The 115,343-nt window shown below is 43.5% G+C and carries 89 protein-coding genes (1 of these 89 running past the window's edge); 62 read left to right on the top strand and 27 right to left on the bottom strand.

All coding sequences use genetic code 11. The features are described from left to right. Both nlpI and ACYTPF_RS00440 read left to right on the top strand, forming a co-directional pair. Positions 1-55 carry the end of a lipoprotein NlpI gene (nlpI, locus tag ACYTPF_RS00445; protein ID WP_461850810.1) on the top strand. The gene continues 848 nt to the left of window position 1, outside the view, so only the last 55 of its 903 coding nucleotides appear in the window; the start codon falls outside the window, past its left edge; its stop codon occupies positions 53-55. Between the two features lie 12 nt (positions 56-67). Beyond that, positions 68-1,711 carry an SEL1-like repeat protein gene (locus ACYTPF_RS00440; protein ID WP_461850809.1) on the top strand — a complete coding sequence of 548 codons (1,644 nt, stop codon included), beginning with the start codon at positions 68-70 and terminating at the stop codon, positions 1,709-1,711. Positions 1,712-1,792: 81 nt separating this feature from the next. On the opposite strand, the gene cysZ is transcribed toward ACYTPF_RS00440, so the two are convergent. Beyond that, positions 1,793-2,530 carry a sulfate transporter CysZ gene (cysZ, locus tag ACYTPF_RS00435; protein WP_334060514.1) on the bottom strand — a complete coding sequence of 246 codons (738 nt, stop codon included), beginning with the start codon at positions 2,528-2,530 and terminating at the stop codon, positions 1,793-1,795. A 266-nt stretch (positions 2,531-2,796) separates the two neighbouring features. On the opposite strand from cysZ, the gene smc reads away from it, so the two are divergent. The 3 genes from smc to ligA all read left to right on the top strand — a co-directional run bounded on the left by smc (position 2,797) and on the right by ligA (position 10,231). Beyond that, a complete protein-coding gene (smc, locus tag ACYTPF_RS00430; protein WP_461850808.1) occupies positions 2,797-6,318 on the top strand; it encodes a chromosome segregation protein SMC in 3,522 nt (1,173 codons plus the stop codon). A 20-nt stretch (positions 6,319-6,338) separates the two neighbouring features. Continuing rightward, positions 6,339-7,934 (top strand): cell division protein ZipA, encoded by a 1,596-nt coding sequence (gene zipA / locus ACYTPF_RS00425; RefSeq protein WP_461850807.1) that lies wholly within the window; start codon positions 6,339-6,341, stop codon positions 7,932-7,934. A gap of 260 nt (positions 7,935-8,194) precedes the next feature. Further along, positions 8,195-10,231 carry an NAD-dependent DNA ligase LigA gene (gene ligA, locus ACYTPF_RS00420; protein ID WP_461850806.1) on the top strand — a complete coding sequence of 679 codons (2,037 nt, stop codon included), beginning with the start codon at positions 8,195-8,197 and terminating at the stop codon, positions 10,229-10,231. A gap of 216 nt (positions 10,232-10,447) precedes the next feature. Here the strand turns inward: ligA and ACYTPF_RS00415 are convergent, their stop codons facing one another. After that, positions 10,448-10,975 (bottom strand): DUF2062 domain-containing protein, encoded by a 528-nt coding sequence (locus ACYTPF_RS00415; protein WP_179983377.1) that lies wholly within the window; start codon positions 10,973-10,975, stop codon positions 10,448-10,450. A gap of 210 nt (positions 10,976-11,185) precedes the next feature. On the opposite strand from ACYTPF_RS00415, the gene ACYTPF_RS00410 reads away from it, so the two are divergent. The 6 genes from ACYTPF_RS00410 (at position 11,186) to ACYTPF_RS00385 (ending at position 18,622) form a co-directional block, all read left to right on the top strand. Then, on the top strand, positions 11,186-13,771 hold the full coding sequence (locus ACYTPF_RS00410; RefSeq protein ID WP_461850805.1) for a DNA internalization-related competence protein ComEC/Rec2: 2,586 nt from the start codon (positions 11,186-11,188) through the stop codon (positions 13,769-13,771). Positions 13,772-14,062: 291 nt separating this feature from the next. After that, positions 14,063-15,811 (top strand): lipid A export permease/ATP-binding protein MsbA, encoded by a 1,749-nt coding sequence (gene msbA, locus ACYTPF_RS00405; protein WP_461850804.1) that lies wholly within the window; start codon positions 14,063-14,065, stop codon positions 15,809-15,811. Further along, positions 15,808-16,839, top strand: coding sequence for a tetraacyldisaccharide 4'-kinase (lpxK, locus tag ACYTPF_RS00400; RefSeq protein WP_461850803.1), 1,032 nt, complete (start codon positions 15,808-15,810; stop codon positions 16,837-16,839). Before msbA ends, lpxK begins: the two co-directional genes overlap by 4 nt. Before the next feature lie 5 nt (positions 16,840-16,844). Then, positions 16,845-17,039, top strand: a complete 195-nt coding sequence (locus tag ACYTPF_RS00395) for a Trm112 family protein (protein WP_461850802.1) — start codon at positions 16,845-16,847, stop codon at positions 17,037-17,039. Positions 17,040-17,081: 42 nt separating this feature from the next. After that, on the top strand, positions 17,082-17,831 hold the full coding sequence (gene kdsB, locus ACYTPF_RS00390; RefSeq protein WP_179983382.1) for a 3-deoxy-manno-octulosonate cytidylyltransferase: 750 nt from the start codon (positions 17,082-17,084) through the stop codon (positions 17,829-17,831). Positions 17,832-17,962: 131 nt separating this feature from the next. Next, positions 17,963-18,622 (top strand): SDR family oxidoreductase, encoded by a 660-nt coding sequence (locus tag ACYTPF_RS00385; protein WP_461850801.1) that lies wholly within the window; start codon positions 17,963-17,965, stop codon positions 18,620-18,622. A gap of 139 nt (positions 18,623-18,761) precedes the next feature. Here ACYTPF_RS00385 and ACYTPF_RS00380 read toward each other — a convergent pair whose 3' ends face one another. Further along, on the bottom strand, positions 18,762-19,574 hold the full coding sequence (locus ACYTPF_RS00380; RefSeq protein ID WP_461850800.1) for a substrate-binding periplasmic protein: 813 nt from the start codon (positions 19,572-19,574) through the stop codon (positions 18,762-18,764). Between the two features lie 162 nt (positions 19,575-19,736). After that, entirely contained in the window at positions 19,737-21,191 is a 1,455-nt protein-coding gene (rimO, locus tag ACYTPF_RS00375) for a 30S ribosomal protein S12 methylthiotransferase RimO (RefSeq protein ID WP_461850799.1), read from the bottom strand. 306 nt (positions 21,192-21,497) lie between these two features. On the opposite strand from rimO, the gene ACYTPF_RS00370 reads away from it, so the two are divergent. Continuing rightward, entirely contained in the window at positions 21,498-21,968 is a 471-nt protein-coding gene (locus ACYTPF_RS00370) for a DUF2919 family protein (RefSeq protein ID WP_461850798.1), read from the top strand. A 124-nt stretch (positions 21,969-22,092) separates the two neighbouring features. Here the strand turns inward: ACYTPF_RS00370 and ACYTPF_RS00365 are convergent, their stop codons facing one another. Both ACYTPF_RS00365 and tcdA read right to left on the bottom strand, forming a co-directional pair. Continuing rightward, positions 22,093-22,506 (bottom strand): hypothetical protein, encoded by a 414-nt coding sequence (locus ACYTPF_RS00365; protein ID WP_461850797.1) that lies wholly within the window; start codon positions 22,504-22,506, stop codon positions 22,093-22,095. Positions 22,507-22,617: 111 nt separating this feature from the next. Continuing rightward, positions 22,618-23,394 carry a tRNA cyclic N6-threonylcarbamoyladenosine(37) synthase TcdA gene (tcdA, locus tag ACYTPF_RS00360; RefSeq protein ID WP_014949437.1) on the bottom strand — a complete coding sequence of 259 codons (777 nt, stop codon included), beginning with the start codon at positions 23,392-23,394 and terminating at the stop codon, positions 22,618-22,620. A 218-nt stretch (positions 23,395-23,612) separates the two neighbouring features. Between tcdA and ACYTPF_RS00355 the strand changes: the two genes are divergently transcribed. From ACYTPF_RS00355 to ACYTPF_RS00340, 4 genes are all read left to right on the top strand, one after another. After that, complete coding sequence (locus tag ACYTPF_RS00355; protein ID WP_461850796.1) at positions 23,613-24,578, top strand: glutathione S-transferase family protein; 966 nt, start codon at positions 23,613-23,615, stop codon at positions 24,576-24,578. 84 nt (positions 24,579-24,662) lie between these two features. Further along, positions 24,663-25,526 (top strand): pirin family protein, encoded by an 864-nt coding sequence (locus ACYTPF_RS00350; protein ID WP_461850795.1) that lies wholly within the window; start codon positions 24,663-24,665, stop codon positions 25,524-25,526. 115 nt (positions 25,527-25,641) lie between these two features. After that, the gene (locus ACYTPF_RS00345; RefSeq protein WP_461850794.1) at positions 25,642-26,145 is read left to right on the top strand and encodes a GNAT family N-acetyltransferase; all 504 of its coding nucleotides are present in this window, start codon (positions 25,642-25,644) and stop codon (positions 26,143-26,145) included. A 206-nt stretch (positions 26,146-26,351) separates the two neighbouring features. Continuing rightward, a complete protein-coding gene (locus tag ACYTPF_RS00340) occupies positions 26,352-27,806 on the top strand; it encodes a phosphohexomutase domain-containing protein (protein WP_461850793.1) in 1,455 nt (484 codons plus the stop codon). A 196-nt stretch (positions 27,807-28,002) separates the two neighbouring features. Here the strand turns inward: ACYTPF_RS00340 and ACYTPF_RS00335 are convergent, their stop codons facing one another. Beyond that, positions 28,003-28,425 (bottom strand): DUF3429 domain-containing protein, encoded by a 423-nt coding sequence (locus ACYTPF_RS00335; protein ID WP_461850792.1) that lies wholly within the window; start codon positions 28,423-28,425, stop codon positions 28,003-28,005. 98 nt (positions 28,426-28,523) lie between these two features. Beyond that, on the bottom strand, positions 28,524-29,801 hold the full coding sequence (locus ACYTPF_RS00330; RefSeq protein ID WP_461850791.1) for a citrate synthase: 1,278 nt from the start codon (positions 29,799-29,801) through the stop codon (positions 28,524-28,526). A gap of 704 nt (positions 29,802-30,505) precedes the next feature. On the opposite strand from ACYTPF_RS00330, the gene sdhC reads away from it, so the two are divergent. The 20 genes from sdhC to ACYTPF_RS00230 all read left to right on the top strand — a co-directional run bounded on the left by sdhC (position 30,506) and on the right by ACYTPF_RS00230 (position 64,841). Beyond that, positions 30,506-30,880, top strand: a complete 375-nt coding sequence (gene sdhC / locus ACYTPF_RS00325; protein WP_071814724.1) for a succinate dehydrogenase, cytochrome b556 subunit — start codon at positions 30,506-30,508, stop codon at positions 30,878-30,880. Continuing rightward, positions 30,874-31,221 (top strand): succinate dehydrogenase, hydrophobic membrane anchor protein, encoded by a 348-nt coding sequence (gene sdhD, locus ACYTPF_RS00320; RefSeq protein WP_269917142.1) that lies wholly within the window; start codon positions 30,874-30,876, stop codon positions 31,219-31,221. Before sdhC ends, sdhD begins: the two co-directional genes overlap by 7 nt. Position 31,222: 1 nt before the next feature. After that, positions 31,223-32,995 carry a succinate dehydrogenase flavoprotein subunit gene (gene sdhA / locus ACYTPF_RS00315; RefSeq protein WP_118494940.1) on the top strand — a complete coding sequence of 591 codons (1,773 nt, stop codon included), beginning with the start codon at positions 31,223-31,225 and terminating at the stop codon, positions 32,993-32,995. A gap of 14 nt (positions 32,996-33,009) precedes the next feature. Continuing rightward, positions 33,010-33,720, top strand: a complete 711-nt coding sequence (locus ACYTPF_RS00310; protein ID WP_012518362.1) for a succinate dehydrogenase iron-sulfur subunit — start codon at positions 33,010-33,012, stop codon at positions 33,718-33,720. Positions 33,721-33,896: 176 nt separating this feature from the next. Continuing rightward, on the top strand, positions 33,897-36,716 hold the full coding sequence (locus ACYTPF_RS00305) for a 2-oxoglutarate dehydrogenase E1 component (protein WP_461850790.1): 2,820 nt from the start codon (positions 33,897-33,899) through the stop codon (positions 36,714-36,716). A 9-nt stretch (positions 36,717-36,725) separates the two neighbouring features. After that, positions 36,726-38,231 (top strand): 2-oxoglutarate dehydrogenase complex dihydrolipoyllysine-residue succinyltransferase, encoded by a 1,506-nt coding sequence (odhB, locus tag ACYTPF_RS00300; protein WP_461850789.1) that lies wholly within the window; start codon positions 36,726-36,728, stop codon positions 38,229-38,231. Positions 38,232-38,384: 153 nt separating this feature from the next. Then, a complete protein-coding gene (gene sucC / locus ACYTPF_RS00295) occupies positions 38,385-39,551 on the top strand; it encodes an ADP-forming succinate--CoA ligase subunit beta (RefSeq protein ID WP_025255208.1) in 1,167 nt (388 codons plus the stop codon). Continuing rightward, entirely contained in the window at positions 39,551-40,423 is an 873-nt protein-coding gene (gene sucD, locus ACYTPF_RS00290) for a succinate--CoA ligase subunit alpha (RefSeq protein ID WP_025255209.1), read from the top strand. Before sucC ends, sucD begins: the two co-directional genes overlap by 1 nt. A gap of 122 nt (positions 40,424-40,545) precedes the next feature. Beyond that, entirely contained in the window at positions 40,546-41,517 is a 972-nt protein-coding gene (locus ACYTPF_RS00285) for a sialate O-acetylesterase (protein ID WP_461850788.1), read from the top strand. A gap of 474 nt (positions 41,518-41,991) precedes the next feature. Continuing rightward, on the top strand, positions 41,992-44,808 hold the full coding sequence (locus ACYTPF_RS00280; protein ID WP_461850787.1) for a TonB-dependent receptor: 2,817 nt from the start codon (positions 41,992-41,994) through the stop codon (positions 44,806-44,808). Between the two features lie 127 nt (positions 44,809-44,935). Continuing rightward, on the top strand, positions 44,936-46,456 hold the full coding sequence (locus tag ACYTPF_RS00275) for a tryptophan halogenase family protein (protein ID WP_461850786.1): 1,521 nt from the start codon (positions 44,936-44,938) through the stop codon (positions 46,454-46,456). 298 nt (positions 46,457-46,754) lie between these two features. Next, the gene (locus tag ACYTPF_RS00270) at positions 46,755-49,805 is read left to right on the top strand and encodes a TonB-dependent receptor (RefSeq protein WP_461850785.1); all 3,051 of its coding nucleotides are present in this window, start codon (positions 46,755-46,757) and stop codon (positions 49,803-49,805) included. A gap of 83 nt (positions 49,806-49,888) precedes the next feature. Continuing rightward, a complete protein-coding gene (locus ACYTPF_RS00265; RefSeq protein WP_461851517.1) occupies positions 49,889-54,220 on the top strand; it encodes an alpha-1,6-glucosidase domain-containing protein in 4,332 nt (1,443 codons plus the stop codon). Between the two features lie 168 nt (positions 54,221-54,388). Then, positions 54,389-55,249 (top strand): patatin-like phospholipase family protein, encoded by an 861-nt coding sequence (locus tag ACYTPF_RS00260; RefSeq protein ID WP_461850784.1) that lies wholly within the window; start codon positions 54,389-54,391, stop codon positions 55,247-55,249. 695 nt (positions 55,250-55,944) lie between these two features. Further along, a complete protein-coding gene (locus ACYTPF_RS00255) occupies positions 55,945-56,454 on the top strand; it encodes an RNA methyltransferase (RefSeq protein ID WP_179983403.1) in 510 nt (169 codons plus the stop codon). A gap of 101 nt (positions 56,455-56,555) precedes the next feature. After that, a complete protein-coding gene (locus tag ACYTPF_RS00250; protein WP_461850783.1) occupies positions 56,556-57,467 on the top strand; it encodes a PEP-CTERM/exosortase system-associated acyltransferase in 912 nt (303 codons plus the stop codon). Between the two features lie 133 nt (positions 57,468-57,600). Continuing rightward, on the top strand, positions 57,601-59,544 hold the full coding sequence (locus ACYTPF_RS00245; RefSeq protein WP_461850782.1) for an alpha-amylase family protein: 1,944 nt from the start codon (positions 57,601-57,603) through the stop codon (positions 59,542-59,544). Between the two features lie 176 nt (positions 59,545-59,720). Beyond that, positions 59,721-61,619 (top strand): glycoside hydrolase family 13 protein, encoded by a 1,899-nt coding sequence (locus ACYTPF_RS00240; RefSeq protein WP_461850781.1) that lies wholly within the window; start codon positions 59,721-59,723, stop codon positions 61,617-61,619. Positions 61,620-61,657: 38 nt separating this feature from the next. Continuing rightward, on the top strand, positions 61,658-63,139 hold the full coding sequence (locus ACYTPF_RS00235) for an MFS transporter (RefSeq protein ID WP_461850780.1): 1,482 nt from the start codon (positions 61,658-61,660) through the stop codon (positions 63,137-63,139). A gap of 1 nt (position 63,140) precedes the next feature. Beyond that, on the top strand, positions 63,141-64,841 hold the full coding sequence (locus ACYTPF_RS00230; RefSeq protein WP_461850779.1) for an alpha-amylase family glycosyl hydrolase: 1,701 nt from the start codon (positions 63,141-63,143) through the stop codon (positions 64,839-64,841). 110 nt (positions 64,842-64,951) lie between these two features. On the opposite strand, the gene ACYTPF_RS00225 is transcribed toward ACYTPF_RS00230, so the two are convergent. After that, a complete protein-coding gene (locus tag ACYTPF_RS00225) occupies positions 64,952-65,974 on the bottom strand; it encodes a LacI family DNA-binding transcriptional regulator (RefSeq protein ID WP_461850778.1) in 1,023 nt (340 codons plus the stop codon). A 285-nt stretch (positions 65,975-66,259) separates the two neighbouring features. Here ACYTPF_RS00225 and glnS point away from each other — a divergent pair, with 285 nt between their 5' ends. Continuing rightward, positions 66,260-67,927 (top strand): glutamine--tRNA ligase, encoded by a 1,668-nt coding sequence (gene glnS / locus ACYTPF_RS00220; protein ID WP_461850777.1) that lies wholly within the window; start codon positions 66,260-66,262, stop codon positions 67,925-67,927. Positions 67,928-68,023: 96 nt separating this feature from the next. On the opposite strand, the gene ACYTPF_RS00215 is transcribed toward glnS, so the two are convergent. Continuing rightward, positions 68,024-68,767 (bottom strand): YciK family oxidoreductase, encoded by a 744-nt coding sequence (locus ACYTPF_RS00215; protein WP_179983409.1) that lies wholly within the window; start codon positions 68,765-68,767, stop codon positions 68,024-68,026. 320 nt (positions 68,768-69,087) lie between these two features. Between ACYTPF_RS00215 and ACYTPF_RS00210 the strand changes: the two genes are divergently transcribed. From ACYTPF_RS00210 to ACYTPF_RS00195, 4 genes are all read left to right on the top strand, one after another. Continuing rightward, positions 69,088-71,685, top strand: a complete 2,598-nt coding sequence (locus tag ACYTPF_RS00210) for a VolA/Pla-1 family phospholipase (RefSeq protein WP_461850776.1) — start codon at positions 69,088-69,090, stop codon at positions 71,683-71,685. Positions 71,686-71,925: 240 nt separating this feature from the next. Beyond that, entirely contained in the window at positions 71,926-74,451 is a 2,526-nt protein-coding gene (locus ACYTPF_RS00205) for an acylase (protein WP_461850775.1), read from the top strand. A gap of 119 nt (positions 74,452-74,570) precedes the next feature. Further along, a complete protein-coding gene (gene sohB, locus ACYTPF_RS00200; RefSeq protein WP_461850774.1) occupies positions 74,571-75,611 on the top strand; it encodes a protease SohB in 1,041 nt (346 codons plus the stop codon). 101 nt (positions 75,612-75,712) lie between these two features. Next, positions 75,713-76,336 (top strand): TetR/AcrR family transcriptional regulator, encoded by a 624-nt coding sequence (locus ACYTPF_RS00195; RefSeq protein ID WP_179983413.1) that lies wholly within the window; start codon positions 75,713-75,715, stop codon positions 76,334-76,336. Positions 76,337-76,433: 97 nt separating this feature from the next. Here ACYTPF_RS00195 and ACYTPF_RS00190 read toward each other — a convergent pair whose 3' ends face one another. Next, a complete protein-coding gene (locus ACYTPF_RS00190) occupies positions 76,434-76,769 on the bottom strand; it encodes a hypothetical protein (protein ID WP_461850773.1) in 336 nt (111 codons plus the stop codon). A gap of 249 nt (positions 76,770-77,018) precedes the next feature. On the opposite strand from ACYTPF_RS00190, the gene ACYTPF_RS00185 reads away from it, so the two are divergent. Then, positions 77,019-77,780 (top strand): Nif3-like dinuclear metal center hexameric protein, encoded by a 762-nt coding sequence (locus ACYTPF_RS00185; RefSeq protein WP_461850772.1) that lies wholly within the window; start codon positions 77,019-77,021, stop codon positions 77,778-77,780. Between the two features lie 15 nt (positions 77,781-77,795). Beyond that, the gene (locus ACYTPF_RS00180) at positions 77,796-78,548 is read left to right on the top strand and encodes a methyltransferase (RefSeq protein ID WP_461850770.1); all 753 of its coding nucleotides are present in this window, start codon (positions 77,796-77,798) and stop codon (positions 78,546-78,548) included. Positions 78,549-78,592: 44 nt separating this feature from the next. Here the strand turns inward: ACYTPF_RS00180 and ACYTPF_RS00175 are convergent, their stop codons facing one another. Continuing rightward, positions 78,593-79,588 carry a 2-hydroxyacid dehydrogenase gene (locus ACYTPF_RS00175; protein WP_461850769.1) on the bottom strand — a complete coding sequence of 332 codons (996 nt, stop codon included), beginning with the start codon at positions 79,586-79,588 and terminating at the stop codon, positions 78,593-78,595. Positions 79,589-79,787: 199 nt separating this feature from the next. Beyond that, the gene (locus ACYTPF_RS00170; protein WP_461850768.1) at positions 79,788-80,270 is read right to left on the bottom strand and encodes a glutathione peroxidase; all 483 of its coding nucleotides are present in this window, start codon (positions 80,268-80,270) and stop codon (positions 79,788-79,790) included. An 88-nt stretch (positions 80,271-80,358) separates the two neighbouring features. Here ACYTPF_RS00170 and ACYTPF_RS00165 point away from each other — a divergent pair, with 88 nt between their 5' ends. After that, positions 80,359-81,228, top strand: a complete 870-nt coding sequence (locus ACYTPF_RS00165) for an NAD(P)-dependent oxidoreductase (protein ID WP_179983418.1) — start codon at positions 80,359-80,361, stop codon at positions 81,226-81,228. Between the two features lie 56 nt (positions 81,229-81,284). On the opposite strand, the gene ACYTPF_RS00160 is transcribed toward ACYTPF_RS00165, so the two are convergent. Further along, positions 81,285-82,886 (bottom strand): response regulator, encoded by a 1,602-nt coding sequence (locus ACYTPF_RS00160; protein WP_461851516.1) that lies wholly within the window; start codon positions 82,884-82,886, stop codon positions 81,285-81,287. A 238-nt stretch (positions 82,887-83,124) separates the two neighbouring features. Between ACYTPF_RS00160 and ACYTPF_RS00155 the strand changes: the two genes are divergently transcribed. The 4 genes from ACYTPF_RS00155 to gmhB all read left to right on the top strand — a co-directional run bounded on the left by ACYTPF_RS00155 (position 83,125) and on the right by gmhB (position 87,139). Then, on the top strand, positions 83,125-84,279 hold the full coding sequence (locus tag ACYTPF_RS00155; RefSeq protein ID WP_179983419.1) for an acyl-CoA dehydrogenase family protein: 1,155 nt from the start codon (positions 83,125-83,127) through the stop codon (positions 84,277-84,279). Positions 84,280-84,340: 61 nt separating this feature from the next. Beyond that, complete coding sequence (locus tag ACYTPF_RS00150; RefSeq protein ID WP_461851515.1) at positions 84,341-85,471, top strand: enoyl-CoA hydratase/isomerase family protein; 1,131 nt, start codon at positions 84,341-84,343, stop codon at positions 85,469-85,471. A gap of 230 nt (positions 85,472-85,701) precedes the next feature. Further along, positions 85,702-86,574, top strand: a complete 873-nt coding sequence (locus ACYTPF_RS00145) for a putative RNA methyltransferase (RefSeq protein WP_461850767.1) — start codon at positions 85,702-85,704, stop codon at positions 86,572-86,574. A gap of 4 nt (positions 86,575-86,578) precedes the next feature. Beyond that, positions 86,579-87,139 carry a D-glycero-beta-D-manno-heptose 1,7-bisphosphate 7-phosphatase gene (gene gmhB, locus ACYTPF_RS00140; RefSeq protein ID WP_461850766.1) on the top strand — a complete coding sequence of 187 codons (561 nt, stop codon included), beginning with the start codon at positions 86,579-86,581 and terminating at the stop codon, positions 87,137-87,139. A 90-nt stretch (positions 87,140-87,229) separates the two neighbouring features. Here gmhB and ACYTPF_RS00135 read toward each other — a convergent pair whose 3' ends face one another. Beyond that, the gene (locus tag ACYTPF_RS00135) at positions 87,230-88,756 is read right to left on the bottom strand and encodes a DUF3413 domain-containing protein (RefSeq protein ID WP_179983422.1); all 1,527 of its coding nucleotides are present in this window, start codon (positions 88,754-88,756) and stop codon (positions 87,230-87,232) included. 8 nt (positions 88,757-88,764) lie between these two features. Continuing rightward, entirely contained in the window at positions 88,765-88,983 is a 219-nt protein-coding gene (locus ACYTPF_RS00130) for a YejL family protein (RefSeq protein ID WP_179983423.1), read from the bottom strand. Positions 88,984-89,143: 160 nt separating this feature from the next. Here ACYTPF_RS00130 and yejK point away from each other — a divergent pair, with 160 nt between their 5' ends. From yejK to ACYTPF_RS00115, 3 genes are all read left to right on the top strand, one after another. Beyond that, positions 89,144-90,250 (top strand): nucleoid-associated protein YejK, encoded by a 1,107-nt coding sequence (yejK, locus tag ACYTPF_RS00125; protein WP_461850765.1) that lies wholly within the window; start codon positions 89,144-89,146, stop codon positions 90,248-90,250. A gap of 66 nt (positions 90,251-90,316) precedes the next feature. Further along, positions 90,317-91,192, top strand: coding sequence for a 6-carboxytetrahydropterin synthase (locus ACYTPF_RS00120; protein WP_461850764.1), 876 nt, complete (start codon positions 90,317-90,319; stop codon positions 91,190-91,192). A 139-nt stretch (positions 91,193-91,331) separates the two neighbouring features. Next, positions 91,332-92,183, top strand: a complete 852-nt coding sequence (locus ACYTPF_RS00115; protein ID WP_461851514.1) for a M23 family metallopeptidase — start codon at positions 91,332-91,334, stop codon at positions 92,181-92,183. Positions 92,184-92,311: 128 nt separating this feature from the next. Here ACYTPF_RS00115 and ACYTPF_RS00110 read toward each other — a convergent pair whose 3' ends face one another. Continuing rightward, positions 92,312-94,135 (bottom strand): M61 family metallopeptidase, encoded by a 1,824-nt coding sequence (locus ACYTPF_RS00110; RefSeq protein WP_461850763.1) that lies wholly within the window; start codon positions 94,133-94,135, stop codon positions 92,312-92,314. A 189-nt stretch (positions 94,136-94,324) separates the two neighbouring features. On the opposite strand from ACYTPF_RS00110, the gene ACYTPF_RS00105 reads away from it, so the two are divergent. The 4 genes from ACYTPF_RS00105 (at position 94,325) to ACYTPF_RS00090 (ending at position 97,577) form a co-directional block, all read left to right on the top strand. Further along, a complete protein-coding gene (locus ACYTPF_RS00105) occupies positions 94,325-95,008 on the top strand; it encodes a PilZ domain-containing protein (RefSeq protein WP_179983428.1) in 684 nt (227 codons plus the stop codon). Positions 95,009-95,072: 64 nt separating this feature from the next. Beyond that, positions 95,073-95,534: an Mpo1 family 2-hydroxy fatty acid dioxygenase gene (locus ACYTPF_RS00100; protein ID WP_179983429.1), complete on the top strand. Its 462-nt coding sequence runs from the start codon at positions 95,073-95,075 to the stop codon at positions 95,532-95,534. 140 nt (positions 95,535-95,674) lie between these two features. Next, positions 95,675-96,748, top strand: coding sequence for a sensor histidine kinase (locus ACYTPF_RS00095; RefSeq protein ID WP_179983430.1), 1,074 nt, complete (start codon positions 95,675-95,677; stop codon positions 96,746-96,748). Between the two features lies 1 nt (position 96,749). Continuing rightward, on the top strand, positions 96,750-97,577 hold the full coding sequence (locus ACYTPF_RS00090) for a LytR/AlgR family response regulator transcription factor (RefSeq protein WP_179983431.1): 828 nt from the start codon (positions 96,750-96,752) through the stop codon (positions 97,575-97,577). Between the two features lie 135 nt (positions 97,578-97,712). Here the strand turns inward: ACYTPF_RS00090 and ACYTPF_RS00085 are convergent, their stop codons facing one another. Then, positions 97,713-98,717: an ATP-dependent 6-phosphofructokinase gene (locus ACYTPF_RS00085; protein ID WP_179983432.1), complete on the bottom strand. Its 1,005-nt coding sequence runs from the start codon at positions 98,715-98,717 to the stop codon at positions 97,713-97,715. A gap of 211 nt (positions 98,718-98,928) precedes the next feature. On the opposite strand from ACYTPF_RS00085, the gene ACYTPF_RS00080 reads away from it, so the two are divergent. Continuing rightward, complete coding sequence (locus ACYTPF_RS00080; RefSeq protein ID WP_461850762.1) at positions 98,929-99,771, top strand: DUF6279 family lipoprotein; 843 nt, start codon at positions 98,929-98,931, stop codon at positions 99,769-99,771. Positions 99,772-99,928: 157 nt separating this feature from the next. On the opposite strand, the gene ACYTPF_RS00075 is transcribed toward ACYTPF_RS00080, so the two are convergent. From ACYTPF_RS00075 to ACYTPF_RS00065, 3 genes are all read right to left on the bottom strand, one after another. After that, on the bottom strand, positions 99,929-100,723 hold the full coding sequence (locus tag ACYTPF_RS00075) for a TIGR03915 family putative DNA repair protein (RefSeq protein ID WP_461850761.1): 795 nt from the start codon (positions 100,721-100,723) through the stop codon (positions 99,929-99,931). A gap of 51 nt (positions 100,724-100,774) precedes the next feature. Beyond that, the gene (locus tag ACYTPF_RS00070; RefSeq protein WP_461850760.1) at positions 100,775-102,016 is read right to left on the bottom strand and encodes a putative DNA modification/repair radical SAM protein; all 1,242 of its coding nucleotides are present in this window, start codon (positions 102,014-102,016) and stop codon (positions 100,775-100,777) included. A 270-nt stretch (positions 102,017-102,286) separates the two neighbouring features. Continuing rightward, positions 102,287-103,927: a response regulator gene (locus tag ACYTPF_RS00065; protein WP_179983436.1), complete on the bottom strand. Its 1,641-nt coding sequence runs from the start codon at positions 103,925-103,927 to the stop codon at positions 102,287-102,289. Positions 103,928-104,048: 121 nt separating this feature from the next. On the opposite strand from ACYTPF_RS00065, the gene ACYTPF_RS00060 reads away from it, so the two are divergent. The 4 genes from ACYTPF_RS00060 to ACYTPF_RS00045 all read left to right on the top strand — a co-directional run bounded on the left by ACYTPF_RS00060 (position 104,049) and on the right by ACYTPF_RS00045 (position 107,459). Next, a complete protein-coding gene (locus ACYTPF_RS00060) occupies positions 104,049-104,621 on the top strand; it encodes a VC2046/SO_2500 family protein (RefSeq protein ID WP_461850759.1) in 573 nt (190 codons plus the stop codon). Positions 104,622-104,699: 78 nt separating this feature from the next. After that, positions 104,700-105,695 (top strand): oxygen-dependent tRNA uridine(34) hydroxylase TrhO, encoded by a 996-nt coding sequence (trhO, locus tag ACYTPF_RS00055; protein WP_461850758.1) that lies wholly within the window; start codon positions 104,700-104,702, stop codon positions 105,693-105,695. Positions 105,696-105,753: 58 nt separating this feature from the next. After that, a complete protein-coding gene (locus tag ACYTPF_RS00050) occupies positions 105,754-105,996 on the top strand; it encodes an EF-hand domain-containing protein (protein ID WP_012518428.1) in 243 nt (80 codons plus the stop codon). A 356-nt stretch (positions 105,997-106,352) separates the two neighbouring features. Next, positions 106,353-107,459 (top strand): serine hydrolase domain-containing protein, encoded by a 1,107-nt coding sequence (locus ACYTPF_RS00045; RefSeq protein WP_461850757.1) that lies wholly within the window; start codon positions 106,353-106,355, stop codon positions 107,457-107,459. Positions 107,460-107,632: 173 nt separating this feature from the next. Here ACYTPF_RS00045 and ACYTPF_RS00040 read toward each other — a convergent pair whose 3' ends face one another. The 4 genes from ACYTPF_RS00040 to ACYTPF_RS00025 all read right to left on the bottom strand — a co-directional run bounded on the left by ACYTPF_RS00040 (position 107,633) and on the right by ACYTPF_RS00025 (position 111,386). Beyond that, positions 107,633-108,184 (bottom strand): hypothetical protein, encoded by a 552-nt coding sequence (locus ACYTPF_RS00040; RefSeq protein ID WP_461850756.1) that lies wholly within the window; start codon positions 108,182-108,184, stop codon positions 107,633-107,635. 231 nt (positions 108,185-108,415) lie between these two features. Further along, positions 108,416-109,741, bottom strand: a complete 1,326-nt coding sequence (locus ACYTPF_RS00035; protein WP_461850755.1) for a DEAD/DEAH box helicase — start codon at positions 109,739-109,741, stop codon at positions 108,416-108,418. Positions 109,742-110,025: 284 nt separating this feature from the next. Then, positions 110,026-110,679 carry a CoA transferase subunit B gene (locus ACYTPF_RS00030; protein WP_461850754.1) on the bottom strand — a complete coding sequence of 218 codons (654 nt, stop codon included), beginning with the start codon at positions 110,677-110,679 and terminating at the stop codon, positions 110,026-110,028. Further along, on the bottom strand, positions 110,679-111,386 hold the full coding sequence (locus tag ACYTPF_RS00025) for a CoA transferase subunit A (RefSeq protein WP_179983446.1): 708 nt from the start codon (positions 111,384-111,386) through the stop codon (positions 110,679-110,681). Before ACYTPF_RS00025 ends, ACYTPF_RS00030 begins: the two co-directional genes overlap by 1 nt. A 120-nt stretch (positions 111,387-111,506) precedes the next feature. On the opposite strand from ACYTPF_RS00025, the gene ACYTPF_RS00020 reads away from it, so the two are divergent. After that, the gene (locus ACYTPF_RS00020) at positions 111,507-112,400 is read left to right on the top strand and encodes a LysR family transcriptional regulator (protein ID WP_461850753.1); all 894 of its coding nucleotides are present in this window, start codon (positions 111,507-111,509) and stop codon (positions 112,398-112,400) included. A 28-nt stretch (positions 112,401-112,428) separates the two neighbouring features. Here the strand turns inward: ACYTPF_RS00020 and ACYTPF_RS00015 are convergent, their stop codons facing one another. After that, positions 112,429-113,187: a hypothetical protein gene (locus ACYTPF_RS00015; protein ID WP_461850752.1), complete on the bottom strand. Its 759-nt coding sequence runs from the start codon at positions 113,185-113,187 to the stop codon at positions 112,429-112,431. A gap of 94 nt (positions 113,188-113,281) precedes the next feature. Continuing rightward, the gene (locus tag ACYTPF_RS00010) at positions 113,282-113,986 is read right to left on the bottom strand and encodes a sensor histidine kinase (RefSeq protein ID WP_179983449.1); all 705 of its coding nucleotides are present in this window, start codon (positions 113,984-113,986) and stop codon (positions 113,282-113,284) included. A 210-nt stretch (positions 113,987-114,196) separates the two neighbouring features. Between ACYTPF_RS00010 and cysB the strand changes: the two genes are divergently transcribed. Further along, positions 114,197-115,171 (top strand): HTH-type transcriptional regulator CysB, encoded by a 975-nt coding sequence (gene cysB, locus ACYTPF_RS00005; RefSeq protein WP_118494818.1) that lies wholly within the window; start codon positions 114,197-114,199, stop codon positions 115,169-115,171. The last annotated feature ends 172 nt before the right edge of the window (positions 115,172-115,343 follow it).

Here is a 115,343-nt window from a genome sequence, read left to right as displayed (position 1 = left end):
GGAGCTAAACCGTTTGCGCGATAAAGCTAGCAACGATGTAGCTAGTGAAGAGTAAGCGCAAGGCATTATGCGAGGCTTATTTTTAGCAGTCTTCGCACTGCTTATTGTTGCGGGCGATAGCGGGCGCTATGCCCCCCAACTTATTTCTAACGCAATTAGCGTGCTATTACCATCACATCAAAACGTAGATGGCGCCATATTAAATAGTGCCTTAGCAGAAGTTGAGGAAATTGGCACATCTGATAGCGTTCAGTCTGATACTATCGCCCCAAATAAAACTGATACTACTTTTGAAAACAATCCACGAGATAACGCGCTAGCGCTGCTTTGGTTGGCTGCAAAGCAGGGTAGTGACATTGCCCAAGCCCACATGCTCGAGATATTCGAGAGCGCATATAACAACGGCTTTTCCTCTAAAGGTTCCATTGACCAAGAAACAGCGACCTATTTTCTGGAGAAGCTTGTTAATCTAGAAAATGCCGACGCTGCGTGGCTGTTGTACCAAATCTTAGGCGAAGAGGGGGCTTCAGAGCGTTTTATGCGCTTAGCAGCACTTGGCGATGTAGCGGAAGCACAACTAGCCTTCGCGATGTCTACCGATTCGCCAGAAAAGCGAGAAAGGTGGCTGATACGCGCAGCGTCACAAGACTATTTGCCTGCACAGGCTGCACTGGCCGATTGGTATCTACTTCACGGTCAACAGAAGTTAGCTAAGCCTTTGCTGGCAGCTACAGCAACCTTAGACATGCAAAGCGCGTTTAAGTACGCAAGGCTTTTATGGGGCGAGGGTGAATTCTCAGAAGCTAAGTCGCACTTTAATTTTGCGGCGAAAAAAGGCCATCAGCAGGCGGAGAAAGCGCTAGAGGCCATTAAACTTTATTCTCCGTATTCAGTGGCGCAAGCAACAAGGCAATCTGGCACTTTCAATTGGGAGGGTAAAGAAAATTGCCTGCAGCGTGTTCAACCTTTCGCTACGAGCTTGGCGACCATCATGCGAGCGCACGAACTTTATCAGTCATATAACAATGATTCGCGCCTTAAAAACCTTTCTATTTGTTTAGCTCCGCCTATTTGGCTCAAAACCGATGTGCTGGATTGCGACGCTAACTATAAAAGGGCGGGTATCTTAGGTTGCAATATAACTCCGTTAGCCAATATCGCCAAAAAGCGTAAATTTAGCCATGCAGTAGTAGTGGCGGAGCAGGGCAAAGCGAATGTTCAAAACGGTGTAATGTATTTGGATATTAGTGACGCTTATTCAGTATTTGTGCACGAACTAGCCCATTTTGCTGGCTTTGCTGACGAATACCCCATTGGCAAGGGGATGGCAAATAAGCTGTGCGATGAAGATGGAATTGAAGACTTCAGACCGCCCAACGTTGTCGTAGATACTGAGTATTGGTATGCACCACATGAAACGGTAGAGAATTGGCTGTCGATAGACCCCGCAACCATTATTGCTCGCGCTAAAACCTGTTCAGTGTTGGGGCTTAATAGCTACAAACCTAGCCGACGTATTACGTTTATGGAGCACCACGATAGCGGCGTGATCCCGCCTTTATATCTGGTGCTTTGGCAGCAACAGCTTGAAAAGCAAAATGCGCAGCGGCCCATCTCAATGAATTTCTTCCAAGCTTTTCACAATAGCGGCAATCGAAAAGAGGCGGCCCACTGGCTAGCTGAGTACGAAGCATTTACCGGCACTAAATAAGCAGCCGCACTTTCTTTTTCGATTACGCTATAGTTCTATTCAACAACCAACTTCACAGGTACTGCAATGGGTTATTTCTCGCTACCCTCGAAGCGTAGGCTTTAGCTCTCTTACCCACATAGATGTTGCACCACAAATTGCTACTGGCATAACAATAAAGTTCACCACGGGAATGAGCGAGAACACGTTGACCATCATACCAAAGGTCATTGCTTTTCCTTTGTGTTCGCCCAGGTGCAAGCGCATTCGAGTGAAATCTACCTTGTGGTTATCATAAGGGTAGTCACAATACTGGATAGCCATCATCCAAGCGTTAAATAAGAACCAAAGCACTTGACCGATAATAGGTAGGAAAAAGAACAGCAATAAAAAACCGATGGCGCGAGGTAAATACCAAATGAGTTTAGTCAATTCACGGCCTACAGTGCGCGGAATGTCTTTTACCAACGACATAACGCCTTCATCACCCAAGTCTTGGCCCGTTAAATGGCGCTCAACCTTTTCTGATAACACGCCGTTGAAAGGCGCGGCAATCCAGTTGGCCAAGGTGCCAAATATAAGTGCGAAAATGAGTAACACGCTAATTACCGCTAAAGGCCATAAGAAGAAACTGATGGCCGTTTTTATCCAGCCTAACCATTCTGGTACAAGGTCGATAACATAGGCTATGCCCATTTCTATTTGGCCGAACAGGAAATAAAAAGCAACGGAAAACAGAACAAGGTTTATAGTGAGGGGCACAAACACGAAACGCTTTAGCCCTTTCGTCTTTATAAGCGAAAAGCCTTCAAAGAAATAATGTACACCACCTGAACTCATTCATACTCCTTCGCGTTATTTTAAACGCTTTGTTTATTAACTATTTACTCTATCATACGCCCTTGGTGCGTTCTGTGCCTAACTCGCCGAAATGGTAATTGTTACAAGCTGTTAGTTTTGGTAGAGTCGAAACATAATAACAAAAGAATCTTCTGTGTGATTACATCATTTCCATATCACCCGCTAATTCAGCATCCCATCAAGGGGTATTGGGCTGAAGCTATGACGATTTCGTCCGGCAACTCTGTATATCAGAGGGATGATGCGTGAGGCTTAAGAAGATAAAGCTTGCGGGCTTCAAGTCCTTTGTTGAGCCGACTACTATTCCATTTCCCGGGGAAATGACTGCCATTGTTGGGCCGAACGGCTGTGGTAAATCCAATGTTATTGATGCTGTTCGCTGGGTATTAGGTGAAAGTTCAGCGAAGAACCTACGCGGCGATGCGATGACAGACGTGATCTTCAACGGTTCATCTTCACGAAAACCCGTGGGGCAATGTAGCGTTGAACTTGTTTTCGATAACAGTGCAGGGCGGATCGCAGGCGAATTTGCTAACTACAACGAGCTGTCGGTTAAACGATTAGTAACTCGAGATGCTACGTCAACTTACTTCCTCAACGGTACCAAATGTCGTAGACGAGACGTTACCGATCTGTTTTTAGGAACAGGGCTAGGACCACGCTCTTACGCCATTATCGAACAAGGTATGATCTCACGGCTTATTGAATCTAAGCCACAAGAGCTGCGCGTGTTTATTGAAGAAGCTGCGGGTATATCAAAGTACAAAGAGCGTCGCAGAGAAACAGAAAATCGCATCAGGCACACGCAAGACAACCTGGAACGTTTAAACGATGTGCGCGATGAACTTGGCAAGCAGTTGGAAAAATTACAGCGACAAGCTGCCGCTGCAACCCGCTATAAAACATTGCGCGCACAGGCCAGAGAGTTGAAGGGTCAGCTTGCGGCAATTAGATTTCTTAAAAATAGCGAACATATTGAATCGCTGCAAAAGCAGCAGCAAACACTGCAAATAGAAGTCGACGATTTGAATGCTAGGTTACAAGGTGATGAAGCCGGGCTTGAGTCGTATAAAACTAAGCAAGTTGAGACCAAGCAAGTCATTGATGATCTGCAGCAGCAGTTATTCACCACAAGCAATGCAATCACGCGATTAGAGCAAAACGCTCTGCATGCGAAACAGCGAAAAGGGCAAATAGAGCAAGAGTTAACGCGGATAAACGAACAGCATGAGTTGCTAAACCACTCTATTGATGAAGCGCAGGAAGCACTTGCTGTGTCAAACGAGGCGCTTGAAAACATTGAACCAGAGCTTGTACTGAAAGAAGCTGAGCTGGAACATGCAAAAGCGCGTTTTGAAGACGTAGAGCAGTCGCTAAGAGAGTTTAACGCAAAAGCTCGTGAGCAAGAGCAGACGTACAACCAGCTTCGACAAGACGTGCAACAGTGTCATAGTCAAATTCAGTCCACAATGAGCATGCAGCTTCGCACATCCCAGCGTATTAGCGAACTGCAAGACGAGCTAAAACAGCTCGATGACGAAGACTACTCAGATCAAATAGCATTGTTAGAAGAGCAAGCAAACGAGCTAGATTTTGATATTGATGAAGGTAAACAAGCGGTTCAAACGGCTAGCGAGAAACAGCAAAAACAGCATGCTGAAGTGCAAACTATTGAAGCGAGACATCGTGAGGCGCAGGGTCAGCTGCAAACCGCCCAATCCACCAAATCTGCATTAGAAGCACTTCAGAAAGACGCTTCTAACTTTGAAGATACGCTATTAGAGGGTATAGAAAAGCTTTGGCAACAAATTAGCTCAAGCCAAAAGCTTGCACCCTGTATCGAAGCTATATTACAGCACGCTAGAGACCCTTTAGTTGCGAAAAACTACGTCATACAAGAGCTTTTGAAAAACAAAGCGCGTCTGCCCACAGGCGTAAAGGTGTACACCGAAAGCCTGTTCGTAAGTTCGGCAAAAGCCGGCTCTTTAGCCCATGCTTTATTAACCGAGCTTGGCGGTAGAAACACTTCACCGGCACAGGTTCCCGCATTTTTTGATGATATTTACCTTTGTGAAGACGATGAAGATCTTGCAAATAAGGTGGAACGCTTAACTGATAGCGAAATGAAAAGCGATGTTAAAGGCTTTACTAGCGCAATCTCACCCTCAGGTTTATGGGCCAGCTCCCATTGGGTCGTTAAACCGGGTGAGGTGAATGACGGTGCTTTACAGCGTGCTAACAAAATTAAATCGCTTACAGATAATATTGAAGCTATTGAAAGTCTCATTGAAGAAGTTGAGCATTCCATTGAGGAAGCGAAGCAAGCTTTTGAAGCATGCGAAGCTCGAAAGCATACAGCTCAAAACGCCTTAGCTGAAAAAGAAAATCAACGGGCTCAGATTAAAAACAAGCTTTCTTTACTTGAAATGCAGCAAGAGCAGCAATCTACTCGCAGCGCCAAACTTAATGATGAATTGGCAAAACAAGAGTTAATGCTTGCCAAAGAAGAAGAGCAGTTGGCGCAACTTTCTGAAAAGTTAGAACTTCTAGAAGCGCACATTCTTGAATACGAAGTGCATATTGATGAAGTTAATGCGAAACGTGAGGAAAATGAGCGAACCACATCAGAATTACGCGCCTCAGTTGATTCATTAACGTCGCAAAATCATGAGCTTGCATTAAAAAAGCAGCAATTTGAAAATCATCAAAACTTATATAGACAGCAGGTTACGCGTAACCTTGAGCAGCGTGAAGAATACATAAAAAGCAAAGAAAGATTGCAAAAAGAGCTAGCGCATCTTACGTCTCCGGAAGAAATTCAGGAAGCAGAGCTTCAGTCTCTGCTAGAGAATAAGGCTGAGTTAGAGCAACTAAAAAGCGCTAAGCAGCGCAGCCTTGAAGATATTGAACAGTGGTTGCGAGAAGCCGAAAAAGGGCATCAGGCTCTAGGTAAAGACATACAAACCCGACAGACAAATATCGATAAACTAAACATTGATATTGAAGGGTATCGGGTACGCGCAAATACGATCCTAGAACAGCTTGACGAAACACAGCAATCACTAAAAAGCATTTTAGAAACCTTACCAGATGAGGCTGAAGAAAAGCGTTGGCAAGAAGACCTTGAAAAAACGCAAGCCAACCTTCAGCGTTTAGGAGCGGTAAATTTAGCTGCGGTTGAAGAATATGAGACCCAGTCACAGAGAAAGTCTCATTTGGATACACAGCACAACGACCTTACCGATGCGTTGGAAGCTCTGCAGTCCGCTATTCGAAAAATTGATAAAGAGACACGCACGCGCTTTTCAAACACTTTTGAGCAGGTTAACGAAGACCTTAAAATGTTATTTCCTAAAGTCTTCGGCGGTGGGTCAGCATACCTTGCGCTTACCGATGACGACTTACTAGAGACAGGGGTAACGATAATGGCTCGTCCCCCTGGTAAGAAAAATAGTACGATTCACCTCTTAAGCGGTGGAGAAAAAGCATTAACCGCTTTATCATTGGTGTTTGCTATTTTCAGATTGAATCCGGCACCATTTTGCTTGCTGGATGAAGTAGATGCACCATTGGATGATGCAAATGTAGGGCGCTTTTGTAACTTAGTGTCAGAAATGTCACAAACAGTGCAGTTTATTTATATCACCCACAATAAAATAGCGATGGAAATGGCTAGTCACTTAACCGGTGTTACTATGGCGGAACCTGGAGTTTCACGTATGGTAGCGGTAGACGTTGACGAAGCTGTAGCCTTCGCAGAAGCATAACAAAGGGCGAAAGAAATTAAATGGAAGATCAATTACGTCTATTTTTACTCCTTGGAGGCACGGTTTTTATCATTGCTGTGCTTGCCCACGGTATTTGGAAAATTCGTAAAAACGGTAAGCCTTCGGAAAAAGAGCGCTTAGAGCCCCGTCAATGGCAGGAGGATGATGGCGAATTAGAATCCGAACCACAGGAAGGTTTTGATGAACTTGGCATTGGTGCGGTTCGAGTGGTTAGCAATTCGCAAAACTCACCTAATAGAGCAGATGAGAGCAGCGCAGCAGAAAATGCAGCTTCTAGCATGTCGTATGATGACTCGGTGAATAACCCAGATAACGGCAGCGACGCTCAAAAATTCAGTAACGATGAGAGCAATCACTCTTCTCAATATGCCTCTTCGAGTGACATTCATAGCCAGAAAGACGATGCTGGCGAAGAACACGCTAATGCCAGTAGCAATGATAATTCGTCGATGTCGCCAGCCGAAAAACAGGATGGAAAAGAGCGCGAAAAAGAAGACGCTCAAGAAGCGCCCAAGCTGTATGGTTCAGTGGTAACGAACCCCAAGCCACACATGAAAGGGCAGGCTCGCTCGATTGATACCGCAACAAGTAAAAGCGATGACAACGTTGCTGCCTTCCCTGAGCCTCCTGGTTTCTTGCTTCGAGAAGGCGACGATGAAGCTCAGTCAGCGCCACAAACACAGCGCGAAGAAAATGCACAAGAGGTGTCTTATTCAGCGCCGAACAACTCGAATGGCTCAGACAACGGTTACTCTGATAATCAAACCACGGCACAACCCGCACAGGCGCCAGCAGCACCCGTTCGTCCTGCGCAAAAGTTTTATGTAGACCCTACGCTTGAAGAAGAACCAGCACCGGTTCAAGCACCGGCTAAAAACGAGCGAGAAGTGGCTGACTTTAGCTTAGACGCTCAAGAAGATTCATCTTCATTACGGAATAGCCAGGAAGAAAATGAACAGCCGCGACGTTTTACACGTAATAAGCGAAGCAAAACACCGATCAAGAAGCGGGAAGAGCCTAATTTTGGCGATGACCAAATGCGCATCGACTTCGACACCAGCGAGCGGGGTAACCCGGAATTTGGTGAAGAGAGCTTTAGTGCAAATGATACACACAGCGACACTGCAACTAGCTCATCTGAGCCAGCAAAGTCATCTAGCGTTGAACCCGAAGTATTGGTGTTAAACGTAAGAGCACCTGAAGGTGAGGCTATTTCTGGTGCTGCGCTTTTACCTATGTTGCTTACACTAGGGTTTAAGTTTGGCGACCAGGATATCTTCCATCGTCACGTAAATTCCAATGGCAAAGGGCCTGTATTATTTAGCCTAGCCAATATGTTTAAACCTGGTGTTTTTGATATTGATAATCTGGAAAATTTTGAGACCCAAGGTGTATCTTTGTTTATGATATTGCCCATTGAAGGCGACCCTCATCAAGTATTCAATATGATGCACAACGCGGCGCGTAAGCTAGCGGACGAGTTTGGTGCTCAGGTTTTAGATGGTCGTCGAAGTGTGTTAACTAAACAGGGCTTACAGCAATACGTTGAAAAAATTCGTGAATTTGAACGCAAGCGTATGATTGCTCGCAGCTAACGCAAGCTATTCAACTGTTTATATCGCACGCTTTGTACGTGCTTGCGTGATAGCGTACATGTTATCGTAATAGAAAGGACTTGGCTCATACCCAGGTCCTTTTCTATTAAATAGCGCTACAGCGAGGCTGCAAATTATACTAGCCGACCAAAAAAACGGCGGTTTAATGTCTCATTTGAAACAAAAGGTCGTTTGGGTTAAGTAACCTAAGCAACAAATTGTAAAACTTTTAATTATTTATACGGCGTGAAAACAACTCCATGTCAGACTCTTTAGAACAAGCAAAGCAACAAGTTGCTCAACTTCGCAACACGTTAAATGAATACAATTACCAGTACTATGTACTAGACGACCCTTCGGTTCCCGATGCCGTTTATGATAGAGATATGCAGGCGCTAATAGCGCTTGAAAAACAATATCCTGAGTTACATAGTCCAAATTCACCAAGTCAAAAGGTGGGAGGTGCTGCGCTTTCTGCATTTGAGCAAGTTACACACGACGTGCCTATGCTGTCGCTAGATAACGCTTTCGATGAAGAGTCTCTATTGGCATTTGAGAAGCGCTTAAAAGACAGGCTTAAAGATACTGCTACTTTGGACTTTAGCTGTGAGCCTAAGTTAGATGGTTTAGCCGTGAGTATTTTGTACGAAAACGGTGAATTAGTTCGCGCTGCAACGCGGGGCGATGGTCAGGTAGGCGAAAACATCACTGCTAACGTGCGTACTATTTCAAATGTACCTTTAACCCTTCGCGGCGATCACTATCCAGACCGCGTCGAGGTTCGTGGTGAAGTGTTTATGCCGCGAGATGGCTTTGCAAAATTAAACGAACATCAAAAAGAAACGGGCGGTAAGGTCTTTGCCAATCCGCGCAATGCCGCAGCCGGAAGTTTGCGTCAGTTAGACTCGAAAATCACCGCTAAACGCCCACTGATGTTTTATGCTTATTCACTAGGCGTAGTACAACCAGAAAGCTTTGATTTACCTTCAACCCACAGTGCGCGACTTGCACAATTGGGTAAATGGGGGCTGCCACTATGTCCAGATATCGACACAGCAGAAGGCGGTAAGGGTTGTTTAAATTACTACAATCATATCCTGGAAAAGCGCGACAACTTGCCATATGACATTGATGGCGTCGTCTTTAAGGTAGACCGCATTGAATTGCAAAACACCCTTGGTTTTGTAGCCCGAGCACCGCGTTGGGCGATTGCACAGAAATTTCCTGCGCAAGAGGAAGTAACCAAACTGGTGGACGTTGAGTTTCAAGTAGGCAGAACTGGGGCAATTACACCGGTAGCGCGCTTAGAGCCTGTTTTTGTAGGTGGCGTAACCGTATCAAATGCCACACTACATAATCAGGATGAAATCTCCCGATTGGGCGTTAAAGTTGGCGACACTGTTGTTATTCGTCGCGCCGGTGATGTTATTCCTCAGGTAGTTTCTGTGGTTGAAGCAAATCGCACGGGTAGTGAAACTGACATTAGTTTCCCAAGCCAGTGCCCTGTGTGTGACTCGCAGGTTGAAAAGCTTGAGGATGAAGCAGTCGCTCGCTGTACTGGTGGGTTAATTTGTGCAGCGCAACGCAAACAGGCGCTCAAACATTTTGCCTCGCGCAAAGCGTTTGATATAGATGGTCTGGGCGATAAGCTTGTTGATCAATTAGTAGATGCTGATCTTGTGCACAGCCCCGCAGATTTCTTTACCCTGGCTTTAGGTGACGTTATTGGCTTAGAGCGTATGGCTGAGAAGTCTGCAAGCAAGCTTTTGGCATCTTTAGAAGCATCAAAACAGACCACCCTTGCCAAATTCCTATACGCATTGGGGATCCGTGAAGTAGGTGAAGCGACAGCGGCAAACTTAGCTGCGCATTTTGAAACCTTAGAAGCGATTCGTGAAGCTTCATTAGAAGCTTTAGTAGAAGTGCAGGATGTGGGCGAGGTGGTAGCTACCCATATATTCAACTTCTTTAACGAGTCGCATAACACCGATGTGATTGACGCACTTCTAAATGAAGGAATCAATTGGCCCGCCATTGAAAAGCCTGATTCGGGTAACTTGCCTCTCGAAGGTAAAACCTGCGTTATAACCGGTACGCTTAGTGAAATGGGGCGTTCAGATGCTAAAGCGCGGCTACAGTTACTTGGTGCTAAGGTGGCGGGATCAGTGAGTAAGAACACTGACTTCCTAGTTGCAGGTGAGAAGGCAGGGTCTAAATTAACCAAGGCACAAGAGCTTGATGTAGACGTGTGGGATGAAGCTGCGTTGGTTGCCTTCCTCGCTGAGCATGAAAAATAGACCTGTGCACTAAACGCTAAGAATGCAGTTAGGCAGAAGCCCCTTAGATAGTGAGCCTCGGCCTAACGCAGTTCAAGTGCAAAACACAGGAACTCTTAAGTCTCACTTCCGATAAAAACCAAAAAAAACGCCACAATGAGATGTGGCGTTTTTTATGTCTTATCGAAAGCAAATGCTGCTATTTACTCTTGCTGAAATTTGCTCTACGGGGTTTTGTTATTGAGCCGTCTGATTACGCATTTGTCTGCGTCTTTCCCACGCTTTTTTCACTTGAAAGCGCCATACCCAGTTTAAGGAAAAGTAACCTGCCAATCCGAAAACCACAGAGCAAATACCACAACCAACCAAAAAAGCGGGCCCTATGGTGTTAATGCTTTCTACCACCCACTGCCAGCTAAACTGGAATTCAAAATGCTCAGGTTTGGTCCCAAGTACAGTAGTACCCACTTTGTAAGCCCCATAAAATATAGGGGGAATGGTAAATGGATTTGTTACCCAGACTGTTGCGACAGACAAGGGAAGGTTTGCTCGAAAAGGGATAGCTAAACCTGCAGAAAGCCACATTTGAAACGGCACAGGCCAAAAGGCAAAAAACAAGCCTATGCCAAACGCGCCAGATGCAGAGCGACGGTTCAGGTGCCATAAATTAGGTTCGTGCAATACGCTACCAAATATTTTTAACGCTTTGTTTTGCTTAATGCTTTGGTGATCTGGCAAAAAACGTCGAATAAATTTCTTAGGCATAAATATCAATGCATCTCGAAAATAAAATCAAAAAAGACAGAAAAAATAACAGCAAACGGGATTGCGCAGCACGGTTTTGCACTAGCAACGTTTACTCACTGTCAATTGCTACGTGAAAACATGGTCAATCGTATCACAATTTGCCTAAGCTGTTTTTGCGTTGGCGCAATAAGTGCGGTTTTATGGCAAAAACTTCCAAGTACCCACACCATGGCATTGATGATTGCCATATTGGTGATAGCTATTGTTGTCATCTTACTGTTTTCTTTAAAAAAACCTAGGTCCAATAAGACCATTTTTGATGTACAGCTATGTTGTGCAGTGAGCGGCTTAATACTCGGCGTACTGTGGGTGGCGAGTGTAGGGCATTTTTACTACGCTTGGCAACTGCCCAAGGGTAAAATTCAACAAGATGTCACAATATCGGGGCGAGTTTTATCGCAGGGATGTGTTTCTAATAAAAGTAATAACTCAGAGGCCGCTTTTCATTATGTAGTAAGCATTACGTCGGTAAATGGCGAGAGCGTCGCAACATTTTTAGATGATGGCGCAGTGCCAAAACCCCTGAATGCTGTTTTATCTTACGCTTTCAACTTTAGAGCTCGCCTTGCTCACAAGCAATACAAGTATTTAAGTGACAATGTTGAGCGAGTGCAACGCTCACAACGTGGTTTAGATGATGTAAAGCAGCACGTCACATCGCAAGCGTCAGAAAAGTCTGTCGGACTTAAATGTTTGCACAATGGCGACACGTTTACAGCGGTTGTTAAACTTAAGCCTGCATACGGTACGGCCAATCCCGTTGGAGCAAGCCGCCAGCAGCAGCTGGTTAGTCAGTTTATTCATGTCACTGGATATATTAAATCTATAGAGCACGATAAAACCACGCATGAGCATTCGTTGCGCTATGACCTTTCGACAATGCTAGAAGCGCAGAATCTCAATAACCTCAATTGGTGGCGGGCGCTACTGCTTGGCGATAAGACTGGGTTTACAAAAGACAACTGGGCGCTGTTACAACGCACAGGTACCGGGCACATATTTAGTATATCCGGTATGCACTTATCACTTATTGCCGGGGTATGCTTGTTAGCTTTTAACCCGATAATTTTCATACTTAGACACGTTGTCGATATATTCGGTAGTGTGCATTACTTCTTAGCCAGCATAACAAGCCTAGAATTAAAGACAGTAAATCGAGAGAGCAAAACTAATCGACGTTTAAAGTTATTAACTGTTAAAGCGCCGATTAGAACCATAGTGCTTTGCTTGCTTGTAGTTATTTGTTTTTTTTATGCGCTGTTAAGCGGAAGTGCCTTGCCCGTTGTGCGAGCCTGGGTTCTTGTAGCTATTGGCTGCGTATTGTCGCTTTCACGTAATGCATGGAGGCCAATAAATATTGCGTTAGCTATGCTGGCGTTAAGTTTGCTGCTTTTCCCGCTTTCTATGTTAAGTGCAAGCTTTTACTTAAGCGTAGGTGCAGTGGTGTGTATTTGGTTTTTAGTGACCACATGGGGGCTACAGCGCTCACCTTGGTATGTGTCGCTAATAAAGCTGCAAATAGCGCTAACGCTTATAATGATGCCGCTAACACTCATCTGGTTTGATAGTGCAAGTATTATTGCGCTAATAGCAAACTTGATTGCCTTACCCGTTATAACTTTGTTGCTGCCCGTTTGTTTACTCTCTCTATTGCTGCTTCATTTTATTCATTTCGGCACAGTCCAAGAATTGGCAAGCGCACTATTTCAAACAAGTGATACCTGTTTGGGGTATTTATTGTCATTTCTAAACCTGCTTAGTGGCTTTTCATTAAGTGCAGTTGATGTTCACCAGGGTAATGGCGCTACGCTCTGTTTGCTTGCTGCTGTTGTTATTTTTCTGTTGCCTGCATGGCGCTACAAAAAAGTATGTATCCTAATTTTGTCCATACCTTTTTTTAGTTTCATTCAAAAATGGTCACCCGTTAATGAGGAGCCTTGGACCCTTCACGTTTTTGATGCTGGCCAAGCTAGCGCGATCGCTATTACAAGAGGGAGTAGAGCAATCATTATTGATTCTGGTGCTCAGTTTGAGGGTATTGCTCGCACCGCGACCGCACACCTGCTTCCATTTCTGGAAGGTACACATGTTTCAAGCATCGATGTTGTTATTCATACACATAGTGATAACGACCACGCGGGAGGTTTATCTGCGGTTAAACTTCATAGTTTGGCAGCACACGCCAGCTTTCATTCGCCTACCGCGGGATGCGAGAGAGGCAAGCGTGTTTATTGGCAGAATTTGACCGTCGAATTTTTATGGCCGCCAAAGGGCAATAAGCAAGACAATAATGCCATGTCCTGTGTGGTTAAAGTTTCTGGTCAGTCTGGCAGCGTTCTTATACCCGGTGATATTGAAAAGGCGAGCGAGTACGCCCTGATCACACGTGAAATACAAGAGATTTCAGCAAAAGAAAGCGCGTTAATACCAAGCTTTTCAAATTTAAGTGCTGATATTCTTATTGCGCCCCATCACGGTAGTAAGACCTCATCTACTGATGTCTTTATAGAGCATGTTGCACCAAGGGCTGTGATCTTTACCCAAGGTTTCGAGAATCGCTGGCAGTTTCCAGCAAGTGAAGTGGCTAGGCGATACAAGTATCATAAAGTAAAGCAGTATTTAACCAGTTACCACGGCTATGCTAGGGCAACGTTTACCCAGGGCAGTTATCACATAGATACCCAGCGATATACTTTGCATAAGCGCTGGTATTTGAGAGGCATTAACCCGCGACATTTAGAAGCACAACCCTAGCTCATCAATAACTAGCACTTCAAAAGCCGGCACCTCAAAAGCTGGTACTTCAACACCCTGTAAATAGTAAAAAGCCATTCCTGCATTCCCACGCTTTGCTAGAAACCTTGCCAGCGCCTTCTGGTAGGGCAATTACCTATGAGGGTTGGTATTATAGTGAAGTGACCACACATTGTTCAGTTAGTTGGCAGACTAACCAATTTTGCCTCTATATTAGTGAATTAGAGTGAGAACGAGTACAATACTCTTAACGCGTTTTCGTTAACGTTTTAAACAGGTTAAAAAAACTACATGCAACAAGCCGACAACTCGGATTATCAAATTAAGCGCTTTTTACAGTATCTGAAAGCGTACAAAGTGCCTTTTGTGTTTGCCATTATCGGTATGATTGGTTATTCCGCGGTAGATACTTTTGTATTTTCACAGCTACAGCCAATGATTGATGAGTCCCTAGGTAATAACGATAAAGATTATCTTCGGATGGCTGCGTACGCCATAGTTCCATTGTTCCTATTGCGCGGCGTGTTTAATTTCTTAGGCAGCTATACATTAAACTGGATTGGTGCCCAAGTTGTTATGCGCATGCGCCAACAGCTGTTCGATAAATACATCCATTTACCCGTGTCATTTCACGATAATCATGCAGTTGGCGGGCTTATAAGTAAGGTCACTTATGATACTGAGCAAGTAGCTAACGCTTCTGGTAAAGCTTTGTTAACGCTTGTCAGAGAAGGCGCGCTGGTTATTGGTTTGCTATGTGTTATGTTCTATTACTCATGGCAGCTTTCACTTATTTTTCTTTTGATTGGCCCAATCGTTGCGGTGGTTGTATCTATTGTCAGTAAACGTTTTCGCATCGTTAGTAAAAGCATACAAAAATCAATGGGCAACCTTACGTCGTCAGTAGAGCAGGCGGTAAAAGGTCACAAAGTTGTGATCATGTTTGGCGGCCAAGAAATAGAGCAGAAGCGCTTTAAACAGAAAAATAATCACAATCGCCAGCAGTCGATGAAGCTTCATGTGACCTCTATATTAAGCGTATCGTCAATTCAGGTTATTGCATCAATAGCGCTTGCTGTTGTTCTGTTTATAGCCAGTACGCCGGGCATGCTAGAAAAGCTAACTGCTGGTGTATTTATCAACGTCGTATTTTGCATGGTAATGCTGCTGAAGCCTCTAAAACAGCTCACTACCATTAACAACCAATTCCAAAAAGGTATGGCAGCCTGCGCCAGTATTTTTGAAATTCTCGATGAGGCAGACGAAGAAGATAAAGGGAAAACCAAAGTAGAGCGCGCAATAGGAAAAATTGAATTCGACGACGTTACGTTCTCTTATCCAGGAAAACAGACGCCCGCGTTATCTAATGTGAGCTTTACCGCTAACCCAGGGCAGTCGATTGCTTTGGTAGGGCGTTCGGGAAGTGGTAAATCGACCATCTCATCGTTACTCACGCGCTTTTACGTACCGCAAGAAGGTGAAATACGTCTAGACGGCAAGCCGCTTAACGACGTTGATTTGAAAAACCTGCGAGCTCAGTTTGCTGTCGTTTCACAAAATGTGACGCTATTTAACGATTCTATTGCAAATAATATCGCCTATGGCGCGCGCGAGAATGTATCTCGAAAAGACATTGAGAATGCCGCTAAGATGGCGCATGTTGAAGAGTTCTTATCGAATCTACCTGATGGTTTAGATACGGTCATCGGTGAAAATGGCCTAATGCTATCGGGTGGTCAGCGACAGCGTATTGCTATTGCTCGGGCCATCCTTGCCGAAGCACCCATTTTGATTTTGGACGAAGCGACTTCTGCCCTTGATACTGAGTCTGAGCGCTTAATTCAAGATGCGCTGGAAACGCTGCAAAAACGTTGTACCAGTATTGTTGTGGCGCACCGGTTGTCTACCATCGAAAATGCAGACTGCATTATGGTGGTTGAGCAAGGCCGCATTCTAGAGAAAGGCAAACACAATGAGTTACTTGAAAAAGGCGGTCATTACGCACAGCTGCACGCACTGCAATTTGGTGAGGCTAAGTGAGTCAATTGCAAAGTAAAACCAAGCACGATAAATGGTATTATGGCCATCCATTAGTGTGGCTTCTCTCACCGCTTGCGCTGTTGTTTTACTTTGTCTCAGCACTTCGACGTTTATTATTCAAGGTAGGCCTTAAAAAAGCTTACAAAGCGAGTGCGCCTGTTATTGTAGTTGGCAATATTTCGGTAGGTGGAAACGGTAAAACTCCGGTCGTATTGGCGCTAGCCGATTACTATCAAAAACAAGGCGCAAAGGTTGGTATTTTAAGTCGCGGGTATGGCGCTAAGTCACCGTTTTATCCTCGATTAGTTAACGGCGAGGATGATGCTTCTGAAGTAGGCGACGAGCCCCGCTTATTAGCTATAAGAAGCCAGTGTGATGTAGTTATCGACCCAGTGCGTGCGCGCGGAGCCGCTTACTTAGGTGACGAGTTGCAATGTGATTTAATTATCTGTGATGATGGCCTTCAGCATTACGCGCTTCATCGCGATGTTGAAGTTGTGGTAATGGATGACAGAAAAGTGGGAAGCGGCTTTTTGTTACCAATGGGGCCACTACGTGAAGGGCAATGGCGTTTAAATACCGTTGATGCGGTAATCCATAATAGCCGTTCAATGCCAACATTCAATAATGCCGTAGCGCCTCAATATTTGATGACGTTAGTCGCAGGGGATTTTACCTCTGTGGCTAACAGAGTGAAAACCACAACGCTTGAAGAGATTAAAAAAGTGCCGTGCAGCGCAATTGCTGGTATCGGTTCTCCCCAGCGCTTTTTTTCTCAACTTAGAGAAATGGGTATTCAACTTTCTTCTGCCACTCCATTGGCTGATCATCATGCTATAACGCCTTCAGATATACCCAATGGCAGAGTGTTAATGACGGAAAAAGATGCGGTAAAAGCGGCATCCTTCGCCCACGACGATTGCTGGTTTTTACCCGTTACTGCTCATTTGGCGCCAGATTTTTTTAATTTAGTAAACGTAAAACTTGCCAAAGCAGGTTTAAAGATTCACCAAAACGGACAGGAATAATAACAATGGCCTTTGATAAGAAGCTTTTAGAAGTTTTGGCTTGCCCAGTGTGTAAGGGAAAATTAGTACTTAGTGAAGACAGCACTCAGTTAATTTGCCGATTCGACAGGTTGGCTTTTGATATTAAAGATGGCATCCCTGTACTTATCGAAAGTAAAGCAACTGCATTGTCGTTAGACGAAGTAGACGCAACGCGCTAATAAAACGTTTAGTTAAGTGGTAAGTAGGGGCAAATAAAAGTTATGTCATTTACAGTTGTGATACCCGCTCGGTATGGCTCAAGCCGTTTTCCAGGCAAACCTTTAGCGTTAATAGGCGGTAAACCAATGATTCAACACGTCGTCGAGCGTGCTAAGGAGGCTGGCGCCGATACCATCATAGTGGCAACCGACGATGAGCGCATTCAAAACGTAGTGGCTGGTTTTGCCAAAGTCTGTATGACGTCAGTTAATCATCAATCGGGAACAGAGCGTATTGCTGAGGTTGTCGAAAAAGAAGGCATTGACAGCGCTACTATCGTGGTGAATGTACAGGGTGACGAACCCTTTATACCTGCAGAAAATATCAGACAGGTTGCCGACAACCTTGCTAATGCGCCTCAGTGTCAAATGGCTACACTGTCTACGCCAATCGAAAGTGTTGAAGACGTATTTAATCCAAATATCGTAAAGGTATTGGTGAATGAAAAGGGAGAGTCAATCTACTTCTCGCGTTCTCCCATTCCCTTTGAACGGGATCATATGATGGCGAACCCACAATCTGCAAACACGTCGCTGTACAAACGCCACATAGGTATTTATGCCTACCGCGCTCAATACATTAAGCAATATGTGGCGTATGCACCTAGTTCGCTCGAACAGATAGAGTCATTAGAACAGCTACGTGCTATATGGTATGGCGATAAAATTCACTGTGAAGTTGCGATAGCGCCACCTCCGGTTGGAATTGATACACCAGAAGATCTAGAACGGCTTTTGAAGACTATAAAATAACGAGAAATGAGTGCAGAAATAGGGCTTAGGACTTATTAGTATTGAGCGATAAACCCTAACGAATCAGCCAGTTCTTGTGAAAGGTTAATGAAACCTTTTTAAAGCATACACATTGTAACAAGGGAACCGTTATGAACGTAGTAATTACCGGTGGCAATAGAGGCATAGGCCTTGCGCTTACCAAGCAATATAAAGCACGTGGCGCAAAGGTTTATGCCACATGTCGTAATAGCTGTGATGAGTTAAACAGTGCAGGTGTGACCATTATCAAAGGTGTGGATGTATCTCAGCCTGAGACATTGGCTGAAAAACTTGCTCCTTTAATGGATATCAACATTGATTTGCTCATCAACAATGCTGGTGTACTTGGACGTGAAAGTCTTGATGACTGGGACCCAAACACTATCGACTACCAGTTTCGCGTTAATGCGATGGGCCCACTTCTTGTTACTCAAACACTGCTGCCTGCAATGGCGCAGTACAGTAAAATTGCGTTAATCACCAGTCGCATGGGGTCAATGGCTGACAATGGTTCAGGCGGTTATTACGGCTATCGAATGTCTAAAGCTGCGCTAAATGCAGCGGGTGTTTCTATGGCCAATGACTTAAAGCCTCAAGGAATTGCCGTAGGTATCTTCCACCCTGGATTCGTGCAGACTGAAATGGTAAATGGAGCAGGGGATATCGACGCTGATACGTGCGCCGAACGTTTGTCGCAAAGAATAGATGAGCTAAATGTATCTAACGCCGGTCGCTTTATACATTCAAATGGTGAAGTATTGCCTTGGTAAGCTCATTGCTAGCTTCCCACGAACTTAAACGTAAACGAATTAAAATAAAAGAGTGCTTATAACTAAGCGCTCTTTTATCTTAGCCTTTAATTTTTCTATTTTACCTTTCAACTATGTTTTTGTATTGAGTCGTAGATTGCTACCGCGTTAAATTATATGTGTTAATAATCTGTTCAATAGACCCGTCCTTCAAACGAGCGCTAAGGGCATCATTAAACTCTGGGAATAGCGACGCACATTTTGATTTGGCAGAGATAGCAAAATGTACATTGTTTGATGATATAGCCGACTGACTCAATTGCATGCCATCGTTCTCTGGTGCGTTCAAGTGGCTTAGTGCTGCGCTTTGTGGTGAAACAGCGTAGTCAGCACGATGACGACGTATCATTTCATACATCTTGTCGTGATCTTTAACTTCGATAATTTTCAAGTTTGACCTAATGCTATCAAACTTTTCACCTAAGCTTATACCTCGTGGCATTACACCAATATATTGCGTTAGTGCGTTAAGCGAAATTTCAGTACCTCGTGTTTGCACCAATGAGGGCGAGAGCACAAGGTATACCTCATCTGTTGCGAATGATGCGGTGATAAGCCACTTTCGACTTCGGGCTTCGTTCCAATAGTTTCCCGCCAGAATATCAAGTTCACCCGCGTCGAGTTTAGATTCAATGCGTTTCCATGGTAATCCGGTTTCTATTTTTAGTGTGACGCCCAAATCCTGCGATAATAGCGTTAAAACGTCAAACGCTATCCCCGTGGCTTTTAATTTTCCATCAAACTCGTTAAAGGCGTAAGGAAACCACTGCTGTGCTCCCGCGGTTCGTAAAGCTTTACACTCTGTGTTGGCAAGTGCACTAGGACTGAACACACTGGTCAAAATGAGTAATATCCTAAACGACAAGATGTAGTGAGATACATGTTTCGATTTGGAGTAGGGGAACGTTGCCATATTTTATTTACGTACCACAGAAGATGGCGTTGATTGTGTTACTTATTTAATTGTGTATAAGCCGCTTTATACATAAAACCCTATCGACTGGCAATTAGCCGATAGGGTAACAGAAGTAACGAATAAATGAGTTGTTAGTAGAGACCGCTTTTGAACCGGAAGTTACAGCACGGAATCAGTGCCTTCGTCTTCTTCATCTTGATCTTCAGACAGTACAGCCCACACGTCGTGTTCGTTAGCGTGAATAACTTCAGCCCATACACGATCGCCCGGTTTTACGTCATAAACACCGTTTAAGTGAACCAGGCCGTCAACTTCTGGCGCATCTGCGTAAGTACGACCAACTGCTCCTTCTGCATCGACACTGTCAATAACAACTTGATATTCGTTACCGATTCTAGCTTGTAAACGAGCTTGGCTTATCTCACCCTGTACTTCCATAAAGCGCGCAAGGCGCGCTTGTTTTATATCTTCTGGTACTGGGTCAGGCAGGTCGTTTGCTCTTGCTCCTTCAACGGGTGAATATGCAAATGCGCCAACGCGATCAAGCTGGGCCTCACGAAGGAAATCCAATAGTTCTTCAAACTCTTCTTCTGTTTCGCCCGGAAAGCCAACAATAAATGTGGAACGAATGACAAGCGATGGGCACTGCTCGCGCCATTTCTTAACACGTTCAAGAACGCGTTCGGCACTGCCTGGACGCTTCATTAATTTGAGGATGCGTTTATTGGCGTGTTGGAAGGGAATATCCAAGTATGGAAGAATTTTTCCTTCGTTCATTAGCGGTATTAGGTCATCAACGTGTGGGTAGGGGTATACATAGTGTAAACGGACCCAAATACCCATTTCACCAAGCTTTTCACACAGTTGCTGCATGTGTGCTTTAACAGGCATGCCGTTCCAGAACCCCGTTCTGTGCTTAACATCAACACCATAAGCGCTTGTATCTTGTGAAATAACCAATAATTCTTTCACGCCCGCTTCTTTTAGACGCTTGGCTTCATCAAGCACGTTGCCCACTGGGCGGCTGACAAGGTCGCCACGCATAGAAGGGATAATGCAGAACGTGCAACGGTGGTTACATCCTTCTGAAATTTTCAGGTACGCATAGTGACGCGGCGTTAATTTTACACCATGGTCAGGAATGAGGTCTTCAAACGGGTTGTGCTGTGGTTTTGGAAGATGATCGTGTACTTGTTCCACTACCGTTTCGTAGGCATGAGGGCCGGTAATCGCTAACACGTTCGGGTGAAGCTCTCTAATTTCGTCCTCTTTAACACCTAGGCAGCCAGTCACGATAACTTTACCGTTTTCTTTAAGTGCTTCACCGATGGTATCTAGCGACTCTTCAACTGCCGCATCAATGAAGCCACACGTATTAACGATAACGAGATCAGCATCGTTATAGGTAGGGACGACGTCATAACCCTCGGTGCGAAGTTGAGTAAGAATACGCTCAGAATCAACTAAGTTCTTAGGGCAACCTAAGCTAACAAAACCAATTCTGCTGCCATTGCTTTGCTGCGAAGGTTTGTCTTCACTTAATACCTTCACTGGCGTTTCTAGCGTGGTGGTTTTATTTACTACTTTGTTTGGATTAAACGTTTCTACTGTCATCTAAAATATCACCTGGAAAATGACTGAGCTTAAAATGGCCGCGGATTATACAGGAAAACCCGCGTAGACGCAGTATATATGTTTAGCGTTAACGATATAAGTTGTTAGCGCATACTTAGAGTAGCGCGTCGGAAAACGTTTTTGGGGGGTATGAAAATTAAAAGCGACAGATTATACGGTTAAAGCAACAACAAGAAGGTTTAAAAAAGCGTTGTCTACCCCCACTTTAGTCACTTCTTAGAGATAAATAACATCAGGACTTATGGTGTTCTGAAGATTCAAAGTTGCAAACATAGAAGTGAAAATATGCTCAAATTACCGCTAGCTTTTTATGATGAGTCAGGGAGAATACTACCGCCACGTTGGCTCTATAGCGTGCTTATTCTTCTTTGCATAGATTGGTTAGCGTTTATATTTTCTCTAGCTTCTCGTACTCAAACCAGTGAACTACTCGCATTTTTTTACCCGCAAAAAGAAAGCTTGGGTTTAGGGCTAGCAGCCAGTTTACCCGTGTTAATGGCTTTGGTTTTAGTTAGTCAGCGTGAACGTTTGTGGAAAAAAGAGTATTTAGCTTGGCGAAAATGGGTTATACCACTGGCTCAGTTGGGTGTACTGGCACTCTTAAGCGTTCAGCTATATTACACAATGCACCATCACTGGGGGTTTGAAACTATTACGGGCGTGAAAATCGTTTTTTACAGCATAGCTTTATATGCTATTTCCAAGAGTCGCCACTTGAAGTGGATGGTAGAGGATTGGGAGACGCCCAATCCCTGAAAGTATGGTTCCCCAGAGCTAATACCGAAAGATGCGTTAACCGAGAGAAGCGTCATCCGAGAGAGCCAGCAGCCGTGCAACTTAATTATACTGGAAGTTGATTAACTACAAGGCCGATAGACATTTAGTGACTACCTAAGTGATTGCCCAGCGCTTGTTCATAATAAGAATTAACGCTTATTTGACTGTCATTGACCAGCCGTTCATAGCAAATACCTGCTAATGCGTAGGTATTTTCACCAACCTTCAAAAATACGGCTGGCGTTTTTGGATTAGACTGATCGTAAACCCACTCGCCATCTAACTGTGCTTTTAAAATTTCGCCGACATAAGCGCCGAAGATATTGCAAATAGTGAAGACAGCTTCATCTTCTAACGCTAAATCGTGATATTTATCTACGAAACTAAGTAAAATGTCGTCCACCAGTGCTACGCTAGCGGGTGAGTGGTCGAGTACAATATCGAACTCATCAGCTGCTGTTACCACAGCGTCCTTCGCGCAATCTGCCATTAATTTATTGAGTTCATCAGGTGACATGTTGTTCTCCTTCTCACCGATACTTTTGTTATAACACGCTAACGCTTAAAAAGTCGTTAAGACAAGGTGTTATAAGTTTTTGACTATTGTGCGCAAGTTATCGGCCAAAGTCTATTTTTGTCCAGTTAATCTATTAATTACACTTGCAGCAGCGAACATACCAAATGTGGCGGTTACCGTTACTACAGCACCAAACCCGCCTGCACAGTCTAGTCGTGTACCGCCTTCCATCGCAGACTTATTGTAGCAAACCGAACCGTCTGGCTGTGGATAGCGCAATTGCTCTGTAGAATAAATACATTCGACCCCGAAGCGGCGTTTTGGGTTTTTACTAAAATTATAGTTACGTCTAAGCTCACTGCGTAGCTTAGCTGCTAGGGGGTCTTGTGTTGTTTTAGCTAAATCGCCTTTAGTGACTTGAGTTGGGTCTATCTGACCGCCCGCACCGCCAACCGTAACAATGGGAATTTTGTTGCGTTTACAGTGAGCTATCATCGCCGCTTTAGCGCGAATACTGTCAGTGGCATCGACTACAGCGTGCATTTCTTTGGTTAAAAGCGTGGCCGTATTTTCTGGAGTGACAAAATCCTCAATACAATTCACTTTGCAAGCAGGATTTATCAAGTGAATTCTCGATGCAATGGCGTCGACCTTTGCTTCTCCTATGGTATTGGAAAGCGCGTGAATTTGACGATTTGTATTAGTTACGCAAACATCGTCTAAATCAATAAGGGTTATAGTGCCAATGCCCGAACGAGCTAGTGCTTCTGCAGTCCAACTTCCCACACCGCCAATGCCGACTACAGCCACATGACTGTTGGCTAAATTATTAGTTTGCTGTGCGCCATACAAACGCACAATACCGCCTAAACGTGGATCATCAGACATGTTTCACTTCACTTAAAAAATAAACTAACAAAGGCGTGTGCTAACGTTAAAACGTACAAACACGCTAGCAGGGCGCGCATCATCTCAAAAGTGAACACTAAAGATCAATACACTCCAGTTTTTTCGAATAATAAATCCGATTTTAAGCAACATACGTTCTACCCATTACATGTTTAAATGAAACCACTGTTTAGTGATATATTAAAAAGGGAGCGCGTATGGGCTTACTCGTTGATGGGAAGTGGCAAGATAAATGGTATGACACCAGTAAAAGCGGTGGCAAATTCGAACGTCAAGCATCTAAGTTTCGTGACACAATTAACAAAAGCGGCGAAGCAACTTTCCCAGCTGAGTCAGACCGCTATCACCTTTATGTTTCGTTAGCTTGTCCTTGGGCACACAGAGCGCTCATATTTAGAAAGTTAAAGGGATTGGAGGCGCATATTGATGTTTCGGTGGTACACCCTGAGATGCTTGATCAAGGCTGGGAGTTTAAAGATTATCCAGGATCAACGGGAGATAAGCTTTATAACTTTGATTATGCGCATCAAATTTATACTAAGGCAGAACCTGAGATAACCACTCGTGTCACTGTTCCAATCCTTTGGGATAAACAAACCGAAACCATCGTGAATAACGAATCTGCGGAGATTATTCGTATTTTTAATAGTGGGTTTAACTCACTTACTAATAATGACGACGATTATTACCCAGAAGCGTTACGCGAAGAAATCGATACCATCAATAACATGGTATATCACGACATAAATAATGGCGTGTACAAAGCTGGATTTGCTACAACGCAAGAGGCCTATGAAGAGGCAGTTACTGCATTGTTTGACTCGCTTGACAGGGTTGAGGAAAGGTTGAGTAAACAGCGTTACTTAGTTGGCAATCAAATTACAGAAGCTGACTGGCGTTTATTTACTACGCTCATTCGCTTTGACGCTGTTTATCATGGGCATTTTAAATGCAACAAAAAGCAGATTGCGGACTATCCAAATATTTACGGGTATATGAAAGAGCTTTATCAAGTACCGGGTGTTGCAGAAACAGTGAACTTCGATCATATCAAAAGGCACTATTACTACAGCCACACTATGATAAATCCAACCCAGGTAATCCCCGTCGGGCCAGAGCAAGATCTTATGTCGCCTCACGGTCGCGATAAAATGGGACGTTGAAGCACCCAAGATCGGTAATACAAAAAGCTAAACGTGAAGCTCGTAAAAGATAGTGAAGGCTAAGATTAAAGGTAGATACACATTATGTCAGTGGAAGTGAGTGAACTAAAATCGATAGAGAAAGTGGTTACAGGTATGCCAACAAGTGATGGCGCGGGGGTGTCGCTTACTCGTATTATCGGACAACCTGATCTACCTCGCCTCGATCCCTTTTTAATGTTGGATTTTTTTGGTTCAGATAATCCAGGTGAATACATTGCTGGTTTTCCACCACATCCTCACCGTGGTTTTCAGACAGTTACTTATATGCTTGCAGGAAAAATGCGCCATAAAGACTCTGTAGGCAATGAGGGAGTTATTGATGCTGGTGGCATTCAATGGATGAATGCGGGTCGAGGCATAATACATGAAGAAATGCCTGAGCAGGAGGAGGGCTTGTTACAAGGCTTTCAGCTGTGGGTGAATCTTCCGGCCGAAGAGAAAATGTCAACGCCGAACTATCAAGACATACAGCCAGATAGTGTTCCGACAGTACACATTCAAGATGCAGTAATCAAAGTGTTAGCGGGTGAAATTGACGGTGTGAAAGGGCCTGTGAAAACAACGGCGGTTGCTCCTACTTTTTTAGACGTTGCACTACGAAGCGGGAGTTCGGAAATTGCACTGGGTTCGGATGAAGCTGCCTTTATTTATGTGTATGAGGGAATCGTGGTCATTAATAGCGACGAACTTAGCAAAGAAACAATTGTGTCGCAGGGAGAGCTGGGTGTTTTGTCACAAAGTGGCAAGCAGCTATCTGTATCCGCTGATACGGGTTGTAAGTTTATAGTGGTCTCAGGTAAACCTATTGAAGAGCCTGTGGTCCAATATGGACCTTTTGTAATGAACACTCAGCAGGAAATTGTTCAGGCATTTAACGATTACCAAAGCGGTTCATTAGCAAAGTAGATAAAAGGTTTGCCTGTTTTGATTCGACTATGGGTAATTATCTATGTGGACTGTGATTAGACTGGGCTTTTAATCAATTCCTCTTCATTAGGTTCAGCAAGGAGTAGCACTGCCAATGCATTTTGAAAGCGTCGCCGAAAAACACGTGCTAACACTTTTAGAATTTGAGCGTATTAATAAACGCTATTTTGAAATGTCTATAGCACCAAGAGAGGCGGCGTTTTATTCAATAGATGGTGTTGGCAATCACGTTAGTGAGTTTCGCTACTTAAAACAACAGAAAAGAGCATGGGGCTATGTGCTTGTTGACAGGCAGCGAAACAACCAGGTCGTAGCCCGTGCTAATATCAAAAATAGACAAGGCAACAGGGCGGAAATTGGCTATAGAGTTGCCGAAAAAGAATGCGGTAAGGGCATAGCTTCTCGCTGCGTTTTATTTTTGATAGATGAGGCCAAAAGCATGGGCATCACAACGCTTTGTGCTGAAGTCATGGATAACAATCCTGCTTCTGAAAAAGTACTTATAAAAAGTGGCTTTAATCCTACACTATGTTTTTATCGCAAGTATCAGCATCAAGGTGTTCTGTATAACAGTACCCACTTTGAACTTTCGCTTTAGGTTCACTGATTAACAAGGTGATAGGCAAACGCTGTGTTATTCAAATTGAAATAGTATTTCACTCTTCCTAATGATTTAATACCAGTATCGTTAAATACATGTTTTCTTCTCTTTTGCGATAAATATAAAGGGCGGTATGCCCCTTTAGGTCGTAAGAGGCGGTAATGTAATCATAAATAGTTAAAACACAGGGAATTTCTATCCAAATGGCGACCCCAATTACCTGCTTTAAAGCGTACGATATCCGTGGCGAATTGAATTCACAGTTAACTGAAGAGGTAGCTTACCGAATTGGTTATGCTTTTGCGCAAGAGCTTGCAGCAAAGACTGTTGTTGTTGGCAGCGATGTACGTCTTACTTCTACTCCGCTGAAACTTGCGTTAAGCGCAGGTCTTATCGATGCTGGAGCTACTGTTACCGACATTGGCATGGCAGGAACCGAAGAAATTTACTTTGCTACCAAACATCTTGGCGTTGACGGTGGTATTGAAGTAACTGCTAGTCACAACCCTATCAACTATAACGGTATGAAACTGGTGAAAGCAGGCTCTGTGCCTATCAGCGGAGACACAGGCCTTAACGCGATTAAAGAAAAAGCAGAAGCGTTAGAGGACAGCTTTGAGAGGTTAGGGCATTATACGAATGGCGTTAAGATTGACGCTGATGCGTTTTTCAACGGTACTGCTCATGTAGATGAAGTAAAGCTTTCACAAAGCGATAAATACACTGTGAAATCGTGCATGACGGACTATGTTTCGCACATGCTATCTTATGTCAATCTGAGTAATTTTACGCCTTTAAAGGTAGTGGTTAATGCCGGTAACGGTGCGGCTGGGCCTGCACTTGACGCAATTGAGAAAGAAATGAAAGTGCAGGGTGTACCGATTGAATTCATTAAAGTACATCACAACGCAGATGGCACTTTTCCAAATGGTATACCAAACCCTCTTTTACCTGAAAATCGTGCAGACACAGCTGACGCGGTTAAATCATCAGGTGCTGATTTCGGTATTGCATGGGATGGTGACTTCGACCGCTGCTTCTTGTTTGATGCAGACGGTGAATTTATTGAAGGTTATTACATTGTTGGCTTGCTTGCTGAAGCTTTTATCGAGAAAAATGCCGACAGCAAAATCATTTATGACCCACGCGTGTACTGGAACACAGAAGATATCGTAGCGAATGCAGGCGGTACACCGATTAAATCTAAAACAGGCCATGCGTTTATTAAAGAACGTATGCGTAAAGAAGACGCCGTTTACGGCGGAGAAATGAGCGCGCATCACTACTTTAGAGATTTTGCCTACTGTGACTCGGGCATGATCCCTTGGTTATTAATTGCTGAATTGGTATGTGTGAAAAAACAAACGCTCGCAAGTATGGTAAAAGAACGTATTCAGGCGTTCCCATCATCAGGCGAAATTAACAGTAAACTTAAAGATGCTGACGCGGCACTTGAACGTGTAACCAGTAAGTATCAACCTCTCGCGACCGTTATCGACACAACTGACGGATTAGGATTAGAATTCGATACATGGCGCTTCAACTTGCGTAAATCGAACACTGAACCAGTTATCCGATTGAATGTTGAAAGCAAAGGCGACATCGCGCTGATGGAACAAAAAACAGAAGAGTTACTTTCACTTATACGCGCTGAATAATTACCTTGCGCTTCTGAAAATACTGTAAGGTAAAAGAACTAAGGCGATAATAATGCTTCATTATTATCGCCTTTTTTACTTGTGAAGAAATTGGTGGAATTGATAATACTATCAGTGGCTTAAAGGTTTCATTTGCTGGTTATGCGTAACGGTAAATTGGCCGTTTCCGAGCACACATGCGACATCTATACGGTACCTATACCAGTAAATAAATCATCCAGGCGTGACAGATAACCACAACGCTAGTCAAGCCCATACGCAAACTGATATAACTGACAATCTGCTCTTTAGGAAGGCTTAGCGTGAACTTGTCATAGATTAATATTGCAACGTAGCTAAGTGACAATACGCCAAAAGCTTTTACATCATGTGAGAATACTAAACACAGCCACCCTACAATTGTTGGCAACATTGCGATAAGCATTTGCTTGCCATAGCGTTGGTTACTTACTGCGTCCCACCAATGAATACCTCCAAAGAAAGATAACAACACAGCTGAGTACTGCACAAAGTAAACAGCACTTTGCGTTAGTGATAACAAATTAAGCTGATAGGCTAGTGGCATTGCTAGAAAAGGAATAAGACCGGCGATACCTAAAAAAACCGCAGAATAGGGCATGGATGTTCCTTGACGATAGTTGTATAAACAAAAATAGCGCCATGAAGGCGCTATTTTTACTATTAAGCGTAATACTTAGTTCAGTGTTACCTGAATAATTACTTAATCGGCGTGTACTTACGCTGGCTGTGGCCAGTGTAAAGCTGACGAGGACGACCGATCTTCTGTTTAGGGTCGCTCATCATTTCATGCCAGTGTGAAATCCAGCCTACTGTACGAGACAGAGCGAAGATACACGTAAACATGTTGGTAGGAATACCAATTGCCTTAAGAACGATACCTGAGTAGAAATCTACGTTAGGGAACAATTTCTTCTCTGCGAAGTACGGGTCGCTCAACGCAATTTTTTCAAGTTCCATTGCTACTTCAAGTAGTGGATCTTTAACGTTAAGTTCGCTTAGTACTTCGTGGCAGCTTTCACGCATTACTGTGGCACGAGGGTCGTGGTTTTTGTAAACGCGGTGACCAAAGCCCATAAGACGGAACGGGTCGCTCTTGTCTTTTGCACGAGCAATAAACTCTGGAATGCGGTCTACAGTACCGATTTCTTCAAGCATGTTCAGACACGCTTCGTTGGCGCCGCCGTGAGCAGGGCCCCAAAGTGATGCAACACCTGCAGCAATACATGCATATGGGTTTGCACCAGATGAACCAGCAAGACGAACGGTAGACGTTGAAGCATTTTGCTCGTGGTCAGCATGAAGAGTAAAGATACGGTCCATCGCGCGCTCAACAGCTGGGCTGATTTGATACTCTTCTGCAGGAACAGAAAACATCATGTTCAGGAAGTTAGCTGCGTAGCTAAGGTCATTACGTGGGTAAACGAATGGTTGACCGATGTTGTACTTGTAGCACATAGCAACAAGCGTTGGCATCTTAGCGATTAGACGGTGTGCGCTGCGAATGCGCTGCTCTTCATTAGAAACGTCTAAATCACTGTGATAGAACGAAGACATAGCGCCAACGGTACCGCATAGCATAGCCATAGGGTGCGCGTCGTTGCGGAAACCGTGGAAGAACATGTTAATTTGTTCATGTACCATGGTGTGACGAGTAATCGTCTCTTTGAATTCTTCGTACTGTTCTTTTGTTGGTGCATCACCGTGAAGAAGCATGTGACAAACTTCTAAGTAGTCTGCGTCACGCGCTAATTCTTCAATAGGGAAACCGCGGTGTAATAACACACCTTGAGCGCCATCAATGTAGGTAATTGAAGACTCGCAAGATCCTGTCGCCATAAAACCTGGGTCGTACGTGAAATAACCGTGTTGGCCTAACGTACGGACATCGATTACATCTTGTCCTTCAGTGCCAGACAAGATAGGAAGCTCGATTTCCTTACCGCCGGCTTTAAGAATGGCTTTCTGATCTGCCATAAAATGCTCTCCTCAGAATGGTTCTGTTTGCAGCGAAAACGGACGAAAATATCCGCTTCGGTGGGAAAAGTGGGCGTATTTGTACTTTATTATGCACCACCAAGTCAATTTAATTGCATATTTGAACAATAAATATTCTGAATTGCTTAAAAAAATGCTAGCAATTAAGTAACGTTCAATTAACTCATTGGTAAATCACTTTGCCCGATACAGTGCAATTATCAATGGCTTTTTGTTAAAGGTAAACCACCGATTCATAAATATATTAACAGCTTCGTTTAAAAAGTAACCTTTTGATGCAGAATAATTACGCTTACAGATTAAAAGTGCTTAATTTCTTGTTGATATGCATAGTTATTCTATTTCGCTACTGATAAACTCAGAACTACTGTAATTGCACTTGTAATAACGAGTTGCGTACAATTTTGATCTCTTTTTTAGCAAAATAATTATCACAAAAGTGTTTATAGCGACTAAAGTCTTACTACGGCACAAAAAATTGTAATTATATACTACGCTGGATATACTCAGCGGTGCTTCGGAAACAGAATATTTATTCTGTTACAGGCATTAAAGAATAATTCACAAATTGTTAACAACTCATTGGATGAGGCAATTAACAGGTTAAAAATCGAATTCACTTACTCAGGACATAATAAAGGTAAGAAATTCATTATCCCCTACGGATTAAACAGGCATACATTGTGAAAAAGCAAAGACCAGTAAATTTAGAACTCAATACTATTAAATTTCCGCCCTCTGCTATTTCGTCAATTCTCCACCGTGTAACCGGTGTTGCAATGTTCTTCGCGCTTCTTTTTGTTATTTGGGCATGGGCAGTTTCTGTTCATTCGCCTGAAGGTTTCGCGAACGTTCAAGCAATCATGGACGGTTTCCTTGGAAAATTTGTCGCAATTGGCACAGCCTCAGCGCTGACGTATCACATTCTAGGCGGCCTAAGACACGTTGTTATGGATTTAGGTCACTGGGAAGAATTAGAGTCGGGCAACACAAGTGCTAAAGCAGTAATCGCACTTTGGGTTGTACTGACCGTAGTATTGGGAGTTGCATTATGGTAACCAACCAAGCAAGCATTAAGCGTGACGGCGTACAAGATTACGTTTCACTTCGCGCTACAGCAGCAATTATTTTCGCGTACTCGGTTTTCATGGCGTGGTTCTTTATAACTACCGATAACCTGACATTTGTCGAATGGCGAGGGTTATTCTCTGGCCTAGCTATGAAAGTTTTCACATTGGCAGCACTAGTAGCAGTGATGATCCACGTGCGCATCGGCCTATGGCAGGTGCTAACAGACTATGTTAAAGCAACAGGTCTGCGCGCAGGACTACAATATATTCTAAATATCATCGCGTTCGGCTATGTAGCTGTTGGCCTATTTGTACTGTGGGGAGTGTAAAATGAGTTTACCCGTTCACGAGTTTGATGCAGTTGTAATTGGTGCAGGCGGTGCAGGTATGCGCGCAGCACTACAGATTTCAGAATCTGGTAAATCATGCGCGCTGTTGTCTAAAGTATTTCCAACCCGTTCTCATACTGTGTCTGCACAGGGTGGTATTACCGTAGCACTAGGTAATTCACATGAAGACAACTGGGAATGGCACATGTATGACACCGTAAAGGGGTCAGATTATATTGGTGACCAAGACGCCATCGAGTACATGTGTAAAACTGGTCCAGAAGCTATTATCGAAATGGAGAATATGGGTCTACCTTTCTCTCGTTTCGAGAATGGTAAAATCTACCAGCGTCCATTCGGCGGTCAGTCAAGAAACTTTGGTGGCGAGCAGGGCGCTCGTACGGCAGCTGCGGCGGACCGTACAGGTCACGCACTACTTCACCTTCTTTATCAACAAAACGTAAAGAACAAAACCAAAGTATTCTCTGAGTGGTACGCACTAGATCTAGTGAAAAACCAAGACGGTGACGTTGTAGGTTGTACAGCAATCGACATTGAAACTGGCGAAGTAGTTTACTTTAAGTCGCGCGCAGTTGTTCTTGCAACTGGTGGTGCCGGTCGTATCTACGCTTCAACGACAAACGCGCACATCAATACCGGTGACGGTGTTGGTATGGCGCTACGCGCAGGTGTAGCGGTTCAGGATATGGAGATGTGGCAGTTCCACCCAACGGGTATTGCTGGCGCAGGTACATTGGTAACAGAAGGTTGTCGTGGTGAAGGTGGTTACCTTCTAAATAAAGACGGCGAACGCTTCATGGAACGTTATGCACCTAACGCGAAAGACCTAGCGGGTCGTGACGTTGTTGCACGTTCAATGATGACGGAAATTCGTGAAGGACGCGGTTGTGAAGGCCCGTGGGGTACTCACATTAAGCTTAAGCTTGACCACCTTGGTAAAGACGTTCTTGAATCTCGTCTACCAGGTATTCTTGAATTATCGCGTACATTTGCACACGTTGACCCAGTTAAAGAGCCGATCCCAGTAATTCCTACTTGTCACTATATGATGGGTGGTATTCCTACCAACGTTGATGGCCAATGTCTAACTGTTGATGAAAACGGTAATGATAAGGTAGTTAACGGTCTATTCGCATGTGGTGAAATTGCATGTGTATCGGTACACGGCGCAAACCGCCTTGGCGGTAACTCACTACTTGACCTTGTTGTATTTGGTCGTGCGACTGGCTTACATCTTGGTAAGACATTATCTGAAATGGCACCAACACGCGACGCGTCTGAGTCTGATCTTGAAGCCTCAATGACACGTTTCAACCGTTGGGAAAATTCAGAGAAAGGAAAGGGCGAAGACCCTGTTCAAATTAAGAAAGACTTGCAAGAATGCATGCAGCTTAACTTCTCAGTATTCCGTGAAGGTGAAGCCATGGCGGAAGGTCTTAAAGAGCTTAGCGAAATTCGCGAGCGTCTTAAGCATGCACGCCTTGACGACAAGAGTTCAGACTTCAACACTCAACGTATTGAATGTTTAGAGCTTGATAACCTAATGGAAACTGCGTACAGCACAGCAGTAGCAGCGAACTTCAGAACGGAAAGCCGTGGTGCTCATAGCCGCTTCGACTTCCCGGAACGTGATGATGACAACTGGTTATGCCACAGCATCTACGATCCGAACACTGATAAAATGCTTAAACGTGAAGTGAATATGGCGCCTAAGCTTAGGGAAGCATTCCCGCCTAAAGTGCGTTCATATTAAGAGAGGCAACGATCATGCAATTAACTTTTTCGATTTATCGTTACAACCCTGAAGTAGATGCGAAGCCTCGCATGCAAGACTACACTCTAGAAGTAGAGGAAGGTCAAGACATGATGGTGCTAGACGCGCTACTTGCACTAAAAGAGCAGGATCCGACGCTTTCTTTCCGTCGTTCGTGCCGTGAAGGTGTATGTGGTTCAGACGGTGTAAACATGAACGGCAAAAATGGCCTAGCATGTATTACTCCTCTATCTGCACTGGGCAAAGGTAAAATAGTAGTTCGTCCACTTCCAGGTCTACCGGTTGTACGTGACCTTGTTGTTGATATGACACAGTTCTATACACAGTACGAAAAGATTAAGCCGTTCTTAATCAACGATAGCAAGCAGCCGCCAGCGCGCGAGCACTTACAGTCGCCTGAAGAACGCGCGAAACTTGATGGACTGTACGAGTGTATTCTTTGTGCATGTTGTTCAACGTCATGCCCATCGTTTTGGTGGAACCCAGACAAGTTCATTGGTCCTGCGGGTCTACTTCATGCATATCGCTTCCTTATTGATAGTCGCGATACTGCAACTGAAGAACGTCTTAACGACCTTGATGACGCATTCAGCGTATTCCGCTGTCACGGTATCATGAACTGTGTGAGTGTATGCCCTAAAGGCTTGAACCCAACAAAAGCAATAGGCCAAATTAAGTCTATGCTTTTACAACGGGCTGTTTAGTACTATATTCTGATAACTTCTTTTAGTTACAGAAAGTGATGCTCTAAATAGCCATCCCAAAAGGATGGCTATTTTTTTATATATTCGCTGTTATAACACTTGGTTATGCTGAGAATAACCTTATAATACATATTGATTGTTAACTAGATTTTATAAAACGTAGCAAGGCAAATTAAATGCAAGAAAGCGTGATGAAAGCGTGGTGGGATTCCTCGCACATGGCAGGTGCCAACGCTGCCTATGTTGAAGAGTTGTATGAAACCTATTTAGAAGACCCTCAAAGCGTCTCTGAAAATTGGCGACAAATCTTCGATAACCTCCCCAAGGTCGATGGCGTAGAGTTAGAAACCAATCATACAACTATCAAAAATCAATTTAGGCAACTTGCTGCGTTAGGGCCCACAGCCCGCATGTCTAGCCCGTCTGTGCCTTCGGCAAATGTTTCAGACGATAGGCAAGTTAAAGTTCTTCAGTTAATCAACGCATTCCGCTTCCGCGGTCATCAGCACGCAAACCTAGACCCGCTTGGTTTATGGAAACAAGAGCGTGTACGCGATCTAGAACTTTCTCACCACAGTCTTTCCGAGAAAGATTTTGATTCAGTATTCAATGTAGGTTCTTACGCCATTGGTAAAGAGTCTATGCCGCTAGGTGAGCTGTTTAAATCCCTTAATCGCACATACTGTGGCTCTATCGGTGCAGAATACATGCACATCACCGATACCGAGCAAAAGCGTTGGTTACAGCAAAAGATTGAATCAGTTCAGGCCAAACCAGAAATCTCACGCGATGAAAAATTAGGCATTCTTAAAGGCCTAACCGCAGCAGATGGTATGGAAAAATACCTAGGCTCTAAATTCCCGGGTGCGAAGCGTTTCTCATTAGAAGGTGGTGACGCTCTGATTCCTATGCTTAAAGGTCTTATCACCAAGGCGGGCACAGCAGGTACCAAAGAAGTGGTTATCGGCATGGCTCACCGTGGTCGTTTAAACGTGCTGGTTAATGTGTTGGGTAAAAACCCTTCAGTTCTGTTTGATGAATTCTCTGGTAAGCACGATGATTCTCTTGGTGCGGGTGACGTTAAATATCACGCGGGTTTCTCTTCTGACTTTGCAACGCCAGGTGGCAATGTTCACTTAGCGCTAGCATTTAACCCGTCTCACTTAGAAATAGTTAATCCCGTAGTAATGGGATCAGTACGCGCTCGTCTTGCGCGTCGCGATAACGACACTAACACAGTGCTTCCTATTACTATTCACGGCGACTCAGCAATTGCCGGTCAGGGTGTGGTACAAGAAACCTTTAACATGTCGCAAACGCGCGGCTTTGCAGTAGGTGGTACCGTTCGTATAGTGGTGAACAACCAAGTTGGTTTCACTACGTCAAAAACGGAAGATACTCGCTCTACTCAGTATTGTACTGATATCGCTAAAATGGTTCAGGCGCCAATTTTCCACGTGAACTCTGATGACCCAGAAGCGGTTGCCTTTGTTACACAGCTAGCGCTTGAATATCGTAATAAGTTTAAGAAAGACGTAGTAATCGACCTAGTTTGTTACCGTCGTCATGGTCACAACGAAGCGGACGAGCCAAATGCCACGCAGCCGTTGATGTACCAAAAAATTAAGAAGCACCCAGTTCCACGTGCGCTTTATGCTGACCAGTTGATTGCTGAAGGCGTGATTGAGCAACGTGATGCTGACCGCTATCTTGAAGAATACCGCGAAGCGCTAGATCATGGTGCATGCGTTGTTGAAGAGTGGCGTCCAATGACTGAGCACAGTGTAGACTGGTCTCCGTATTTAGGACACGACTGGGATACACCATACGACGGCGCACTTCCAGTTGAGAAGCTTAAAGAGCTGGGTGAATCAATTACCACTATTCCTGAAGATCACAAGCTTCAGTCTCGTGTTAACAAGCTTTATCAAGACCGTAAAGCCATGGTTGCTGGCGACAAAAAGCTAGATTGGGGTATGGCAGAAAACTTGGCTTATGCCACAATTGTTGACGCCGGTGAAGACATTCGTATTACAGGTCAAGATTCTGGCCGTGGTACTTTCTTCCACCGCCACGCGGTATTGCACAATCAAAAAGACGCATCGACGTACATGCCTTTGCAACATATTCGCGAAGGTCAGGGTGAGATTGAAATTTACGACTCTGTACTTTCTGAAGAAGCGGTAATGGCATTTGAATATGGTTATGCCACTGCAGAGCCTACCTGCTTAACAATCTGGGAAGCGCAGTTCGGTGACTTCGCCAACGGTGCGCAAGTTGTATTCGACCAATTCCTAAGTTCAGGTGAAGCCAAGTGGGGCCGTCTGTGTGGTCTTACCGTTTTACTTCCACACGGTTACGAAGGTCAAGGTCCAGAGCATAGCTCTGCACGTTTAGAGCGTTTCCTTCAAATGTGTGCCGATCACAACTGGCAAGTGTGTGTACCTTCAACACCAGCTCAGGTATACAACATGCTTCGTCGCCAAGTGGTGCGCCCTATGCGTAAGCCACTTATCGTAATGTCGCCTAAGTCATTATTACGTCACCCAATGGCCGTATCTTCGTTAGAAGAATTAGCAGAAGGTAAATTCCACAACGTAATTGGTGAAATAGACGATATCGATCCTAAGAACGTTAAGCGCGTTGTTATGTGTTCAGGTAAGGTTTACTACGATTTGTTAGACCAACGCCGTAAAAATGAGCAAACAGACGTTGCAATCGTTCGTTTGGAGCAACTTTACCCATTCCCGCAAGAAGAATGCGCTAAAGTTGTGGCACAATACAGCCACGTAAAAGATTGGGTTTGGTGTCAAGAAGAGCCTCAAAACCAAGGCGCTTGGTACTGTAGCCAACACCATTTCTGGCAAGCAATTCCAGATGGTGCAAAATTAACATATGCAGGTCGTGATGCATCCTCGTCACCTGCAGTAGGTTATGTATCCGTTCACAACCAGCAACAGAAAGCCCTGGTTGAAAACGCACTCACAATTAAATAAGGAACAGTAATGACAATTGAGATAAAAGTTCCGGTTCTACCTGAGTCAGTTGCCGATGCCACCATTGCAACCTGGCACGTAAAGGCCGGTGACGCAGTTAAACGAGACCAGAACCTGGTTGATATTGAAACTGATAAAGTAGTTTTAGAAGTTGTGGCGCCAGCGGACGGTACAATTGGTGAGATCCTAAACGAAGAGGGTGCAACAGTTTTAGGCGAGCAAGTTATTGCTAAACTAGAGAAGGGTGGCGCTGCTGCTTCTGAGCCAAAAGCTGATAGCGAATCTAAAGAAGAGTCTAAGTCTGAATCAGCTCCGGCTGCATCTGGTAAAACTTCAGATGTTAAAGTACCTGTTCTTCCTGAATCAGTTGCTGACGCGACTATCGCTACATGGCATGTAGCCGTGGGTGAGTCTGTTTCTCGTGACCAAAACTTGGTTGATATCGAAACTGACAAAGTTGTTCTTGAAGTGGTAGCGCCAGCTGATGGTTCTCTTGCAGAAATCATTGCAGAAGAAGGTGCAACAGTAACCGCTGAAGAAGTGATTGCTAAGTTTGTAGAAGGTGCTGCAAGCGGAGCTTCTGCTCCTGCAGCATCTAGCGAAAGCGATGACAGTGATGACAGCAGCGATGCGCTTAGTCCGTCTGTACGTCGTCTACTTGCTGAAAAAGGCGTAGACGCAGCTAAAGTGAAGGGCACAGGTAAAAATGGCCGTATCACAAAAGAAGACGTAGAAAAGTACCTTAAAGGCGGCGATAGCGCTGCTAAGGCTACACCTGCTGCCGAGTCTGCACCAGCAGAACTGCCAACAGGCAACCGTACTGAGAAGCGTGTTCCTATGACGCGTCTTCGTAAGACGATCGCTAATCGCCTTCTTGAAGCGAAGAACTCAACGGCAATGCTTACAACGTTTAACGAAGTAAATATGAAGCCAATTATGGACCTTCGTAAACAGTATCAAGAAAGCTTCGAGAAACGTCACGGTATTCGTCTTGGCTTCATGTCTTTCTACGTTAAAGCGGTAACTGAAGCTCTTAAGCGTTTCCCTGAAGTTAACGCGTCTATCGACGGTGATGACATTGTTTATCACAACTACTTCGATGTATCTATTGCTGTTTCTACACCACGCGGCCTTGTGACTCCAGTACTTAAAGATACTGATACACTAGGCATGGCTGGTGTTGAAAAAGGAATTAAAGAACTAGCACTTAAAGGCCGTGACGGTAAATTGTCATTGGCTGAGCTACAAGGTGGTAACTTCACAATTACCAACGGTGGTGTGTTTGGTTCACTAATGTCTACACCAATCATTAACCCGCCACAAAGTGCAATTCTTGGTATGCATAAAATCCAAGACCGCCCAATGGCTGTTAATGGTAAAGTAGAAATTCTACCAATGATGTACCTAGCGCTTTCTTATGACCACCGTATTATCGATGGTAAAGAATCAGTAGGGTTCTTGGTAACCGTTAAAGAGATGCTTGAAGATCCAACACGTCTACTTCTAGACGTATAGGACTTTCGTCTCACGGAATTGTGGTTAGGTGTTAGGCTTGCGTATGCTAGCTTAGCACCTAACGCAACGCTGATATTTGCCCTATAATATCAGTCAAACTAATCAAGTCGCATTTGCGACTTTTGTCTCATAAAAAAATCGGATAGAAACACCATGAATTTGCATGAATACCAAGGTAAGCAGCTATTCAAAGAATACGGCTTGCCTGTTTCTGAAGGATACGCAGCAGACACTGCTCAAGGTGCTGTAGAAGCCGCTGACCGCATCGGCGGTGAAGAGTGGGTAGTTAAGTGTCAAGTACACGCGGGCGGTCGCGGTAAAGCTGGCGGTGTAAAGCTAGTTAAAAACAAAGACGACATTCGCGCTTTCGCTGAAAACTGGCTAGGCAAAAATTTGGTGACTTTCCAGACTGACGAAAATGGTCAGCCTGTGAGCAAAATCCTAGTTGAATCTTGCACAGATATCGCTAACGAGCTTTACCTTGGTGCAGTAGTTGACCGTACAACCCGTCGCGTTGTATTTATGGCATCTACTGAAGGTGGCGTTGAGATTGAAACTGTTGCAGAAGAGACTCCAGAGAAAATCCTTAAAGCTGAAATCGACCCAATTGTAGGTCCTCAGCCTTACCAAGCACGTGAAATGGCGTTTGCTCTTGGTCTTTCTGGCGTTCAAATTAAGCAATTCACTCAAATCTTCCTTGGCCTAGCTAAGATGTTTGAAGAGCTTGATGTTGCACTTATCGAGATTAACCCGCTAGTTATCAAAACTGACGGTAACCTACACTGCCTTGACGCAAAAGTTGGTATCGATGGTAACGCACTATATCGTCAGCCTAAGCTTAAAGACATGCAAGATCCTTCACAAGAAGACGCGCGTGAAGCTCACGCGGCTCAGTGGGAACTTAACTATGTTGCACTAGACGGTAACGTAGGTTGTATGGTTAACGGTGCTGGCCTTGCAATGGGTACAATGGACATCGTAAACCTACACGGTGGCAAGCCAGCTAACTTCCTAGATGTTGGTGGCGGCGCGACTAAAGAGCGTGTAGCTGAAGCATTTAAAATCATCCTTTCTGATGACAATGTTAAAGCGGTATTGGTTAACATCTTCGGTGGTATCGTACGCTGTGACATGATTGCAGAAGGTATTATCGGTGCGGTTAAAGAAGTTGGCGTAGAAGTACCAGTAGTTGTACGTCTTGAAGGTACCAATGCAGAGCTTGGCCGTGACGTTCTAGCGAACTCTGGTCTTGATATCATTGCTGCTGAATCGCTAACTGATGCAGCGCAGAAAGTAGTTGCTGCAGCGGAGGGCAAATAATGTCTGTATTAATTAATAAAGATACTAAAGTAATTTGTCAGGGTTTCACTGGCGGTCAGGGTACTTTCCACTCTGAGCAAGCAATTGCTTACGGTACGCAAATGGTTGGTGGTGTAACACCAGGTAAAGGCGGTACTGAGCACCTAGGTCTTCCAGTATTTAATACTGTACGCGAAGCGGTAGAAGCAACTGGCGCAACTGCAACAGTTATCTACGTACCAGCTCCATTCTGTAAAGATTCAATCGTTGAAGCTGCAGATGCGGGTATCGAGCTAATCGTATGTATTACTGAAGGTATTCCAACGCTAGATATGCTTTACGTTAAAGAATATGTAGAAGCAAAAGGCGTTCGCATGATCGGTCCAAACTGCCCAGGTGTTATTACTCCTGGAGAGTGTAAAATTGGTATCATGCCTGGTCATATCCACAAGCCTGGTAAAGTAGGTATTGTTTCTCGCTCTGGTACACTTACATACGAAGCGGTTAAGCAAACTACTGACGAAGGTTTCGGCCAGTCTACTTGTGTTGGTATCGGTGGTGACCCAATTCCTGGTTCAAACTTCATCGATATCCTTCAGATGTTCCAAGACGATCCGCAAACTGAAGCTATCGTAATGATCGGTGAGATCGGTGGTACTGCAGAAGAAGAAGCGGCTGCGTTCATTAAAGAGAACGTAACTAAGCCAGTTGTTTCTTACATTGCTGGTGTTACTGCTCCTCCAGGTAAGCGTATGGGTCACGCTGGTGCAATCATCGCAGGCGGTAAAGGTACTGCTGATGAGAAATTTAAAGCACTAGAAGACGCAGGCGTTAAAACAGTACGCTCACTTGCTGAAATCGGCAAAGCGCTACGCGAAACTACAGGTTGGTAAGCTAACGCTTATTAGTTGAATTGAAAGCCCGCTTTAAGCGGGCTTTTTTATTTTTAGTATTTTAACCTAATTTACTTTTTGAGTTTTCGTAAGCTTGCAATCGTATTCACATTGTTATGATTATGTTTACCAGTAGTCTTAACGGGTCAATAAAATACGCGAAGAACTATATGATCAACTGTATTACGAAAAACACCGCAATAGTCTGTTTAGCTTCACTGATTTCCTGCTCGAGTGTAGCCGATGAGTATTTGACCTTCTTCATGGCTGGCCAATCGAATATGGACGGCTATGGATACGTTTCTGATTTACCGCGTAGCCTAACAAAAGAACAAGATGTCATGATTTTTCATGGTAATGGCGTCTTCGATAATCAAGACAAAGGCGGTGTAGGTCAGTGGGGAACGCTTAAACCAGGGCACGGTACAGGCTTCAAATCAGATGGCAAAACTAATGCGCTTTCTGAGCGATTCGGAGCAGAGTTAACCTTTGCAAAAGCCATACAGCAACAGTATCCAAATAAAAAAATTGCCATTATAAAGTATGCGGTAGGCGGCACTGGACTGGCGCTTAATACGGGTTACAGCAACTGGTACCCCAATTTTAATGAAGGCAAAGGACTTAACCAGTACGACTTCGCTCTAGAAACGATTAACAAAGCCTATTCCTTCATTGATATCGACGGGGATGGCGAACCAGATACGCTTAAACCTATGGGGGTTATTTGGATGCAAGGCGAGGCAGATGCCCATGCAAGCGAAGCATCAGCCAATGCATATCTAGATAATCTTACTTCTTTAATGGAGTTATTCCGTGCCGCGTTAAGAACTGATGATTTACCTGTTGTTATTGGCAAAATCACCGATTCCGAAATGGGCGAAGGAGATATTATGCCTTACATAGTAAGGGTGCATTTAGCGCAGCAGCTTTTTGTTGAGTCAGACAATTGCGCTACTTACATGTCTAACTCTGACACATACTCATATGGCGATGACCCTTGGCACTATACCAGTGAAAGTTTTATACAAATGGGGAAAGACTTTGCATCAGCTTATAAGCAAGCTGTAGAGAAGTGTGGATTCGGCGTTGATTAAACATTAGTGGGCCGTTATTAGCTACTATCTCTACAAAGCCTCGTTTTTACGAGGCTTTCTTGCTTAAGCTAGCCTGGTTATTAACACGAACCTGTTAAAAAGGTTTTTTAGTGCTTTGACTGTTACTGTAAACTACAAATATACGCGTTTTATTTCCTTTCTATCCTTTAACAAACCCAGTATCAACACCGCTTGCGTGTCTTTTTTTGAGCATAGATACACAATTTTCCTGAAACTTAATTTCATAAAAATTTTACATATCGGCTGTTGCGCCTGATATGTGTTGTAAAATTACATCACTAACTATTCGTGACTTGTTAAAACCGTGTTGCATAAATTTTATTGAATACGTATGCAGGCAATTGTGCAAAACCTAGGGCATCTATAGCATTGTCCCCGTGAGATGTATTGTCATTTATTTGTCATAAGAACAACAAAAAGACAACAACTATAACCGTATGGGACACCCGTTTTATGAAACAATTTAAACCCAACCTAATTAAAGCTGCGCTTATTTCAGGCGGTATGGCATTTGGAAGTGCACCTGCACTAGCTCAAGAAGCAAACACTGATGCTGTTGATGAAGCTAATCTAGAAGTTATTCAAGTAAGCGGTATACGCGGCAGCCTACAGCGTGCTCAAGCAATTAAAATGGATAATACGTCCATTGTTGAAGCGCTTTCAGCTGAGGATATCGGTAAACTTCCTGACACAAGTATTGCAGAATCAATTGCACGTCTACCAGGTGTTACTGGTGAGCGTCGCAACGGTCGAACAAGCGGTATCTCGGTCCGTGGTTTTAACGAAAATTACGTTGGAACGTCTTTAAACGGCCGTGAGCTTTTGGGGATGGGTGACAACCGAGGGGTTGAGTTTGACCTTTATCCTACGGAAATTATTTCAAACATTCTGGTATACAAAACACCGGAAGCGGGCATGACCACGCAAAACATCGGTGGCTCAATTGACCTTCAAACTGTTAAGCCTCTTACAGCAGAAAGCACCTTTACCGTAAACGGTACATTCGAGAAGAACGCTGAAGATTCTCCGAATCCAGATTTTGATAATGATGGACACCGCGTCTCTGTAAACTTTGTTGACCAATTCGCAGACGATACAATTGGTTTAGCATTAACGGTTGCAACAATGGAATCGCCTCGTCAAGAGCAACAGTTCCGCGGTTGGGGTTATGCCGGTATTAATTTTGACAATGAGCGCCGTGCTCTTGACCCTGTAGAAGTACCAGAAGATACAGTTGTACTTGGTGGACATGACTCTTTCCAACGTTCTGCCATGCTAGAACGTGATTCTTTTGCAGCTGTTGTTGAGTGGGCTCCGACAGATAAGTTAAATATTCAACTTGATGCGCTTTACATCGATTTCGTTGAAGACGACGTTCGTCGTGGTCTTGAAGAAGGTGGTGCAGAGTGGGGTACAAGTGCTTATACCATCACTGGTGTTGAAGACGGTCTTGTTACCAGTGGATACTCTGACGGTTTCTATAGTGTTGTGAGAAACGATGCTCGCCGACAGGAAGCTGATCTAACCACTGTAGGTATTAACGCAGAGTACCAAATTAATGATTCTTGGACACTGGAAGTTGATTACTCTACAGGTAAAGTTGAAAAAGAAATCATTGACGTAGAAAGTTACTCAGGTGTTGGTCGTGCAGGCACAGAAGGTCGCCCTCTTACTGCTCGCAGTTGGGAAATGACCTCTACCGGTGTTATGTTCTCAGACCACCCAACTATTGCGCCAGTTGACTTAACTGACCCAGCACTTATCACATTAGCCGGCCCACAAGCATGGGGTGCACCACCTCTATTAGAGTCTGATGGTCAAGACGGCTTCGTAAACCAACCTGTTTTCGAAGAAGAGCTTGATACATTGCGCTTCGACCTTAAAGGTTATGTAGATTGGGGTGTGGTTACAGGTCTTTCGGCAGGTGTTGTTTATTCTGACCGTTCAAAATCTAAAGATAACAACGGTGCTTATTTAACGGCTCCTACATATCCAGGCGATGCAGCAATTCCAGATGTATTAGGTGTAACAAATCTAGATTTCATCGGTATCGAAGGCATTTTAGCGTATGACTCGTTAGGCTTATATGAAAGCGGATATTACATCGAAAGTGATGCCAGCCGTGTTCAAAATGATCGCCTAGGTGATACCTACACGGTAGACGAAGAACTCATTACGCTTTACACCAAATTAGATTTGGAAATGGAGTTCGGTGATATCTGGGTACGCGGTAATGTAGGTGTTCAAGTTGTAAACGCAGACCAGCAGTCTACAGGTTTCTCAACTACATCAGATACAGACGGTTACACTATTGCTAATCCAATTAGCGGCGGTGCTGACTACACAGATGTGCTTCCAACTTTGAATCTATCGGCTGAAGTAGCGGAAGGTCAGTTTGTGCGCCTAGGATTAAGTAAAGTAATTTCTCGTCCGCGTATGGACGATATGCGCCCGAATACACAGGTTACTTTCTCATTTAACGATAACCAAATTGAAAGTACAGACATTGAAAACGGTCCGTGGAGTGGTAGTGCTGGTAACCCGGAGCTTCGTCCACTTGAAGCGAACCAGTTTGATTTGGCTTATGAAAACTATTTCGCTGATACGGGTTACGTTGCAGTGTCTTTCTTCTATAAAGATATTAAGAACTGGCACCGCAGCACATCACTCGTTGCTGACTTTACTGACTTCTATATTCCAGATCTTCATCAAGGTTCTGAAGGCCAAGCGCCTGTGTTGTTCGAAGGTCAAGTAGGCAGTGTGCTAGACGGTTTTGAAGGCTTTGTACGTGGCTACGAATTGCAGGGCTCGCTACCATTTGACCTTGTACATGAATCTCTAGAAGGTTTTGGCTTATTTGCAAGTGCTACCTTCATGGACGGTGAAGTTGATGCAGCGCCAGGTCAAAGTGAAACAAGAATTCCAGGCCTTTCAGAAGAGTCTTACAGCATGACTTTCTTCTACGAAAGCAACGGTTTCGAGTTCCGTTTAGCTGCAACGAAGCGTGATCAATACTTGACTGAAGAGCGTGGTTTAAGTCTTGCGTTAGTTGATGCAACTAAGCAGGGTGGAACGCTTGTCGATGCCCAAATTGGTTATGACTTCGGCGAATCTGGTATCGATTACCTAGAAGGTTTACGTGTAACGCTTCAAGCACAGAACTTGACTGACGAGGACGATATTCAAGCATCTGCTGCTGACGGACGCCAAATTACACAGTTCCAGACTTACGGAACAAACTACTTGTTAGGTTTTAACTACAAGTTCTAATCACTTCGTGTGTGTAAAGCCACCTGCTGCTTTTTGTTTTAGCTTATGCTAAAAGAAAGCAAACGGTGGCTTTTCTTTTTTGTATAAAGAAAAATCGTTAATAGTAGCTGATAAATTCGAGACGTTTATGCTTACCCCTCTTAAAAAATCTATAAACCGCGTCGTAATAGCAGGAGGCGGTACTGCCGGTTGGTTAGCTGCTTCACTTTTGAAGAAGCTGCTTGGCCAGGCTATTGAAATTACGCTTGTGGAATCTGAAGCCATAGGTACGGTTGGTGTTGGAGAAGCAACCATTCCTCCAATTCGACTCGTAAATCAAGTATTGGGTATAGACGAAGCTCAGTTTATTCACGACACTAAAGCTACGGTTAAACTCGCCATTCGTTTTGAGAACTGGAAGACTAAAGGAGAATGTTACTACCACACCTTCGGAGCTCCTGGCAGAAGTATGGCGTTTTGTCATTTCCATCACTATTGGGTGAAGGCTCGCCAACAAGGTTTAAAGAACGATTTGTGGGATTATGATCTTAATTATCTCGCTGCTGAAGCGGGAAAATTCGCCCAAATTAATGCAAAAGACCCCGTTTTAGAACTTCCGTTTGCCTACCATTTTGACGCCAGTCTGTATGCGCAGTATTTGCGAAAGCTAAGTGAACAAATGGGCGTAGTGCGTGTAGAGGGTAAGATCGCAAGAGTACAACGTTGTAATGACAGCGGATATATACAAGCGCTGCACCTGGAAAGTGGAGAAGTCATTGATGGCGATTTATTTATAGATTGCACCGGTTTTAAAGGCTTGTTGATTGAAGGTGTTTTAGGGGCAGGCTATGACGACTGGTCCCACTTATTACCCTGTGACAGTGCGCTGGCTGTCCCGTCAGAAAGGCACGAAAAAACCGCACCGTACACGCGCTCTATAGCACACGATGCAGGGTGGCAGTGGCGAATTCCGTTACAACATAGGAATGGTAACGGTCATGTTTATAGCTCTCGTTATATAAGCGATGACCAAGCCTGTGACACTTTATTATCAAACTTAGATACTAAACCACTTGGCGATCCAAAGCTGATAAAATTTACAACTGGTAGAAGGCGAAAGCAGTGGTATAAAAACGTGGTGGCGGTAGGCCTATCAAGCGGATTTCTAGAGCCTCTAGAATCAACTAGCATTCACCTTATTCAATCAGCAATTGTGCGTTTAATTCAGCTGTTTCCGCACAATGGTGTGACAAAGAGCTTAATTGACGAATACAACAAACAATCAGAACTCGAATTCGAACAAATCAGAGATTTTTTGGTATTACACTATGTAGTGAATGAAAGAACGGACAGTGCCTTTTTTAACGATATGCGCAACATCACGCTGCCAGACTCATTAGCCCATAAGATTGAACTTTTCAAAGAAAATGGTGTTCTTCAAAGAGAACAAAACGATCTTTTCCTTGAAAGTTCTTGGCTTCAAGTTTTATACGGACAGGGTGTAATGCCAAAGGATTACCATGGCTTAGTAAATAGCGTATCCGATGCACAATTAAATCAAATGTTAACAAAGTTGCTAGAACTTAAAAGAGAGCCTATTGCTAAATTGCCTTCACATGACGATTACATAAACGGGATGGTTGCGAAGTACAAGCGTTCAATGAAGTAGGTTACTCGAAGATTTTCTATGTTATTTTGCGTATTTTTAACGCATTAGCGAGGTAAATAAACGCGCATTCTATTAAGCAGCCATATGGCTGCTTTTTTATTTCTGATAATAAAATGTTAACTAAAATACTAAAAAACCATGATTCATTAAATATATGTTTCTCATATGTAAATGAATACGTATGCATAGCATTGCTCCCTTTTTATACAAACCAGTAGTATTTGGTGTTGAACCATAAGAGGCATTTTTGGGTGTGGTATTCCTAAAAATGTCGATAATAAACAAGGATGGGACACCAATGAAAACATTCAAACCCAGCACTATCATGGCGGCCTTGATCAGTAGTGGGGTCGCGTTTAGTGCGCTGCCGCTCTATGCTCAAGAGTCACCAGACACACCCGTAGATGAAGTTGAACGACCGGATGAAGATACCTTAGAGCGTATCGAAGTACGTGGTTTCAGTACCAGCTTAATTCAGTCACTAAACCAAAAACGTTTCTCTGACACGGTTTCTGAGCAAATATCTGCAGATGACCTTGGCGGGCTTCCCGACGTATCTATGGCCGATGCTCTGACCCGCTTGCCGGGTATCTCGGCAGTGCGTACCGGCGGACAAGCAGCGCAAATCAATATTCGCGGTTTATCAGGTGACTTTGTTTTTTCTACGTTAAACGGTAGGGAGCAGGTATCCACCAGCGGAAGTCGCGCTATTGAATTTGACCAATATCCGTCTGAGCTTATTAGCGAGGCAGCGGTTTATAAATCTCCCAAGGCATCGCTAATTGAAGGCGGTATTGCGGGTACGGTAGAACTAAAAACAGCATCACCACTTGCCATTGAAGAGCAACATAAATTTAGCGCTAACATGCGTGGTATGTATAACGATAGAGCATCCGAAATAAGCGATGCTACAGAATACGGTCATAGACTAAGCTTTTCTTATCAAGGTAAATTTCTAGACGATACCCTAGGTGTATCATTGGGTTATGCACGTCTATTCCAGCCAAGCGTTTCTACGCAGTTCATCGGTTTAGCTTATAACGGTCAGGTAGATGTTGATGGCCTGGAAGGGGATACCGACGGCCCGGCAGACTGTCCAAACTGTGAGCTCATTTCAGAAGGTTTTGAGATGCAGCACAAGGGCGGTGAAGAAACGCGCGATGGCTACGTTGCGGCGTTTGAATGGGCGCTTATCGATACATTCACCTTAAAAGCTGATGCCTTCATTTCAAAATTTGATTCTGAAGCATTTGCTCGGGGATTTCGCGTTAAGTTAGGCGGTATCAACGCTGGTATTACTAACCCGGTTGTAGTAAACAACAGCGTCGTTGGCGGTACTTTTTCTCGCACAGACAATAGCTTCACCCGAGTTGAACTGGTAAACGACGACAATCAAGACTTCGACAGTGTTACTAACTTAGGTGTTAATGCTAGCTGGGAAATATCACCGGATTTAGCAGTTCAGTTTGACGTATCTCGTTCAAGTGCTGAAAGTGACTTTAGAAACGGCTTGTTATGGTCGCTTGTAGGCGAAGATGCGACAGCTGCGAACCCAGTATTTGATGAAAACGTTCAAATATCTTATTTGCTGAACGGCTTAAACCTGCCTGATATTGGTTTTAACCAAACTGATGCCTTTACCGATTTAGACCGGGTCATGGTGAGCAAGTACGGTATCTATCCATTTGAAAACAAAGATGAGCTAGATGCATACCGTGTCGACTTCCAGTATTACGTAGACGTACCAATCATGTCTGGTTTTGAATTTGGATATCGTTATTCAGACCGGGAATACAACAACGATCGCTCTGTCTTTGAATACGGTAATGACAGTGCCTTTTCAGTCAGTGAACCGCCACTTCGTTTAACGTCAGACATGGTTGAACAAGTTGATTGGAGCGGTGATTTTGGATATTTCCCAAGCTATTTATCAGTCGATTTAAACAGTGCGCTCAATGCTTGGTTCCCAGAAGGTAGACCGCAGCCTGTTCAAACATGGGGGCCTGGAGCTGCTGGCGTTATCAATGGCCCAGGAACAGGCCCCGCTGCAGCGTGGACACTGCAAGAAAGCGGTGATGTATTTGAAACCGTAAACTCGGCTTACTTAATGGCAAACATCAACACTGAAATTGGTAGTATTCCTGTTACGGGTAATATCGGTGTTAGATACGTTAAAAGCAAACAGAGCTCAACTACACTGCAGCGTGCTACCCAGCTTATTCAAGACTTAGAAACGGGGACGTCGGTTGAGGTAAGCGACCCTACGGCAGGCGCGCAAAACATTACAGATGACGTAGGGCTCATCAATAATTTTTATCGTCCAGCGTTAATCAGCCACGAGTATTCAGATGTACTGCCCTCTATTAACCTGAACTTTAAACTAACTGACGATACTCAGCTTCGAGTAGCTGCCGCAAAAGTAATGGGGAGAGCGCCAATTAACCGTTTTGCGGCGAATGCGTCTACTACTATCGAAACAGTTACTGCGTTCCAAGACAGAGACTCCGGTGAAATCACGCTTTCAAACCCAACAGCAAGGGTTAGTGGTAATGCCCGTAATAGCCCGTACTTAGAGCCGTTTTACGCTACACAGTACGATGTGTCATGGGAATATTACTTCTCAGATACAGAAGGGGCTCTGGTTGTAGCGGGTTTCTATAAAGACATTGAGTCATTTGTAGAAGACATTGAAATAGAGCCTTACGACTTTGAAGCAAACGGCATAGTCATTCCAGACAACGTAAGCGTTCCAGTCTACTTAACCCCTGAATTTGCAGGGCAAGAAGCTGAACTTGCAAGGGATGAAAACGGCGATCCTATCTTTGTTACTGTGCCTACAGAAAACGGAAGCTATAGCACTGCGGTAAATAACGCAGAAGGTGGCTACATTAGAGGACTAGAAGTCGCCTACACGCAAATTTACAGCATGCTACCTGGGTTATGGTCAGGCTTAGGGGTTAGCGCAAGCTACTCATATACGGAAAGTGAAATTCAACGCACCCTTGGCGATGGCGTTTATGCCGCTAATTTACCAGGGCTTTCTGAAAATGTAGCAACATTAACCGTTTTCTGGGAATACGAAGGGTTTGAAACCCGCCTATCTAGTCGCTATCGCGATGCATTCGTATCTCAGCAAGTAGCGGTTAACGATCAGGTTGTTAACTTTGATGACGAACTGGTTATTGATTACCAAGCGTCTTACGAAATCAACGACAATTGGAGCGTTCTGTTTCAAGTAAACAATCTAACGGATGAGCCAACCAAAAGCTATTTCGCGTCAGAAGAGCAAACCGGCACTATTCAGTACTTTGGCACCCAATATTACCTAGGAATGACATATCAACTATGAAAAACAACATCTTAGGTAATTTATTTGGCGACGCACAAAAACGTTTAGTTGCCAAAAATAGCGAAAATATTCAGGAGAATTTTATGTTTACTAAAAAGAAAGTAGTGCGGACAGCGTTACTTTTAGTAGGCGCTTATACACTTACGGGTTGCGGCGGTTCTGGCGTAGAGTCAGGCACAAACGATTTGCTTACTTGTGAAGTGCCCAATGTACCTAATGCAGCAGGAACGGCCTGCGAGCCGCCGCCTCCTATTCAATGTGACGCGCCGTTAGTACCTAACGAAGCAAACGACGCGTGTGAAGCTGGGGCCGATCCGAGTCTACCTGCGCCTGTATTTACCCCGTCATCTAATCAAGCGGTACTATATTACAATCGCGCTGCGGTTGACGCGGATAATTCTAGTAACGACGCTGCTTATGAAGGATGGCGACTACATACTTGGAACAATGACGAATGTGATGCCTATGCTGACGCAGACACGGATTGGGCGAACGGTCGAATTCATAGCGGTATCGATCCGAACTATGGGGCCTATTGGATATTAGATCTTAAAGAAGGTTACGGCAGCTGTCATAACTTCATCATTCACAAAGGTACTGATGATGCAGGCAAAGAATTAGGGGGCGGTGACTTCCAAGGTTCATTAGTACAAGACGATGAAACTTTTGTGCGAATGAACTTTACTCTTTCGGGCGAACCAACGATTTTTGAATTCCCGATCATGTCGCTTGGGCCACAGCCGGTTGATATAGAAGGCTTTGGTGCCCATTGGTTAGATGCAAACACCATTTTATGGGATGTTCCCGAAACTGTATCAGAAGTGAAACTTCACTATTCAGCTCAGGCAGATTTACAGAGCACCCTAGAAGAGGGTATCAATGGTAATGAAGTAGCGCTAATGAGTACAACACTTACCGAAGAGCAATCTGCTCGCGCACCGCATTTATCTTCGATGCAGGCGTGGGAAGGAGACTGGTCGGTTGAAGATGCGAAAACTGTACTGACGACACAAGCGGTCGTTGGAGGATATGATGCAGACGGTGCCCTTGTAGCAGCAACCGGTATTCAACTGGCAAACGCAATTGATGCACTTTACACCATGGGTGAAGATGATGCCGACGAGGCACAACTTGGCGGGGTTTATACAGACCAAGGTATTACCGCTGCGCTGTGGGCGCCTACCGCTTCGAATGTCGACCTTTTGCTTTATAACGATGATAAAACGTTAAGTCAGCGTATAGACATGGTACGTGATGACGCATCAGGCGTATGGCGCTATGAAAGCGATATGTCGCTAGACCGTCAGCTTTATCGCTATGAGGTTACGGTATATCACCCTGTTACAGGTAACGTAGAAACCCTGCTTGTAACAGACCCATATTCTGTGTCGCTTAGCACAAACGGTCGTTTCTCACGCTTTGTAAACCTTGCCGATGAAGATTTAAAACCTGAGGGGTGGGATACTCACACCATTCCTACGGTAGAAAATTATGAAGACGCGGTTATTTACGAAGGTCACATACGTGATTTCAGCGTACGCGATATGTCTACTTCTGAAGAAAATCGTGGGAAATACCTTGCCTTTACCGAAGAGGGAACGGCACCGGTTGAGCACCTTAAAAAGTTGGTAGAGGCAGGGCTAACCTATTTTCATATCCTTCCAGCGAATGACATCGCAACTATTGATGAAGACCCAACTAACACTGTTGATTTGTACGATACAGTGGGCAAACTTTGTCGCTTAAATAGCAGTGCTGCGGTATGTGAAGAAGAAAGCGCGGACACATTATTAATTGATGTTTACAACGCTTACGACCCGTTATCACAAGCGGGTAAAGCTCAGCAGTTGACCAATGACTTACGCAATCTAGATACGTTCAATTGGGGGTACGACCCTCATCACTTTAATGCGCCTGAAGGTAGCTATGCATCAAGTGCTGAAGGTGTTGAACGTATTGTAGAAATGCGCGCTATGATCCAAGCGCTTCATGAAATGGGGCTTCGTGTTGCACTCGATGTGGTTTATAACCATACCAACGCATCTGGTGTTTTCAGTAAGTCTGTTCTAGATAAAGCTGTACCAGGGTATTACCACCGTTATGAGGTAGATAGTGGGGCGATTGTCCGCGAAACGTGCTGTGATGACACAGAACCACGTAATGTGATGATGGAAAAATTCATGGAAGACTCCTTGCTTATGTGGGCTGAACACTACAAGTACGACTCTTTCCGTTTTGACATCATGAGTCAGGCAACCAAAGACACCATGGTACGCCTTCGTGATGCTGTTAAAGCTATTGATGAAGACAACTACTTTTATGGCGAGGGTTGGACCAAAATAGACCGCGGTTACGAGCAAGCCAGCCAGCTCAATATGGCCGGTACTGAAATTGGTACTTATAACGATCGCATTCGTGAAGCTATTCGTCAGGGCGCTATATTTCGACCAGAAGATGATGGGCTGTTAAGTGCACAAGACCGTGTGAAAATGGGCATGATTGGTACGCTTAAAGACTATGTATTGGAAACCTCTTCAGGCAGTGCTGGTGCGACGAGTAACTTGGGCGGCTATGCAGAAGACCCCGCAGACATCATTAACTATGTGTCTAAACACGATAATGAAACCTTGTGGGACCAATTAAATTACACGCTTCCACAAGACATCACGTTAGCGCAGAGAGTGCGCGCACAAAATGTGGCTATGGGCATTAACCTAGTGTCTCAGGGGATTCCATTTCTACAGATGGGCGGCGAATTGCTTCGCTCTAAATCAATGGATCGTAACACCTACGACTCGGGTGACTGGTTTAACTATGTAGATTTCACATACGAGACTAATAACTGGAATGTAGGCTTACCGTTAGCACAAGACAATGAAGCCCGTTGGGAAGAAATGGGTGAATTTATTTACAACCCTAACCGTGCAGCTTCTATGGCGGACATTATGTTTGCATCAGACGTATTTGCGGAGTTGCTAAACATTAGAATGACCAGTCCTTTGTTTAGATTAACCTCGGCGGAAGATATTATCGATCGTATTGGGTTCCACAATATTGGTTCACGCCAACAGCGTGGTCTTATCGCAATGAGTATTGACGATGGTGTATCAGATAACAGCGAAGTATCTCGTCAAGACCTAGATATGATGAACGATGCGGTGATGGTTCTGGTTAACACGGGTTACGAAGAGAAATCTATCACTGTAAATACAGCAACCGGCTTTTCACTTCACGCAACACAAATGAACTCAGTTGATGCCGCAGTACGTGGTGCAACTTTTGTTGAGGGTGAAGACGGTAACGGAACCTTTACTGTACCTGCACTGACTATTGCTGTGTTTGTTAAGCCTCAGTCTGGTGCTCAAGGGTACGGTCTATCAGCGTATGCAACATCTGGCGCGCCTGACGTTGTGCCCTACGGCGATACCCTTACTTACCTTCGTGGAGACATGAACGGTTGGTCAACGGATGATGCATTTACTTATCAAGGTGACGGTGTATATACGGCCACTGCTGCGCTTGAAGGCGGTGTAACTTATGGCTTTAAGTTTGCCTCTGAGGATTGGAGCACGGTGAACTTTGGTGCTGCAGATGGTGAAGATGGGATGGTAATAGCAAAAGAGGAGAAAGTACTTGCTCGGACTAATACTAACCTGTCGTTTACACCTGATATCAGTGCAACATACCTGTTTACCATCGATGCATCAGACAGCGAAGCGCCTATATTAATGGTTGAAAACGAAGAACCCTACGTTGGAACGCCTGTGTACCTTCGTGGTGCAATGAACGGGTGGGGTACAGACGATGAGTTTTCTTACCAAGGTGGTCGTATCTATACCTTTGCTCGAGATATTGAGCCTGGCACGTACGAGTTTAAAGTGGCGTCCGAAGACTGGAGTACAGTGAACTTTGGTGCGTTGTCTGCCGACGATGCCGATCGTAACTTAGCGCCAGGTCAAACCCTTGGTTTGGCTGCAACTAACGATAACCTTGTTCTAAACATTGAAACTGCTGATCGCTATGTGTTTGTGTTCAACGTGACTGACTTAGATGCCCCTACCATTGGTGTATTTAAAGAAGCATTTTGGGGAGACACCCAAGTTTATATTCGCGGTGGTATGAACGGTTGGGGTGTAGCAGATATGTTTGAATATCAAGGAGAGGGTGTTTACGCAGCCGACATCGAGTTAAGTGCAGGTAGCATCGAGTTTAAAGTTGCCTCTGAAGATTGGTCAACGGTAAACCTTGGTAATCCTAACGATGCAGCGAGTAATATCGTCACGCCAAGTGAGCCTAAAATTTTGGGAGCGAGCAATAACAATTTGATGATTGAAATCGCTGAATCTGGCCTGTATGAATTTAAGGTTGCCGGGCCCGATGGTAATGCACCCATGTTGACTGTAACGATGAAATAAAAGCTCATCAGAAAATTTAGTTAACGTCTAAGTGTTATCAATTTAAAAGCCGCGACCTTGTTCGCGGTTTTTTTCTTCTTGGCATACCTCTTGTTTCTCCTGTAGGATAATTGTTACCGGAAGTGGTCCTACCAGAAGGTTATGAATGTATCTACAGGGAGAGAACAGATGAAAAGTGCATTAGTTGTAGAAGGTGGCGCTATGCGCGGAATATTTGCGGCTGGCGTACTAGATAAATTCATGGAGCAAGACTATTACCCCTTTGATTTTACGCTAGGGGTGTCCGCTGGGGCGACAAATTTGTCGACTTACGTTTCCAAAATGCAAGGTTTGAGTAAAACTATTATCACCCAATATGCAACGAAGCGAGAGTTCTTCAGTCCGCTTCGATTCATAAAAGGTGGTCATATGACAGATGTGCATTGGTTATGGCATCATTCAAAGCAATCAATGAACATTCCCTCTCCAGGTGAAAAGAGCAGTATGCCCTTGTACGTGGGTATTACGAATGCTGAATCAGGTGAATGTGAATATATTCAGGCCACAGAAACTAATGTAGACGAATTGATGGTAGCATCTTGTGCGCTACCTACCGCATATCGAGATGAAATAATCATTAACGGTACGCGCTACCTGGATGGCGGAGTTGCAGATGCAATACCTGCAATTAAAGCTTATAACATGGGGGCAAGGGACATTACCGTAATACTTTCTCAACCACTTGGATTTACTAAGCCTGAAGTAAAATCAACCTGGTTGATGCAAAAGATGTATGGAAACCAACCCGCAATTCTAGAAAAAATGCTTAAGCGCGCGACCATTTATAATGAAACCCTCGATTTTCTTAAACAACCACCGAGCGACTGCATCATTCGAGTAATAGCACCGGATGAAGCTTTCTGCGTTAAACGACTTACTATGGATAAGAAAAAGTTATTGAGAGGTTATGGGCAGGGTAGGCGTATGGCCCGACGTCATCTTAAAAATCTTAATTCAAATGCCGATGGTTTAAATTACCAAATAGCCTAGAGAGTCCGCAGCAATTATACGAAAGTCCTGTATGAATTTAGCAACAGTTATCATTAAGAGCTTGGATATCATCCAAGCTTTTTTTTGTTCGTAAAGAAAGTCAATATTTACAGGAGGTTATCGTGTTTCAAAATGGCAACACTCTATCGGGCTTATCGTCTATAGTTTATCTATTACCTTCTCTTCTTATTAGTTCTTGGCCCCAATCAGACAATTGATCTGGCAAAACAACTATTAGCTCCTACAACAAGCCAAGCGCACCTGACCCTATTTTTTAATCATAACTAGTTGATAAAAAGCGTGTTTATCTTTTACATGTTATTAATGATGTAAACTTTGCACCGAACTTGCAAAATTTTCACACTATTGGTCTGCAATTTGCTGTAACCTGAACAAGATTAGTTATTTTCTTTAATACGTTAATTAATGACACGTGAAACGCTTGCCAATATAAGAAAAGCGTAAAGTTGTAGACGAGAAAATGACATCTAGCGCATTAAATGGCCTGACTTATAGGGTTATGCTAAGGCGTTAACCAACAAATGATTACCTGCAACAACGTATCGGTCACGATGACGTCGCTGTAGGTTTTATGTATTTATTCTAATACTTATGGTTATTTTTTGTGGTTACGCGTAGCAGCTTGCTTTAAGTCGTGGCAGTATCAAACTCAAATAATAAAAAGCTAATAAAAAGTGCAAATAGCAAATCAAAAAATTTCGATTGGGCTAGTTAACCCAAAAAATCCAGTCAATGTAGCATCTATTTTACGTGCTGCAGGATGCTACGGTGTCGCTAGCGTGTTTTATACCGGGCAGCGTTATCGTTTCGCTAAAGACTTTAATGCAGATACGAAAGCGTTTCATAAGGTTATTCCAACGGTTGGCGTTGATAATTTACGGGATGTTGTACCAGAGGGGGCGTCCGTAGTTGCGGTTGAACTTGTTGAAGGCGCTGAGCCTTTACCAACGTTCGAACACCCAGAAAATGCCTTTTATATTCTAGGCCCTGAAGATGGAAGTGTAGGCGAAGACACTCTCTCGTGGTGCGACCACGTTGTTTATGTACCCACGTATTCGTGTATGAATTTGGCAGCAACAGCGAATGTTTTACTGTATGACCGCCTATCAAAGTCTGATTTTGTAAGTGGGGATGCGCTTATCAGACAAAGCCGAGATACCAATAATAAAACAAAGATAAAATAGCGTTTTAAATATTAATTTAAAACAATATACCAAAGGCTACTGCTGCGAACAGGAAGTTACCCACAAGCCTAATAATTAAGATAAATTAGGGGACTTTTGCGTTGAAAACAACAACAATGAGCGCTGCTCGTGCGCTAAATAGTGCTGTAACTAACAAGTTGAACCAGTTACCTCGACAACTGCTTAAAGCATTTCCACGCCGATTGTCACTTGAAGAAACTATCACCAGCTTCTTTTTTAGCCGTTATGAACTCGTTATAGCTAACGAAGAAAATGAAAAACAAGTGAGCTATAAAACCCGTCATAAAGTTTATTGCGAGGAAATGAAGTTTGAGCAAAAAAACGCGGCAGCCATTGAAAAAGATAAATACGACGATCGCGCCATCAACTGCTACATAAAACACCGACCAACAGGCGAATGCGCAGGTACCATTCGTTTGGTCTTGCCGACCGAAGCAGGGTTATCGCTGCCTTTAGAAGAAAAGTGCGCAGATGCTTTTGATGACGGTTCATTGCTTCCCTCTAGTTGCGACCCTACGAGCATTTGTGAGATATCAAGATTGGCAATTCCAAGAGAGTTCAGAGTTCGCCAAATGCGTTCGAAAATCCTGCCTGCCGATAAGCTTAAAAAGATAAAACAAAAGAAGAGTACACCATTTAACGTAGAGCACTTTCCTTATCTTTCTATTGCGCTGTATTTAATGGCAACCAGTATCTGCCAACACTTAAATATTAAGCATGCATACGTTTTGATGGAGCCCAAATTAGCAAGAAGAATGAAAGCATTTGGTATTCATTTCAATCCAGTAGGAGATGCCGTAGAGTTTAACGGTAAGCGTGTTCCCTATAGGCTATCTACGAACGTATTATTAGAAGACTTAGCTAAGCCGCTAAAAAGTTTTCACAAGAAGATCCACAGTAAGCTTGATAATGCGTTACACGCTGTTGAAACTGTTCCGACACATACCGCTCCTCCCATACAGAAACCATTGCGTGTGGCACAAGCGGCTTAGACATTGTTGTAAAGCCATTTTTAAAAGCCGTCCTCTAGGGCGGCTTTTTCATTTCTGAATACGTATGCATGTTTTTTAACATACATTTAACGCGTATCCTGTTGGCATCATTTACATTTTTGTCACGAAAACTATGTTTAATAAAAAGTCGGGTTTTTCCCTTAAGCCTCTATCTGTTGCTATGCTTTCATTGAGTTTGATGGCGTGCACTGGTCCGTCGCCATCAGCAAATAATCAAACACACGAGGGCAAAGGAAGTAAGTCTTCAGCATCAAATCAACAAAGTGATATGTTAACGCATACGGATAACAGTGAAAGACAAGGTAAACCAGTGGTCTATCAGGTATTCACTCGACTATTTGGAAATACTAATTCTACTAATCAGCCTTGGGGTACGATCGAGCAAAATGGCGTAGGCAAATTCAGCGACTTTACCCCTAAAGCTCTTGAAGCCATCAAGGCTTTAGGCACCAGTCACATTTGGTATACCGGTGTGCCACATCATGCAGTAATCAATGACTATACTGACTTCGGTATATCAAATGACGACCCCGATGTAGTGAAAGGCCGAGCTGGTTCCCCATACGCTGTAAAAGATTATTACAATGTTAATCCTGACCTAGCTGATAACCCAGCAAAGCGCCTAGAAGAGTTCGAAGCCCTGATTGAAAGAACTCATGCTGCGGGTATGAAAGTCATTATCGATATTGTTCCTAACCACGTGGCCCGCGATTATCATTCGCTTTCTGCCCCTGAAGGGGTAAGTGATTTTGGTGCAACAGACGATACGTCTGTAGAGTATGCCCGCGATAACAACTTCTATTATGTCGTTGGCGAAGCATTTAAAGTGCCTTCTGCTGATAATTACCAAGTGCTAGGTGGCGAGCCCCACCCATTGTCAGACGGTAAGTTCGATGAGTTTCCTGCAAAGTGGACAGGGAACGGTGCAAGGGCAGCGCAGCCAGATATTAACGACTGGTATGAAACAGTAAAGGTTAATTATGGTGTGAAGCCAGACGGCACCTATGATTTTCCCTTGCTACCAGACGAATACAGTCGAAAATCTATCGCAGAGCACGCCGCGTTTTGGCAAGAGAAAGATCTTCCCGACTCGTGGTACAAATTCAGAGACATTGCCCATTATTGGGTTGACAAAGGGGTCGATGGATTCCGTTTTGATATGGCCGAAATGGTACCAGTAGAGTTCTGGTCTTTTCTCAACAGCAGCATTAAGCAAAAAGCACCTGATGCATTCTTGCTGGCAGAAGTTTATCAGCCTGACAAATATCGCGATTACCTTCATAAAGGCAAGATGGACTATTTATACGACAAGGTAGGCTTTTACGATACGCTAAAAGCAATTATGCAAGGAAAGAGCAAGGTTAGTGACCTGGTCGCTGTTCACAAAGAAGTTAGCGATATTGCACCGCACATGCTGCACTTTTTAGAGAACCATGATGAGCAGCGTATTGCTAGCCCTGATTTCGCAAGTAGCGCTGAAAAAGGTAAGCCCGCACTTGCCGTGAGTACGCTTATAAGCAGTTCTCCAACGCTGCTTTATTTTGGCCAAGATGTGGGCGAAGACGGCAGCGAAGAGACAGGCTTTGGCGACCCAACGCGTACGTCTATTTTCGATTACGTTGGCGTTCCTGCTCATCAGCGGTTTATGAATAATGGAAAATTTGATGGTGGTCAATCTACAAAGGAAGAAAAAGAACTGCATAAGTTTTACAAACGCGTGATGTCTATCGCCGCTACTAACCCGGCCACTATTGGTAATTACCAAAGCCTCCATGCGCTCAATCTCGGCGTCGAAAATTCAGCGTATTCAGAGCAGCAATTTACATTTGCTCGTGTACAAGATGATCATGGTTTCTTGGTTATCGCAAATTTTAGTGATGCACCAGTAGGGGAAATAGAATTTACAGTACCAGCAAGCGTATTAAGTGCAAATAACAAAACTATTAGCCTTGAGCCACTTCTTTCTCATGACGGCATTATCTTAGAAAAAGGTGATGTTAACTACAGAGCCTCGTTATCACTAGATGGACTAGAGACGAAAGTATTTGCCTTCTAGATAGTGTGTAAAGCTATAAACGAAATCTAATGCTAGAGATTTTATTTAAACGAGACACCCTGTGTATTGACTTGGTGCCTCGTGAATACGTATGCAGAGCATTGGTCAGTCAGGCTATGCAATGTAGTATCTCGGTAATATTTTGCACTTAACGTATTTTTAACCTCGGTGTCTATATGTTTAATCGCAACCGCGTAACTAATGCTATTTTCTCATCACGTAGTGTCTCGCTCTCACTTGTTGTTAGCCTTGCTACTTTATTTCCAGCATTTTCTGCTTTTTCTTCACAAGAAAGTAACCTAGACGTTTATCCACCTAACTGGTGGGCAGGCATGCAACATACTGAAGTAGAACTGATGATTTTTGGCAAAGACGTTGCTGATGATAAGGTTTCCGTGTCCGAAGGACGCGTGCAAATAAAACAAAGCAGAGCACTTGATAGTGAAAACTATCTTTTTGTAACGCTAGATATTGCCGATGCGAGTCCGCAAGAATTGGTGTTATCGTTAAAAGACGAGGACGGTAGTTCACGGGACATTCACTATTCATTGGAAAAACGTGCCAAAGGTTCGTCAGCAAGAGAAGGCTTTGGGCCAGAAGATGCCATATACCTAATTGCTCCCGACCGGTTTGCCAATGGCAGTTTGGAAAATGACAACATTGATGGCTATCAGGATAAGGTCGATAGGACTGTTAAAGGTGGGCGCCACGGTGGTGATATCAAGGGCATTGCTAATAACCTCGATTATATAAAAGAGATGGGCTTCACCCAAATATGGACGATGCCCATGCTTGAAAACGCAATGGAAAAGTACAGCTACCATGGCTATTCTACCACCGATTACTACAACATTGACCCGCGCTTTGGCTCTAATGAGACGTTTATTGAACTAAGTAACAAAGCAAACGAAAACGGCATCGGCGTTATTATGGATATGGTGCTTAATCATATTGGTAGTGAGCATGTATGGATGGACGATAAACCGTCTTCTGATTGGATAAACAATAACGGACAGTTTGTGGGTACTACCCACAAGCGTGAATCGCTTCACGACCCTCACGCCATAGCAAGCGATATCAAAGGGTTTAGCGACGGTTGGTTTGTACCAACAATGCCAGATCTCAACCAGCGCAACCCACATTTAGCAAATTACTTAATTCAAAATGCAATTTGGTGGGTAGAAACCGCAAATCTGAGTGGCATACGAGTAGACACTTATTCATATCCTGATAAAGGGTTTTTAAGTCAGTGGACCAACCGTATTATGAAGGAATACCCTAACTTCAATATCGTCGGGGAAGAGTGGTCGGTAAACCCTGCTATCACAGCCTATTGGCAAGCAGGCAGTCAGCGACACGATGATTATGATAGCGCGTTGCCTTCTGTGATGGATTTCCCTCTTCAAACTGCCGTTGTTGAAGCGCTTAATAGCGGTGAAAGCTGGAATTCTGGGTTTATTACAGTTTACGAAACGTTAGCTACTGATTTCTTGTATGGTGACCCGAATAATCTGGTTATCTTTCCGGATAATCACGATATGAGCAGAATATTCACCCAGTTAAACAACGACAAAGCTAAATGGAATATGGCAATGACGCTGTTTTTAACAACGCGCGGTATACCACAAGTATTCTACGGTACTGAGATTTTGATGGGCAATGAAGGGACAGAAGACCATGGTATTATTCGCTCTGACTTTCCTGGCGGGTGGCCATCGGATAGCGAAAAAAATGCGTTTAGCGGTAAGGGCCTTTCTGGTGACGAGCTGTGGGCGCAGGAGCGTATAAAAACCTTATTAGCGCTGCGCCAAACTCATCCTCAATTATTTAAAGGTGAGCTTAAACATTATGCGCCTGTAGACGGGGTTTACACATATTTTCGAGTAGCCGAGGATACAGCACAGAAGCTTATGGTTATCCTTAATAAAAAACCGGTAGATTTGCCTTTAGCAAAGTACGCAGAGGTGTTGGGTACGGATGTATCAATAACTCGCGTGAGTGACGGCCAAACATTTAACGCCTCTGAAACCATAAGCCTTCCTGCTATGTCAGCTAATGTTTTCACTGTGCAATAACCGTATTAATTAAAGTAAAACAATAAATAGAGCAAAATATGCAAGCAACTCAACCACGCCTTTCTTTTTGGCAAATATGGAATGTCAGCTTTGGCTTTCTGGGTGTTCAATTTGGTTTTGCACTGCAAAACGCAAACGTCAGTCGGATACTATCGGACCTAGGTGCAGACCTTCATTCACTATCGCTATTTTGGCTTGTAGCGCCCATTATGGGCTTGATAGTACAGCCTATTGTTGGCTCTGCATCGGATAGAACCTGGAATCGATTAGGTCGCCGTCGGCCGTTTATACTTGCCGGTGCGCTTGCTGCAGTGGTAGGCATGATCTTATTACCCAATGCGCCGATCTTCGTTGCCTTCTTAGCACCTATGCTTATGGGGGCCTTAATGGTTGCACTGATGGATGCATCGTTCAATGTGTGTTTCCAGCCGTTCCGCTCACTGGTATCCGATATGGTACCAGCGTCACAACGCAACATAGGTTATTCAATTCAGTCGCTTCTTATTAATATCGGTGCGGTAATTGGTTCTATATTGCCATTCGTTCTAACCAATGTGGTGGGACTGGAAAATACCGCTCAAATGGGGGAGGTTGCGCCTTCGGTAATGTGGGCATTCTACATCGGCGCGACTGTACTGCTAGGTACGGTTATTTGGACCGTTATACGCACTAAAGAGTATGCGCCACAAGAATATAATCGCTACAAGGGCCTTACCGATGAAGCCGCTTTAAATGAAAGTAATGCTAAAGCACCGCTTAGCCAACGTTTAGGTGAGTTTTTTGCTCTGGTAAAAGACATGCCTACCACTATGAAACAACTGGCAGTTGTTCAATTCTTCTCTTGGTTTGCGCTTTTTATTATGTGGGTTTACACCACGCCAGCTATTACTCAACATATTTGGAATGTTGACAAGCAATGGTTTGACCCCGCTTATATCGCTGCGGCCCCTATGGTGCCAGAGACTATTGTTATGGCAAAAGGTGCTGCTGGTGACTGGGTAGGCATACTTTTCGCGGCGTATTCTGTGTTCGCTGCAATCTTTTCTATTTTCTTAGCAAAGCTGGCTGATAAATTTGGTCGTAAAACAGTGTACGCTTCGTCTTTAGCGCTTGGTGGCTTGAGCTATGTAAGCTTCTTGCTATTTCAAGACCTTACTATGGTGAACGTAAACCTGCTCATTACTGAAGTGACAGTGCCACTTGGTGCGGTAAAACTTCTTATTCCAATGATAGGCGTGGGTATTGCGTGGGCGGCTATTTTAGCTATGCCTTACGCTATGTTAGCCGGCGCATTACCAGCGAATAAGACCGGGGTTTACATGGGTATATTCAACTTCACCGTGGCAGCACCGCAAATTGTTTCAGGCCTAACTGCTGGATGGATCTTAAGCAGTGTATTCGATAACGATGCCAAGTACATTATTGTGGTTGCAGGTGTTTCTATGCTAATTGGTGCTGTGTCGGTCTTCTTTGTTAAAGAGTCAGATAAACAAGAACTTGAAGCGGAGCAGGGAGCTTAATATGCTATTTAAACGTTCAGCAATTGCATTAACGATAGCTGGTTTGCTTTGTTCGGCTTGCACCAGCACGGCTACATCGTCTTCAGACAAAAAAGAGATGCATACTTCACAGGCTATTGTGGGTACCAGCACGCCCTTTGCTAGAGAAGCGGTGTACTTTGTAGTAACAGATCGCTTTGTCGACGGTGACCCCAAGAATAACCACGAAGATCAGGGTGGTGAACATCCCACTTGGCAGTTGCCGCTTGAAGGGCCCGACGGCAAAAAAGCCTATGTGGGTTATATGGGCGGTGATTTACAAGGCATCTTAAATAACGCGGATTACATCAAAGATATGGGTTTCACCGCGGTATGGATGACACCTGTACATGATAACCCCGACTATGCGTTTAACGGCGACGAGCCTATTACGTACGGCGGTGCATTTAAAGACGGCGGGAAAACTGGCTATCATGGTTACTGGGCAACTAACTTTTATAAAGCGGATGAGCATTTAATTAGCGACGATTTGAGCGTAAGTGACTATACCGCACGGATGCGTCAGCACGGTCTTAAATCAGTGTTTGATATCGTTGCAAATCATGGCACCCCAAGCTTTACCATGAAAGAAGATTTACCAGGTTATGGTGAGCTTTACGATAAAGGTGGAAACTTAGTTGCTGACCATCAAAACCTAGCGCCTGAAGAGTTAGATCCTGAAAACAATCCGCTACATAGCTTTTTCCATAATTATCCAGACTTAGTAAAGCTTTCAAACCTAGATGATGAGAACCCAGAAGTTCGGGATTATTTAATTAACAGTTACCTTTATTGGATATCGCAAGGCGCTGATGCATTTAGAATAGATACCATAAGGCATGTGCCGCATTCATTTTGGCGTGAAGCGTCTGACCGTATTCGCAAACAAAACCCAGACTTCTTTATGTTTGGTGAATCGTTCGACTACGAAGCTAACAATATTGCGCAGCATACGTTACCTAAAAATGGTGGTGTTAGCGTTCTAGACTTTCCTATGCAAAAAGCCATGGTAAGCGTGTTTGAAAAGCCGCTAGAAAGTGATTTTGCAGACTTAGAAAAGGTACTATATCTCACTCACGGCCCTTACAATAACCCCTATGAATTAACCACCTTCTATGACAACCATGATATGGCGCGCATTAATGCAACAGATGAAGGGTTTATTAATGCACACAACTGGCTCTTTACTGTTCGAGGTATACCGGTTGTTTATATGGGCTCAGAAATCGGTTTCATGCGCGGTACGGCTGAGCATGCTGGTAATCGTAACTACCTTGGCCAGCAACGTATCGATAAGGCTAAGAGCCATCCTATTCAACAGGCGCTAACAAGAATCGCCAACGTGCGTAAAAACACTGTTGCCTTGCAACGCGGTGTGCAGGTAAATCTGGAACTTAGCGGCCATCGCGCGGCATTCTACCGCGTTATCGATACCAAAGATGCGCAGCAGACAGCGCTGGTGTTGCTAAACAAGGGGGAGAATGCCCAAACGTTTGAGGTGAGTAAACTAATGCAGTCGGGCAATTGGGTAGAACAATTGTCTGGGCAAACCCAAAACGTAGAGGACGGCGCTGCGTTAAGCGCTACCGTTAAGGCTAATGGCGTTCAAGTATGGGTTCGAGAAGGCAAGCCTAGTAACCCTGCGTTACTCACTCAAATTGCACATCAACTTGCTCGCCAGTAAAAAAACAACGAACGCAATAAATTGAGAGTCAAAAAAAGCCCCGAGCGTTAAACGTTTGGGGCTTTTTTATGGAAGTAATAGCTATTCAAAAAGGCACAAGTTAACGCCGTTTATTCGCTGCCACAAGATTGGCGTACAATGATGTCTGCGGGCATTAAGTAATCCTCCACCTCTTCATTGTTTATTGCTTTCAATAGGGTATTTACCAATAGTTCACCAGCAAGCTTTGTGTTTTGCTGTACCGTGGTGAGCGAAGGCGTGGTGTAAGCAGATACGGCAATATTGTCGTAACCTACCACAGCAACATCGTCCGGAACATTCACTTTCGCTTGGCGCAGTGCGCGCAAAACACCCATAGCAATAAGGTCTGAGGCACAGACAATAGCTTCAGGTAGTTCGCTAGATTGCAGCAATGACTTGACCGCTTCAGAGCCTGCATCCTCGGTAGAAATGGCGTTACGCTGGACACTTGATTGCGCTAAGCCATGAGATTGTAATGTTTTAAAATACCCCTCGAAGCGCGCTTTAAATTCCGGTGCGTGCTCGCCATTGTCGCCAATAAAGGCAAACGATGTTTTACCCAGTCCGATGAGGTGAGAAGTAATGCTTTGTCCACCTTGATAGTTATCACAGCCGATACTGACCCCCGGATGAGCTTCATCAGGTGCCCCCCAGCGAACAAAATGCGTACCTTGCGATTCAAGCTGAGCAACTTTGTTCTGATAGTCAGTGTAGTCACCGTAGCCTAACAATATAATACCGTCAGCCTTGTTTGAATCTTCGTACTCCGCGTGCCAGTCGTCTTCTAAGTTCTGAAATGATACGAGGAGATCGTAGTTTGCTTGCGCACAAGCGCGAGTAATACTACCGAGCATCGCTAAAAAGAAAGGGTTGATCATCGAGTCGTCAGATGTTGGATCTTCAAACAAGAGTAGGGCAATTGTGCTGCTCTTTTGTTTTCTTAAATTACTGGCATTCTTATCTACCTTGTAATTAAGTTCCCGGGCGATGCGCTGAACGCGGTCTCGAGTTTCTTGGTTAACCAGCGGGCTGTTGTTGAGCGCTCGCGAAACGGTTGATTGAGAAACCCCTGCCAAGTGGGCAATATCAAAAGAGGTTGCTTTTTCTTTCATAAACACCATGTTTTGCTGCTACGACAATGTTGTCGCCAGATTAGATTACCATATTTTTCACATATCGCGCGCTTTTTGCTAATGCTAGTGGAAATTAATGAAGCTTTACTCCTCAGTTATGTTTCAACAGGTGCTAGCGTGGTTTTTATAGTGCGCTTTATATGTGGATCGCTCTTAAATCAATCACTTGTTAGGCTTCTTTGAATAAAACATGGTTGAAGTAATTGCGAGAGTGTTATACTCAGCGAGATTTTGAAATATTACGTGCATAAGGGGAACAAGCGAATGGCCGAGACTGAACACCGTCCGACCAATTTTATCCGTCAGATTATTGATAAAGACCTGGCTAGTGGTCTACATGACGCTATTAAAACTCGGTTTCCACCAGAGCCGAACGGCTTTTTACATATTGGTCATGCCAAGTCTATTTGCTTGAATTTTGGTATTGCACAAGATTACACAGGTTCGTGCAATTTGCGCTTTGACGATACTAACCCAGCAAAAGAAGACATTACGTTCGTTAATTCTATAAAAGAAGACGTTCAATGGCTTGGATTTACCTGGGATGGCGAAGCGCGTTATTCATCGAATTATTTTGACCAACTTCATGCATATGCGGTTGAGCTTATCGAAAAAGGTTTAGCTTACGTAGATTTTTCTGCGCAAGAAGTGATGCGCGAGATGCGTGGTACGCTTAAAGAACCTGGTCAAAACAGCCCTTATCGCGACACCGACGTTGAAACTAACCTTCGCGAGTTTGCCAAGATGACGGCAGGCGACTACAAGGAAGGTGAGTGTAGTTTGCGCGCCAAAATCGACATGGCGTCGCCATTCATGTGTATGCGCGATCCGGTAATTTACCGAGTCAAACATGCACACCATCACCAAACCGGTGATAAATGGTGTGTGTATCCAATGTACGATTTTACTCACTGCATCTCGGATGCTATTGAGGGGATCACGCATTCATTATGTACCTTAGAATTCCAAGACAATCGTCGTCTTTACGATTGGGTTATCGAAAATATCTCAATTGACTGTACGCCTCGTCAGTATGAGTTTTCACGTCTTAATCTTGAGTACACGGTATTAAGCAAACGCCGTCTTATTCAATTAGTCGATGAAAACCATGTGAGCGGGTGGGATGACCCCCGTATGCCTACTATAGCGGGCTTACGCCGTCGTGGTTATACACCGGGCTCTGTGGTTGAGTTCTGTAAGCGAATTGGCGTGACCAAGATGGACAATATGGTTGAAATGTCTATGTTGGAAGCCTGTATTCGCGACGACTTAAATGCTAACGCACCGCGTGCGATGGCAGTGTTAGACCCAATTAAGCTTGTTATTGAAAATTACGATGAAGGGCAGACAGAAACGCTGACTGCACCAAATCATCCTAATGATGAAACCATGGGTACACGTAGCATCAGCTTTAGCCGCGAAGTGTATATTGAAGCAGAAGACTTCCGCGAATCGGCAAACAAAAAGTTCAAACGTTTAGTACTAGATAAAGAAGTACGTCTACGTAACGCCTATGTCGTTAAAGCTAATCGCGTTGAAAAAGACGAAGACGGCAATGTAACTACTGTTTACTGTACTTACGACCCAGAAACATTGGGTAAAGATCCCGCTGATGGGCGTAAGGTGAAAGGCGTTATTCACTGGGTAGACGCAGCTACAGCACAGGCAGCAGAATTTAGACTGTATGACCGTTTGTTTAATGTGCCTAATCCGGCGGCAGAGGAAAACTTTACCGATGCTATTAATCCTGACTCTTTGGAAATCAAACAGGGCTGGGTAGAAGCAGGGTTGGTTAACAATGTCCCTGAAGTTGGCGCCTGGCAGTTTGAACGCACTGGTTACTTCTGTGTAGACAAAGACAGCACAGACGACAAGCCAGTTTTCAACCGTACAGTAGGTCTAAGAGACACATGGGCAAAAATGGGCGAGTAATTTAACTATTGATTACGCGCTATATGCTTAAATGAAAAAACCGCTTAAGTGCAAACTTAGGCGGTTTTTGTTTAAAGAAGCATGAAAATTAATTGACTACTTTGGCTGGCAATCTAGAGACTGACCATTTACTTCCTTACTTTCATCACCCATTAGGTAAAGATACATAGGCATAATATCTTCTGGTGTTTTTAATGTTTCTGGGTTTTCTGCAGGAAAAGCTTGTGCACGCATATGAGTGCGGGTACCGCCTGGATTAATACAGTTGAAACGCAGCGACTTGTTCTGGTATTCATCAGCGAGGGTTTGCATTACACCTTCTGTAGCGAACTTCGATACAGCGTATGTTCCCCAAAATGCGCGACCTTTTCTTCCTACACTCGATGTAGTGAAAATAACTGATGCGTTTTCGGCTTTTTCTAATGCCGGGATAAGCGCCTGCGTCATATAAACCATACCATTTAGGTTTACTTGCATTACGTCTTGCCACTCTTGTGCATCAATATCTTTAAATGCACTTAGGTGACCTAAAATGCCGGCATTGTGAAGGACACCATCTAATCGACCAAATTGGTCAATAATGGTCTGCGTCATCTGTTGATAATGAGAGGGTGTTGCACCTTTTATATCTAAAGGAACAATGGCAGGTTCCTGACCGCCGGCTGCGATTATATCGTCGTACACGGCCTCAAGTTTAGATACGGTACGACCTAATAAAATACAAATAGCGCCATGCTCGGCATAAGTCTTTGCAGCTTGTGCACCAATCCCATCGCCAGCCCCGGTGATAAGAATAACTTTATCGCGTAATAAATTCGCTGGTGCGTTGTAATCGTTCATCGTCTTCCTTTAAAAGATTAATTTGTATCGCGTTGCGTGGGGCGTTAATACCCAGCTAAGAATATAACTGCAGATGATACCCAGCCTAGCGTACAAGTAAAACAATGAATGAAAAATTCTTCAAACGTAAAAAAAGTTAACAAAAGTAGTTAACAAAACTTTGCAAAGTTGCAACAAAGTCAATAAGATTGAGGAAGATACAACTGGTCTAACATGTTTAAAACTATCAACTACACCTGTAAAGACAGGGTAGACCAAGCTACTTTTAATAAAGTTAGGTTTTAGACACAGAATAACAACAATGCTTGTAGGGAGTAGAGATGAGAAAACTCGTATTAAGTTCCAGTGTGGCCCTTGCGCTGGGTCTAGCAGGCTGTGGTGGCTCCGATGAAACCCTTTCCGACATTCAAGCCGAAACAGAAGTTCAAACACCATTTTCACGAATTGTTTTCGACCCAGCTAACGGGAACCTAAACATTCCTAACGACCTTCTAATGCTTCCGGGCGACGATGGTTTCTTTGATTACACACTGAATATACCGGTCGATGACCCTACAGATTTTGCTGACCCGCAGAATGCTCTTAACGTGTTAGACGGTTGGTCAACTCAACACCCGTTTGTTATTAACGTAGATACGCCTGTCGGCGCATCGCTTGACGAAAGCTCGCTAGCATCTGGCGTCTTATTATTTGAGGCAACATTAGGGCTTGATCAAAGTGACCCGGAATGTGCGCAAGTAACTACGCCCTCTGCAGGATGTAAGCTTGGTGATCAACTTACCTTTGGCGTCGATTACGTACTTAGCCTAGCCGATAGTAACACCATAACTTTTGTTCCTTTAAAGCCACTGAAACCTGCTCAGGGTTATATGCTGGTTATGACCACAGATTTAAAAGATTCGTCTGGCAAATCAGTACAGGGCTCAACTACGTGGGACTTAGTAAGACAAGATATCAACACTAACCCTTTATCCAGTGATGCACAGCTTCAAATACAGGGGTTAGTTAATTCATTAGTTAATCCTGTAATAGGCGCCGGTTATGACCGTGAAGACATTACTTATGTCTCTGCCTTTACCACTCAGTCTACCGCCAACTCTCTTGATACTATTAAAAAGGTAATGATAAGCGGTTTTGCACAACTTGCCGCCGGGGGCGACCCGTCAGCAGCTGCTGCACTTCCAGCTATTACCGTCAGCGATGTGTCTGCAGCGCCAAACGCGATGGAAGCACTTGGTCTAGTTAACGAAACTGTAGTAGCGGGCGCGGTTGAACTTGGTAAACAAGGTCTGCCTGATAATGTTCAAGCGGCTATTGATGCAACTGACTTCAGTCTACTCGAAACTTGTGCAGGCCTTGCTGGTACTGTGTCAGGTCAACTATCTGCTCAGTGGGGGGCGTTGAACGAATTTGCTGTTGGCGTATCAACAGGCATTCTAGCGCAAGCAGGTCCATTCTGCGCAGCGCAACGTTATGAAGGTAACATCGCTTTGCCTTATTTCTTAGGTGTACCAAGTGCTGAAAACCCATTGGCGCCGGTAAATGATTTTTGGAAAGCAGCGTGCGACAGCGGCATTGTGTTAGCTGGCGCACCGCAAGAGTTACTAGCTGATGCTCAGCCAGGTCCGAATGCCGAAATGTGTAATTCCCTTGGTCTTGCTGATGTTCGTATAAACGGCGAAATGCTAGACAGCGCGAGAAACATTACCAAGTTTAACCCGTATCCACAGCCAACGGGCGGAAATATGGGTACTGAAACGTTAGACGTGCAGGTAACTATTCCAGATCCTGCAATTGCGGGCGCTCTAGGCTTCCCAATTAGCATGCCTGAAGCTGGTTGGCCAGTAGTTATTTTGGCCCACGGTATCACCAGTAAAAAAGAGGACATGCTTGCGATTACCGGTACTTTATCTCTAGCAGGTATTGCTTCAGTGGCTATTGATCAGCCTTTACACGGGAGCCGAGGCTTCGACCTTGATGGTGACGGTACTGATGACTTAAACGCTACAAGCGTTAGCGCTACGCACTATATGAACCTTGCAAGCCTACCCACTGCCCGTGATAACTTGCGTCAAAGTGTATCTGACTTGCTAGGCCTGCGTTTAGGGCTTAATGCTGTTGTAGATACAACCGCTGCACAAAATGTCAAATTTGATATGTCACGTGTGTCTGTTATGGGTGTGTCGCTAGGTGCAATGACTGGTGGTAATTTTGCTGCGGTTGCAAACACATCAATGGGTGGCGATTTAGCAGCACTTGATGGCATGTTCGCTGTTAGACAAGCTTCCCTTGAATCTCCAGGAGGTGGCGTAGCGCAATTCTTATTAGAGTCTCCATCATTCGGACCTCTAATTAAAGGCTTGTTGCTTTCACAGGCGTCAGAAGACTTTGTTGCATTGCTAAACCAACTGTATGAAACAACTGATGTCACTGAAGAGCAGCTTAGCGCGGCGGTTACTATTTTTGAAGATAATCTAACTGCAGAGCAAGCTGCTGAAGTAAATGCAGTATTTGCAGAATTCGCATTCGCTGCGCAAACAGTAATGGATGCGGGTGACCCAACTAACTATGCACAAACGTTAGGAAGTAATACACCTGTTCACATGATGACGGTTGTAGGTGATGGTAGCGAAGAAAACCTACCTGATCAGGTTATTCCAGTTTCAACAGCATTGCCTCTGTCAGGTCAACTTCCACTAGCAGCGACAATCGGTTTAGAGCAAGTCACTACTACTCAAGGTCCAGGTACAGACCCAATTAGCGGTGTTGTTCTGTTTAATAGCGGTGCACATGCTTCTAGCTTGAGCCCTGCAGCAAGCGCAGCGGTAACCACAGAAATGCAAAAAGAAGTAGCAGGGTATATTGCGTCTGACGCACTAGCGCTTCCAATTTCAGATGAGAGTGTTGTTGCGAACTAGACACCTATAGTTTGTTAGACAAAGCAGTTTTACACCTGCTTACATTTTAATGAGTTAAAGCCGGCTTCAATGCCGGCTTTTTCGTCTTTACGACTTAAATGTTATTTGTATGTAGTTGTATGTTAATGTAGTGTAAATTAAAGGTCCGATCAGTCTTATTGACAATAGAAGTCAACGTGTTGAATAAACATAACTTACGAAAAAACGGACTATTTCATTCATCATTAGGGAATATTTGCGATGACCAATCAAGGCTCATTTAATACTAAACGAACGCTTATTGCGTTTACACTTGCCGGGCTATTAACCGCATGTGGCGATAACGACAACGATTTTTCAAATATAGAGCAACCAGCGCCACCCACGGCCACTACACCTGAACCAGCGCCTTCACCTATTCCTGCTTTTGCACCGGACGGTACTTTGTCGGCTGACATAACATGGACGACCTACGGTGTTCCGCATGTAAAAGCTGATAACCTTGAGAGCATGGCCTATGGGGTGGGGTACGCATTTGCAAGAGACAACCTTTGCGTACTGGCTGACCAGATTGTTAAATACAACTCAGAGCGTGCCAAGTTTTTCGGCCCAGACCAAGTGCCTGGTAGCGGCGACTCTGAGCACCTTATCAACGACTTTGGCTTTTTAACACTTGGTATTAGGGATCTCGCTGAAGAGAATTTACCACGTCTGTCTACAAATTCTCGCGCAATGTTTAAGGGTTATACGGCAGGGTATAACAGATACTTAAATGAAACACCTTTAGAAGAGCAAGATCAAAGCTGTGCAGGACAGCCTTGGGTAACAGAAATTGATAGCGTTGACCTTTTAACATACTCCTTAGGCGTGGCGCTTTTACCCGGCGCTGCTAACTTTTTAGGCCCAATGTTTGTTGCTGCGCCACAAGGTGAGAGCTATTTACCAACTCCAGCCGAGTCATCAAGTGAAGTTGCCTCTTCAATAAGAATATCGCCGACAGTAGGGTTGCCAGATAGAAATCCTCAGGAAATGGGGTCTAACGGGTGGGGGTTAGGAAGCGATAAAACGACAAATGGGAAGGGAATGGTATTAGGTAACCCCCATTTTCCTCACACCGGAAACTTGCGTTTTTGGAACTTCCACGCTCAAGTTCCTGGCCATCTAAACGTAACCGGTAGCTCGCTTACGGGTTTACCAGGTGCAGTAAACATTGGTTTCAATGAAAACGTAGCCTGGACCCACACATTCTCCACTGCTGAGCATTTTGTTGTGTATCAGCTAACCCTTGATGAAGATGATTCATCAGGCCTTACCCATTTAGTTGATGGAAGCAAACGCACTATCTATGAAAAAAACCTTCAAATTGACGTTGCAGTAGGTGGCGGGCAAACCATTAAACTGAATAAGACTGCCTATTACACGAACTACGGTCCAATGATTGAAGTTCCAGGTAATTTTGATTGGAATGCTAACAATGCGTTTGCTATTAAAGACGCTAACCTGCCTAACTTTGATATTGTTGATCATTGGCTGGCTATGAATATGGCCACATCAATGGTTGAGTTTAAGCAGGCGTTCAAAGACTATGACGGGGTTATTTTTAATAACACCATGGCTGCGTCGGCTGACGGCCAAGTATTTTATATCGACGACTCTACGGTACCGAATTTAACTGAAACGGCTATTGAACAATTAACAACGAACCCGCTACTTATTCAAACGAAAGCCGCCGCTGGTTTTACCGTATTACCGGGAAATATTTCTCAGTTCGACTTCGAAGGCCCAGTTCCTTATGAAGAAGCACCAAAGTACGAGGGCTCTGACTCCATACAAAATTCAAACAATAGCTACTGGTTAACTAACCTAAACTCACCCATTGTTGTCAGTAATCCGCTATTTGGTAATGTGGAGAATCAACAGTCATTGCGCTCACGTATGGGGCAGCAGTTTATTGAAAATGAGGCTGGGAGTGATGGTACTTTCACACCCGAGGAAGTTGAAGGGCTATTACTTAATAACCGAAGCTATCTAGCTGAGAATATATTGCCATCTTTGCTTGAACTATGCGCCGAGCAAGGTGATACGCCAGTAAACGTAGACGGAGTAAGTGTTGATGTATCACAAGCCTGTGCAGCCTTAGAGGACTGGGACGGTACAATGAACCTTACGAGTACTGGTGCACATGTTTTCAGAGAATTTGCCTTTCAGTTTAACCAAGCTCCGCAGTGGGAAGTACCGTTTTCTCTTGATGCCCCCGTGACTACGCCATCGGGTTTAGTAAAAAATGATACTACTTTAGAGCAATTGGCGCGAGCTACGCAGGTCATCGAACAGGCTGGGGTAGCATTTGATGCCCCACTCGGTGAAGTGCAATTTGTCGAGCGTAGCTTGCCAGACGGCTCTGCCTCAGGTGTTAAACTACCGTGGGCGGGTGCTCATAATATTGAAGGTGGCTTTAACGTATTTGATGTAAGAAGCAACAGTAATGGTACACAGTTACCAAGACATAGCTACGAAACAATTAACAGTAATACGGCGATGAGTGCTGAAGCTGAGGGCTATCACATTAACTATGGCACAAGTTGGGCAATGGTTATCAACTTCACTGATGAAGGGCCAAGGGGTCGAGGTATATTAACTTACTCACAGTCTCGTAAGTTTGGCAGTGACCATTTCTTAGACCAGACCCAGCTTTATTCTACACAGCCTACACTTCGGGATATCTATTTCACTGATGAAGAGATTGAAGCAAATAAGATTGAGCAGGTTAACCTATCGTCAGAATAAGATGAGACTGGTATTATAACGCAATTACATCAGCGGCTTTGCCTTAAATTGGGTAAGGCCGCTCTTTACGTTGTGGGTAAACAACGTTGCTTACCCGTTTATTTTACTAGGAGTAAAGTTTGGAGTTTTTGTACGAATACGGTTTGTTTGTTGCCAAAGCAGTAACGTTAGTTATCGCCTTCGTTGTTGTTGTATCAACCATTGTTGGTGTAGCAAGTAAACAGAAGCAGGGGAAAGGGCAACTCGAAATCGTGTCTATTTCTGAGCAATTAAAGGACATTACAAACTACGCTAAAGAAGTCCTTTTAGATAAAAACGCATTAAAAAAGTTAGCTAAAGAACAGAAGAAAGAGGCCAAAGCGAAGAGCAAGGCTAAAAACAAAGCGACAGATCAGGAGGACGAGTCAAAGAAGTCTCGTTTATATGTTATAGACTTTAAAGGGTCTATGGATGCCAATGAGGTCGAGCACCTGCGTGAAGAGATCACCGCTATTTTATGTGTGGCAAATAAAGAAGACGAAGTTTTAGTACGCCTTGAGAGTGGCGGTGGCGTAGTACATGGTTATGGACTTGCTGCGTCGCAATTACAGCGCATTAAAGAAAAGGGTCTGAAATTGACCATTGCCGTAGATAAAGTTGCGGCAAGCGGTGGCTATATGATGGCGTGTGTTGCCGATACATTGTTGGCGTCACAGTTTGCGTATATCGGTAGTATTGGTGTTCTAGCTCAGCTACCTAATTTCAATAAATTGTTGAAGAAAAACGATATAGAATTTGAGCAGCATACTGCCGGAGAGTTTAAGCGTACGCTAACGATTTTTGGCGAAAATAACGATGAAGGCCGCGCCAAGTTCAGAGAGGAAATTGAAGAGATTCATGTGCTCTTTAAAGATTTTGTGCAAAGTCAGCGTCCTGAAATGGATATAGATAAAGTAGCTACTGGTGAGTATTGGCCAGGAGTTAAAGCAAAAGCACTTGGCTTGGTTGACGACATCACCACCTCCGATGACTACATTCTTTCGCATTACCCGGCACGCGAAATTTTCAGCGTTAAGTATGCTGTTAAGAAAAATGTTGCGGAAAAGCTGGGTATGTCGGCAGCTAATGTTGCTGAGCGTGTGTTTATGAAAAGCATGAACAAAGCGCGTCATTGGTTTTAATAGCTATAAACCATCTGTGTTTGTTGCGGCATGAACATAACACCGTTAATAAGCACAGATGGGCGTAAAATTTTTAACCGACAAAAGATAATAAAAAGAATATGGCACGGCATACTAAAAACGATATATTAGATGCGGCGGAATACTTGTTTTCTCAAAGTGGGTTTACCCAAACCTCGATGCGGGAAATTACTGCCAGAGCAGAAGTAAATTTAGCGTCGGTTAATTACCATTTTGGTAGTAAGAAAAACTTAATACAAGCGGTGTTTAAGCGATACTTTGATGAGCTTATGCCACAAGTTAAGACTTGCTTAGACGCTCTCCCGCCTATTGAAGGCGCTAAAGGCGTTGAGCAGCTTTTATATTCGCTTATTCCCCCTATGTTAAATCTTAATGCTATATCTGAGCAGGGCACGGCCACCTTTGTAAAATTGCTCGGCCGGGGATACAACGAAACACAAGGGCACTTGCGTAAGTTCCTAATGCATGATTATGGTGACTGTATACGCGCCCTCGTAGATGCTATCAGGCGCTGTTTACCTGAACTTCCAGAAGAAGAGTTATTCTGGCGACTGCATTTTGCTATGGGAAGTTTTGTCTTTTCGATGGCATCGAGTCAGGCATTAACAGAAATCGCTGAATCCGATTTTCATAAGCACGTAGATATAAAAGAAGTCATCCAGCATCTTGTGCCATTTGTCGCGCAGGGACTTGCCGGTAAATAAACCACTTCTACAGCTAACGTAAGAACAAAGCGCTAGTCCCCTCAAATGGAGACTAGGCATAGTGTGAAATAAGCGTTATAAAAAATGCTTGTTGAAGCTAGCGAGGAAGGGTCGCGCCAGGTGCTTCAGCGTTTAGCTTCTCAGCCCAAAAATCCTTAACCGAAAAACCTGATTTGTTGGAAGCCGGTGCTTTTTTCTTAGCAGGTTTGGCTTTTGCTTTGGATTCGCTTTTCTCTTTCTTTGCTTCTATTGTTTCAGACGAATTCGATGCTAGCGATTCTGCCATTTCCTGAAGCTGTGCTAAGCGCATATTTTTTCCGCCATCTACGCTGTACCAACCGCTCTTACTTTCAATAGTCGGCGCTTTGCCATTAGCTTTTTTATAGGCTTCAGTAAAAGCCGCGATAACTGCATCTTTGTCTAAGTTTGCCATGCTTTTTTGCTCTTTATTTTGTTAAGATGACGAACGTTTTTGTCCTGTAATACCAATAAGTGACAGCTGATTGATTAAAGCGCAACACGTTACCGATAAAACGAATTAAAAGTAGGCAGTGATTTAAACAATCCACTTTTTCCCGTTTTCCTGCGATAAGCGTTTGTCGACTTATAGGTGTTATACGAAACGTTCGCGTATTTTATAGCGTTTTTTTAACAATTTGTCTAACTTTTAACCGGAGGACTTGTGTCTATTACCCGCCTAGAACTACAAAATTATCTTGATGGAATGTTAAGGGTTAGCGAAATCAGCGATTATTGCCCAAATGGCTTACAGGTAGAGGGCACAAGCAAAATAGAGAAAATTGTGACAGGCGTAACTGCATCTCAGGCTTTAGTAGATGCGGCGATAGAAGCTAACGCCGATGCACTTATTGTGCACCATGGTTACTTTTGGAAAGGTGAATCGCAGGCTGTGACTGGCATGAAAAAGCGCCGTCTTTCTGCTTTACTAGCCAACGATCTAAATTTGTTTGCTTACCACCTTCCTTTAGATGTTCACCCAGAATTTGGTAACAATCGTCAGCTTGCGTCTCTTCTCGATGTTCAAAATGTAAGTGCAGTCAGCGGTGTAAAACCTGTGGGTGTTGTTATGCAAGGAAATTTTGAGGAAGCAATTGAAGGTGCGGTGTTACAAGATAAGTTGCAGCAGCTGTTAGGACGAGATGTGCTAATTGAAGGGCCTGTTTCAAAACCAATTACGACACTTGCTTGGTGCACTGGCGGAGGTCAGGGATTCATAGAACAAGCGGTTGAGTTAGGTGTAGATGCATTTATTACCGGTGAAGTATCTGAGCAAACGGTGCATACAGCAAGAGAAATGGGTATTACCTTTTTTGCGGCTGGCCACCATGCTACCGAGCGCTACGGCGTGAAGTCTTTAGGTGAACATATTGAGCAGCAATTCGACGTACCTGTTGAGTTTATTGATATCGATAACCCTGCATAGCGAAGTTTGTAGTATATGAATAACGATCGTATCTTCGACGGTATTGCTGAGAAGTTCTCAAACAACATTTACGGGACAACCAAGGGCAAATTGCGGCACACATTATTATGTGATGTTCTTGAACCTTATTTAAAAGCGCCGCTTCGAGCCATCGAAATAGGTGGGGGCACAGGAGTAATGACGGCTCATATAGCCGCGAAAGGACATGCTGTTGTGCTCACCGATGCGTCAAAAGATGTGCTTAATCAAGCGGAGTCTTTACTTTCTGATGCGCCAAATATACAAATACGGCATCAATATTTACAACAAATAGAAGACCTAAGTGATTTTGATTTTGTGGTTTGTCATGCGGTTCTAGAATGGCTAGATGCGCCCTTTGATGCTATAGATTTTATGTATAGCAATATGAAACCCGGAGCGCGCTTAAGCTTGAGTTTCTTTAATCAAGATGCGAATTTATTTGCCAATGCCATTTACGGTAATTTTGATTATATCGCCAAAGGAATGAAGGCGAAAAAGCAGGTGAGACTTAATCCCGACCAGCCGCTAAGCGCAATGCGAGTAGTTGAGTATTGTGAGTCGTTAGGCTTTAACATACTAGAAAAAGCTGGCATTCGCTGTTTTCACGATTATATGCGGGATATTACGCATCAAAGTAGCAAATTTAGCGATCTACTTGCTCTTGAACGACAGTATCACCAGCAGGAGCCCTATTTGTGGCTAGGAAAATACTTTCAACTCATTCTTGAAAAGCCACAAGACGGTTGAGTTTACAGGCAGCGTTGACGTATTGGGTTTATCCTAAAAACTGCTTACAGTGTATTGTCACCGGTAAGGATGTTTTTAAGCGTCGTTACCGCAATTTCATTCAATGCCTCATAAGTGAAAAAGCCCTGGTGCCCCGTTATCAATACATTGGGAAAGGTTGTTAAACGCTGAAAGGTGTCGTCTTGTATGATTTCCTGTGAATGGTCACTGAAAAAGAGTTCAGACTCTCTTTCGTAAACATCTAACCCTAAATAGCCAATCTGTTTCGACTTAAGCCCTTTTATAATGGCAGTATCATCAACAAGCCCGCCGCGTGATGTATTGATTAGCATTACGCCCGCCGGCATTTTCGCTATGCTGTCAGCATTGATAATGTGATAACTCTTTTCATTGAGCGGGCAGTGCAACGTAACAATGACGCTTTGTTCCAACAGTTCGTTTAGCGGAACATATTGGGCTCCCAAAGCGATCACATCATCATCCTGGCTTGGGTCAAAACAAAGAACCTTACATCCAAACCCTAACAGTATGCGGATGACGGCTTTACCAATCTTTCCTGTACCTACAACGCCCACCGTTTTGCCGTGTATGGTGAAGCCCATTAAGCCGTTTAGGCTAAAGTTACTTTCTCTAACACGATTATAGGCTTTATGGGTTTTTCGGTTTAAGGTCAGAATGAGTGCGAGCGTGTGTTCAGCTACCGTTTCAGGGCTATAAGCAGGCACGCGACTTACTGCTATGTTAGCTTCAGCAGCAGCGCTAACATCTACATTATTGTAACCTGCGCAGCGAAGCGCGATATGTTTAACACCACAGTCTTTTAGCACTTTGATGGTTGCGGCATTTACATCGTCGTTCACAAAGACAACCACATCACTATATCCCTTACAGCTTATAGCAGTTGATGGATTAAGTGGGTGCTCGAAAAAAGTGCCCTTAATGCTTTGGTTATTGGCGCTATTGTGGTTTTCTAATAGCTGTGAAAATACCACTTGCTCATAAGGGCGAGTACTAAAAAAGGCAATATGATTATTTTGCATAGTATTTCCACACGTGTACGTATTTTCATTTGGCGTAGTTTTCACTTTACTACCCAACTGCTAATGCACTATATAGTGCCAACAATGCGTAATAAATTAGCACGCTACTATTTGAGCTGTGTAGACACAGATCAACAAAATAATAGTAGCGTCAGTCGACCCAGAGCACTTCAGTTGCACTCAAGTTAGGGCGTAGGATCTATGCCCCTAAAAGTTTAACAATATCTTTTTCAATAGACTCTGGCTTTACGGTAGGCGCGTAGCGTTTTAGGACTTTACCTTCAGCATTGACCAAGAACTTAGTGAAATTCCACTTTATACGTTTAGTTCCCAATAGCCCGGGGGCATCTTGTTTTAGCGCTTCAAAAAGCGGGTTTGCATCTGGCCCATTAACATTTGTCTTTTTAAAAAGCGGAAATGACACGCCAAAAGTTAGACTGCAAAATTGTGCAATAACGCTATCACTTCCGGGTTCTTGGTGGCCAAATTGGTCGCATGGAAACCCTAGTACCTCAAACCCCCGGTCTTTATATTTTTTATAAAGCGCTTCAAGCCCTTCATATTGAGGTGTAAAGCCACATTTACTGGCGGTATTAACAATAAGCAGTACTTTCCCTTTGTATTGCTCAAGTGTAGTTTGCTCGCCGTTATTCAATGTAATTGGGTGAGTATAGAGTTCCAAATTTATATTCCTATGTTTTTGTTTTTGTTAAGTCTGTTACTCTTACGTAATGCAAACCTATTTAATTGGCATCTAGAGTATATTCTGTATGAGTAATTTGAAAGTGAGTTTTTTGGGCTTGGGTGTAATGGGATTTCCTATGGCAGGGCACCTTAGCAAAGCGGGTTATTCTGTTACTGTGTATAACCGTACGGCGAAAAAGGCACAAGATTGGCTAGCCGCCTATTGCAACGCTGACGCTAGTGCGTGTAATTCTGTGGCTGAAGCGGTTAAAGACGCAGATATCGTTTTTATGTGCGTAGGTAATGACAATGATGTGAGAGATGTTGGTACGCAAGCACTAGAGATAATGAAAGCAGGTAGCGTGCTGGTCGATCACACAACCGCATCAGCTGATGTAGCGAGAGAGCTTTACGCAAGCTGTAACGATAAACAAATTGGATTTTTAGATGCGCCAGTGTCTGGAGGGCAGGCTGGGGCTGAAAATGGTCAACTGACTATCATGGTTGGCGGTGATGAAGCGGTTTTCGCTCAAGTAGAGCCAGTAATGGCACATTATGCTCGCCATAGTCAGTTGCTGGGTAAAAGCGGCAGCGGTCAGCTTGCAAAGATGATGAATCAGATTTGTATTGCCGGTATTGTGCAGGGCTTAGCCGAGGCGCTTCACTTCGGCCAACGCGCTGGACTAGATTGTAACGCAGTCATCGATGTTATAAGCAAAGGCGCTGCGCAGTCTTGGCAGATGGAAAACAGAGCCAGCACCATGTTGAACAACAGTTTTGATTTTGGTTTCGCTGTAGATTGGATGCGCAAAGACCTAAACATTGCGCTTGATGAAGCGCGTAAAAACGGGTCTACCTTGGCGCTCACCGCCCTTGTTGACCAATATTATTCTGATGTACAAAAGCTTGGTGGTGGCCGTTGGGACACTTCCAGCTTACTTACTCGTTTAAAATAGTCTCTTTTTGAGCGTAGGTTGCTGTAATGTAAAAAAGCACTAGCACTTTAAATAAACTAAAGTGCTTGCTCTTGTGCGGACAAAGTAAGCTGTTCTAAACGGGTCCTATTTGTCTCGTTCAGCGGCAATGAAGTGATTTTTTCAAGTAAAACATTGATGTTAAATTTACGGTAAACGCCTGTATCTGCTTCAATCATGCATTGAAGCAGGTTTAACCCGAAAGCTGCAGTTTCTGGCGAGAGCTGAAATGCATCGTAAAAATGCTTCATTGCTTTATCAAACATTCCTTCTATAAACAGTTGGGTGCCAGATTCATTAATAGAAATAGCCTGTTCGTGGTTTAGTCCCAATCGTTCACCACCAGTGAAAATTAACTCGTCGTTCATCACTTGTTCTGATATGGCCTGTAGTTCAGCATTTTTTTGCTTAGCCATTAACAATAACTCACCTGCTTTGCGTTCATCGCCCAGCCCGTGATGAACCTTGGCAGCAATCACTAAGACAGACGGTTCGGTACGCAGGTAATTATCAATGTGGTCACTTTCAAGCAGGTGGCTGGCTTTCTCTATATCGCCATCTAACACTGCTGAAAACGCCAGAAGGTAATCCCTTTTTTGCAGTGTTTGTGGGTCGCCTTGGCTTCTACCCGCAATACCAACTAGTTTTCTCGCTTGAGACAAGCTTTCTTTTCTGTTGGTTTCAGGTGACTCTTCTGCCAAGAACAAATAAAACTCTGCCAATTCAAAGGTAAAGTCGTTAAACCTGTCTTTAGCACTGCGGTGCATCGCACGCTTTTTTTGCAAAAGGTCTATAGCTTCAACAACTTTGTCCTGTTTTTGATACGCTAAAGTTTTTAGTTTAGCGGCGGGCAAACTCAATTCACTGAACTTTATCTCGTTAAGGTATTTTTCTACCTGTTCATAAGAATTCTGCTCAAAGGAAATAGAAGCTAGCCATTCAAATGCCTTATCCCGTGCCAGGCTCGAATTTACCATTTGGCTTAGATGGCTTTTGCAGTGTGGCCATTGCCCAGATGCGTACTGGCATTTAACTTTGCCCCATTGCGCCCACAACACTTTATCGCTGCGGGTCAGCACATCATCATAAATACTCAAAGCCCTTTGGATATCGCCGTTTTCATAAAGAAGCCTTGCATAAAGTTTTCGTATATCCGCTACAAGGCGAGGGGGGATGCCTTCTGAGATTTTGGCGCGTACTACACTGATAGCTCTTTCTAATTGTTTATTGTCTAACGAATGCAAAACGTTTTTAACAAAATCACGGTATTTTAAATAGTGATTAATTTGGCGGGTCAGTGAGGCAATAGTGTAGGGTTTGATGAGTAAAACGTCGGGTTGAAGATCCATGATCCGACCGATTATTTGAGGAGAGCGGTCCGAAGTAAGAAAGATGATTCCTGTACTCGGCCTAATAAAACCGGCTTCTCTCAAATTTTGAACCCATTCGACACCAGTTTTGCCCTGACCAAGGTGGTAGTCCATTAATAACAGTTCAAAGTTCTGTTTTCTAAGCGCCGCTTTCAATTCAACGCCAGATGCAAAGCTACTCACCGATAAATTTGCAATAGACATGAGGTGGCCCCGCAGCGCGGTTCGAGCGGTAGCATTGTCTTCTACTATGGCTATTCTAAATTCCACGGCAATCATATGAATACTTTTAATTAAAGCTAGCTTATCAGCGGCTGGGAAAAAGTGCATTATTAAAAAGGATAAGTTTTGACTACCAGCATTACTCTCAGAATCAAAATCATTCTCTCGTCACAAAATATTTACGTTATACACCCATAAATTTAAATAAATATTTACCTTTACGTTTACGTAAGGGGTAGGTATTGGTTATTGTGTTTAAAAAGCAACTCAGTTGAAGGTATGTCTAATGAACTTTGAATTAACCGATGACCAATTAGCCTTTGAAGAAACAGCTCGCCAATTTGCTCAACAAGAATTAGCGCCAAATGCCGCAATGTGGGATAGAGAGCACCATTTCCCCGTAGAGGCGATTAAAAAAGCCGGCGAATTAGGTTTTTGCGGATTGTATGCACCTGAAAGTGCGGGTGGCCTAGGCCTGTCAAGACTCGACTCTTCAATAATCTTTGAGCAGCTTTCAATGGGGTGTACTACAACTACAGCCATGTTAACTATTCACAACATGGCTACGTGGATGATAGCAACATGGGGCACCAGTAAAGTTAAAGATATGTGGTGCGAACAATTAGTCACAGGTGACAAGCTTGCCTCTTATTGCTTAACAGAGCCTGGCGCTGGATCTGATGCTGCTTCACTTAAAACTAGAGCAGCTAAAGCTGACGGTGGATATGTACTAAATGGCGCTAAAGTATTTATCTCTGGAGCAGGGAGTACAGATGTTCTCGTTGTCATGGCGCGTACCGGCGAGGATGGTCCTAAAGGCGTATCTGCATTTGCAGTCCCTGCTAATGCAGATGGTATTGAATACGGAAAAGCAGAAGAGAAAATGGGGTGGAATGCCCAGCCCACTCGTATGATCACATTTGACAATGTAAAGCTTGATGATAGCTGGTTGTTAGGTGAGGAAGGTCAAGGCTTTAAAATGGCCATGCAAGGGCTTGATGGCGGCCGAATTAATATTGCTACCTGTTCAGTAGGCACAGCACAGCAAGCGCTAAACGTAGCCCGTGATTATATGAATGAGCGCGAGCAGTTTGGTAAACCTATTGCAGGGTTCCAAGCTCTTCAATTTAAGTTAGCTGATATGGCGACTGAGTTAGTTGCGGCTAGACAGATGGTACGTATGGCAGCGTGTAAGTTAGACAATAATGACGCAGATAAAACGACGTACTGCGCTATGGCTAAACGCTTTGCAACAGACGTAGGTTTTAATGTGTGTAACGATGCGCTCCAATTACACGGCGGATACGGTTATATTAAAGAGTACCCATTAGAGCGTCACTTTAGAGATGTTCGTGTTCATCAGATACTTGAAGGTACCAACGAAATTATGCGTGTGATTATTGGGCGGCGCCTACTTTCCGATGAGCGAAGCGTTCTTTAATGCGCTTGCAACTCAGTCAGAAAAAATGCGTTTCTAGGCACAATCAATGGAGAAAGTGAATATGACAGATGCGGAGTCAGTAGTCATTGTAGATGAGTTAAAAACATCGAACGGCGACTTTACAATAGGACGTTTAACGCTTAATAAGCCAAAAGCACTGAATGCGCTGGACCTAGCGATGGCAGAAATCATGCTAAAAGCACTTCAACAGTGGCAGACGCGTAGTGATGTTGTAGCTGTGGTCATTGATGCTGCAGGTGATAAAGCGTTTTGCGCTGGTGGCGACATCGTATCTATGTACAAGTCGATGGTGGAAGCACAAGGCCAAATTCCATCGTTCTTAGAAACGTTTTTTGAAACCGAATATACCTTAGATTACACCATTCACAACTACAGCAAACCCATTGTAGTGTGGGGCAGCGGCATTGTGATGGGCGGCGGTATGGGTCTGCTATGTGGTGCTAGCCATCGCGTAGTAACCGAAACGTCGCGATTAGCTATGCCCGAAATTACTATCGGATTATACCCTGACGTAGGAGGGAGTTATTTCCTTCCCCGTCTACCTGGAAAATCAGGTTTGTTCTTAGGCTTAACAGGCGGGCAGATGAATGGTGCAGATGCCCGTTTTGTAGGCCTAGCGGATGCGCTAGTAGCTAGCTCAGAAAAAGAGACTTTGATACAAAAGCTTTCGAACTATTCATGGGATGAGATAGAAAGTAATCGTTTAAATGATTCTGTAACCTCTATTCTTGAATCTTTAAAGGCACCGGATTCTGCGCCTAGCAGCAATGTAGAGCCTAACATGGCATTCATTGATGATTTGTGTGCAGCTGATAATGTCACTGACGTAGTTAATTCAATTCTTGGCGCCGATATGAGCCAAGATAAATGGTTGTCTCGAGCACAAAGCACATTGGCAAAAGGCTCTCCGATAACTATGCATTTAGTTTATGAACAGTGTAAAAGAGGGGCGGATATGACCCTCGCTGATTGCTTTAGAATGGAAGCTAATATGTCTTGTCGCTGCGGTGAAAGTGGTGAGTTTCAGGAGGGCGTGAGAGCCCTATTGATAGATAAAGATATGTCGCCCAAATGGAAATTTGAAAGCGTAGAAGATGTGCCGCAAGATGTGGTAGAGCATTTCTTTACCTCTCCATGGCCCGAAGATAAACACCCCTTATCAGGTTTATAAATTACTTTTTTTGACAGAATGTGGAAAAGACATTTGTAAAAAATAGGCATAATTTAAATCAGCGAGCCAAGCGTAGACATCACTGATAACGTTTGGCTTTATAACCTTTGCATCTTCCTACCTTCGTACCTTTATACCTTTGTACCCTTACCGTTATTTTGCGCTGTTATTGCCGTAAAGGTGTCGATTTTGATATCCTTTAGTAAATTCACAATAACAAAGATCTCGTCATGTGGCATTGCCCACTTTGTAAATCACCTATTTTATTAAATTCAACGCCTATCCGCTGTGAAAACAATCATAGCTTCGATAAAGCAAAATCTGGCTACGTTAACTTATTACCGGTTCAGTTTAAGAAGTCGAAACTTCCGGGTGACGATAAGGATATGGTGAAAGCTCGTAGAGAGTTTCATCAATTAAACACCTATCAACCGCTGAAAGATAGGTTAATCGAGGTGGTAGGGGACTTAATTGTTGAGTCGTGCAAAGAAAAAGGGTTGGCAGAAGACGGTTCTAAACAAAGTATCTCTATTTATGATGCTGGTTGCGGAGAAGGAAGTTATTTAGACGCAATGGTTCAGGGCCTTGCGCTTAAAGGTTTTTCTATTGAGGCTGCGGGCAGTGATATATCTAAAATAGCCGTGGAGTTGGCCGCTAAGGCTTATAAACATGCTCAGTTTGTTGTAGCAAGCAGCTTTGAACTACCCCTTGAAAAGTCTACTCAAGATTTAGTGATACAGGTCTTTGCGCCTGGAAGCAACGACGAGTATGAACGGGTATTGAACAGTGAGGGGCTACTTTTAACCGTCGACCCTGCGCCTAACCATCTGTTTGAGCTTAAACAGCAAGTCTACGACACACCAAGAAAACATCAAATTGATGATGGGCCTAGAAGTGGATTTACTCGCATCCATGACGAGTGTTTTTCATTCCCCATCAATTTTGAAAGTGAAGATCACAAGATAGCGCTTATAAAGATGACCCCTTTTTATTGGAAGTTACCACACGGTAAAATCGAGTCTATTGTAGCGTCGTTAGAAAAAGTAACCGCAGACTTTCACATCCAAATTTGGAGAAAGGGCGCGACTGTTGGTGATGAGTAAATAGATGTCCAGCGATAATCAAAAAGCGCTGTTTTTAGACCGAGACGGTGTTATTAACGTTGACCACGGTTACGTAGGTAATTATGAGAATTTTGAATATGTAGAAGGTATCTTCGACGTCGTGCGCAAGTTTCAAAATGAGGGTTACCTGCCTGTAATCGTCACTAATCAAAGTGGAATAGCGCGAGGCTATTACACTGAAAAAGATTTTCATAGGTTAATGGAGCGAGTACAAAAAGATTTCGCTTCTCACGATGTAAAACATATCCCTGTTTACTATTGCCCTCACCACACCCAGGGTAGCGTAAAAAAGTTTGCTATCGAGTGCCAGTGCAGAAAACCATTGCCAGGAATGCTGTTCCAAGCTGCTAAAGAACTTGATATCGACTTGTCCAACAGCATACTCATTGGTGATAGTTGGCGAGATATAGAGGCTGCTAATGCTGCCGGTCTAACGGAAAGCTTCTATTTGTCACATAAACTTATAACTGATGAGCAGCTGAGTAAGCTTAATTCTTCTCACCGTGTATCTAACGTTACTAGACTATCTGAAATTATAAAATAGTTACGCGTAACGCTTTAAGTTTTTGTTACTAAGGAAAAAAGCAAAATGTGTTGCAGCGATAGGTTTGTCTACCGCTGCGAGAGAAAAGCTTTAGTTCTGTGTGGAAAAGCGGGATAAGTGCTTTATGGCCTGACTGAGCAAATCAATGTTCAAAGCGTCTTTACTTCGTTTGCCGGAAGTCAAATCGCTGATTTCATAGCTACCGTTACTTAGAACATCTGTCCGTTTATTTCCATGAAATACTACGATTCGCTCGCCTGAGGTACTTACTAACCAAGGGCGCGATGGTGCCAATAAGTTTTGCCCAGTAGAATAGAAGGTTGATGGTGCGTTACAACCCAAGGCATTCAATATAGTTGGTGCCAAATCTTCAGTACTTGCTAATTTACCTTTGATATCTAGCGTGCTGTAAAGTGCACCCTTACCATTTTCACTACCAAAGCCTGTCGCTATTAATACTTCATGTTTTCTATCAATAGTATTTTCAACATAGTCTTTGATATCTGAACCTTTCATAAAGGTAATGTGCAGCCCTTCATGGTTATTACTCAAAGGCTGTACATAGCCAGATAATTGAGGGAGAGGTAGTGCGACATCGCTATGTATTGATACCGGCATACCCGAACCTAAAGGTAAGGCCAATAGTACAGGGCGCTTTTGAGACAAGGCATCCTGATAAATTTCCGGTACACCAAATAAGGTTGCCGTCATTAAACCTTCAACACTGCTGGCTGTTGAATAATAATTGGCAAGGGTATTTAACGACACACCTTCAATACCACTTAAGTCAACAGCGTTATCATTATCTACTTGAACGACTACGGTAAGATTTTTATTGGTCTCAATAGAGCAATAAACTGGTTCAGCAGGATAGGTGATATTGTGAATATCAGGGTTAAATTGCAGCTGCTTTCGCTCCTCATAGGCCGCTAAGTCAAGCAAACCGTAGCGCGACATGGTGGTTTTAGCTGTCGCAGGGTAGGAAAGCGGAAACATGTTGTCTTGGGCAATAATAGGTTGATAAAGCTTGGCATCAGCCCACACATGAATAGCATGACTGGTTACAAAACAACTCACGAAAAATGTTGTAACAGGTATGCCCACTTTATAGCGCGTGAAGCGCTCAACACGCTTCCATATCGCATTAGCTAAAACTAGCTGGAAACCAAGCCAAACAATGAACAGAAGGAACAAGAAGGCCCACTGCTGCCAGCTCTCTATAGCCATTGTAGATTGTGCTTCGCTGCGCAGTAAGTCTGCAGCATGAAAGCTAATATGAAACCCAGTGCGGTTGAACAATAAAGCATCAAACGCTAAAAGTGCTAAGCCCACCGCAGCAATAATGGATGCGCTAGCTTTTATCACTCTCGGGTTATTAACCAAATAACAAAGTGGGAGAACAAAAATGACAAAGCCAAAAAAGGTCATAAACCCAATATGGCCAAACCAATTGGCTAAAAGGTACACGGTGCCGACACCTGTGCCTGGCATAGGTGATGAGAAAACAAAAATCGAGGCAATAACAATGGCGATGATAATATTCGCCAGGGCAAACCAGTGCCCCCAATTTACCAGTTTAGTAACGCGCTGGCGACGAGGTGATTCGGCAAGTATCATGCAATCCCTTAGCTTTTTGTTACGCTTTTCTTAAGTACATCGGCAAACTGTGCTGCCATGGCTTCGCGATTTTCAGGAGCAACCTGAGTATTTAAAATATGTGTAATGACGTTGCCTAACACCATAAGTGAAAGATCGCGGTTTGCACCGCCTTCTTCTAGGGTTAGAATAACGTTATTCATTAGCGTTTCGAATTCGTCGTTGCTATAGCGGCTCTGTTGGGGCATTGCTACGCCTCTTTTTTATGATTATCTTTGATAAAAAGAATGGTTTTAAACGTAAAATGATTATAATCGTTGTTTGAGTGAGTACAATCATTCATTCTAAAATCCCGCAATTCTTTGAATATTTCTGACACTTTTTAAGCAACAGGACACCAGATACTCTATGAGTGCACTGATTCATCACTTTGTTGTACATCGCTTGATTGTAAACAAAGAAGAGAAAATTGAAGCAATTCCCCGTGATAACTGCTTGGCAGTAACCCCGGAAATTGAGCTTTTAGCCCATCAAATTAACCATAGCTTCAATGCTAAACCCGGAAAAGGCGTGGGGCATTTTGTCACTGAAGTAACCCGCGAAGCGAAAGTGGAAGGTGAAGAAGGCGAAGCAATCACGCAAAAAAGCACTGAGAATGTGGCTGAGTTCGCCGAAGGCCTCAGGCAATACATGGATATTCAAAAAGAAGCGGGAGACAACGTAGAAGATGCATTTCACGCGTTTTCAGTATCGGCGACTAATCGCTTAGTACGTACTTTAGCTGATACAGGTACGGTAGAAACTGGCTTTCTTATATTCTGCCAATATGAATATCTAGCCACCCAGTATTTAATGATAGCGTTACTCAATACCCGTTCTCATGTAGAGGTAACTAATTCATTAGACCTGTCTGCCCGGGAACATTTAGATTTAGCTAAAATGCAGCTGGCCGTACGTTTCGATTTAACTCAGTGGGATATCCAGCCAGAGCAACAGCGTTACGTAAGCTTTATAAAAGGTAGAATGGGTCGCAAAGTATCTGATTTCTTTATGCAGTTTGTGGGCTGTGAAGAACTGGTTGATGTTAAGCAACAAAACAAGCAGCTAATTTCTACTGTCGATGCATATCTTGCCAGTGAGTCGTTAGACCCACAAGAGCAGCATCAGCATAGAGAAGAAGTTAAATCGTACTTCAAAGAAAAGATTGATGCAGGCGAAAGCTTGTCGGTGGATGAACTGGCAAACCGACTTCCTCAAAACGAGGAAACCAGCAGCAACTTTTCTGCCTTTACTCAGTCTATGGAAGCACCACTTGAGAAAGAAATTCAGCCCGATCCAGCAGCGTTGAAACAGCTTGCAAAGTTTACCGGTCAGGGTGGCGGGGTATCGCTTAGTTTTGAACGTAAGCTAATGGGCGACAGAGTGTTTTATGATCCGGCTACCGATACACTAACTATTCGTGGAATTCCACCTAATTTAAAAGATCAGCTTAATCGCCAATCTTCAATGGACTAGTCGCTGCGAAACCTAGATAAAAAACGTATACTAGTTAATAGAATATCAACTCGATTCAAGGGTGTTATGCAATTATTTGTAAATGATTTGACAGTGATGGACTTCTCTTACCTTTGCCCAAAGCGCGGCATGGTGGGTGAAAGCTGGATTGTCGATGTGATTTTGGACGGTGAGCTTAATGAAGAGAGCATGGTTCAAGACTTCGGTCACGTGAAAAAGAACTTAAAGCGACTTATTGACGAATATGTTGATCATAAGCTTTTAGTACCCGCGGAATACAGCGGTTCAGAGGTTATTCACGATGACGTTACTGAACAGGTAGAGACCCGCTTTACCTGCACCGATGGGCGTAGCATCATGTTACATTGCCCAGCGGAAGCCTATGCATTCGTTTATTCAGATGAAATAAACATGGAGTCTGTAGGCGTTTACTTAAAAGAAGTGCTAGCAACGCACCTTCCTGAAAACGTTGAAAACATAACGCTGCATTTGCGCGAAGAAATTATCAACTCACCGTTCTATCACTACACTCACGGACTTAAGAAGCACGATGGTAACTGTCAGCGCATAGCTCACGGGCACCGTTCTCGCATTGATATTATCTTGGACGGTAAAGTGAGCACGGAAAGTCAACAATATTGGGCTGACCGTTGGGCAGACATTTATATTGCAACCCGCGAAGATGTAATTGCCTACAGCGATAGAAAGCTTAAAGGTCAAGTTTCAAATGAAGCGGATTACTACTGTTTTGCTTACGAGTCGTCACAGGGCTATTTTGAACTATTAATTCCTAAGTCAGATTGTGAAGTCATCGAAACCGACTCAACGGTTGAGTGTTTAGCTCAGTATCTTCTTGAAGAACAAAAGAAGCGCACGCCTGATGGAGTTTGCCAAGTAATCGCCTATGAAGGCGTGGGTAAAGGCGCTACGGTTAAAGGCTAGCGTTAGCAGAAAGCAGTAAAGGACAGGGCATAATATGGCTACCACACATACTAAAGGCACGTTAACTAACCCAATAATCAGCGTAATAACAAGAGCGTTGGGTAAGAAAATTCCAAGTGCATTAACGTGTATTTTTGCAATGGGTGTAATTACCGTAAGCCCTGTTGCGACTGCGGCAATTGCTACGAATAATGATACTGAAATATCGTCTGACCCAGCCCAAGATAAAAACCCTATTGAAGTTTCGCTAAATGGTAAATTTACCCAAGGCGCCTTGTTACGTGGTCAGGCTCCAGCAGGCGCTACGGTCACTCTTAATGGCGAGCCAGTGCAGACAAACAAGGACGGCAAATTTGTTGTGGGTTTTGAAAGACAAGCACCTCTTCAGCAACGTTTAATAGTGACGCTAGATAATGGTAAAACGTGGAAGCGCGATATTACCCTTGAAAAGCGCGAGTACAATATTCAGCGCATTGATGGTTTAGAGCAGAAAATGGTTACGCCGCCTGCTGAGGTAACTGCACGGATAAAACGAGATAACGTCAACGTTGGCAAAGCGCGCAGCGGAAATAGCGATTTAGACGCTTTATTCACCCGTTTTGAGTGGCCAGCTAAAGGTAGAATATCTGGCGTGTATGGTAGTCAACGCATATTAAATGGTGTGCCGAAATGGCCGCATTACGGCGTAGATATCGCTAACAAAACAGGCACCCCCGTATATGCGCCTGTGGATGGTGTGGTTACCATGGCCGACGATCTCTATTACTCAGGTAACACCCTGATTCTAGACCACGGTATGCGTGTTTTTTCAACGTTTTTGCATATGGATAGCTTCACAGTTGAGGTAGGCGATACCGTCAAGCAAGGTGAACAGATTGGAACGATTGGGTCCACTGGCCGCTCCACCGGTCCGCACTTGGACTGGCGTATTAACTTAGGGAAAACCCGACTAGATCCGCAGACCATAATCTCTGGTTCCCCCGAACAGTAAATCCCTATAGATCTCAGTGGTTAAAGCATTAAAGAAAAGGCGCTTTCAGGTAGAATCCGAAAGCGCCTTTTTAGTAATCTTTTTAAGTATTCTTTTTTTGTATTTTTTATTAGTAATAATGCGTTGCTTTATTTACCTAACCACTTATTAAGTTTCTCTTCATCAGTAATTTCAAAGTATGCCATTTCTTGTCTAGCCCTAGTGACTTCAAGAGGCAGCGTTAAAAGTCGCCCATCGCGAATAAGCGTTATGTCTACCGTCGATGTCTGCGCGTTATCCAATAAGCGCTGTAGCTTTTGAGCATTAACAATATGGCCGTCTAGAGCAATAATGACATCGTTTAGAAGAATACCTGCCTTCATCGCAGCAAGATCTTCAAATACCTGAACTACCGTTAGTCCAAACGATGCGGCTTTTAACGTGGCGCCAAGCTGATTTTTAATTGAAGGTAGCTGTGAAAAACCCCCTTTATCGTCAGCTGAGACACGTGTACGGGTGTTGTAATTAACGCCCATGTCGGAAACCAATGAAGCCAACTCTACATCGTCTGTGGCATAAACTACACGGTCTAAATAGTCTGAAACATCAATGCCAAAATGGGAACTGCACAGCGACTGAATCACGTTATCGGGTGTGCCACACTCGTCAACGCCATAATGCTTCCAGAGCAGTTGCATTAAGTTGTCTAAGGTTACTTGGTTGTTTGACCTTTTGCGAAGCAGTAAATCTAGCCCAAGGGCAATAATGCCGCCTTTGGTATAATAACTAACAATATTATTAGTAGCGCTCGCATCTTGTTTGTAAAATTTTGTCCAAGCGTCAAAGCTACTTTCAGCTGCACTTTGTTTAAAGCGCCCAGCGTTTTGTAACAGACGACTGACATTTTGAGCCACAATATCGAGGTATTTTTGAGGCTCAATAACACCAGCTCTTGCTAGGGTTACGTCATCGTAAAAGCTTGTAAAACCTTCATAAATCCAAAGCTGGTTGGTGTAGGTTTCCTGAGATAAATCAGGCTTAACCATAACCTCAGGCTTGATGCGCTTCACATGCCATGTATGAAAGAATTCATGACTACACAAGCTTAAGAAGGTTATGTAGCTGTCGGTTTTGTTTTCGCCTTCACCTATCTGTGGCAAATCAAAACGCGGATAAAGAAGGGCGGTTGAGTGCTTATGCTCTAAACCACCAAAGCCGTTATCGGCAAGCAGAGTCATAAACAGATAATTATTTATGGGTTGTGGAGCACCAAACAAATCCAAGTGGTGCTTGCAAATAGGTGTGAGGTCTCTAGCTATGCGCGGGTAATCGATATTGTTGTTGCCTGAGAAAAGCAACGTAAAAGTAATACCGTCTACGTCGAAGCTGTGGGTGTCTGCAATACCAACGTAAATAGGGTGGTCTATGAGTTCATCATAATTTTTTTCGGCGTAATGCCAGCGCTTCGAACTCGTACTTTCGCTGCGAATTGGCATAGAGGTGTAGGCCGTCCAATTTGCGGTAGATGGGTCACTATCATCGAGTTCAATGTCTAGTTTGCAGGCTGATTGCTCAAAACCCGAAACGCGTAAAAACGCACTCGTACCATTTATAAATGCGTACTGATCGTTCATAAAGGCGGAGCGAATTGACAAGTCATTGGCATAAACCGTGTAGTTAACGGTGCAAGGTTTACCGTCAGTTTCAACACGCCACGTTTGTTTATCGAGCTTAGTTACCGGAACGCTATCGGAGTTTTCGTCGCTAGAATTCTCTATGTGGCTGGTACTTAACGTAGCACTCAATCTAATTATGCTTTTCGCGAAGTCGCGAACCATGTAGCTTCCTGGGATCCAGCTTGGAAGAGTAAGTGTTAGCGATGAATCTTTATGTTCAGGAATGTGTAGCGCAACAGTAAATTGGTGTGCACGCCAATTTGAAATAGTTAACGTATAGTGAAGAGCAGAAGGCATAGACGTCCAATAGGGTAAAAAAACGATACCTTAACTATATCAACCTATTAGGTTAATCCCAATAGATAGGCAAGCAGCCTGTAGATCTTTACGTTTATAGAAGTCGGTTTACCATCATAGTGTTGATAAGTTTTGATTTGATGCGTAAATTGGATGAACTTACATTAAACCCAGCAATAACAAATACAAATGGCTGACAAAATACAAAGCGACTTATTGAACGAAGATAATTTGGAATCGTTGCGAACGCTAGTCCCTGGCGATATCGTCGACTTGCAAATTGCGATGCCTGCTGCGCCGAAGCGTGTAAAGACAGAATACGTAGGCATGCTTACAGATGAGTGCTTGCTTTTTCATATCCCCACCTCGGCCAAGTGGATAACCGTTCGCGATGCACTCACTGTAGGTAATGAGGTTGTCGTTCGTTCTATACTTGAAGGCGATACTGGCCAAGTAATTGCCTTCAAAGTAAAAGTTTTAAAGTTGCTCGCTAAGCCTTCAGGTTTACTTATAACAACGTTTCCTAAACGCATCGAAAGTATAGGGCTTCGCGCGGTTAAGCGCGCGCAATTGGGCGTATCTGTAACATTGGAGTCTGAAGTGTATCCAGAAGATGAAAATGTGACAGGTATAATCATTGATTTGAGTGAAAAAGGATGCAAAGTTGCACTTCAGGTCAAGCCAAATTGGCCTGTAATGCTTGATGAAGCCGAAGTTCGGCTAAACTATTCGTTAGACGGTAAAGAAGTAGCCCTCACAGCAAGGGTTAAAAACCATAAGCATGAAAGCGATATGGTTTATTATGGGCTCGCCTTTACCTGTGATGAAAAACTGATAAAAACGCTGTTGTCCCGACATACATTGTTGACCTAGTGGTTCGTTAAACATGTTTTCGGGGCGATTTAGATAATTATTAAAAACAGGCAAAGGGGCAGGTATGAGAAGCATTGAGCGGCTTTTAATGCAGTATGGCGAAAGCCATCAAAACAAAACGAACGTTATCATTCACGCTATCGCCGTACCAAGTATTTACTTCGTTTCTATTGGCTTGCTGTGGAGTTTGCCGGTACCGGATTTTATAGCCCAGTTTGATATAACCTGGGCACACATTATTGCAGTCCCCGTGCTCTATTATTACTTCATGTTGTCTGGGCCAATAGGTGCAGCAATGACACTGCTCACCATATTATGCTTTGGCGCTGTTAATACGTTAGAGCACTTTAATATCTCAGTATGGTTATTCTCCTTAGTTTTGTTTGTCGTCATGTGGGTATTGCAGTTTATTGGACACCATATAGAAGGCAAAAAACCATCGTTCTTCGAAGATCTACGCTTCCTTTTAGTTGGTCCTGCTTGGTGGTGGGTTCACTGGCTTAAGAGAATGAACATAAGCTATTAATATAAGCGACGTTCTTTTGAAAAATGCTTAATTTCAAGAATTTGCCCTGCGACCAGAGGCATAAGGTGTACGACCAAGCCGCTTGGGTCACAGCAAGGCTGGCGTATAATCTTCATATTAGTTTTTAAATTGGTAATATTGTGAGTCGCTTTCAGCGTGTAATAGAAAGTAATGAACGGTTATTTTGGACGTTGCACAGCGCAGGCTGGGCAGGGTTTGCGATAATTTATTACATCGGTTCGTTTCTTCATGATGTAAGGCCCATTTGGGTTTTTATAATCATGCTAAACGCCTATGCCGGGTGGTTGTTAACCATTCCACTGCGCTACATTTATCGTTGGGCAAGGAAACAATCGCCGCTAAACATGATCATAATAGTGATAGTGTCGTGTTATCTAATAGCGTTATTGTGGGCAGTAGTAAAAAATATTAACTACTGGGAAATATATAAACACGGGTATCGCCCAGACGAATGGTATATGTATTTCACCAACACCATTAACTCATTGATAATGGTCGGCTGCTGGAGTGGTGTGTACTTCGGCATCAAAAACTTTCAGATGCTGCAAAAAGAAAAGCAAAATGCGCTTAAAGCCAGCACCATGGCTCACCAGGCGCACATCAAAATGCTTCGCTATCAGCTTAACCCGCATTTTCTTTTTAATACGCTGAATGCTATTTCTACCCTTATCCTTTTGAAAGAAAATGATACGGCGGAGGCTATGGTCTCGCGCTTGAGTGATTTCTTGCGCTACTCGCTAGACAATGATCCGATAAAACGCGTCCCGTTAGGTCAAGAGATAAAGGCGTTAAGACTTTATCTTGAAATAGAAAAGGTACGTTTTGATGATAGGTTAGATGTACAGTGGGATATCGACGAAGAGTGCGAAAGTGCGCTTGTACCCAGTATGATCTTGCAGCCAATTATTGAAAATTCAATAAAGCATGCCATATCTAAGATGGAAAATGGTGGTCGTATTTCCATAACAGCACGTACGTTTGGTAATGATTTATTGATGGACGTGGCTGATAACGGCCCAGGCGCAGATATCAAAGATGGCAACCTTAGCCGTGAAAATGGTGTTGGCTTAGCCAACATAAAAGAGCGTTTGCAATCCCTTTATCATCGTAATTTTGCATTCTCTATAGAACACAATCAGCCTTCCGGTGTGCGGGTTAGAATTCGCATACCGTATGAAGTTAAGGACGTATAACATGACAAAGCAAGTGATTAAAACCATTGTAGTGGACGACGAACCTTTAGCGCGCAGAGGCCTTCGTGCAAGGTTGGAACGCCATGATGATGTACAGGTTCTTGCAGAATGTCAGAACGGTCTTGAAGCTGTGAGCAGTATTTCTCAACATCGTCCAGACTTAGTGTTTTTAGACATTCAAATGCCGGGTTTAAATGGCTTTCAAGTTATTCACAAGCTTCGTGAATTAAAGCAGCCAATTCCAATGATTGTTTTCGTAACTGCCTACGACAACTATGCGATTAAAGCTTTTGACATACACGCGCTAGACTATCTGTTAAAGCCAGCGGACGATGAGCGCCTTGGCGCCGCGTTAGATAAGGTTCGTGAATACTTCTCAACACAACATCAAGATGAGCAGTCTCAAAAGTTGGTGAGCCTAGTGGCTGAACTAACCGGTGATGATTGCGAGGAAATTCTACGTAAATTAGCTAGCGGAGAGCCAGTTGAGACGAACCCTTACCCTGATGTTTTAGCTATCAAAGATGGTTCAGAAGTAACCCGTGTAAACGTACAAGACATTCAATGGATTGATGCAGCAGGCGATTATATGTGCGTACATGCGCTTGATGGCATGCACATAATGCGTAAAACCATGAAAGAGCTTGAGCAAGAACTAAACCCGCAATTTTTCGTTCGCGTGCACCGTTCTGCCATAGCTAATATTCGTTTTGTTAAAAAGCTAGTCAGTCACATCAGTGGCGAGTACCACTTAATACTCCAAAACGATACAGAACTTAAGGTAAGCCGCAGTCACCGCGATAAAGTCAAAGCGGCTATGAAAATGTAACCTAGCTCAAGTAGTAAAATGTTTAAGGCGTTGTTTAGAAATAGACAACGCCTTTTTTGTTTGTGGTTTTCAGTAACTAACTATGCGAATTGGTATACGCTTCTTGTTTTCTAATTATAGCGTCTAACCGTCAATTCAGTTGCTGCTGTATCGCTCATTCATAAGCGTAAGCATAGCGTCAACACGTGCCTCGTTAAGAGGTTTGGTATCTTCCCACGTTTTGTTAAGGGGGACAGTAACAGGGCGTTGATTTACTTCACCTACCATGATGTTAGTAATGTCACTGCCGACTAGACTTATTGCGAATTCTCCAAGTGTCGTTGCGAGCAACCTGTCTTGGGCAACAGGTGAGCCACCACGCTGAACATGGCCTAAGGTTACCGGCCTGACGTCACTGATATCGTGGCTCTGTAATGCCTCAGTAAGGCCAGCTAAGCCATTTGGCCATACGTTTTCAGCAACGACGACGATGAAACTAACTGGTCCTTTTAACGCGCGCTGGGCTTTTATTTGGGCAACAAGTTTCTCTATTTCTTTTTCAGCAGATTCAAAAAATTCCGGTACAACCACGTAGTCGGCTGCAGAAGAGAGTGCAGCATTCAATGCTAAAAAGCCCGCGTTCCTGCCCATGACTTCTATAAGAAATATACGCTCAAATGCATCTGCAGTATCTCGAACTTTATCGATAGAACTCATCGCAGTGTCTATAGCGGTAAAATAGCCGATGGTTGAGTCTGTGCCGCTAATGTCGTTATCTATCGTGCCGGGAATTCCTAAAATTTGGCCGTCCCATTCTTTCCCTAATTCCGCTGCACCTCGAAATGAGCCGTCGCCGCCAATCACAATAAGCGTATCAATTTCTGCTTTCATCAAATTGTTAGCTGCTTTTTTAATTCCTTCTTGGCGCTTAAGCTCTTTGCACCTTGCACTGTGCAAAATGGTACCGCCTTGTTGGATCAAGTTGTGGGTAGTGTCAAGCGATAGGGGAATGTACTCTTGTTGCAACAGTCCATTGTAACCATGCTTATAGCCAAGCAGCGTATAGTTAGCTTTCTGGCATGCGATAATTGCAGCACGTATACATGCATTCATACCTGGTGCGTCGCCACCAGAGGTTAAAATTGCGACACGTTTTGACACATTAAAGTCCTTCTTTTTACCAGTATTACAGTTAAGGTAACGTTAAGGTAACAAGACGTAAAGTGAACATCTGTATTGTAGAGAATTTAAATAATTTAAAATAATAAAGCAGACCGAGTAGCGAACGCTTCACCACCTACGTCTGTTTTTTAATTGAGTTAATATAAGCGAATTTGCAGCAAATGACGTAGTTAACAAAAAAGGATGAGTTATGCGTGTACTGTTAGTATTTATTTCTGTTGTGTTTCTTGCATCATGTAGTTCCAAATTGGCCTACAACAACCTGGATTGGTGGGTTTACTGGTACATGGACGACTATATTGAGCTTAAAGATGAGCAAGAAGAAAAATTTGATGACTATCTTCAAAACTGGCTACGCTGGCACAAAACCTCTGAACTTAAACGTTACCAAGCTCAACTTACCGATATTAAACGTCAAATAAAAGAAGGGACCTTAGATTCAAACTCTGTCCATGAACACCTTGCAAACGCAAGAGCGCATTGGGAAAGGGTGCGTAATGAAGTTAGCCCTGAATTAGCAGAAATAGCCAAAACGCTCGATGATGAACAAGTTGTTACGATTTTTGCCGCCCTCGAAAAAGATAACAAAGAGGAAGAAGAAGAGCGAAAAGAGGCGCTGGAAAAGTCTGAAGAAGAACGGTTAAAAGAGCGTGTCGAGCGCATTGAGGAGGCCATCAGTGAACGCATAGGCAAGCTAACTAGCGAACAAAAGCAAATTGTTGACTCTTACGCGACTCAGTTCATTCCCACGGGAGGAGAGTGGTTAACCTATCGCAGAAATATACAAAATGCGGCGCGAAAATTATTTGTAACCCGTAAATTTAACGATAATTTTGAAGCGGAACTGGTTGTTCTAATGCAAAACCCAGATAGCTATAAAAGCGATGTTTACAAGCAAAGCAGCGCACATAACATGACCGTTAGCGCTGCGTTAATATCCGAGCTTTTCACCACGCTAACTGACGAGCAGCGAGAAACCCTTATAGAAAGTATTGATGACCTAATTGATACTATAGAAAATTTTAGAGACTAAGTTGGTATTACAAATAGATACTAATCCAAAGTAGAATTACACAAATCAGCGCTAAACAAAGCTTGGCTCAGATGTACTAGCTCAGAGTTTATGGGCCAAGCTCGTTTATGGTTATTCGTTTGGGTTAGCTCGTTAATACAAGCTCATTTGTATTGACTCAGTGCTTATTGCCATCCTTTATCATTTTTCTGGCCCGAGCGTCCGATTGCTTAATCATATCGTCTATCAGCGACGTCTCTGGCATATTTTTCCAATACTTTTTAGGCATTTGATTTAACATCGCACCTGTTTTGATACGCGCTGGATTAAATATATTGGCGTAATAGGTCAGCCAGTATTTTTCAATGCGGTCATCATCGGGTACTACGCTTGGATCGGGATTATCTTCTAGTACTAGGGTTTCGGTATCCCAATGAGCTGCACGATAGGGCGTTAATATAGACCACCGCATATTCTTAAAACGGGTTTGGAAGAAGTTGAGCTTTATCTCTAAACTGAAATGCTCTGGTTCATACCAGGCGACAAAATGCTCTTGCCCCTCTAGGTCTATTTCTCTGAACCTCAGGAAAGCACTCATTTTGTAAGCATCACGTTTTACCGCTTTCGCCATGGCGAAAAGGTGGATGACATCGTCGTCAGTTTTCATTTGTAAAAGTTGTTTATTTTCATAAACGACACGCCATAACACCCGGTAACAAAGCGCAAATCGTTTATCATCGTTATGACATAGGGCGTACTTTAAAAGCATCAGTGTAGGTTTAGGAATACTAAGCTTGCTTCGCGGCCTTTTTCTTTCGCATTGCTCATCACCACTACCGAACAGATCGTCTTGTACAGAATGAGCGCTCTGCCAAATAATATGTTCAGGGGGAATGCGCTCAGCAATGCATTCTCGCGAAGCTTCCCGCCATTCATCAAAGCCAGGTATTGAAGTAATGGTAATGGTCTTCATGTAAAGCTACCTTTTAGACTACGGCTGAATTTAGCTGCATTAACAACACACTCAAGCGTTAAACAACTCAAACTGTTTAGGCTGTTTAAACTGAAGCTCGAAATTATTACTGTCGAGTAAATGGATATCAGGGAAGTAATCTCCAACGCTGATAAAAGGCTTCAATTTTTTAAGAGGTAGCCGCATTTTAGTAAGGTCAATCCAGTTGAGCTTTGTATTACGCCTTATAGATAAAATCTTTTGTACCGTTCGCGCACCAAGACCAGGAACGCGTAGCAGCATTTGTTTGTCAGCTTTGTTCAAATCAACGGGAAATAGATGGCGGTTACGTAATGCCCATGAAAGTTTCGGGTCGTAGTCCATATCTAACATGTCGTCTTGCAAGATTTCATCTAGGCCAAAACCGTAAAAGCGTAAAAGCCAATCCGCTTGATACAAGCGGTGCTCTCGTATCAATGGCGCCGGTTTTAGCGGTAAAACTTCCGAAGCATCAGGGATAGGGGAAAATGCTGAGTAATACACACGTCGAAGTTTCTGATCGCTGTAGAGCTTAACGCTTGTGCCTAAAATGGTTTTATCGTTTGACCCATCGGCACCTATAATCATTTGCGTAGACTGCCCCCCAGGTGCGAACTGGGGAGGGCGTTTGCCCGAATATGTTTTGTCTACTTTATGCTCTGCAATTTTTTCTTTTAACGTATTCATCGAACAGTGAATATCGCCAAGATCTTTTTCTGGGGCATACTTGTTTAGCGAAGACTGTGTAGGCATTTCCACATTAATACTAAGTCTATCAGCATAAAGACCCGCTTCTGCTTGTAGTTCTGGCGACGCATTCGGGATAGTTTTAAGGTGAATATATCCTTTAAACCCGTGATCAAGACGTAGCGATTTTGCAATACGCACCATGCTTTCCATAGTGATATCGGGCGAACCCACAATTCCAGAACTTAAAAACAAACCCTCAATGTAATTGCGCTTATAAAAATTTAGGGTTAAATCTACAGTTTCTTTAACTGTAAAACGCGCCCGTTGCACATTGCTTGAAACTCTATTAATGCAATAATGGCAATCATAAATACAGTAGTTTGTCATAAGGATCTTAAGCAGCGAAACACACCTTCCATCTGGTGTGAAGCTATGGCATATCCCCGAGCCACCGGTAAGCGAACCTATACCGGTCTTTTCGGTTTTTCCAGCTTGTCGTTTACCTGCTGAACCACTCGCGCAAGACGCGTCGTACTTGGCCGCATCGGAAAGAATTTCAAGTTTTTGTATCAGTCTGTCATGCATCGCCGATGTTTACTTCCTTTAACCAGTCACAGTTAAACAGCCTAGTGTTTTTAACCAAAGTATCGATATGAGCGTTTTTTGGCATAAGCTGCATGGCACTGCGTTATATCATGTATATATATACAGTACAATTGATTACGGCAGTAGAGGGGAAAGATTTAATGTTAGCCAACGAGGCTTACAACACAGATGTATAGGCTAATAGCAATGAATTACCAGCGATAGAAAAAGGTAGGGTTGCTTTAAAAAGAACTAATATGTCACTGGGTATCAAAAGCCAATATACTTAGAAAGTTCATCTCGAATATTTTCGTACTTTTCTTTGTATGGCGCTTTGAGTGTCATATCATCAATCAGCTTAAACAAACGCTTACATTCGTTTATTAACTTCATTTCCGCTTTATCTTCTTTTATGGCTATTTGAAGAAGGCATTGAAGCAGGTTAAGTGCAACACCTGTATTAACAGGTGCAAAACCTTGAGCAAGGGCAAACGAGGCTTTAGCGCGTTCAAAGTCTTGTTGCTGGTAGTGTTGAATGCCCTCACGGTTAAATTGCTGATAGCTAGCGAGGCTTTTTTGTGCGTTTTGCGCTTGTGTCTTTAACATGTAAGAACTGTTTTGGTCGAGTTCTTCACCCCTCGATGAAAGTAGAGAACTTAACTGCAGCGCGTCGTCGAACTCTCCCAGCTTATACATAACGTTAATGCTATCTGGAATGAACGCTGTCGGTACTTCTGCGTATTTATCATCAAGCTGTATTTGCGATGTATTGAGATGACGCTTTGCATCAATGAGCTTCCCATCAATCGCGCTTATCCTTGCATTTACAATATTGCCAAAAATTTCTACGTCGAACTCCCTGTCGATTTTATATAGGTGCTCATCAAACTTACCACGCTGTAATGTGAGTAAGGCTTCTTGCTGATATTTATTGCGCTGGCTTTTGTCATCAGCAGATTCAGCGACATCAAGTAAACTACGTATCATTGTGCACCAATGTAAACTTGCTTTATGTACAGTGCGTTTTGATAGGTTCCAAATTGCTTGGCTAGAGTTGGCTGCTAGTACTAAATCGTCATTTTCCCGGCCAATTTCACAAGCCTTATAATGACGAGGTAATGAAAACGGGGAAAGCTTGATAGCTTCCCTAATCGCATCTAGGGCTTTTTCACCTGCGTCCAAGGCGTGATGCGCTTGCGCAAGAATATCATGAGCATCAGCATTGAAACGGTTGCGTTTTAACGTTTTCTTGGCAATGGATATCGCTTTTTCATATTCATTCAACAGCAGATAGGTTCTACCAATTGCTATTTGTGCCCATAGCACAGGCCTACCTTCGATATATTCTTTTAGTACATCTAGAGCTTTTTGGGGTTGAGAAATACGCCAATAGAGTTCAACTAGCAGTTGTTCGCAGTGTCCTTTGTAGTGGCGAGGGTTTTCTAAAAGTGTCTCAATATGATCTATGGCACTGTTGTATTCACCTTGCTCTATAAGGTTGAACGCTTGTTGAAGAAATTGTCGTTTTTGCCACGCACGAACGATGCGAGATTTTAACTGTACTTGTGAAAAGGGTTTTATTAGAAAATCGTCTGGGCGACGTTCAATACTGCCAAGCACAACCGGTCGAGCACTATCTGCACTGATAAGAATAAATACTGAGGTTGGGTTGATAAGCCTTCGCGTGCGCAACTCTTCTATAAGTTCATAGCCATTTTTGGTATCAGCACCCAAGTGTAAGTCGCAAATTACAATATCAAATTTGTGCTTTTTACACAGCGATACCGCCTGTTCAGCAGAAGACTTAGTGACGACATCAGACGCCCCCATTGAATGCATTAGCCCTTTCAAAAGAAGAAGGAAAGGACGTTGGTCCTCAACAATCAGTACTTGTTTGTTGCTAAATTGCATTTCGAATCCGTGAATAAACACACTATCAATTAGTAGAAGTATATCTAACTTTAGAAAATAAGCTTAAGAAAAACATTATCTTGCCGACAACATACGTATACAACAACAGCATTGTGTACGTATGTCGCCAGATTTAGCCTCAGCAAATGAACAAACATCAATAGACCCCAGTATTTACTGGGAGCGAAGTGGTGTACTTGCTCGGGCGTCATCGCAGGGGGCCTTGTTCTCGTTATACCTTGCAATGCAGCAACATAGCGTAGCTGAACCGTTTGAAATTGAAGCGGCAACGTCAGACGCTGACACAGCGAATAGTATAGAAGCGCAACTTGCGGCGTTAAATCACTATAGACGTCCTTCACTGTCCGTCAGTGAAAATGAATGGACAGACATGCAAGTACACTCAAATTTACTCGCTACAGACTACGAAGGTGCACGCCTTTTTCTTAGTATGAAGCCTGCGCCGTTAGCTCAAACTGATGACGCGAAGCGCATCCCGGATGACGTTGTAGACAACTGCAGTCTAGCTACCCAGAAACGACTGAAAAAGCAATATGACAACGCTATAAAAGAAGATAATACGTTACTTTACGATGTTATATCTTCGCAAGGCGACGCCGATGACGGGAAATATGGGAAAGATAAGCACCAAGCTACAACGCCAGACTTTTCTTCATTTGAAAATATCGCCTAGTTTTTAACGGTCAGTTTTGTTATATTCCGCGCCGCATTTTTGCACTGGTCTTACGCTCCAATCAGCAAAGGTTAAAATATGTCTAAATATATTGTATGCGCAATGTATAAATTTGTTGCGCTTGAAAACTTTAAAGAAATCCGCCAGCCGCTTCTAGAGACTATGGAAGCAAATGGTATAAAAGGTACGCTTCTACTTGCTCACGAAGGCATTAACGGTACAGTTTCAGGTACCCGTGAAGGTATCGACGCATTGCTCGCTTATCTGAATAGCGATGAACGTATCAATCCTATCTCTTACAAAGAATCACTTCACGACGAACAGCCGTTCTATCGCACTAAGGTGAAACTTAAAAAAGAAATCGTGACCATGGGCGTTGAAGGTATCGACCCTCGCCAAACTGTAGGCACTTACGTCAAGCCTAAAGACTGGAATGCGCTAATAAGCGACCCTGATGTAACCGTAATTGACACCCGAAACGGTTATGAAATAGAAATTGGCACTTTCAAAAACGCCATTGACCCTAAAACCGACACGTTTCGCGAATTCCCAGAATACGTAGAAAAAGAACTCGACCCGTCAAAAAACAAAAAAGTAGCCATGTTCTGTACTGGCGGCATACGCTGTGAAAAGTCGACAGCGTATTTGAAAGAGCAGGGGTTTGAAGAGGTTTACCACTTAGAAGGCGGCATTTTACAGTATCTTGAAGATGTGCCGAAAGAAGAGTCTATGTGGGAAGGCGACTGCTTTGTATTCGATAATCGCGTTGCGGTAAACCACGACCTTGAAAAGAGTCATTACGAACAGTGTTACGCGTGTCGACTCCCTATTACTGAAGAAGATAAGCAAAGCGATAAGTATGAGCCTGGCGTAAGCTGCCCTCACTGTTACGGCACGCATACCGACGATCAAATTGCACGCTTTAGAGAGCGCGAAAAGCAGGTTCAGCTAGCGAAAGAGCGTCAGCAGGAACACGTGGGTACCGAAGCGCGTTTGACCATGGAACAAAAGCGTCAGGAAAAAGCAGAAGCTCAACGTTTACGCGCACTTAAAGCAAAAGAAAATCAGGCGTAGACAGTCAGAAAGAAGGGCGTTACACTCGTGTTTATTGCAGTTGAAATAAGGAATGCGAGTGAGCACTCAACTTTCAGAATCTAAAATTGAAGAAATTAGAAAGGACTTCAGCTTTTTCGATCGTGATGGCAATGGCCAAATCGATTTACCTGAGTTCATCGAGCTTCTAACCGTAATTTCACCAAAGACTAAAGCTAGCCACGTACAAGAAGGCTTTAAGCTTATCGATAGTAACGACGATGGTTACATCGACTTCGAAGAGTTTTTGGAGTGGTGGCAAGAAGGGTGGTGGGAGTACTAAGTTTTACTTAGTAACGCAAACCATCGCTAAAGCTTTGTGTACGCTCTGTTGACCGTGTCTTAAAAGCTTATAGTTACCGCAAAAAAAGAAAACGCTAAAACGGGTGCTTTGTAAAGCACCCGTTTTTTTATGCTTGAGTTTGCGCTGGTATGAGTTGGCTAATTTAGGTTTACATGTTTATTGTTGGACGGCTGCTTTGAGCGTAAAGCGGCCGTCTATAATTAATGAGCGTTTAAAGAGAGAATCGCGAAAGAGGACGTTCGATTTCGAATGAAAGCAAAATGCCTAGTTTCATGAATGGAACAGGTGTTAGTATGATTTCACAATAAAGAACTATTGCACGCACAAGGAACGTCATGTTTAGATCTATTTTGATAATTTCTGCCTTCGTTTTAGCCAATTTTGTAACTGCCGAAGAATTTACCAATGTGTCCGAGCTCTCAAAGCGCTTGGACGATGGAATACCGAAGATTTTAGGTAAACATAAAGCTCCCGGTGTCGCACTGGCATTCGTTAATGGAAATAGAATCATCGAATTTCGCTCCTATGGTTATGCTGACATTGCTAAAGAAGTTGAAATTACCAAAAGCACAATGTTTAACGTAGGCTCTATTTCTAAGTTGGTTACTGCTTGGGGAGTAATGCAACTTGTAGCCCAAGACAAAGTCGAATTAGATGCGCCAATTAATCAATATCTCAAACGCTGGCAGATTCCTAATTCTGAATTTGACGTCAAAAAAGTAACGCTAAGGAATATCCTATCTCACACTTCAGGCTTGTCGCTGGGACCATATGTTGGATGGGACTCACACGAAAAGTTATCTTCTATTGTTGATTCACTAAATGGTGATAACAATGGTGCTGGACCCGTTGAAGTTATTCATGCGCCAAATACAAAGTGGTCTTATTCGGGTGGTGGTTATTCAGTGGTGCAACTATTAATTGAAGATGTATCGGGCGTGGCATTTGAAGACTATATGCAGCAATACGTGTTCGAACCTCTTAATATGAAGGATTCTACTTTCAATATTACTGAAAAAGTTTTAAGTAAGTCGGCAACACCTTATGACGATACTGGAAAAGTCACTGGTATGTTGTACTTCGATGAAAAAGCTGCAGCAGGTTTACAGACAACGCCTATAGATTTAGCTCGCTTTAATATGGCAGTATTGAGAAATAACGATGGGCATTATATTGGTTCAAAGTTACTGCCAGAAAAACTAATTGATCTAATGATAAAGCCAGCTCCTTATACTGACGGGCGCTGGAGCATGAGCTATGTAGTTGACTCAGAAAACAAAAGTCTCGGCTTTGCTGGGTTTAATCGTGGTTGGATCGCACTAACTCGGTCTATAACGGACTTAAATTTTGGTTATGTTATATTGACTAACAGCAGTATTGGACCAGTGAGTAACGAAATAGACAGCTTCATCCTTTCTACTATTAGAAAAAAGCACAATTAAAGTCCGTAAACCAAGGTATTGCAGTGGATAAACCGCTGAATGCGGCTTTACGACTGTCTGATAATGGCACAAATCGGAATTTATAGTCTAACCTCTAAAATTCTGTTCCCTATCCTTAGCAAAACTTTAAGCCTCAACAGATGAACCTACTAATTGGACGAAGTTAAGAAAGATTAGCTACTTGGTAAAAGATACCAGTCTGCGCTGTATTTTTTATTAGCTTTTGCTGCCTCGACTTCTAGTGGTGCTTGGTCGTAGCCGTACTCAGCCATATCGAAGAAATGTTGAGTAACAACCTCGTCTAAGCTAGCTCTTTCAATTTGTAACACGTGGACCAACTCATGGGCTAATTTTGGTCTATTAAGTACAAAGTCTTTACGCGCGTAAATCGAATAACCAAAGACTTGTGCATTGTTAATGATTCCCTCGCCGACAAGCCCAACTGCTTCACCAAATATCTTCAAAGCAAAGTTTTCATAGGGATAGGGTACTACATCAACGTATACAATTCTTACTTTCTCGGGGTGTTTAACACCTATGTTCGTCGCAAGTAACCTTTCCTTTTCGTTTAACGGTACGCCAACTTCAAGCCCCTTATGGTCAGTTTCATGCGCCCATTCAATGTATTGAGGCAATAAGACACTCGCAATTATTTTTTCATAGAAAAGTACGGAAATAATGAGTACAGCAACGAGTAATATTGAGAAGAGTTTTAATGCTTTCATGTCTATAAAGTCCGTTTTAAAGAAAAGCTAAAGAAGCTTTAAAGGTAATTAGAGTAACTAATAACGCTAGAGGATAATCTCTCGCTATATATGCAAATTAAAGCATATGTTACGAAGCTATGATAGAGAAAGTATGTAAGAGAATAGTTGTTAGGATTAAATGAAGCAATGACCGCCGCTATTAACGCGAGCTATATTAGCGGCGGATTAGTATTAACTAATAAACGGGTTTTACTCGTCGTCATCCTGCTGTGTATTTCTTGGTTTGCGTTTCACAGGAACCATTCCGATATCTTCACCCAGCATGGTGTCAACGCGCTTTTTCACATTTGTTTTAACCGGTTTAGCCACACGCTTTCTACCATTTTGCGCGTTGGCTTTTTTCGACACTTTTTTCTTTGGTTTGAAACCCTTGAACGAGGCCGCGAATTCGTCGTGCGGTGAGCACTCTAAAGCATATTGAAGGTGACTCTTAAGCCCTTCAAAGCTGTTCCAGTCACGCGGGCCAATTAACGAGAAAGCTTCGCCTTTTTGCCCAGCACGACCTGTGCGGCCAATACGGTGAATATACTCATCGGCGTTTTTGGGTAGGTCGAAGTTAACTACCAAGCCAACCTTTGACAGGTCCAGACCACGAGAGGCGAGGTCAGTGGTAACCAAAATACTGTGCTGCCCACGAGCAAATGCACTCATTACTGCTGCGCGTTGGCTTTGTAGCATATCACCACGAAGAGCAATAGCTTCTAAATTCTCTTCGTTAAGCAATGCTGCAATTCTATCGGTATCTTCACGGGTAGCAGTAAATACGATAGCTTGGTTGTAGGTACGATTGGCCAGTTCAAACTGTAAGATTTGATCTTTGTTATCAACGTTGTCTGCAAAGAAGCACTTCTGCTCAATGTCGCCATGCTCTGCCGTTGAGTCTCCTACTGCTACGCGCACAGCACCTTGGGTCAACTGCGTTGTCATATGCTTAAGCTCAATATTATCGAGCGTGGCAGAAAACAGCATAGTTTGACGTTTTCTGTGATCAGCATAGTCGTTAATCATTTTAAGCTGAGCAGAGAAGCCTAAATCTAACATTCGATCGGCTTCATCAAAAATCAGCAACTCTAGACCGTTTAGATACACGCTTTTGTCTAAAAGGTGATCGGCAACTCGACCCGCTGTACCTACGATGATATGAGGGTTGCGTCGAAGCGCTTTAACTTGGTCGTTGTAGTTTTCACCGCCCACAATAAGCGAGCAAGTAAGATTTAGCCCAGTACACATTGATTTTGCTTCAATGAAAACCTGTTTAGCGAGTTCACGGGTAGGAGCAAGGATAAGTGCACGCGGGTCTTGTCTGCTTAACGCTTTTTGCGACATTAGCCGGTTTAAAGCAGGTACTAAAAAGGCGAAGGTTTTACCTGACCCTGTTTTTGAAGACGCGATAATATCCTTACCCTGTATGGCAGGAAGCATAGTACGCTCTTGAATTTCGGTTAGCGTCGAAATGTTTTTCGTTTCGAGCTTTGAAATAATTTTATGATGGACAGGTAAATCAGTAACTAGCAAGAAAGGTGAGCCTTTTTAAAAATAACGTTCGTGCGCATTATCCCTTAATGCACAGTGTATTAAAAGGCTTATTGCGTTACCCGCTTTAAACTCGGGTGTATGGCACTGATAACGAACAATCAATGCCTGTAGTGGGGCAGGATATTAATATAAACGAATTAGCGTGTTGCCTTACGAGTCGCGCTTACCTTGAACACATTATGTGCTACTTAGTAAGCGCGGCCTAATTAAACGTAAATGTATAAAGTTGTATTTAAACGTGTTGTGTTTACCTATTGAACTTACTAAAACTGCATCTCTGGTACATTTTCAGGTACAACAAGGTTTCCTCCGGTTTTCTCTCTGATTTCATCTACGCTCACGCCTGGTGCGCGCTCCTGAAGAACAAAGGAGCCGTCTTCAACGCTCAGAACTGCTAAGTCAGTAATTATACGTGTGATACAGTTCACGCCGGTTAACGGTAATGTACATTCGCTTAGTAACTTAGGATTACCGCGTTTATCGGTATGGGTCATGGTAACAATTATGTTTTTCGCGCCAGCAACAAGGTCCATGGCGCCGCCCATACCTTTAACCAGTTTGCTCGGTATCATCCACGAGGCAATATTGCCCGATACATCAACTTCAAAAGCACCTAGCACAGTAAAATCTACATGTCCGCCACGGATCATGGCGAAGCTCTCGGCACTGTTGAATATTGATGCGCCGGTTATAGCTGTCACCGTCTCTTTACCGGCGTTTATCATGTCGGCATCAACTTCACTTTCAGTCGGGTAACGCCCCATACCCAAAAGGCCGTTTTCCGACTGCAGCATAACGCTAATATCATCGGGGACATAATTAGCCGCAAGGGTAGGGATACCAATGCCTAAATTCACGTAATCTCCATCTTTGAACTCTTGGGCTACGCGCATTGCAATCTGTTCTCTGCTAAGCATTATACGGTCTCCTTACTAACTACACGGCGCTCTATGCGTTTCTCAAATGAACCTTTAATCACGCGATTTACATAAATCCCTGGCGTATGGATTTCGCTAGGGTTAAGCTCGCCAGGCTCTACAATTTCTTCTGCTTCTACAACAGTGATCTTGCCGGCGGTTGCTGCCATAGGGTTAAAGTTTTGTGCCGTGTGGCGATAAACACAGTTACCGTAAGTGTCTGCTTTCCAAGCTTTTACAATTGCAAAGTCGCCAGTGATGGCATGCTCAAGAATATAAGGGCGCCCATCAAACTCTTTAACTTCTTTCCCTTCACCAACCGGCGTGCCATAACCTGTGGCAGTGTAGAATGCGGGTATTCCTGCACCACCAGCACGCATTTTTTCAGCTAACGTGCCTTGTGGGGTGAGTTCAACTTCCAACTCACCGTTGAGTAATTGCTTTTCAAACAACGCATTTTCACCGACATAGGAAGATACCATTTTTGATATTTGTTTATCTTCTAACAATAGACCTAATCCAAAACCATCAACACCACAGTTGTTAGACACTACGGTAAGGCCTGACACTCCCATCATCTTAATTTGACTAATTAGGCCTTCTGGAATTCCGCAAAGGCCGAAGCCTCCAGCAATGACCGTCATACCATCTTCAAGGCCTGCCATGGCTTCATCGTACGAGGATACAACTTTGTTAAACCCTGCCATTTTTTATCTCCAATGCTTTTGTTAAAAATAAGTATCAGCATTGTTGCAAGATATGTAAAATCGAATTAATCTTTCAATTGATAAATATAATTTATTAATTAGCCATAAAGGATGACACTTATGGATGTCTCTTACCGTCAAGTAAAGGCGTTTGTTGAAGTGGCTAAGTCTTCAACCTTTGCGGAAGCTGCGGTGAACCTGCACCTAACCCAACCCGCTTTGTCTTCTGCGATAAAAAAAATGGAAGAGCAATTAGGCGGTAAATTGTTTCAGCGTAATACACGCAACGTAAGCTTAACGCCTGAAGGAGAGGTGTTATTCCCGAACGCGTTACGTTTACTTCATGACTGGGACAACACTTTTTCAGACATGCAAAACCTATTCGCTATGGCGAAGGGTCAACTCACTGTATGTGCTATGCCTTCTTTTGCCGAGTCACATCTGCCCAATATATTATCGATGTTTCATCAACGTACTCCTAACGTAAACCTAAGAATAGTAGATGTTGTTATGGAGCAAGTTATTCACGAAGTAACTACCGGGCGCAGTGAAATAGGCTTTTCTTTCGAGCCAGAACGCAAAGATGGGCTGGTGTTCAACAGCCTTTTTACCGATGAGTTTGTTGTAGTAGGAAATAAAACGTTGTTGCCTAACTTGGGCAAAGCACTCAATTGGAGGGATTGTCTACAGTTTCCCTTAGTAATGATGAACCGGGGGTCGGCGGTACGTCACTGGACGCAGTCTAAGCTTCAACAGTACAGCGAGTTAAATATCATTGCAGAAACAGGGCAACTGTCTACCCTTGGAAAACTAATACAAAATGGTTTGGGCATATCTATTATGCCTGCAATTTGTAAAGATCAAATGGAGGGGCTTGGTCTTGTGGCCCAAAGCATTGCTGATGAGCCTTTAGTGAAAAGCATTGGTATAATCAAAAACGCAAGAAAGGGGTTGTCGTTACCAGCTCAGTCAATGTGGGACTTGGCTATTGCGCATTATGCTCAAACGACATAATACGCAATGTATTTGACGAGAGTAGGGACTACCACTTCTTTTTAGGAGCGAATAGCTCGTCCAGTTCGTCTCTTTCCTCTTCTTGCTTTTTAGCGCGATCTTTTTCGTTAACGCTCTTAAGATTGCTTTGAATTTCGTTAAGCCACTCGTTGAGTGTGGAAAGTTTAGATGCAGAGTATTCATCCTGTGGGTTCTGATTTTCCAGCGCCGTTTTGGCTTTTTCAAAATATTGTCTTGCTGAACCCAACATATTGGTTTGCAGTGCTGCGCGGCCGCGCTTAATAAGCGTCTCTACGTTTACTTTGACCTGCAAACGTTCCAATTGCTTATCTTCATCCATAAATACTTTTGAATCAATTTGCCCTTTGCTATGTTCAGAGCGAAGCACTATGCGCAGTTTCTTAACTGCTTGGATGTACTGAATTATCATTTTATCGTTATCGGGCAGCGAAAACTCAGAGGACCTCGTTGACTTGTCTGAGAGCGCCGCTGCTGTGGCTTGCTCGCTACTCGCTATCCGTTGTTTTAATTCTGCGGTGCTCGATAATTCATTCATGGTTTTGAGCGCATTAAGAATTCGGTTGTGAAGAATACCCATGATTCGTGAAGAAACCGGCATATTTACACTTGCCGCTATAATATTCTCGGTTTCATCAACAATAGTGCGCTGTTTCGCCAACTCAGTTCGACGCTCTGCTTCTTGTTTTTGACGATGTTGTTGGATTGCATTAATGAAAATAGCTGCGATTAGCAAAACAACAATCAAAATAATAATAATCACGTACATGCGTGTGTTTCCGTCTGTTTTTACATCTTATAACGTCAGTTTTTTATCAACCACGAGCGTTACTTTTTGAATTATCTATTGTTATCGGACAATCTTACGGTATTTTTACTTCAAATACACTCCCGCCTAGGCTTCCACCATTATAAAGGGTAATTGATCCTATTCTGTCGCCTTGCGAATGCGCATTTGCAATGAGTTTAGCAAAGAATAGCCCAAGGCCTGTTCTACCTTGGCTTAATTCAAAGTCACATAGCGCGTCGTGGCTTTTTGACAACATTGCTTCGGGGTATCCACTACCATCATCTTCAACCCTTAAAGTCATAAACTCATCTTCATCAGTATGGGCTGAAACAAGTATCTTTGATGTGCCATAGCGCATTGCATTTATAATCACATCGTTTAAAAGCAAATAAATTAACTCGCTGTCTAAATACCAACTTAGGTCCTCTTCAGCATCGACAGTAATTTCTATATTTTTTTGAGATACGTAGAGTGCGTTGGAGCCGACAACATCCTCAACTAAATCTTTGACAAAACTTTCATCAACAGTAATAGGCAGGCTTTCTAATTCTGCTCGATATAAAGAGAGTATCTGAACAAGATTCGTGTTTAGCCTTGATGCTTCATAATGGACACTTGCTACTTGTTCTCTTGCTTCAGTGTTTTGCGGAGAAAGCGAATCGCTCAATGTTTCAATAGATTGAATTAAAAGAAATAATGAATTCTTCATATCGTGTACAGCAGCAGCTAATACAGATGAAAAATCGATTGAAGATGTAACTTGTTTACTACTGCTCATTATCTATTAAACGCCGTGCGACTCTTTAACCCTAAACATACTGTAGAAGAGATTAGAAAATGAAGGGCAAATTACGCGTAAATTTGTAAAAAAATGAATTAAATTCAACTTTATAATGCTAATTTTGTAATAGCAACTAGTAAAAAACCGTAGTTTTGGTTATAACGGAGGGAGTAAAGTGTCAGTTGATCCCATAATACGGTGTAAAATATGAAGCTACAGCAACTACGGTATATCGTAGAAGTTCTCAATAATAATTTGAATGTGTCTGCAACGGCAGAAAGTTTGTATACCTCACAGCCAGGTATCAGCAAGCAAGTACGTATGCTAGAGGACGAATTAGGCGTTCAAATTTTTGGCCGTAGCGGAAAGCACCTTACTCACGTAACCGACGCGGGTAATGATGTAATTAACATTGCTCGCGAGATTCTTGCGAAAGTAGAAAGCATCAAAGCCGTTGCAAGAGAACATACACTTCCCGACCAAGGCAAGCTGAATATCGCTACCACCCACACTCAGGCACGCTATGCGTTACCAGACGTGATCCAAGGTTTTATGACAAAGTACCCCAAGGTGTCGTTACATATGCATCAAGGTACGCCTTCTCAAATTAGCGACTTAGCTGCTAAAGGTGAAGCTGATTTTGCTATCGCGACTGAAGCGCTTCACTTGTACAACGATTTAGTTATGCTGCCGTGTTATCACTGGAATCGCAGCGTAATTGTAAACAAAGATCACCCGCTTTCTAAAAAGGGCACTATAGATATTTCAGATATTGCAAAGTATCCGTTAGTGACTTATGTGTTCGGGTTTACAGGGCGCTCAGAATTAGACCAAGCTTTTGAAAGAGCAGGGCTGACACCAAAAATTGTTTTCACTGCCACCGATGCTGATGTAATTAAAACTTATGTACGCTTGGGTGTAGGTATTGGTGTAATCGCGTCGATGGCCGTTAGCGAAGAGTTAGACGATGACTTGGTTAAAATAGACGCGAGTCACTTGTTTGATTACAGCACGACAAAGATTGGCTTTAGGAAAGGGTCATTCCTTAGAAGTTACATGTACGACTTCATTGAGCGATTTGCGCCTCACCTTACCAAAGACAAGGTGGAAAAAGCTATGATGCTGAAAAATAATGAAGAAGTTGAAAAAATGTTTAAGGGCGTGACGTTACCAGTTAAGTAACATTGTGAAGAAATAAGACGATTGAAAAAAAGGGGCTGTCGCCTAATGCCGATCAGTTAAGAAATATTTTAGCGATCGGTTGACCGATCTTTTAAAGATGTAAAAATCCGATGAGCACTCGCCATCGGATTTTTTTATGGATATCAAAACAGCGTTAGATACTGCTTTCAAT

Source organism: Alteromonas sp. HB246098 (assembly GCF_054890645.1).
Note: the sequence above shows the minus strand (reverse complement) of the source record. Positions and strands in the feature narration are given on the sequence as shown.

What these genes read in the sequence shown, in the direction of transcription:
- sucD (WP_025255209.1), top strand. Translation starts at nt 39,551, where the DNA reads ATGTCTGTATTAATTAATAAAGATACTAAAGTAATTTGTCAGGGTTTC.
- ACYTPF_RS00280 (WP_461850787.1), top strand. Translation starts at nt 41,992, where the DNA reads ATGAAACAATTTAAACCCAACCTAATTAAAGCTGCGCTTATTTCAGGC.
- ACYTPF_RS00235 (WP_461850780.1), top strand. Translation starts at nt 61,658, where the DNA reads ATGCAAGCAACTCAACCACGCCTTTCTTTTTGGCAAATATGGAATGTC.
- ACYTPF_RS00265 (WP_461851517.1), top strand. Translation starts at nt 49,889, where the DNA reads ATGTTTACTAAAAAGAAAGTAGTGCGGACAGCGTTACTTTTAGTAGGC.
- ACYTPF_RS00075 (WP_461850761.1), bottom strand. Translation starts at nt 100,723, where the DNA reads ATGAAGACCATTACCATTACTTCAATACCTGGCTTTGATGAATGGCGG.
- gmhB (WP_461850766.1), top strand. Translation starts at nt 86,579, where the DNA reads ATGTCCAGCGATAATCAAAAAGCGCTGTTTTTAGACCGAGACGGTGTT.
- zipA (WP_461850807.1), top strand. Translation starts at nt 6,339, where the DNA reads ATGGAAGATCAATTACGTCTATTTTTACTCCTTGGAGGCACGGTTTTT.
- ACYTPF_RS00060 (WP_461850759.1), top strand. Translation starts at nt 104,049, where the DNA reads ATGTCGCCAGATTTAGCCTCAGCAAATGAACAAACATCAATAGACCCC.
- ACYTPF_RS00305 (WP_461850790.1), top strand. Translation starts at nt 33,897, where the DNA reads ATGCAAGAAAGCGTGATGAAAGCGTGGTGGGATTCCTCGCACATGGCA.
- ACYTPF_RS00015 (WP_461850752.1), bottom strand. Translation starts at nt 113,187, where the DNA reads ATGTACGTGATTATTATTATTTTGATTGTTGTTTTGCTAATCGCAGCT.
- ACYTPF_RS00040 (WP_461850756.1), bottom strand. Translation starts at nt 108,184, where the DNA reads ATGAAAGCATTAAAACTCTTCTCAATATTACTCGTTGCTGTACTCATT.
- ACYTPF_RS00195 (WP_179983413.1), top strand. Translation starts at nt 75,713, where the DNA reads ATGGCACGGCATACTAAAAACGATATATTAGATGCGGCGGAATACTTG.
- ACYTPF_RS00135 (WP_179983422.1), bottom strand. Translation starts at nt 88,756, where the DNA reads ATGATACTTGCCGAATCACCTCGTCGCCAGCGCGTTACTAAACTGGTA.
- sdhA (WP_118494940.1), top strand. Translation starts at nt 31,223, where the DNA reads ATGAGTTTACCCGTTCACGAGTTTGATGCAGTTGTAATTGGTGCAGGC.
- ACYTPF_RS00090 (WP_179983431.1), top strand. Translation starts at nt 96,750, where the DNA reads ATGACAAAGCAAGTGATTAAAACCATTGTAGTGGACGACGAACCTTTA.
- ACYTPF_RS00145 (WP_461850767.1), top strand. Translation starts at nt 85,702, where the DNA reads ATGTGGCATTGCCCACTTTGTAAATCACCTATTTTATTAAATTCAACG.
- ACYTPF_RS00020 (WP_461850753.1), top strand. Translation starts at nt 111,507, where the DNA reads ATGGATGTCTCTTACCGTCAAGTAAAGGCGTTTGTTGAAGTGGCTAAG.
- ACYTPF_RS00010 (WP_179983449.1), bottom strand. Translation starts at nt 113,986, where the DNA reads ATGAGCAGTAGTAAACAAGTTACATCTTCAATCGATTTTTCATCTGTA.
- ACYTPF_RS00225 (WP_461850778.1), bottom strand. Translation starts at nt 65,974, where the DNA reads ATGAAAGAAAAAGCAACCTCTTTTGATATTGCCCACTTGGCAGGGGTT.
- ACYTPF_RS00165 (WP_179983418.1), top strand. Translation starts at nt 80,359, where the DNA reads ATGAGTAATTTGAAAGTGAGTTTTTTGGGCTTGGGTGTAATGGGATTT.
- ACYTPF_RS00205 (WP_461850775.1), top strand. Translation starts at nt 71,926, where the DNA reads ATGACCAATCAAGGCTCATTTAATACTAAACGAACGCTTATTGCGTTT.
- tcdA (WP_014949437.1), bottom strand. Translation starts at nt 23,394, where the DNA reads ATGTCTGATGATCCACGTTTAGGCGGTATTGTGCGTTTGTATGGCGCA.
- ACYTPF_RS00385 (WP_461850801.1), top strand. Translation starts at nt 17,963, where the DNA reads ATGAACGTAGTAATTACCGGTGGCAATAGAGGCATAGGCCTTGCGCTT.
- ACYTPF_RS00330 (WP_461850791.1), bottom strand. Translation starts at nt 29,801, where the DNA reads ATGGCAGATCAGAAAGCCATTCTTAAAGCCGGCGGTAAGGAAATCGAG.
- ACYTPF_RS00150 (WP_461851515.1), top strand. Translation starts at nt 84,341, where the DNA reads ATGACAGATGCGGAGTCAGTAGTCATTGTAGATGAGTTAAAAACATCG.
- ACYTPF_RS00395 (WP_461850802.1), top strand. Translation starts at nt 16,845, where the DNA reads ATGGCCTTTGATAAGAAGCTTTTAGAAGTTTTGGCTTGCCCAGTGTGT.
- ACYTPF_RS00070 (WP_461850760.1), bottom strand. Translation starts at nt 102,016, where the DNA reads ATGCATGACAGACTGATACAAAAACTTGAAATTCTTTCCGATGCGGCC.
- ACYTPF_RS00275 (WP_461850786.1), top strand. Translation starts at nt 44,936, where the DNA reads ATGCTTACCCCTCTTAAAAAATCTATAAACCGCGTCGTAATAGCAGGA.
- ACYTPF_RS00130 (WP_179983423.1), bottom strand. Translation starts at nt 88,983, where the DNA reads ATGCCCCAACAGAGCCGCTATAGCAACGACGAATTCGAAACGCTAATG.
- cysB (WP_118494818.1), top strand. Translation starts at nt 114,197, where the DNA reads ATGAAGCTACAGCAACTACGGTATATCGTAGAAGTTCTCAATAATAAT.
- ACYTPF_RS00340 (WP_461850793.1), top strand. Translation starts at nt 26,352, where the DNA reads ATGGCGACCCCAATTACCTGCTTTAAAGCGTACGATATCCGTGGCGAA.
- ACYTPF_RS00310 (WP_012518362.1), top strand. Translation starts at nt 33,010, where the DNA reads ATGCAATTAACTTTTTCGATTTATCGTTACAACCCTGAAGTAGATGCG.
- ACYTPF_RS00175 (WP_461850769.1), bottom strand. Translation starts at nt 79,588, where the DNA reads ATGCAAAATAATCATATTGCCTTTTTTAGTACTCGCCCTTATGAGCAA.
- ACYTPF_RS00345 (WP_461850794.1), top strand. Translation starts at nt 25,642, where the DNA reads ATGCATTTTGAAAGCGTCGCCGAAAAACACGTGCTAACACTTTTAGAA.
- ACYTPF_RS00100 (WP_179983429.1), top strand. Translation starts at nt 95,073, where the DNA reads ATGAGAAGCATTGAGCGGCTTTTAATGCAGTATGGCGAAAGCCATCAA.
- msbA (WP_461850804.1), top strand. Translation starts at nt 14,063, where the DNA reads ATGCAACAAGCCGACAACTCGGATTATCAAATTAAGCGCTTTTTACAG.
- ACYTPF_RS00380 (WP_461850800.1), bottom strand. Translation starts at nt 19,574, where the DNA reads ATGGCAACGTTCCCCTACTCCAAATCGAAACATGTATCTCACTACATC.
- ACYTPF_RS00285 (WP_461850788.1), top strand. Translation starts at nt 40,546, where the DNA reads ATGTTTACCAGTAGTCTTAACGGGTCAATAAAATACGCGAAGAACTAT.
- ACYTPF_RS00065 (WP_179983436.1), bottom strand. Translation starts at nt 103,927, where the DNA reads ATGCAATTTAGCAACAAACAAGTACTGATTGTTGAGGACCAACGTCCT.
- ACYTPF_RS00120 (WP_461850764.1), top strand. Translation starts at nt 90,317, where the DNA reads ATGCAATTATTTGTAAATGATTTGACAGTGATGGACTTCTCTTACCTT.
- glnS (WP_461850777.1), top strand. Translation starts at nt 66,260, where the DNA reads ATGGCCGAGACTGAACACCGTCCGACCAATTTTATCCGTCAGATTATT.
- ACYTPF_RS00210 (WP_461850776.1), top strand. Translation starts at nt 69,088, where the DNA reads ATGAGAAAACTCGTATTAAGTTCCAGTGTGGCCCTTGCGCTGGGTCTA.
- ACYTPF_RS00410 (WP_461850805.1), top strand. Translation starts at nt 11,186, where the DNA reads ATGGCATTGATGATTGCCATATTGGTGATAGCTATTGTTGTCATCTTA.
- ACYTPF_RS00240 (WP_461850781.1), top strand. Translation starts at nt 59,721, where the DNA reads ATGTTTAATCGCAACCGCGTAACTAATGCTATTTTCTCATCACGTAGT.
- ACYTPF_RS00105 (WP_179983428.1), top strand. Translation starts at nt 94,325, where the DNA reads ATGGCTGACAAAATACAAAGCGACTTATTGAACGAAGATAATTTGGAA.
- ACYTPF_RS00115 (WP_461851514.1), top strand. Translation starts at nt 91,332, where the DNA reads ATGGGTGTAATTACCGTAAGCCCTGTTGCGACTGCGGCAATTGCTACG.
- ligA (WP_461850806.1), top strand. Translation starts at nt 8,195, where the DNA reads ATGTCAGACTCTTTAGAACAAGCAAAGCAACAAGTTGCTCAACTTCGC.
- sdhD (WP_269917142.1), top strand. Translation starts at nt 30,874, where the DNA reads ATGGTAACCAACCAAGCAAGCATTAAGCGTGACGGCGTACAAGATTAC.
- ACYTPF_RS00245 (WP_461850782.1), top strand. Translation starts at nt 57,601, where the DNA reads ATGTTTAATAAAAAGTCGGGTTTTTCCCTTAAGCCTCTATCTGTTGCT.
- cysZ (WP_334060514.1), bottom strand. Translation starts at nt 2,530, where the DNA reads ATGAGTTCAGGTGGTGTACATTATTTCTTTGAAGGCTTTTCGCTTATA.
- ACYTPF_RS00335 (WP_461850792.1), bottom strand. Translation starts at nt 28,425, where the DNA reads ATGCCCTATTCTGCGGTTTTTTTAGGTATCGCCGGTCTTATTCCTTTT.
- odhB (WP_461850789.1), top strand. Translation starts at nt 36,726, where the DNA reads ATGACAATTGAGATAAAAGTTCCGGTTCTACCTGAGTCAGTTGCCGAT.
- ACYTPF_RS00355 (WP_461850796.1), top strand. Translation starts at nt 23,613, where the DNA reads ATGGGCTTACTCGTTGATGGGAAGTGGCAAGATAAATGGTATGACACC.
- ACYTPF_RS00155 (WP_179983419.1), top strand. Translation starts at nt 83,125, where the DNA reads ATGAACTTTGAATTAACCGATGACCAATTAGCCTTTGAAGAAACAGCT.
- ACYTPF_RS00440 (WP_461850809.1), top strand. Translation starts at nt 68, where the DNA reads ATGCGAGGCTTATTTTTAGCAGTCTTCGCACTGCTTATTGTTGCGGGC.
- yejK (WP_461850765.1), top strand. Translation starts at nt 89,144, where the DNA reads ATGAGTGCACTGATTCATCACTTTGTTGTACATCGCTTGATTGTAAAC.
- ACYTPF_RS00230 (WP_461850779.1), top strand. Translation starts at nt 63,141, where the DNA reads ATGCTATTTAAACGTTCAGCAATTGCATTAACGATAGCTGGTTTGCTT.
- ACYTPF_RS00270 (WP_461850785.1), top strand. Translation starts at nt 46,755, where the DNA reads ATGAAAACATTCAAACCCAGCACTATCATGGCGGCCTTGATCAGTAGT.
- rimO (WP_461850799.1), bottom strand. Translation starts at nt 21,191, where the DNA reads ATGACAGTAGAAACGTTTAATCCAAACAAAGTAGTAAATAAAACCACC.
- ACYTPF_RS00110 (WP_461850763.1), bottom strand. Translation starts at nt 94,135, where the DNA reads ATGCCTTCTGCTCTTCACTATACGTTAACTATTTCAAATTGGCGTGCA.
- ACYTPF_RS00180 (WP_461850770.1), top strand. Translation starts at nt 77,796, where the DNA reads ATGAATAACGATCGTATCTTCGACGGTATTGCTGAGAAGTTCTCAAAC.
- kdsB (WP_179983382.1), top strand. Translation starts at nt 17,082, where the DNA reads ATGTCATTTACAGTTGTGATACCCGCTCGGTATGGCTCAAGCCGTTTT.
- ACYTPF_RS00030 (WP_461850754.1), bottom strand. Translation starts at nt 110,679, where the DNA reads ATGCTTAGCAGAGAACAGATTGCAATGCGCGTAGCCCAAGAGTTCAAA.
- ACYTPF_RS00045 (WP_461850757.1), top strand. Translation starts at nt 106,353, where the DNA reads ATGTTTAGATCTATTTTGATAATTTCTGCCTTCGTTTTAGCCAATTTT.
- ACYTPF_RS00350 (WP_461850795.1), top strand. Translation starts at nt 24,663, where the DNA reads ATGTCAGTGGAAGTGAGTGAACTAAAATCGATAGAGAAAGTGGTTACA.
- ACYTPF_RS00415 (WP_179983377.1), bottom strand. Translation starts at nt 10,975, where the DNA reads ATGCCTAAGAAATTTATTCGACGTTTTTTGCCAGATCACCAAAGCATT.
- ACYTPF_RS00190 (WP_461850773.1), bottom strand. Translation starts at nt 76,769, where the DNA reads ATGGCAAACTTAGACAAAGATGCAGTTATCGCGGCTTTTACTGAAGCC.
- ACYTPF_RS00370 (WP_461850798.1), top strand. Translation starts at nt 21,498, where the DNA reads ATGCTCAAATTACCGCTAGCTTTTTATGATGAGTCAGGGAGAATACTA.
- ACYTPF_RS00025 (WP_179983446.1), bottom strand. Translation starts at nt 111,386, where the DNA reads ATGGCAGGGTTTAACAAAGTTGTATCCTCGTACGATGAAGCCATGGCA.
- ACYTPF_RS00080 (WP_461850762.1), top strand. Translation starts at nt 98,929, where the DNA reads ATGCGTGTACTGTTAGTATTTATTTCTGTTGTGTTTCTTGCATCATGT.
- sucC (WP_025255208.1), top strand. Translation starts at nt 38,385, where the DNA reads ATGAATTTGCATGAATACCAAGGTAAGCAGCTATTCAAAGAATACGGC.
- ACYTPF_RS00260 (WP_461850784.1), top strand. Translation starts at nt 54,389, where the DNA reads ATGAAAAGTGCATTAGTTGTAGAAGGTGGCGCTATGCGCGGAATATTT.
- ACYTPF_RS00365 (WP_461850797.1), bottom strand. Translation starts at nt 22,506, where the DNA reads ATGTCACCTGATGAACTCAATAAATTAATGGCAGATTGCGCGAAGGAC.
- ACYTPF_RS00215 (WP_179983409.1), bottom strand. Translation starts at nt 68,767, where the DNA reads ATGAACGATTACAACGCACCAGCGAATTTATTACGCGATAAAGTTATT.
- trhO (WP_461850758.1), top strand. Translation starts at nt 104,700, where the DNA reads ATGTCTAAATATATTGTATGCGCAATGTATAAATTTGTTGCGCTTGAA.